This is a genomic window from Actinacidiphila glaucinigra, assembly GCF_900188405.1.
GTDB classification, from domain to species: domain Bacteria; phylum Actinomycetota; class Actinomycetes; order Streptomycetales; family Streptomycetaceae; genus Actinacidiphila; species Actinacidiphila glaucinigra.
Genome location: NZ_FZOF01000026.1, coordinates 1 through 113714, shown reverse-complemented (window position 1 = coordinate 113714; position 113714 = coordinate 1). Strand labels below are relative to the sequence as shown.

104 protein-coding genes and 11 pseudogenes (1 of these 115 running past the window's edge) are annotated in these 113714 nt (G+C 68.8%); 56 read left to right on the top strand and 59 right to left on the bottom strand.

What is annotated here, in order from left to right:
- On the bottom strand, positions 1–431 hold the 5' portion of the coding sequence (locus CHF15_RS34955; protein ID WP_089227931.1) for a GNAT family N-acetyltransferase. It extends 127 nt beyond the left edge of the window; 431 of the gene's 558 nt are visible here — the first part of the coding sequence; its start codon is at positions 429–431; its stop codon lies beyond the left edge, outside the window.
- A gap of 769 nt (positions 432–1200) precedes the next feature.
- On the opposite strand from CHF15_RS34955, the gene CHF15_RS34945 reads away from it, so the two are divergent.
- Positions 1201–1836 (top strand): hypothetical protein, encoded by a 636-nt coding sequence (locus CHF15_RS34945; RefSeq protein ID WP_089227929.1) that lies wholly within the window; start codon positions 1201–1203, stop codon positions 1834–1836.
- Between the two features lie 697 nt (positions 1837–2533).
- On the opposite strand, the gene CHF15_RS34940 is transcribed toward CHF15_RS34945, so the two are convergent.
- Positions 2534–4945 (bottom strand): right-handed parallel beta-helix repeat-containing protein, encoded by a 2412-nt coding sequence (locus tag CHF15_RS34940; protein WP_179280099.1) that lies wholly within the window; start codon positions 4943–4945, stop codon positions 2534–2536.
- 355 nt (positions 4946–5300) lie between these two features.
- The gene (locus CHF15_RS34935) at positions 5301–6269 is read right to left on the bottom strand and encodes an aldo/keto reductase (RefSeq protein ID WP_220093361.1); all 969 of its coding nucleotides are present in this window, start codon (positions 6267–6269) and stop codon (positions 5301–5303) included.
- A 167-nt stretch (positions 6270–6436) separates the two neighbouring features.
- Between CHF15_RS34935 and CHF15_RS34930 the strand changes: the two genes are divergently transcribed.
- The 8 genes from CHF15_RS34930 to CHF15_RS34895 all read left to right on the top strand — a co-directional run bounded on the left by CHF15_RS34930 (position 6437) and on the right by CHF15_RS34895 (position 14845).
- Positions 6437–7456, top strand: coding sequence for a zinc-dependent alcohol dehydrogenase (locus CHF15_RS34930; RefSeq protein ID WP_089227928.1), 1020 nt, complete (start codon positions 6437–6439; stop codon positions 7454–7456).
- On the top strand, positions 7453–8214 hold the full coding sequence (locus CHF15_RS34925; RefSeq protein WP_089227927.1) for an SDR family oxidoreductase: 762 nt from the start codon (positions 7453–7455) through the stop codon (positions 8212–8214). Before CHF15_RS34930 ends, CHF15_RS34925 begins: the two co-directional genes overlap by 4 nt.
- Positions 8215–9233: 1019 nt before the next feature.
- Positions 9234–10604 carry an ABC transporter substrate-binding protein gene (locus CHF15_RS34920; RefSeq protein WP_089227926.1) on the top strand — a complete coding sequence of 457 codons (1371 nt, stop codon included), beginning with the start codon at positions 9234–9236 and terminating at the stop codon, positions 10602–10604.
- A gap of 1 nt (position 10605) precedes the next feature.
- The gene (locus CHF15_RS34915) at positions 10606–11559 is read left to right on the top strand and encodes a carbohydrate ABC transporter permease (RefSeq protein ID WP_089227925.1); all 954 of its coding nucleotides are present in this window, start codon (positions 10606–10608) and stop codon (positions 11557–11559) included.
- Between the two features lie 2 nt (positions 11560–11561).
- Complete coding sequence (locus CHF15_RS34910) at positions 11562–12464, top strand: carbohydrate ABC transporter permease (RefSeq protein ID WP_220093355.1); 903 nt, start codon at positions 11562–11564, stop codon at positions 12462–12464.
- A gap of 31 nt (positions 12465–12495) precedes the next feature.
- Positions 12496–13677 carry a mandelate racemase/muconate lactonizing enzyme family protein gene (locus CHF15_RS34905; protein WP_089227923.1) on the top strand — a complete coding sequence of 394 codons (1182 nt, stop codon included), beginning with the start codon at positions 12496–12498 and terminating at the stop codon, positions 13675–13677.
- Positions 13674–14012, top strand: a complete 339-nt coding sequence (locus CHF15_RS34900) for an L-rhamnose mutarotase (protein WP_089227922.1) — start codon at positions 13674–13676, stop codon at positions 14010–14012. Before CHF15_RS34905 ends, CHF15_RS34900 begins: the two co-directional genes overlap by 4 nt.
- Positions 14009–14845: an amidohydrolase family protein gene (locus CHF15_RS34895; RefSeq protein WP_179280098.1), complete on the top strand. Its 837-nt coding sequence runs from the start codon at positions 14009–14011 to the stop codon at positions 14843–14845. The genes CHF15_RS34900 and CHF15_RS34895 overlap by 4 nt, the downstream gene beginning before the upstream one ends.
- Here the strand turns inward: CHF15_RS34895 and CHF15_RS34890 are convergent.
- Positions 14830–15612 carry a FadR/GntR family transcriptional regulator gene (locus CHF15_RS34890; protein ID WP_089227920.1) on the bottom strand — a complete coding sequence of 261 codons (783 nt, stop codon included), beginning with the start codon at positions 15610–15612 and terminating at the stop codon, positions 14830–14832. The two genes, CHF15_RS34895 and CHF15_RS34890, sit on opposite strands and share 16 nt — an antisense overlap.
- A gap of 133 nt (positions 15613–15745) precedes the next feature.
- Between CHF15_RS34890 and CHF15_RS46810 the strand changes: the two genes are divergently transcribed.
- Positions 15746–16012: a hypothetical protein gene (locus CHF15_RS46810; RefSeq protein ID WP_089227919.1), complete on the top strand. Its 267-nt coding sequence runs from the start codon at positions 15746–15748 to the stop codon at positions 16010–16012.
- A gap of 191 nt (positions 16013–16203) precedes the next feature.
- Here the strand turns inward: CHF15_RS46810 and larE are convergent, their stop codons facing one another.
- The 8 genes from larE to CHF15_RS34845 all read right to left on the bottom strand — a co-directional run bounded on the left by larE (position 16204) and on the right by CHF15_RS34845 (position 23143).
- Positions 16204–17025, bottom strand: coding sequence for an ATP-dependent sacrificial sulfur transferase LarE (gene larE / locus CHF15_RS34880; RefSeq protein ID WP_089227918.1), 822 nt, complete (start codon positions 17023–17025; stop codon positions 16204–16206).
- Positions 17015–18196: a nickel pincer cofactor biosynthesis protein LarC gene (gene larC / locus CHF15_RS34875; RefSeq protein ID WP_089227917.1), complete on the bottom strand. Its 1182-nt coding sequence runs from the start codon at positions 18194–18196 to the stop codon at positions 17015–17017. The genes larE and larC overlap by 11 nt, the downstream gene beginning before the upstream one ends.
- Entirely contained in the window at positions 18193–18882 is a 690-nt protein-coding gene (gene larB / locus CHF15_RS34870) for a nickel pincer cofactor biosynthesis protein LarB (protein WP_089227916.1), read from the bottom strand. Before larB ends, larC begins: the two co-directional genes overlap by 4 nt.
- On the bottom strand, positions 18879–20159 hold the full coding sequence (gene larA / locus CHF15_RS34865; protein WP_089227915.1) for a nickel-dependent lactate racemase: 1281 nt from the start codon (positions 20157–20159) through the stop codon (positions 18879–18881). The genes larB and larA overlap by 4 nt, the downstream gene beginning before the upstream one ends.
- Positions 20156–21091, bottom strand: coding sequence for an amidohydrolase family protein (locus CHF15_RS34860; protein ID WP_089227914.1), 936 nt, complete (start codon positions 21089–21091; stop codon positions 20156–20158). Before CHF15_RS34860 ends, larA begins: the two co-directional genes overlap by 4 nt.
- A complete protein-coding gene (locus CHF15_RS34855; protein ID WP_245939190.1) occupies positions 21088–22020 on the bottom strand; it encodes an aldo/keto reductase in 933 nt (310 codons plus the stop codon). Before CHF15_RS34855 ends, CHF15_RS34860 begins: the two co-directional genes overlap by 4 nt.
- A gap of 56 nt (positions 22021–22076) precedes the next feature.
- A complete protein-coding gene (locus CHF15_RS34850) occupies positions 22077–22337 on the bottom strand; it encodes a hypothetical protein (protein WP_089227912.1) in 261 nt (86 codons plus the stop codon).
- 86 nt (positions 22338–22423) lie between these two features.
- Positions 22424–23143, bottom strand: a complete 720-nt coding sequence (locus CHF15_RS34845; RefSeq protein WP_089227911.1) for a FadR/GntR family transcriptional regulator — start codon at positions 23141–23143, stop codon at positions 22424–22426.
- Positions 23144–23448: 305 nt separating this feature from the next.
- Here CHF15_RS34845 and CHF15_RS34840 point away from each other — a divergent pair, with 305 nt between their 5' ends.
- The 7 genes from CHF15_RS34840 to CHF15_RS34810 all read left to right on the top strand — a co-directional run bounded on the left by CHF15_RS34840 (position 23449) and on the right by CHF15_RS34810 (position 36334).
- The gene (locus CHF15_RS34840) at positions 23449–24756 is read left to right on the top strand and encodes an enolase C-terminal domain-like protein (RefSeq protein ID WP_089227910.1); all 1308 of its coding nucleotides are present in this window, start codon (positions 23449–23451) and stop codon (positions 24754–24756) included.
- The gene (locus tag CHF15_RS34835; RefSeq protein WP_089227909.1) at positions 24753–25511 is read left to right on the top strand and encodes an SDR family NAD(P)-dependent oxidoreductase; all 759 of its coding nucleotides are present in this window, start codon (positions 24753–24755) and stop codon (positions 25509–25511) included. The genes CHF15_RS34840 and CHF15_RS34835 overlap by 4 nt, the downstream gene beginning before the upstream one ends.
- 86 nt (positions 25512–25597) lie before the next feature.
- Positions 25598–26668 (top strand): sugar ABC transporter substrate-binding protein, encoded by a 1071-nt coding sequence (locus CHF15_RS34830; RefSeq protein WP_089227908.1) that lies wholly within the window; start codon positions 25598–25600, stop codon positions 26666–26668.
- A gap of 20 nt (positions 26669–26688) precedes the next feature.
- Positions 26689–28197: a sugar ABC transporter ATP-binding protein gene (locus CHF15_RS34825; RefSeq protein ID WP_089227907.1), complete on the top strand. Its 1509-nt coding sequence runs from the start codon at positions 26689–26691 to the stop codon at positions 28195–28197.
- Complete coding sequence (locus CHF15_RS34820; RefSeq protein WP_089227906.1) at positions 28190–29251, top strand: ABC transporter permease; 1062 nt, start codon at positions 28190–28192, stop codon at positions 29249–29251. Before CHF15_RS34825 ends, CHF15_RS34820 begins: the two co-directional genes overlap by 8 nt.
- Positions 29252–29373: 122 nt before the next feature.
- Complete coding sequence (locus CHF15_RS34815) at positions 29374–31794, top strand: glycoside hydrolase family 95 protein (RefSeq protein WP_089227905.1); 2421 nt, start codon at positions 29374–29376, stop codon at positions 31792–31794.
- Between the two features lie 910 nt (positions 31795–32704).
- Positions 32705–36334: a S8 family serine peptidase gene (locus CHF15_RS34810; protein WP_245939189.1), complete on the top strand. Its 3630-nt coding sequence runs from the start codon at positions 32705–32707 to the stop codon at positions 36332–36334.
- Between the two features lie 554 nt (positions 36335–36888).
- On the opposite strand, the gene CHF15_RS34805 is transcribed toward CHF15_RS34810, so the two are convergent.
- Positions 36889–37497, bottom strand: a complete 609-nt coding sequence (locus CHF15_RS34805) for a TetR/AcrR family transcriptional regulator (protein WP_089227903.1) — start codon at positions 37495–37497, stop codon at positions 36889–36891.
- A 104-nt stretch (positions 37498–37601) separates the two neighbouring features.
- Between CHF15_RS34805 and CHF15_RS34800 the strand changes: the two genes are divergently transcribed.
- Together CHF15_RS34800 and CHF15_RS34795 are read left to right on the top strand one after the other, a co-directional pair.
- Entirely contained in the window at positions 37602–38996 is a 1395-nt protein-coding gene (locus CHF15_RS34800; protein WP_179280097.1) for an MFS transporter, read from the top strand.
- A gap of 41 nt (positions 38997–39037) precedes the next feature.
- Complete coding sequence (locus CHF15_RS34795) at positions 39038–39493, top strand: GNAT family N-acetyltransferase (RefSeq protein ID WP_089227902.1); 456 nt, start codon at positions 39038–39040, stop codon at positions 39491–39493.
- 526 nt (positions 39494–40019) lie between these two features.
- Here CHF15_RS34795 and CHF15_RS34790 read toward each other — a convergent pair.
- The 8 genes from CHF15_RS34790 to CHF15_RS34755 form a co-directional block, all read right to left on the bottom strand.
- Positions 40020–41255 (bottom strand): iron-containing alcohol dehydrogenase, encoded by a 1236-nt coding sequence (locus tag CHF15_RS34790; protein ID WP_089227901.1) that lies wholly within the window; start codon positions 41253–41255, stop codon positions 40020–40022.
- A 1-nt stretch (position 41256) separates the two neighbouring features.
- On the bottom strand, positions 41257–41736 hold the full coding sequence (locus tag CHF15_RS34785) for an Ldh family oxidoreductase (protein WP_089227900.1): 480 nt from the start codon (positions 41734–41736) through the stop codon (positions 41257–41259).
- Positions 41733–43193: an NAD-dependent succinate-semialdehyde dehydrogenase gene (locus CHF15_RS34780; RefSeq protein WP_089227899.1), complete on the bottom strand. Its 1461-nt coding sequence runs from the start codon at positions 43191–43193 to the stop codon at positions 41733–41735. The genes CHF15_RS34785 and CHF15_RS34780 overlap by 4 nt, the downstream gene beginning before the upstream one ends.
- A gap of 274 nt (positions 43194–43467) precedes the next feature.
- Positions 43468–44544 carry an ABC transporter ATP-binding protein gene (locus CHF15_RS34775; RefSeq protein ID WP_089227898.1) on the bottom strand — a complete coding sequence of 359 codons (1077 nt, stop codon included), beginning with the start codon at positions 44542–44544 and terminating at the stop codon, positions 43468–43470.
- Positions 44544–45611, bottom strand: coding sequence for an ABC transporter ATP-binding protein (locus CHF15_RS34770; protein WP_089227897.1), 1068 nt, complete (start codon positions 45609–45611; stop codon positions 44544–44546). Before CHF15_RS34770 ends, CHF15_RS34775 begins: the two co-directional genes overlap by 1 nt.
- Positions 45611–46528 (bottom strand): carbohydrate ABC transporter permease, encoded by a 918-nt coding sequence (locus CHF15_RS34765; RefSeq protein ID WP_089227896.1) that lies wholly within the window; start codon positions 46526–46528, stop codon positions 45611–45613. The genes CHF15_RS34770 and CHF15_RS34765 overlap by 1 nt, the downstream gene beginning before the upstream one ends.
- Entirely contained in the window at positions 46528–47394 is an 867-nt protein-coding gene (locus tag CHF15_RS34760; RefSeq protein WP_220093354.1) for a carbohydrate ABC transporter permease, read from the bottom strand. The genes CHF15_RS34765 and CHF15_RS34760 overlap by 1 nt, the downstream gene beginning before the upstream one ends.
- Positions 47395–47474: 80 nt before the next feature.
- Positions 47475–48848, bottom strand: a complete 1374-nt coding sequence (locus CHF15_RS34755) for an extracellular solute-binding protein (RefSeq protein ID WP_245939188.1) — start codon at positions 48846–48848, stop codon at positions 47475–47477.
- 436 nt (positions 48849–49284) lie between these two features.
- On the opposite strand from CHF15_RS34755, the gene CHF15_RS34750 reads away from it, so the two are divergent.
- The 3 genes from CHF15_RS34750 to CHF15_RS34740 all read left to right on the top strand — a co-directional run bounded on the left by CHF15_RS34750 (position 49285) and on the right by CHF15_RS34740 (position 51520).
- Entirely contained in the window at positions 49285–50019 is a 735-nt protein-coding gene (locus tag CHF15_RS34750) for a GntR family transcriptional regulator (protein ID WP_089227893.1), read from the top strand.
- 90 nt (positions 50020–50109) lie between these two features.
- Positions 50110–50679 (top strand): DJ-1/PfpI family protein, encoded by a 570-nt coding sequence (locus CHF15_RS34745; RefSeq protein WP_089227892.1) that lies wholly within the window; start codon positions 50110–50112, stop codon positions 50677–50679.
- 19 nt (positions 50680–50698) lie between these two features.
- Positions 50699–51520, top strand: coding sequence for an alpha/beta fold hydrolase (locus CHF15_RS34740; protein ID WP_089227891.1), 822 nt, complete (start codon positions 50699–50701; stop codon positions 51518–51520).
- 324 nt (positions 51521–51844) lie between these two features.
- Here CHF15_RS34740 and CHF15_RS34735 read toward each other — a convergent pair whose 3' ends face one another.
- Positions 51845–52219 (bottom strand): transposase, encoded by a 375-nt coding sequence (locus CHF15_RS34735; RefSeq protein ID WP_089227890.1) that lies wholly within the window; start codon positions 52217–52219, stop codon positions 51845–51847.
- A gap of 511 nt (positions 52220–52730) precedes the next feature.
- Entirely contained in the window at positions 52731–53741 is a 1011-nt protein-coding gene (locus CHF15_RS34730; protein WP_089227889.1) for a hypothetical protein, read from the bottom strand.
- Between the two features lie 116 nt (positions 53742–53857).
- Here CHF15_RS34730 and CHF15_RS34725 point away from each other — a divergent pair, with 116 nt between their 5' ends.
- Positions 53858–54514, top strand: coding sequence for a TetR/AcrR family transcriptional regulator (locus CHF15_RS34725; RefSeq protein ID WP_089227952.1), 657 nt, complete (start codon positions 53858–53860; stop codon positions 54512–54514).
- 48 nt (positions 54515–54562) lie between these two features.
- On the opposite strand, the pseudogene CHF15_RS34720 reads toward CHF15_RS34725, so the two are convergent.
- Positions 54563–54916, bottom strand: a pseudogene (locus CHF15_RS34720) (helix-turn-helix domain-containing protein); the annotation flags it as partial.
- A 154-nt stretch (positions 54917–55070) separates the two neighbouring features.
- On the bottom strand, positions 55071–55349 hold the full coding sequence (locus CHF15_RS45215) for a hypothetical protein (protein WP_179280096.1): 279 nt from the start codon (positions 55347–55349) through the stop codon (positions 55071–55073).
- Positions 55350–55942: 593 nt separating this feature from the next.
- Here CHF15_RS45215 and CHF15_RS34710 point away from each other — a divergent pair.
- Entirely contained in the window at positions 55943–56380 is a 438-nt protein-coding gene (locus CHF15_RS34710) for a peptidoglycan-binding domain-containing protein (protein WP_179280095.1), read from the top strand.
- A 235-nt stretch (positions 56381–56615) separates the two neighbouring features.
- Positions 56616–56753 (top strand): annotated as a pseudogene (locus CHF15_RS46805) (RNA-guided endonuclease TnpB family protein); the annotation flags it as partial.
- A 507-nt stretch (positions 56754–57260) separates the two neighbouring features.
- Here the strand turns inward: CHF15_RS46805 and CHF15_RS34700 are convergent.
- Positions 57261–58673 (bottom strand): NF041680 family putative transposase, encoded by a 1413-nt coding sequence (locus CHF15_RS34700; RefSeq protein WP_089227951.1) that lies wholly within the window; start codon positions 58671–58673, stop codon positions 57261–57263.
- 628 nt (positions 58674–59301) lie between these two features.
- Between CHF15_RS34700 and CHF15_RS34695 the strand changes: the two genes are divergently transcribed.
- Positions 59302–60312, top strand: a complete 1011-nt coding sequence (locus CHF15_RS34695) for a helix-turn-helix domain-containing protein (RefSeq protein ID WP_089227886.1) — start codon at positions 59302–59304, stop codon at positions 60310–60312.
- 138 nt (positions 60313–60450) lie between these two features.
- On the opposite strand, the pseudogene CHF15_RS34690 reads toward CHF15_RS34695, so the two are convergent.
- The 7 genes and pseudogenes from CHF15_RS34690 to CHF15_RS34655 all read right to left on the bottom strand — a co-directional run.
- A pseudogene (locus CHF15_RS34690) lies at positions 60451–60637 on the bottom strand (exopolyphosphatase); the annotation flags it as partial.
- Between the two features lie 68 nt (positions 60638–60705).
- Positions 60706–61836: a DSD1 family PLP-dependent enzyme gene (locus CHF15_RS34685; RefSeq protein WP_089227950.1), complete on the bottom strand. Its 1131-nt coding sequence runs from the start codon at positions 61834–61836 to the stop codon at positions 60706–60708.
- A gap of 32 nt (positions 61837–61868) precedes the next feature.
- A complete protein-coding gene (locus CHF15_RS34680; RefSeq protein ID WP_220093353.1) occupies positions 61869–62876 on the bottom strand; it encodes an ornithine cyclodeaminase family protein in 1008 nt (335 codons plus the stop codon).
- A gap of 10 nt (positions 62877–62886) precedes the next feature.
- Complete coding sequence (locus CHF15_RS34675) at positions 62887–63537, bottom strand: helix-turn-helix transcriptional regulator (RefSeq protein ID WP_245939186.1); 651 nt, start codon at positions 63535–63537, stop codon at positions 62887–62889.
- 187 nt (positions 63538–63724) lie between these two features.
- On the bottom strand, positions 63725–64276 hold the full coding sequence (locus CHF15_RS46035) for a transposase (RefSeq protein ID WP_458363519.1): 552 nt from the start codon (positions 64274–64276) through the stop codon (positions 63725–63727).
- A 1044-nt stretch (positions 64277–65320) separates the two neighbouring features.
- The gene (locus CHF15_RS34660) at positions 65321–65566 is read right to left on the bottom strand and encodes a type II toxin-antitoxin system RelE family toxin (RefSeq protein ID WP_089227885.1); all 246 of its coding nucleotides are present in this window, start codon (positions 65564–65566) and stop codon (positions 65321–65323) included.
- Positions 65563–65823, bottom strand: coding sequence for a type II toxin-antitoxin system Phd/YefM family antitoxin (locus CHF15_RS34655; protein WP_089227884.1), 261 nt, complete (start codon positions 65821–65823; stop codon positions 65563–65565). The genes CHF15_RS34660 and CHF15_RS34655 overlap by 4 nt, the downstream gene beginning before the upstream one ends.
- Before the next feature lie 167 nt (positions 65824–65990).
- Here CHF15_RS34655 and CHF15_RS34650 point away from each other — a divergent pair, with 167 nt between their 5' ends.
- Positions 65991–66272, top strand: a complete 282-nt coding sequence (locus CHF15_RS34650) for a hypothetical protein (protein ID WP_245939196.1) — start codon at positions 65991–65993, stop codon at positions 66270–66272.
- A gap of 464 nt (positions 66273–66736) precedes the next feature.
- Here the strand turns inward: CHF15_RS34650 and CHF15_RS34640 are convergent.
- The 4 genes and pseudogenes from CHF15_RS34640 to CHF15_RS34625 all read right to left on the bottom strand — a co-directional run.
- A pseudogene (locus tag CHF15_RS34640) lies at positions 66737–67379 on the bottom strand (IS701 family transposase); the annotation flags it as partial.
- Between the two features lie 91 nt (positions 67380–67470).
- Positions 67471–69043 (bottom strand): annotated as a pseudogene (locus CHF15_RS34635) (ISAzo13 family transposase); the annotation flags it as partial.
- A gap of 52 nt (positions 69044–69095) precedes the next feature.
- A pseudogene (locus CHF15_RS34630) lies at positions 69096–69467 on the bottom strand (transposase); the annotation flags it as partial.
- Between the two features lie 173 nt (positions 69468–69640).
- Positions 69641–70591, bottom strand: coding sequence for a quinone oxidoreductase family protein (locus CHF15_RS34625; RefSeq protein ID WP_089227882.1), 951 nt, complete (start codon positions 70589–70591; stop codon positions 69641–69643).
- A 154-nt stretch (positions 70592–70745) separates the two neighbouring features.
- Between CHF15_RS34625 and CHF15_RS34620 the strand changes: the two genes are divergently transcribed.
- Complete coding sequence (locus CHF15_RS34620; RefSeq protein WP_089227881.1) at positions 70746–71429, top strand: TetR/AcrR family transcriptional regulator; 684 nt, start codon at positions 70746–70748, stop codon at positions 71427–71429.
- Positions 71430–71738: 309 nt separating this feature from the next.
- Here CHF15_RS34620 and CHF15_RS34615 read toward each other — a convergent pair whose 3' ends face one another.
- Positions 71739–72245: a hypothetical protein gene (locus CHF15_RS34615; protein ID WP_089227946.1), complete on the bottom strand. Its 507-nt coding sequence runs from the start codon at positions 72243–72245 to the stop codon at positions 71739–71741.
- Between the two features lie 98 nt (positions 72246–72343).
- Between CHF15_RS34615 and CHF15_RS34610 the strand changes: the two genes are divergently transcribed.
- Positions 72344–73318 (top strand): GlxA family transcriptional regulator, encoded by a 975-nt coding sequence (locus CHF15_RS34610; protein ID WP_089227880.1) that lies wholly within the window; start codon positions 72344–72346, stop codon positions 73316–73318.
- Between the two features lie 314 nt (positions 73319–73632).
- Here CHF15_RS34610 and CHF15_RS46025 read toward each other — a convergent pair whose 3' ends face one another.
- Positions 73633–73848, bottom strand: coding sequence for a hypothetical protein (locus tag CHF15_RS46025; protein ID WP_245939185.1), 216 nt, complete (start codon positions 73846–73848; stop codon positions 73633–73635).
- A 33-nt stretch (positions 73849–73881) separates the two neighbouring features.
- On the bottom strand, positions 73882–74205 hold the full coding sequence (locus tag CHF15_RS46020; RefSeq protein ID WP_245939184.1) for a hypothetical protein: 324 nt from the start codon (positions 74203–74205) through the stop codon (positions 73882–73884).
- Positions 74206–74376: 171 nt separating this feature from the next.
- Between CHF15_RS46020 and CHF15_RS34600 the strand changes: the two genes are divergently transcribed.
- On the top strand, positions 74377–76800 hold the full coding sequence (locus CHF15_RS34600) for a SpoIIE family protein phosphatase (protein WP_089227879.1): 2424 nt from the start codon (positions 74377–74379) through the stop codon (positions 76798–76800).
- Positions 76801–77216: 416 nt separating this feature from the next.
- Here CHF15_RS34600 and CHF15_RS34590 read toward each other — a convergent pair.
- Together CHF15_RS34590 and CHF15_RS34585 are read right to left on the bottom strand one after the other, a co-directional pair.
- Positions 77217–78052 (bottom strand): annotated as a pseudogene (locus CHF15_RS34590) (IS5 family transposase).
- A 249-nt stretch (positions 78053–78301) separates the two neighbouring features.
- Positions 78302–78991, bottom strand: a complete 690-nt coding sequence (locus CHF15_RS34585; RefSeq protein ID WP_089227878.1) for a TetR/AcrR family transcriptional regulator — start codon at positions 78989–78991, stop codon at positions 78302–78304.
- A gap of 138 nt (positions 78992–79129) precedes the next feature.
- On the opposite strand from CHF15_RS34585, the gene CHF15_RS34580 reads away from it, so the two are divergent.
- Positions 79130–79918 (top strand): SDR family NAD(P)-dependent oxidoreductase, encoded by a 789-nt coding sequence (locus CHF15_RS34580; protein WP_089227877.1) that lies wholly within the window; start codon positions 79130–79132, stop codon positions 79916–79918.
- Positions 79918–80055, top strand: a pseudogene (locus tag CHF15_RS44135) (IS5/IS1182 family transposase); the annotation flags it as partial. The gene CHF15_RS34580 and the pseudogene CHF15_RS44135, both read left to right, overlap by 1 nt.
- Before the next feature lie 266 nt (positions 80056–80321).
- On the opposite strand, the gene CHF15_RS34575 reads toward CHF15_RS44135, so the two are convergent.
- Entirely contained in the window at positions 80322–80921 is a 600-nt protein-coding gene (locus CHF15_RS34575) for a TetR/AcrR family transcriptional regulator (RefSeq protein ID WP_089227876.1), read from the bottom strand.
- 126 nt (positions 80922–81047) lie between these two features.
- Between CHF15_RS34575 and CHF15_RS34570 the strand changes: the two genes are divergently transcribed.
- The 7 genes from CHF15_RS34570 to CHF15_RS34540 all read left to right on the top strand — a co-directional run bounded on the left by CHF15_RS34570 (position 81048) and on the right by CHF15_RS34540 (position 86906).
- Positions 81048–81440: an ester cyclase gene (locus CHF15_RS34570; RefSeq protein ID WP_089227875.1), complete on the top strand. Its 393-nt coding sequence runs from the start codon at positions 81048–81050 to the stop codon at positions 81438–81440.
- A gap of 220 nt (positions 81441–81660) precedes the next feature.
- A complete protein-coding gene (locus CHF15_RS34565; protein WP_089227874.1) occupies positions 81661–82473 on the top strand; it encodes an alpha/beta fold hydrolase in 813 nt (270 codons plus the stop codon).
- 249 nt (positions 82474–82722) lie between these two features.
- Positions 82723–83991, top strand: a complete 1269-nt coding sequence (locus CHF15_RS34560; RefSeq protein WP_245939183.1) for an FAD-binding oxidoreductase — start codon at positions 82723–82725, stop codon at positions 83989–83991.
- Between the two features lie 46 nt (positions 83992–84037).
- Complete coding sequence (locus CHF15_RS34555; protein ID WP_089227872.1) at positions 84038–84691, top strand: chorismate mutase; 654 nt, start codon at positions 84038–84040, stop codon at positions 84689–84691.
- A 439-nt stretch (positions 84692–85130) separates the two neighbouring features.
- Positions 85131–85829 carry an alpha/beta hydrolase gene (locus tag CHF15_RS34550; protein WP_089227871.1) on the top strand — a complete coding sequence of 233 codons (699 nt, stop codon included), beginning with the start codon at positions 85131–85133 and terminating at the stop codon, positions 85827–85829.
- 233 nt (positions 85830–86062) lie between these two features.
- Positions 86063–86314 carry an alpha/beta fold hydrolase gene (locus CHF15_RS34545; RefSeq protein WP_089227870.1) on the top strand — a complete coding sequence of 84 codons (252 nt, stop codon included), beginning with the start codon at positions 86063–86065 and terminating at the stop codon, positions 86312–86314.
- A 154-nt stretch (positions 86315–86468) separates the two neighbouring features.
- Positions 86469–86906 (top strand): alpha/beta fold hydrolase, encoded by a 438-nt coding sequence (locus CHF15_RS34540; RefSeq protein WP_089227869.1) that lies wholly within the window; start codon positions 86469–86471, stop codon positions 86904–86906.
- A gap of 141 nt (positions 86907–87047) precedes the next feature.
- Here CHF15_RS34540 and CHF15_RS45210 read toward each other — a convergent pair whose 3' ends face one another.
- Positions 87048–87275 carry a hypothetical protein gene (locus CHF15_RS45210; protein ID WP_089227868.1) on the bottom strand — a complete coding sequence of 76 codons (228 nt, stop codon included), beginning with the start codon at positions 87273–87275 and terminating at the stop codon, positions 87048–87050.
- Here CHF15_RS45210 and CHF15_RS34530 point away from each other — a divergent pair.
- Positions 87169–87390: pseudogene (locus tag CHF15_RS34530) on the top strand (IS5/IS1182 family transposase); the annotation flags it as partial. The gene CHF15_RS45210 and the pseudogene CHF15_RS34530 sit on opposite strands and share 107 nt — an antisense overlap.
- Before the next feature lie 108 nt (positions 87391–87498).
- On the opposite strand, the gene CHF15_RS34520 reads toward CHF15_RS34530, so the two are convergent.
- The 3 genes from CHF15_RS34520 to CHF15_RS34510 all read right to left on the bottom strand — a co-directional run bounded on the left by CHF15_RS34520 (position 87499) and on the right by CHF15_RS34510 (position 89019).
- A complete protein-coding gene (locus CHF15_RS34520; protein ID WP_089227866.1) occupies positions 87499–87870 on the bottom strand; it encodes a DUF6247 family protein in 372 nt (123 codons plus the stop codon).
- Positions 87867–88139, bottom strand: coding sequence for a hypothetical protein (locus CHF15_RS44125; protein ID WP_107418599.1), 273 nt, complete (start codon positions 88137–88139; stop codon positions 87867–87869). The genes CHF15_RS34520 and CHF15_RS44125 overlap by 4 nt, the downstream gene beginning before the upstream one ends.
- Positions 88140–88521: 382 nt before the next feature.
- The gene (locus tag CHF15_RS34510; RefSeq protein ID WP_089227864.1) at positions 88522–89019 is read right to left on the bottom strand and encodes a DUF6841 family protein; all 498 of its coding nucleotides are present in this window, start codon (positions 89017–89019) and stop codon (positions 88522–88524) included.
- Positions 89020–89353: 334 nt separating this feature from the next.
- Here CHF15_RS34510 and CHF15_RS34505 point away from each other — a divergent pair, with 334 nt between their 5' ends.
- A complete protein-coding gene (locus tag CHF15_RS34505; protein WP_089227863.1) occupies positions 89354–89677 on the top strand; it encodes a hypothetical protein in 324 nt (107 codons plus the stop codon).
- Positions 89678–90211: 534 nt separating this feature from the next.
- Here CHF15_RS34505 and CHF15_RS34500 read toward each other — a convergent pair.
- A complete protein-coding gene (locus tag CHF15_RS34500; protein WP_089227862.1) occupies positions 90212–91276 on the bottom strand; it encodes a hypothetical protein in 1065 nt (354 codons plus the stop codon).
- Between the two features lie 80 nt (positions 91277–91356).
- On the opposite strand from CHF15_RS34500, the gene CHF15_RS34495 reads away from it, so the two are divergent.
- On the top strand, positions 91357–91725 hold the full coding sequence (locus tag CHF15_RS34495) for a hypothetical protein (protein ID WP_089227861.1): 369 nt from the start codon (positions 91357–91359) through the stop codon (positions 91723–91725).
- 118 nt (positions 91726–91843) lie between these two features.
- Here the strand turns inward: CHF15_RS34495 and CHF15_RS34490 are convergent, their stop codons facing one another.
- Positions 91844–93079 (bottom strand): MFS transporter, encoded by a 1236-nt coding sequence (locus tag CHF15_RS34490; RefSeq protein WP_089227860.1) that lies wholly within the window; start codon positions 93077–93079, stop codon positions 91844–91846.
- Between the two features lie 90 nt (positions 93080–93169).
- Here CHF15_RS34490 and CHF15_RS34485 point away from each other — a divergent pair, with 90 nt between their 5' ends.
- Positions 93170–94048 carry a protein kinase family protein gene (locus tag CHF15_RS34485; protein ID WP_089227859.1) on the top strand — a complete coding sequence of 293 codons (879 nt, stop codon included), beginning with the start codon at positions 93170–93172 and terminating at the stop codon, positions 94046–94048.
- A 479-nt stretch (positions 94049–94527) separates the two neighbouring features.
- Here the strand turns inward: CHF15_RS34485 and CHF15_RS44540 are convergent, their stop codons facing one another.
- Positions 94528–95799 carry a hypothetical protein gene (locus tag CHF15_RS44540; protein WP_179280094.1) on the bottom strand — a complete coding sequence of 424 codons (1272 nt, stop codon included), beginning with the start codon at positions 95797–95799 and terminating at the stop codon, positions 94528–94530.
- A 1159-nt stretch (positions 95800–96958) separates the two neighbouring features.
- On the opposite strand from CHF15_RS44540, the gene CHF15_RS34470 reads away from it, so the two are divergent.
- Positions 96959–97189: a hypothetical protein gene (locus CHF15_RS34470; protein WP_143681707.1), complete on the top strand. Its 231-nt coding sequence runs from the start codon at positions 96959–96961 to the stop codon at positions 97187–97189.
- Between the two features lie 93 nt (positions 97190–97282).
- On the opposite strand, the gene CHF15_RS34465 is transcribed toward CHF15_RS34470, so the two are convergent.
- Positions 97283–98632, bottom strand: coding sequence for a hypothetical protein (locus tag CHF15_RS34465; protein WP_089227855.1), 1350 nt, complete (start codon positions 98630–98632; stop codon positions 97283–97285).
- A gap of 134 nt (positions 98633–98766) precedes the next feature.
- Between CHF15_RS34465 and CHF15_RS34460 the strand changes: the two genes are divergently transcribed.
- From CHF15_RS34460 to CHF15_RS34430, 7 genes are all read left to right on the top strand, one after another.
- Positions 98767–99270: a hypothetical protein gene (locus CHF15_RS34460; protein ID WP_143681706.1), complete on the top strand. Its 504-nt coding sequence runs from the start codon at positions 98767–98769 to the stop codon at positions 99268–99270.
- On the top strand, positions 99267–99749 hold the full coding sequence (locus CHF15_RS34455; protein WP_089227853.1) for a hypothetical protein: 483 nt from the start codon (positions 99267–99269) through the stop codon (positions 99747–99749). Before CHF15_RS34460 ends, CHF15_RS34455 begins: the two co-directional genes overlap by 4 nt.
- Before the next feature lie 273 nt (positions 99750–100022).
- On the top strand, positions 100023–100334 hold the full coding sequence (gene tgmA / locus CHF15_RS34450) for a putative ATP-grasp-modified RiPP (protein ID WP_089227852.1): 312 nt from the start codon (positions 100023–100025) through the stop codon (positions 100332–100334).
- Positions 100335–100345: 11 nt separating this feature from the next.
- Positions 100346–101278 carry an ATP-grasp ribosomal peptide maturase gene (gene tgmB / locus CHF15_RS34445; RefSeq protein WP_089227945.1) on the top strand — a complete coding sequence of 311 codons (933 nt, stop codon included), beginning with the start codon at positions 100346–100348 and terminating at the stop codon, positions 101276–101278.
- Positions 101275–102417, top strand: coding sequence for an ATP-grasp peptide maturase system methyltransferase (tgmC, locus tag CHF15_RS34440; protein WP_089227851.1), 1143 nt, complete (start codon positions 101275–101277; stop codon positions 102415–102417). The genes tgmB and tgmC overlap by 4 nt, the downstream gene beginning before the upstream one ends.
- Before the next feature lie 109 nt (positions 102418–102526).
- Positions 102527–102733, top strand: coding sequence for a hypothetical protein (locus CHF15_RS34435; protein ID WP_143681705.1), 207 nt, complete (start codon positions 102527–102529; stop codon positions 102731–102733).
- A 99-nt stretch (positions 102734–102832) separates the two neighbouring features.
- Complete coding sequence (locus tag CHF15_RS34430) at positions 102833–103330, top strand: hypothetical protein (RefSeq protein WP_089227849.1); 498 nt, start codon at positions 102833–102835, stop codon at positions 103328–103330.
- Between the two features lie 65 nt (positions 103331–103395).
- Here the strand turns inward: CHF15_RS34430 and CHF15_RS34425 are convergent, their stop codons facing one another.
- Together CHF15_RS34425 and CHF15_RS34420 are read right to left on the bottom strand one after the other, a co-directional pair.
- Positions 103396–104550 (bottom strand): FAD-dependent oxidoreductase, encoded by a 1155-nt coding sequence (locus CHF15_RS34425; RefSeq protein ID WP_220093352.1) that lies wholly within the window; start codon positions 104548–104550, stop codon positions 103396–103398.
- A gap of 26 nt (positions 104551–104576) precedes the next feature.
- A complete protein-coding gene (locus CHF15_RS34420) occupies positions 104577–105350 on the bottom strand; it encodes an enoyl-CoA hydratase-related protein (protein WP_089227848.1) in 774 nt (257 codons plus the stop codon).
- A gap of 632 nt (positions 105351–105982) precedes the next feature.
- Here CHF15_RS34420 and CHF15_RS46490 point away from each other — a divergent pair.
- The gene (locus CHF15_RS46490) at positions 105983–106534 is read left to right on the top strand and encodes a hypothetical protein (protein ID WP_179280093.1); all 552 of its coding nucleotides are present in this window, start codon (positions 105983–105985) and stop codon (positions 106532–106534) included.
- Between the two features lie 41 nt (positions 106535–106575).
- Here the strand turns inward: CHF15_RS46490 and CHF15_RS46795 are convergent.
- A pseudogene (locus tag CHF15_RS46795) lies at positions 106576–106749 on the bottom strand (IS110 family transposase); the annotation flags it as partial.
- Between the two features lie 159 nt (positions 106750–106908).
- Between CHF15_RS46795 and CHF15_RS34410 the strand changes: the two are divergent.
- Together CHF15_RS34410 and tpg are read left to right on the top strand one after the other, a co-directional pair.
- The gene (locus CHF15_RS34410) at positions 106909–107409 is read left to right on the top strand and encodes a hypothetical protein (protein WP_143681704.1); all 501 of its coding nucleotides are present in this window, start codon (positions 106909–106911) and stop codon (positions 107407–107409) included.
- Positions 107410–107552: 143 nt separating this feature from the next.
- Positions 107553–107947, top strand: a pseudogene (gene tpg / locus CHF15_RS34405) (telomere-protecting terminal protein Tpg); the annotation flags it as partial.
- Positions 107948–108165: 218 nt separating this feature from the next.
- On the opposite strand, the gene CHF15_RS34400 reads toward tpg, so the two are convergent.
- The gene (locus CHF15_RS34400) at positions 108166–108453 is read right to left on the bottom strand and encodes a hypothetical protein (protein ID WP_089227845.1); all 288 of its coding nucleotides are present in this window, start codon (positions 108451–108453) and stop codon (positions 108166–108168) included.
- Positions 108454–108757: 304 nt separating this feature from the next.
- Here CHF15_RS34400 and CHF15_RS46010 point away from each other — a divergent pair, with 304 nt between their 5' ends.
- Positions 108758–109261, top strand: a complete 504-nt coding sequence (locus CHF15_RS46010; RefSeq protein WP_245939182.1) for a hypothetical protein — start codon at positions 108758–108760, stop codon at positions 109259–109261.
- 55 nt (positions 109262–109316) lie between these two features.
- Here CHF15_RS46010 and CHF15_RS46005 read toward each other — a convergent pair whose 3' ends face one another.
- The 4 genes from CHF15_RS46005 to CHF15_RS34375 all read right to left on the bottom strand — a co-directional run bounded on the left by CHF15_RS46005 (position 109317) and on the right by CHF15_RS34375 (position 111957).
- Complete coding sequence (locus CHF15_RS46005) at positions 109317–109568, bottom strand: helicase associated domain-containing protein (protein ID WP_245939181.1); 252 nt, start codon at positions 109566–109568, stop codon at positions 109317–109319.
- A 484-nt stretch (positions 109569–110052) separates the two neighbouring features.
- Complete coding sequence (locus tag CHF15_RS34385; RefSeq protein WP_089227843.1) at positions 110053–110427, bottom strand: fic family toxin-antitoxin system, toxin component; 375 nt, start codon at positions 110425–110427, stop codon at positions 110053–110055.
- On the bottom strand, positions 110427–110663 hold the full coding sequence (locus CHF15_RS34380) for a hypothetical protein (protein ID WP_089227842.1): 237 nt from the start codon (positions 110661–110663) through the stop codon (positions 110427–110429). The genes CHF15_RS34385 and CHF15_RS34380 overlap by 1 nt, the downstream gene beginning before the upstream one ends.
- Positions 110664–111219: 556 nt before the next feature.
- Positions 111220–111957, bottom strand: a complete 738-nt coding sequence (locus tag CHF15_RS34375; protein ID WP_089227942.1) for an ATP-grasp domain-containing protein — start codon at positions 111955–111957, stop codon at positions 111220–111222.
- 889 nt (positions 111958–112846) lie between these two features.
- Between CHF15_RS34375 and CHF15_RS46790 the strand changes: the two genes are divergently transcribed.
- Positions 112847–113293, top strand: a complete 447-nt coding sequence (locus CHF15_RS46790; protein ID WP_089227841.1) for a DUF6308 family protein — start codon at positions 112847–112849, stop codon at positions 113291–113293.
- Positions 113294–113714: the final 421 nt, after the last annotated feature.

Below are 113714 nucleotides of genomic sequence, written 5' to 3'. Positions count from 1 at the left end.
CGACGAAAAAGCGCCAACGACGCCTCGTTGTGGGCCAAAACCGCCGCCAGGCACTTGTGATAGCGCCGCTCGGCGAACATGAAGCGCAGCAACAGCACCATGGCTTCCGCCGCGTAGCCCTTGCGTCGGTGGCCGACGTCGATCATGACTTCACACTCGAACCAGCCCGAACAACGACCGGTGCGATGTGAGCCGACCGTGCCGACCAACTCACCTGTAGCCGTCGTTTCGACCACCAACCGGAAACGGTCGTCATCGCACTCGGCAAGGGCCTGCTCCTTCGCCCAGGCACGATAGCTCTCGGCGGATCGCGGCAGTTCCAACCGGCCCACTCGCCGCCCGTCATCGTCCGCGAAGCGCGCGAACGCCGTCCAGTCATCGGGCTCAATGGTGCGCAGGCGCACCCGCTTACCGGTCCAGGACGATGCCATGCCCTATTCGATCACGCCGCACTGCACGCAAGGCCAACAGGCACGCCGAGGCGGCGCTGCTGGCCGCGTCGCAGATGCGTGCCAGTTGAGGCGGTCAACACCGGACAAGAGTGGTCGGTCACGGAGCGCCCGAGGCCGGCAAGCCAGGCGGCTTGACCATAGGTGCTGGTCAGGGCCACCTCACGCGGAGGACCTGGGATTTCAATCCGCGGTGCGGCGCGCGCTGCTTCTTCGAGCGTCAGCAGGTCGTGGTCGCCGCTGCAGGGCAGACGCCGACGGGCACTGGCATCGCACGCCTTTATCCGACCGCACGATCGGGCACCTCGCAGGAAGAGGATGCGGAGCATAGTGCCGGGCGGCTACCGGCTCTACAGTACGGCTGAGTTGCGCATTGCGCACGGTCTGATGAAGGACGCGGCGCGGGCCGCCGCGCCTGAGGTGGGCTTCCTCGCCCTCTCGGGGCAGGCGGTGGTCGGAGGCAGCCCTCGGCCTCTTCCGGATTCCGAACAAGTCCCGACGCACTCCTCAAGGTCCGGGTACGCACGTCCCGCAAATGTCTCGTGGATCCCGTTCGCGGTCTCTGTGACAGGCGACGAGCTCTTTCTCTGTCAGGAGCGAGAGACACGGCACGGCTCGGTCCTCGTCTGGGACCCGGAGGCCAACGACCACCGGACTCGTTGGCTGGACCTGGTGGAGCTGTGCGAGGACGTTGCACGATAGATGTGAGGGGTATCGGCCCCTCGGCAGATGGGGTCTGTAAGGAGCGCGGATGAGGGTGATGGGGGTATGGGTGGTCGGCGTAGTGGCGGACCATCCCATTGAGGAAGCTCGCCGCCGCTTCCCCGACGCGGCAGGCGCCCACGGCGCGTGGCCGGCGTCGTCCGCCGACGAGAGTCACTGGCGCGAGTATCTCGAGCCCACGGAATTGATCGACGGGAGACCCGAGCGGCCGCCTCGCGTGGACGACATCGTGCGCTTTGCCGACGCGGTCTACGGGGTCCGGAACGACGAGACCGACGTGGACGAGTTCCAGGACTACCTGCTTCAAGCGGTCCCGCAGCAGGAAGGCGAAAACCTGTTCTGTTCCGCCGTACCCAGGGGGGACGGCGCGGCGGCGCTCATGTGGGCGCTCGGCAGGGACACGACTCTGCGATTCCCGGGCTGCTGCGGGCAGTTCTTGTTCGACGCCGCGCAAGTCAGGGACGCAATCCCCGCGGCTGAGAAGGCGCTGGTCCTTCAGACGCCACGTCGGGCCCATGTGGCCTCCCGGATCCGGCTGTGGCTGGACGAGATGGCGGACGACCCGAACTGCAACATTGACGAACTGATCGACGGCCCGCTTCGGGTGCTGCGTCACGCGGCACGTACGGGAGCCGGCGCGGTCGGGCTCACTCTTTGGTACTGACAGGACCTCATGGAGTGGTGGTCCCCGCCAGCAATCCGACGATCTACGGCTGGCGTTGGTCGGGTCTTTGATCTGCGTCTCCGACGGCACCCTCGGGCCCGGTGACACCGCCCCCAGTCATTGCTTCGACAGGGGGCAGGGTCATACCGGGCGCAGAGGCCGGCGGCACCATTGCAGGAGACCGCGACAGACATGACTGGGGCGGGGGCCGGCGCCGGCCGCCACGCACACCGGATGGGGCTTCGAGTCCGGTACCGCTGACGCTCAGGTCATCCCTCTGGTCCAGCTCGACTACGAAGCGGAGGTGGACCGCGCCAGGCGGGCGAAGCGTACGTCGGCCTTCTGCGTGACTCCTGTTGTCCTCGGCAGCGACGCCGCCGAGGACGCGGTCTCCTCGGTCAAGCTCGAGGTGTCCTTTGACGACAGGGCGTCCTGGCAGCCGCAGGACCTGAAGGGGCCGACCGGTGCGCTGTATCCCATGAGGGCGCACCGGCCGGATCGAATGCGGCCCACCGCACTGTGCCGGAAGGCCGTGCGGGGCGAGCGTACGCCCGCCCCGCACGGCCGGATGGCCGACGACAGGTCACGTTTGGGCTCCGGTGCTTTGTGCGCCTGCCGCCGGAGTCGCGAAGCGCGGGCCTGCGGCGCGCTCCGGAGCACTTCACCGGGGCTGTCGTCGACCCACCGTGAGCGGCACCTACGGCATCTTCGCGGCCGTGAAGGAGCCGGAGTCGAACTGGTTGATCGCTGACTGCGTGACGTCGTGAGACGTGGAGAAGATGCCCGCGTCCTGCTTCGCTGCCGCGGAGGCCAGCGTCACGGGCTGACCGATCGGCAGGTAGTTGGCGCCGTCGTAGGAGTACGAGGCGCTGAACGAGGTGCCCGATCGGGTGAGCTTCACCCAGATGGGGCGGTAGATGTCGACGGCGGCGCGGGCGTCGGTGTCCAGGTACCCGTCGCCGTTGGCGTCCCATTCGAACACGACGCCGTTGCGGCCGGTGACCGCGACGACGGCGTACCCGGTCGAACTTCCCGCCTTGGTCATGTCGTTGCGGACCATGACCCCGGACTTGGCCCAGGCGTTGGCGTCGTTGACGGACACGACCCGGGTGGACACGCTCGAGTCGGCCGCGAACGAGTCGTCCCGGTAGATCGAGCCGAACTGGTCGTCGTGCTGACCGCCGGCGCCCCACACGTCGGCGCCCGCCGCCGCGATCCCGAATGCGCCCAAGCTCTGGCCGAAGTACGAGCTGACGGCCGAACTCCCGGCGGTGCGCAGGCCCGGTGCGACGGGTCCACCGGCCGGGCACCCGGTGAAGCCGAACTGGTTCGCGTTGAGTGAGGTCCGGTACTGCGGTGCGACACCCGCCTGGCAGATCACGTCCCGTGCGGCCGCGGGCCAGTTGGCGCCGGTGACCTCGACGTTGTTGATCAGCTGGTTGTTGTGCGCCGCTGCGTTCGGCGTCGAGGCTCCGCCCGAGTTGTACCAGTTGTTCTGGATGACGTTGTCACTGGTGTTGTTGCGGAGGCTGTAGGCGTTGGTGAAGAGGAAGGAACCGCCCTGGACCACGTTGTTCTCGTAGGTCATCGAGCGGGAGCCCTCGTCGAGGTAGAGGCCGACTCCCGAGATGTTGAACAGGTAGTTCTTGGAAACGACGCTTCCCGGGCTCGCCGAGAGGTTGTACACCGACCCGCCGTCGGCGAAGCGCGCCTTCGTGTTGTGCACGAGGTTGCCCTCGACGCGATTGTCCTTCAGCGTCGTCGGCGTCGTGTACTGCGTGTTCCACTTGTAGTAGCCGCGGTCGACGTAGTCGTTCGAGCCGCCGGCGTCGTTGATGCCCCAGCCGTAGCCGGTGTCGATGCCGTCGTAGGGGACGTTGGACACCTCGTTGTGCAGGATGCGGGCGCCCGTGACGTAGGTGCTGAGGATGCCGCTGTTGTCCTTGTAGTCGACCGCCACGCGATTGATCGTGTTGTCGGATATCAGGACGTCGTGGTTGGTCATCCGCGGATCGCTCGGGTGGTGCGCGTCGGGCAGCACACCGCCGACCGCGACACCGTGGCCGCTGTTCTCCGTGAACCGGTTGCCGACCACGTCGATGTCGCCGGCGCCCAGCCCGACCCCGGTCACCGTGGCGTTGGCGTCGTTCCCGATGCCCAGCGCCGACTGGCCGAGGTTGGTGAACGTGTTGCCGGTGAACGAGATGCGGCTGGCGGCGGAGACCTGCACGGCGGCGGGCTCCTGGAACCAGCTGGTGCGCGCCCGCTCGAACATCTCACAGCCGCGCGAGCAGTTGGTGAACGCGTCGGCTGGGCGGTAGTCGTAGGCGCCCTTGATGAAGAGGCCGTTCTGCTGGTCCGCGTACCCGTCGGTGGAGGGGCCGAGCCAGGAGGTTCCGGAGAACTGGATGCCCTTGAAGGCGAGTCCGGTCACCGGCTCGTCGTACGTCCCGCCGATGCTGATCAGCGACTGCAGGCGGGGCAGCTCGATGTCGAGCCGGTTGGGGTCGACCCCGTCCGCCGGCTTGTAGTAGAGCTTCCCGGCGCTCGGGGAGATGTACCACTGGCCGACCTGGGTCAGGAAGCTCAGCGAGTTGTCGAGGTACCAGCTCGGACCGGCCAGGAACGAGTTCTGGACGGTGTCCCAGCCCCACGTGTTGTTGTCCCACGCCGGCTGGGCCATCGTGATCTCGGTGGCACTGATGCTCTGGACCGGCGAGTAGCGGTTCGTGAAGTCGCCGAGGGACTCGAACTCGATGCGCCCCTGGTCGGGGAGCGTGGCCAGGTAGCTCAGGGCCGGGTTCTTGATGGTGAGGCCGGTCGCGGTCGGAGTGACGTCGGCGTTGGCCAGGCGGATGGCGGCGCGAGGGGCGATCACACCGTTCACGTAGAGCTGCCGGGTGTCGAGGCCGCTGGGGGTGTCCGCCTCCCAGATGCCCGACCCCGCCTCGGACTTGGACCAGCCGGTGACCTTCGAGGCGCCTGTGATGACGGGGTGCGCGCCCGGGGCGGCGGTCCACTGGACGGTGTGGTCGCCGCCGTCGTCGCCGGGCCCGAACCGGAGAGGCTCGGAGAGGCGATAGGTGCCGTCGGCAAGCTGAACGGTCACGTCGCCGTGCTTGGTGGCAGGGCCGACGACATGCTGTGCCCGCTCGAGCGAGCACGGCTGCGCCTGGCTGCAGTGTCCGGAGTCCTTGCCGTCGGGGGCTGCGAAGTATTCCGCCCGGGGAGCGGCTTGCGCCTGGAGGGGGACGAGCGCTGATGCGATGACGGCGCAGGCGCCGAGCGCTGCCAGGGCGCCGGCCCTGCGCCTCCATCGTCTGCTCACCGAGCGTGTCGAGTCTGACGTCGATGTCATGTTCGATCGCTTCCTGTGAAGGGGCGTTGATGCCCGACACAGAGTTAGCATACGTATGATGTTTGCGACAAGATTCATGTGACGTATGACTTTGAGGCCCGGAGGGCTAGCTTGCCCGGGCCGGGTCCGGGGCGAGCCCTGTGATGTGCAGCTCCTCCCACAGCGCCTCCGGGATGTCCGCCCGATACCGCGCGACATTGCTTCGGACGTGTTCCTCGGTGCGCATCCCTGTCACTACCGAGACGACCGCGGGATGGCGCAACGGGTATTGGACCGCGGCCGCGGGAAGCTCCACGCCATGTCGCTCGCAGACGCCTGCGATGCGGGCGGCGCGTTCGACGATGCCCCGCGGCGCTGCCCCGTAGTCGTAAGTCGCCGTGCCGTCCACGACCTTGGTGCTCAGCAGTCCGGAGTTGTAGACCGCCGCGGCGACGACGCCGACGCCGCGGGCGACGGCGACGGGCAACAGGTCGTGCAGCGCCGATTGATCGAGAAGGGTGAATCGTCCGGCGACCATCACCACGTCGACGTCGGTCCGCCTCACGAACTCGGCAAGCATCGCCGCCTGGTTCATGCCGGCGCCGATGGCCCCGACGACGCCCTGGTCCCGAAGTCCGGCCAGGGCGGCGATCCCGCTCGACGAGGCCGGCTCCCAGTGGTCGTCCGGATCGTGCAGATAGGCGATGTCGAGCCGGTCCGTCCCGAGCCGCGCCAGTGACTCCTCCACGGAACGCAGGATCCCGTCGCGGCTGAAGTCCCAGACCCGCCTCTTGGTGGCCGGCACGACGAACCCGTCGTCGTCGAGCAGATGACTCGTGTCCGGGCTGTCCACAAGCAGGCGCCCGACCTTCGAGGAGATGACCACACCCCGCCGAGTGGCCGCATGGAGGGCGCCCCCCAGGCGGCGTTCGGACAGCCCGAGGCCGTAGTGCGGCGCGGTGTCGAAGTAGCGGATCCCTTCCCCGGTCGCGGCTGCGACGGCGCGATGCGCCTCGTCGTCGGTCGTCTCGGTGAACAGGTTGCCGAACTGGGCCGCGCCCAGGCCCAACTCCGTGAGCCGGTGCCCGGTTCGCAGTCCTCGGGTCGGGAGCGTCTGCTCCAGGGATGCATGGTCGCCCTGCGGCGGATCGCTGGTCACGAGGCCGACTGTAGCAGTGACAGCATACGTATGATGTTTCCTGTTAGGCTGCCCGGGCTGTGGGCCGGTGCGGCCCGCGACATGGCGAGGAGGAGCCGATCGGTATGTTGGCGGCAAGTTACGTAGGCGCGCGCACGATGACGGTCGAGGAGCGGCAACCGGCTGATCCGCGTGCGGGGGAGGTCCGAGTCGCCGTGGCGTACGTCGGAATCTGCGGCACGGACCTGCACGTGTTCCACGGGGACATGGACGGCCGGGTCAGCAAGCCGGCGACGATCGGACACGAGATGTCGGGCACGGTCGTCGCCCTCGGCGCCGGCGTGGAGGGCTGGTCGGTGGGGGATGCGGTGACCGTCATGCCGCTGGACTGGGACGGCACTTGTCCGGCCTGCCGTGCGGGGAACGAGCACATCTGCCAGAACCTGGACTTCATCGGCATCGACAGGCCCGGAGCGCTTCAGGAGTATTGGAACGTACCGGCGTCGACACTCGTACGGCTGCCCTCGGAGATCTCCCTGCGGGACGCCGCGCTGGTGGAGCCCGTCGCGGTGGCGGTCCATGACGTACGGCGTTCCGAACTCGCCGCGGGCGACAAGGCCGTCGTCATCGGTGCGGGCCCGATCGGCGTTCTGATCGCGAGTGTCGCCGCCGCGTCCGGTGCCGAGGTCGTGATCGCCGAGATCGACCCGAACCGGCGGGCGGCCGCCGAGGGGATGGGGCTGACGACGCTGGACCCCTCGTCGGTCGATCAGGTCTCCTGGGTGGAGGAGTGGACGGACGGCGCCGGAGCGGACGTCGTTTTCGAGGTCTCCGGCTCGGCCGCCGCCGTGCTTGCCGCCACCGGCTTGGCCAAGGTCCGCGGCACGCTCGTGGTGGTGGCCATCCACTCGCAACCGCGGCCCATCGACCTGCACCGCGTGTTCTGGCGGGAGCTGAGGTTGCTCGGTGCACGGGTCTACCAGCGCCACGACTTCGAGCGCGCCATCGAGCTGCTGGCCGAGGGCGCGATACCGGCCGAGAAGCTCATCACGGGCATCGTGCCCCTGAGCGAGGTGGAATCGGCGTTCGGTGTCCTAGAGGCCGGGCAGGCGATGAAACTGCTCGTCGAGGTGGGCGCGTCATGAACCCGTTCGACCTCACCGGGCGCCTCGCCGTCGTGACGGGGGCCAAGCGTGGAATCGGGTTCGCCGTCGCCGAGGCTCTGGCCGCCGCCGGTGCCGACATCGTCGGGGTCTCCGCCACCCTCGATCCGGCGTCGTCGGCGATCGGCGACCGCGTGCGCGGGCTCGGCCGTGAGTTCTCCGGACACCGCGTCGACTTCGCGGACCGGCGGCAGGTGATCCGGTTCGGCGAGGAACTCGCCGCCGGTGAGCGCCCGGTGGACATCCTGGTCAACAACGCCGGGACCATCCGCCGTGCTCCCGCCGCCGAGCACCCCCTGGATTGGTTCGACGAGGTGCTCGAAGTCGATCTCACGAGCGCGTTCGTGCTCAGCCAGGCTCTCGGGCGGCGGATGCTGGACGCGCGGTACGGGCGCGTCGTCTTCACCGCCTCGCTGCTCTCGTTCCAGGGCGGGATCAACGTGCCGGGCTACGCGGCGGCCAAGTCCGGCGCGGCGGGACTGGTCCGGGCGCTGTCGAACGAGTGGGCGGGGCACGGTGTGACCGTCAACGGCATCGCCCCGGGCTACATCGCGACCGACAATACGCGGGCGCTCCAGGACGACCCCGACCGGTCCCGCGCGATTCTCGAGCGGATTCCGGCGGGGCGGTGGGGAACGGCGGAGGACATCGCAGGCGCTGCCGTGTTCCTGGCGTCGGACGCCGCGCGCTACGTCTCCGGGGCGATCCTGCCGGTGGATGGTGGCTGGCTCGGTCGTTGAGGGTTCTCCGACCCCCGACGGTGGTGGCACCGCTCCTGCGGGGGGCGGTGCGGGAAGGCTGACGCCCGGGCACGCGCCGCCCTTCGGGGCGACGGCGGGGCTCTTCCGCGCCGCCGGCGTCGGGGACCTCACGGAGGTGGCCGACGTCCGAGCCTCGACCGATGCGCGGACGGCGACGTTGCCGTGGGCCTCCGCCTGCGCGGCATGAGCCGGTGCGGGTGGAAGGCGTCGGCACCGACACCGACATTCTCGGTCGGCGGTCGTTGACGGCATCGGAGGGCACGGTGCCGGCGCACGGGTCGTCGGCCTCGACGCGCCGACCGGCCCCGCGACGAGGTCACAAGTGCTGATATGGCGTCAGTGGCCGGCTCGGTCGGCCCGCCGGCGCACCACCCGTTCGTTCCGCAGGCACTCCCGGACCGCTTCCGGCTCCCTCAACGGCTCTTGACCTTGCGGGACATGGTCGTCGCGGTCGGCGTGGGCGCGCTTCCGGCGCGGGGGAAGGCACTGCGGTCGAGGGCGAACGCCTGGTCATGTGGGGCCGGTTCACCGAGGGGGCGCCGGCCCGGTTCGTTCCCCTCCCTCATGCGGTTCGCCGCGCGAGCGGACGTGGAACTCCCTCTCCGGCCGCCGATCGCGTCATCGGCGGAGGGCGCACGGATCAGGTTCCGGACCCGGTCCAGGGGCGGGAAGCCGGACGACGGCGTTCGCACGTGACGCCGTTGCCGACGAGATGGCGGATCCGGTATCGCCCGGCGGCGGTACCCCATGGCTGCCCGCCCTTGCCGGGCACTCGATCACCTCTTGATTCAGCCGAGTTGAGCCGCGCCGGCGGAGGCGCCCGCGGCGCGCCGGCGGCAGTGCTCCCGGACCTCGTCCGGCTTCGCGACCCCGAATTACCAGGCCCCCGACGGCAACTGCTCAAGATGATGCGGCTCCAGCTCGTGACAAACATCATACGTATGCTCTACAGTCCTCGCGCGGAGTCGTCAAAGAAGTCGACAAGACAAGGACATCCCATGGCCGGAATTCATACTGTGGTGCGTTCGCGCCGTAAGGCGTTGACCATCGCCGTGATATCCGCCGCAACGGCGCTGCTGGCGCTCGCCGGTTGCGGTGGCCAAGGCAGCTCGGCGAACGGGTCGTACGGCTTTCCCGAGGCCAAGCAGGGGGCCTCCTCGACGATCACTGTCTGGGTGGACGCGGACAGACAGGCCGCCGCGAAGGCGTTCCAGACGGCCAACCCGGACACCAAGATCAAGGTCGTCACCTATGACGGCTCGGCCAACGGGTCCAACTCCTTCCGGACGAAGATGCAGCTCTTCGACCGTGCCGGTGACGGTTGGCCCGACGTCGTCTTCTCCAGCCAGAACAACGACGCGTCGTGGGCCAGCCAGAAGAGCGCCGGCAAGCAGGCGTTCGCGGCCGTGCTGGACAAGGGCCTGGTCCCGAAGCAGACGCTCGGCAACTTCACCGCGGGCTCGCTCAACCCGTGCACGGTGGAGGGCCGCGTGTACTGCCTGCGCAACGACCTCGCGCAGGCAGTGCTCTGGTACAACAAGTCCCTGCTGGAGCAGTTCGGCTACGCCCTCCCGACCACGTGGGAGGAGTACCAGGCCCTCGGGGAGAAGGTCGCCAAGGAGCACCCCGGCTACATCGTCGGGACGGCCGGGGACGCCTGGACGCCCGAGGTGTTCATGTGGGGGAGCAAGTGCCAGGCCAATGACGTGACCGGCCCCAAGTCCGTCACCGTGAAGACGGACTCGACCGAGTGCAAGCGGGCGGCCTCGATGCTCGACACCCTCCGCGGCAACGGGACGGTGCCGGTGGTCAGCGTGTTCACACCCGAGTTCCTGAAGAAGTACACGGGCAAGGTGCTGATGATGCCGGGTCCGGCCTGGTACGCCGGCGCGATCTTCAACAACCCGCAGTCGCTCAATGTGAAGGCCGGGCAGCTCGGCGTCGCCGCGCCGCTGCCGTGGAAGGGCGAGAGCCAGGCCGCGACGGGCAACGTGGGTGGCGGAACCTGGTTCGTCTCCAGCCACTCGAAGAACCTGAAGGCCGCCGAGAAGTTCGTCGAGTTCGCCACCACGGCCGACGCGTACCAGGTCGACGTCGCACCCGGTTACCCGGCGTACGCGCCCGCCGCACAGAAATGGGTCGCCAAGCAGGAGGCGAGCAAGTACTACGCCACCCCGCTGGAGCCCGTGGTCACCGCGGCGTCGCAGGTCTGGGACGGCTGGGGCTACCCCACGTTCAGCCAGGAGGCGATCTGGGCGAAGACGATCACCCCGGGGGTCACGGGCGGCAAGTCGATCGTGGACCTGCTTCCGGACTGGCAGACGGCGATCGCGAACCAGGCCAAGGTCAACGGATACCAGGTGAAGTGACATGACCCTCGCTCCTCCGAGTGGTGGGCCGGCCGTCGACGCCTCCGGGCGCCGGCGGTCGGGCCGGAGCGGCGGCCGGCCGCCCCGCCGCGCGTTCGCCCGCACTCCGATCGGCTATCTCTTCGTCTCGCCTTACGCGTTGCTCACCCTCGCCTTCGGGATCGTCCCCTCGCTCTACGCGGTGCTGCTGGCCTTCACCGACGCGGACGGCGGATTCGCGGGCCTCGACAACTTCACCAAGGTCGTCGGCGACTTCCGGTTCTGGCCGGCCGTCTCCCACGTGACCGTCTATCTCGTCATCTGGCTCCTCGGGCTGCTCGTCTTCGTCGTCGGCCTGGCGCTGGTGGTCCACGCCGTCAGCGTGCGGTGGTTGAGCACGACGCTGCGCTTCGTCTACTACCTGCCCGGCGCGCTCGCGGGCGCGTCCAGCGTCCTGCTGTGGCTCTTCGTCCTCGATCCGACGGCCAGCCCGGTCAGCGGCCTGCTCGGGGCGATGGGGTTCGACAGCTTCGTGCAGGTGATCCAACCCGGGCACCTTCCGGTGATCTTCGCGATCATCGCGTTCTGGACCGGGGCCGGCGGGTGGATCCTCATCATGTACGGCGCGCTCAACAACATCAGCACCGAAGTGATCGAGGCCGCCCGCATCGACGGTGCGAACGCCGTCCAGATCGCGTTTCGGATCCAGCTCCCGATGCTGCGCAAGTGGGTGGCGTACATGGGCGTCATGTCGCTCGCGGCCGGCACCCAGCTGTTCGTCGAGCCTCAGTTGCTCAGCCAGGCCAGCAACGCGGTGGTGCCCAACGACTACTCGCTCAACCAGCTGGCCTACCAGTACGCCTTCCAGCAGAACGACTTCAACGGCGCGGCCGCGATCTCGCTGATCCTGCTGGTCGTCGCACTCCTGCTGTCCTGGGTGTTCGTGACCCGCGGCGGCCTCTTCGAGAAGGAATGACCATGGCAGCACTCTCCGCCGAACGCCGCCGGCCGAGTCTGAGCGGGTGGAGCGGCCGGTCCATCATCGGCGTCCTGCTCGCCGTCTTCGTCCTGTTCTTCGCCGTCCCGATCGTCTGGCTGCTGCTGGCGGTCACGAAGTCCTCGAAGACGCTCGTCGTCGCCAACCCGTTCTCGATCGGGTCCTGGTCGGACCTCGTCACCAACTGGCACCAGCTGTTCGACTTCCAGGACGGCGCGGTGACGACCTGGATCGGCAACTCCGCGCTGTACGCGATCGGCGCTCTGGTGATCACGCTGCTCGTGAGCATCCCCGCCGGCTACGCGCTCGCGCTCACGGAGTTCAGGCTCCGGCAGGCGCTGCTCGTGCTGACCCTCGTCGTCATGCTGATCCCCAACACCGCACTGGTGCTGCCCATCTTCCTCGAACTGAACAGCGTCGGCCTGATCGGGAGCCCGCTGTCGGTGATCCTGCCCATGTCGTTCTTCCCGTTCGGCGTCTACCTCACCTACATCTACTTCTCGACCAGCATCCCTCGTGACATCCTCGCCGCCGCGCGCATCGACGGCTGCACCGGGTTCCAGGTCTTCACCAAGGTCGCCCTTCCGCTGGCCGCCCCGATCGTCGCCCTGGTGGCGTTCTTCAGCTTCGTACAGAACTGGAACAACTTCTTCCTCCCGTTCGTGATGCTGCCCTCGAGCGACGGCTACCCGGTCCAGGTCGGGCTCACCTCACTCCTGGCGTCAACCCCGGCTTTCAATCCCAGCTCTGCGGGATCCGACTCCGTCCAGCTGCCGACCCTGGCGCTGGGGACGATCGTGTCGATCCTGCCCGTCCTGGTCGTCTTCCTGTTCTCCCAGCGATTCCTGGTCGCGGGAATGACAGCAGGAGGAACCAAGGAATGACCTCTCGCACATGCAAGGAGAACCACCGCCGATGAAGATCACCGGGTACCGCAGTCTGAGCACCGTTCACGACTGGGGCAGAATCACCGGGGACGTCAACGGTGTCCAGTCCGGCCACACCACGCCGGTCCCCGTCCTCGTCATCGAGACCGACGCCGGAATCGAGGGAGTCGGCCTCGGGTCCCACGCCGACATCGCCCGCGTCTTCCCCGCGATCGAGGGCGGTGACCCGCGGTCGGTCGTGGCCCTCTACGACCGGATGCTCGACTGGGTGTTCAAGACAGGTCACTCGGGATCCACCTTCGGCACCGTCGGCGCCGTCGACATGGCCCTGTGGGACATCAAGGCCAAGGCCGCCGACGAGCCGCTCTGGCGAACCCTCGGGGGCCGCGAGCGCTTCGTCCCCGGGTACGCGTCCGGTCTCGAGTACGGCCTGGACGACGACGACCTCGCCGGCCTCTACGGCCGGTTCGCGGACCGCGGGTTCAAGGCCGGCAAGCTCAAGGGTGGCCGCGACCTCGACCGCGACCTGCCCCGGCTGGAGATCATGCGCGATGTCCTCAGCCGCAACTCCCGTCGGCCGGGGCTCATGTTCGACGCCAACGAGTCGTGGAACCACGCCCAGGCGGCCCGGTACGTCGCGGCCATCGAGGAGCGCATGGACCTCACCTGGGTGGAGGAACCGCTCCGCCGCTGGGATGCGGCCGGCATGGCCACGCTGCGCGGGAAGGTGCGCGCGGCGATCGCGACCGGCGAGAACCTGACCGGACTGGAGCAGTACCGTCCCCTGCTGGACGCCAACGCGGTCGACATCGTGCAGGTCGGCAATGTATGGGGGATCACCCACTTCCTGCGCGTCGCGACGCTCGCGCACGCCCACGACCTGCCGGTGAGCCCCGTCGCGTACAACGCGAACCCGGTGGCGCACGCCGCCGCCACCGTGCCGAACCTGCTGACCTTCGAGGTCCAGGACCTCCACTTTCCCGTCGGTCTCGACGTCGACCAGCAGTTCGACGACGGAGGCATCGTCCTGGGCGATCGCCCGGGCATCGGGATCGTGGTGGACGAGTCCCGGATGTCACCGGCCGGCGCCGCGGCGCTCCTGCCCGCGGCGACCGGACCGCACATCCGGCCCGAACGCGCCGCCCTGCGGATGGTGGCCGAGCCGGACGTGATGGACGACCCGTTGTACAGCGGAGGCCGAACCTCGTGACCCGTCGACCTGAGCGCAGGGCCCTCGTCGTGGGTGTGCGGCCCGACAAGCGCGAGGAGTACCTCGCGCTGCACCGTGCCGTGTGGCCGGGCGTCGAGCGGAAGCTCACCGAGTGCAACGTGCGCAACTACAGCATCTTCATCTTCGGCGACATCCTGTTCGCCTACTACGAGTACGTCGGCGAGGACCACGAGGCGGACATGCGTCGGATCGCCGACGACCCGGTGTCGCAGGAATGGTGGACGCACACCGACCCGTGCCAGGTGAGGATCGCCGAGGAGCGTGACCCCGGGGCGCTGTGGCAGCCTGTCGAGGAAGTGTGGCACCTCGCATGACCGCCGGCATAGACGCCCATGTGCACCTGTGGGACCGATCTGTGGACCCGCAGGACTGGATCGACGCGGAGACCATGGCGCCGATCGCCCGCGACTTCGGCGCCCGCGACCTGAGCGAGATGCTGGCCGCGACCGGACTCGACGGTGCCGTGGTCGTGCAATCGAGCAACAGCCTTGCAGAGAGCATCCGGCTCGCCAGGCTGGACTCGCCCGCCATCGTCGGCCTCGTCGCGTGGGTCGACCTCACGGCGTCGGTCGGGGCTCAGCTCGACCGGATCCGCAAGGACGCCGCCGTACCCGTCGTCGGGGTGCGGCACCTGGCCCACATCGACCCGGACCCGGAGTGGATGACGCGTGAGGAGATCAACGAGGGACTCGCCGTCCTCGAGCGGGAGGACCTCTGCTTCGACCTCGTCGTGCGTGAATGGCAGCTCCCTCAGGCGACCCGCTTGGCCGCACGCCACGGTGGACTGCGCTTCGTGCTCGATCACCTGGGCGGTCCGCCCGAGCCCGGACAGGACAGGAGCACGTGGGCGTCGCGGCTGCGGGAGCTGGCGCGGCAACCGAACGCCGTCGCGAAGGTCTCGGGCCTCACGTCGGGCCTCGCCCCCGGATCATGGCGGGCAACCGACCTCGCCGACCCCGTAGAGATCGCCCTGGAATCCTTCGGCCCTGAGCGTCTGCTCTACGGCTCCGACTGGCCGTTGGCCGAACTCGGCGGGGGAGCGGCGCCCTGGAAGTCGGCTCTGGAAGCCGTGCTCGACGGGCTTTCCGCCGCGGAACGCGGACGTGTGTTCGGTGGCAACGCCGCCGGCGTCTACTCGCTGTCCTGACCGAGCGCCCGGCCGCGCGCCCGTGGCGCGTGGTCGGGCAGCCGACGACGCTCCCACGAGGTGTGGATGTGATCGTGCATCGCCTTCTGGGCCGCGGCGACGTCCTTCCTCGAGATGGCATCGACGATCGCCGCGTGTTCCTTCAGGGTCAGTTCGACCGCGTCAGGGGGGTCGATGCCCTGGTAGCGGCTGGACTCCGTGGCGCGCTTGTACAGATGCTTGGCGATGTTCTCCGCCAGCCGGTTGCCGGAGATCTCCATGAGCGCGTAGTGGAACACCACGTCCGCCTGCCGGAAGGAGTCCGTCTCGGACTCGCTCTCCCGCATGGTGATCAACGCGTTCTCCAGCCTCCTCAACCCATCTGCGCTGCGAGAAGAGGCAACCGCTCCCGCCATCGCCGACTCGAGGCTCGCCCGCACGATCGTCAGCTCGTCGAGGACACCGAGCGTCGCGTCGTTGTCGATCAACGCGGACAGCACCACCGGATCGAGCATGTTCCAGTACCCCGGCGCCCGCACCTGGGTGCCGCGCCCCTGGGAAACGATCACCAGGCCCTTCTCCTCGAGCCGCTTCACCGATTCACGCAGCACCGTGCGACTCACGCCGAAGTGTTCGCTCAGCGGGCCCTCCGGAGGCAGCAAAGCGCCTTCCTTCAACTGGCCTGTCACAATCAGGTCGACGAGCTCGGCAACCACCGCGACACCCAGGCGGCCGGCGGGCAGGCGTGGCGGGAACAGGCGGTTCGAGGGCTGCGACTCGGATGGCATACGTATGACCTTATCGCTCAATCAATCTGTGGGCGAAGAGGGCCATGGTTCACGACATGTCGTCGGCGTGACGTCCGGGTCACGGAGGCATTGACGACTGACGAACTCGAAGTGGTCGGCGGCGGCATGCCGAATGGGCCTGAACCGAGGCGCCCACCCGTGCAGGCCGGCCTGGCGGCCGTACAGGCCGCGAGCCGGACATGACCACGCGCGTCGACGCCTCCCCGGCAGCGTCTGGGCACTGCGACACCGAGGCACCCCGGATCGATGTCGGCTCGGTGCTCGGCGAGGCCATCGACATCGAACCTGGTGGACATCGGGAACCGGGGCCCACGAGGTCCGCGGCGCGATCCGTTCCAGGTGGGTACAGCTGAACCGGGAGAACCGGTGGCTGGGCTGACCTGCCAGTGGTGAGGAGGGGACGCAGCCGATCCGGCGGACACGGCAGGGTCCGCAGGCCGGGGCCCCGACCGTGTGACTCGTCGCCGGTCGCCGATCGTCCCTCATGTCGTGACCCGGCGTCCGGAGCCGCTGCGATCAGCGGTCGGGCCCTCTCCGGGTGCATCGCGAAGCGAATGTCAGGTGAAGGGGTCAGACCTCAGAGTTCAGCCGTCCCGAGCGAAACGGTTCGACCTTGTAGGGAAGGCCGGCGAAGCCCGCTTCGGCCAGCGTTCCGGCGAGGCCCGGCAATGCCGCGATGCGGGCGACGAAGAGCGGATCCACCTCGATGCGGGTGCGGTCTCCGAGGTCGCGGACGCGGAGGTCTCTCACGTGTATTCCGGCCCGGGCCGTCAGCGCACGAACGGCGGACTCCGCGCGATCGATGCGGGCCAGGCGGTGAGAGGTGACCTCGATGCCGTAGCGGACACGGCTGGCGAGGCAGGGGGTCGCGGGTTTGTCCCAGGTGGGCAGTGACCAGTGTTTGCTGAGGCGGCGTACGTCCGCCTTCGTGAGGCCGGCGTCGAGGAGCGGTGTCCGGATCCCGCGTTCCCGCCCGGCGCGGATGCCCGGACGGTGGGGGTCGGATGCGTCGTCGGCATTGGTGCCGGTGGCCACGACGTCGACGTCGTGCTCGTGTGCGAGCGCGGTGATGGTGTCCAGCACCTCGGACTTGCAGAAGTAGCAGCGGTCGGGCCCGTTGGCCCGGTATCCGGGCCGGATCAACTCGTTTGTGCGCGGAGTGAGATGGATGATGCCGAGATCATCGGCGAGTCGCCGCGCGCGGGACAGCTCACCGTCGGCCAGGCTCTCCGAGACGGCGGTGACGGCCAGGACGCGCTCGGGCCCGAGCGCCCGTGCGGCCGCCGCGAGGACCAGGGCGGAGTCGGCGCCGCCCGAGTAGGCGACGGCGAGGGCGCCGAGCGCGCGCACGCGGTTCAGCAGCCGGCGCTCAAGGGTGTCGTCACTGTGCACGGTGTTCCTCCTGACTCGTCACCGTCGCCCCTCCTCGGCTCAGGCGCAGTGCGCGCGCGGCGACGGCGCGCAGGGGCAGACCCAGCGCCGCGGCTGCGGCCACCAGGTCGTCGTGCTCGGGTTTGGCCGCGTACGGACCGTGTTTGACCCGGATGGTGTGTCCGTCGACGTCGACGGTCTCGAAGGCGCGCGGCAGCGCGGTGCGGGTCGCGCTGATCCGCCGGATGCCGAGGGCACCGGTCTCGGCCAGGACCATGTCGCGCAGCCGTCCTTCGTGGTGCGCGGTGGTGAGGAGGTGCAGGACCTGCGCGGGTCTGCCCTTCTTCATCACCGCGGCGGTGGTCCAGGCGTCCAGGGCACCGGCGTCAAGAAGGCGGGTGATGAGGTGCCCGAGGAGCTCTCCGGTGACGTCGTCGAGGTTGGTCTCCAGGACGACGACTTCCTCGTTCGCCGTGGCCGGGGCGGGGTCGCCGAGGGTGACGGAGACGAGGTTCGGCCGGTCGGGCAGGCGGCGGGAGCCCGCTCCGTAGCCGGTGGCGCCCAGTGTCATGGGCGGTGGCGGGCCGTAGCGGGCGCGGACGGCGCGCAGGAGCGCGGCGCCCGTGGGTGTCACCGTCTCCCCGGGAAGGCCGCAGCCCCTGACGGCCGCTCCGGTCAGCAGGGCCAGGGTGGCCGGTGCCGGGCAGGGCAGGACGCCGTGTGCCGAGTTCACCTCACCGCGGCCGAGCGGCAGGGGAGAGCTGATGACGTCGGTGACGCCGAGGGCGTGCAGGGCCGCGGCGCTGCCGACGATGTCCACGAGGGCGTCGTGCCCGCCGAGTTCGTGCAGATGGACGGTGGCGGGGTCGGCGTCGTGCAGTCTCCCCTCCACCTCGGCGATGGCTGTGAGCGCGGCGACGGCCAGGGTCGCGACGGGCCCGGGAGCGGCCCGGGAGGCCATTTCGATCACCTCGGCGGCGCGCCGCTCGGTGTACGGATCGGTGACCTCCACATGTACGCGAGTGGCGGCCAGTCCGTGGTCGGTGACGCGTTCGGCCGTCAGGTCCCAGCCGGTCAGGCCGGTGGCGGAGACGGCGGCCCGGATCCGGTCGAGCGGTGCCCCCGCGTCGATCAGTGCGCCCAGCAGCATGTCTCCGGCCAGTCCGGTGAACGGGTTGATCCAGCAGATCACCGGATGCCTCCGGGATCTGTCGCCCGGCGGGACCGGGCGATGCGGTGAACGGCCATGGCCGCCGAGAACCCGGAGTCGATATTGACCACGGTCACGCCGGCGGCGCAGGAGGCAAGCATGGCAAGCAGCGCGGTCACGCCGTCCAGCGAGGCTCCGTAGCCGGTGGAGACCGGCACCGCCACGACGGGGGCGGCCACCAGGCCGCCGACGACACTGGCGAGGGCGCCCTCCATGCCCGCCACGACGATCACCGCGTCCGCGGACCGCAGCAGACCGCGGACCTGCAGCACGCGTTCGAGTCCGGCGACTCCCACGTCGTGCACGGCCGTCGTGTCCAGCCCGACGGCTGTGGCCACGGCGCCGGCTTCGGCGGCCACCGGCCGGTCGGACGTCCCGGCGGCGGCCACCACGACGGAGAAGCCCGATGCGGCGGCCGGCCGCCAGAGCAGCAGCCTGGCCTCCTCGTCGTACGAGCCGGAATCCACCCGCCCCAGGACGGCCGCCGCGGTGTCCGGGGCGACGCGGGTGACCAGGACGGGCCCGGTGTTGTGCTCCAAGAGGCCGGTGACGATGCCGGCGATCTGATCCACGGTCTTGCCGGGGCCGTACACGACCTCGGGCAGTCCCTGCCGTGCCTCGCGGCCGATGTCGACTCGTGCGTATCCCAGGTCCAGCACTTCGTTCACGGCCGGCTCCCTTCGACGTACGGGATGGTCTGCGGACCTTCCGGCAGGACGCACACGCGGGCGTGCGGGCCCGCGGCGGCGAGCGCTTCGGCGACGGTGGCGGAGATGTCCCGGGTCTGCCGCAGGTGGGCCGCGGCCAGTTCCTCGTCACTGAGGAAGGAGGTGTGCATGATGACCTGACTGCCCGACTGGATGCGGGCCTGGATCTGCACCTGCCACTGGTCGGGGATCGTCTCGGTGCGCGCGGAGATCTCGTTCAGGAGCGCCTGCGGGGACGGGGCCGAGGCCAGGACCCGGCGGTAGGAGCCGTGGTCGGGGAAGCCGTCACGGCACTCGGCCGCGCACACGATCGTCCCTCCGGGACGGACCACCTGGTAGGCCGCCGACATCCCCTTGACCGCCTGGTACAGGTTCTGGTCCAGCGGGAAGCCGGAGTTGGTGGTGACGACGACGTCGAACGGTGCCTGTACCGGGCGCATCGCCATGCGTGCGGCCGCGGCCGTCGCGGCGGCGTGCATCGGCAGCAGCTCACCGCCGAACGCCGCGACGACGTCCTTGTCGCGGTTGAGTACCACGTCGAACGCGAAGGTGACGCCCGTGGCCTGCGCGATGGCGCGCACGTCGTCGTGAACAGGGTTTCCGTGGGTGATGCCCCAGGTGGCGCGTGGATCGCCGATCCTGGCCGCGTCGTGCAGCACGAGTACGGTCTCGAGCCCTGCCAGGCCGGGGGCGACGAGCTTCGGACCGCCGGAGAAACCGGCGAAGAAATGGGGTTCGACGAAGCCGGTGGTGATCCGGACGTCCGCCTCCACCCATTCCCGGTTGAGCCACACCGGTACGCCGTCGCCGTACCTGCCCATCCATGTCAGCTGCGCGGTGTCGCGTGCGTCGTGGTTGACGATCCTCACGGTGCGGGCGATCTCGTCACCGAACATCCTCCGGAGTTCGGACGCGTCGTTGCCGCGGTGCGTGCCGGTCGCCACGAGGATCACGACGTCCTCCCTGCGGACGACGCCGTCCAGCTCGTCCAGCACGGCCGGGATCATCAGGTGCCGGGGCTGCGGCCGAGTGCCGTCGCAGGCCGAGATGGCCACCGTCTGCCCGCGGCGTACTCTCTCGGCCAACGGAGGCCCGGCGACCGGCTCGCGCAGTGCCGTGCGCAGGACGGACATCTGGTCCGCGGCCGCCGCGTGGTGGACGGGCTCGACGACGGTGGTCCTGTGCGGATTGACGTCGATGTCGAGCCCTGACTGCCCGTAGGCGAGGCGTACCTTCACCGTGCTGCCCCCGCGGCCCGTCCGCCTTCGGCCCGCCCTCGACGGGGGCGCTCGTCCAGGCGGTAGGCGCGTTCCGCCGTGGTTCCGAAGACGTGGCAGCGCTCGGCGTCGCTGAGGCCCGCCGTCAGTGCCTCCGCCGCGCCGACGACCTCTTCGTACGAGGCTGCCAGCAGGCATACCGGCCAGTCGGAGCCGAACATCACGCGCTCGGGGCCGAAGGCGTCGAGCACGACGTCGGCGTAGGGACGCAGGGCCGCCACGTTCCAGTGGTGCAGGTCGGCCTCGGTGACCATGCCGGAAAGCTTGCAGAACACGTTCGGACGCGTTGCCAGTTCGCGGATGAGCGAGGCCCAGGGCTGCAGTTCACCGGCGGCGATGGGGGGCTTCGACAGATGGTCGAGCACGAAGGTGAGTTCCGGCAGCTCCCGGACAGCGTTGATGGCCGCAGGGAGTTGATGCGGACGGACGAGCAGGTCGTAGGCGAGGTTCGCCCGCGCGACCAGGCGCAGACCCCGCTGTACGTCCGGTCGGCTCAGCCATCGGGGGTCACGCTCGTCCTGGACGAGGTGTCTTGTGCCCACGAGGAGTTCACCGCCCGGTGCGGCCCGCAGGGCTTCCAGCGTGTGCGGGAGGTGGTCCGACGTGAGGTCGACCCAGCCCACGACGCCGGCGACGGTTCCCGCCGTGGAGGCCAGGGTCAGGAAGTCCTCGGTCTCGTCGGTGTCGGGCAGTACCTGGACCAGGATCGTACGGTCGATGCCCGCCGCCAGGGCCAGTGGCGCCAGGTCGTCCAATGTGAAGTCCCGCCGCATCGAGGCCATGCCGGGTTCGTCGAGCCAGGCGTGCACACGGCGCTGTGGACGGGCATTGGGGGAGGGGGACGGGGCCGCGGCGGGCCGCCAGACGTGGTGGTGTGCGTCGATCCGGCTCATCGTTCCTCCGCCTGCAGGACGTCGAGCTCCGGCCACAGCTCTTCGGGTATGGCCATCGAGGCGTGCGCGGCATTCACGGTGATCTCCTGCGCGCTGCGCGCCCCGACGACGACGCCGGTGACAGCCGGGTGGCGCAGCGGGAACCGCAGCGCGGCCGCGGCAAGCGGGACACCGTATTCGGCGCAGCGCTCACCGAGGGCGAGAGCACGGCGGAGTACCGCCTCGGGAGCCGGCGCGTAGTCGTACATGGCGTCCGGCGCGAGGTGCGCGAGGATGCCGCTGTTGAAGACACCACCGACCAGGACACCCACCTCGCGTGCGGCACAGGCGGGCAGCAGTTCGTCGGCCGCGCTGCGGTCGAGCAGTGAGTAGCGGCCGGCCACGAGGACGCAGTCGAGGTCGGTCTCGGTCACGAATCGGGTGAGCATCGCCGTCTGGTTCATGCCCGCGCCTATCGCCCTGACGGCCCCCTCGTCGCGGAGCCGGGCCAGCGCCGGGTAGGCACCGTTCAGGGCCTGCTCCCAGCAGTCGTCCGGGTCGTGGATGAAGACGATGTCGAAGGCGTCGAGGCCGGAGCGCTCCAGGCTTTCGGTGAGTGAGCGGTGAACGCCTTCGGCACTGTAGTCCCGGACTCTGACGAGGCCGGGTGCGCCGTGGAAGGCCTCGTCTCCCGGGGCCGATTCACCTGGTACGAGGAGCCGGCCGACCTTGGTGGACACCGTGGTCTCCGTGCGTGAGTGCCCGGCCCCGGTGAGGAACGCGCCGAGCCGGCGCTCGGCGAGTCCGGCACCGTAGTGCGGGGCGGTGTCGAAGTATCGGATCCCTTCCGCCCAGGCGGCCTCCAGCGTCTCGGCGGCCTGCCGTCCGCCGACAGCCGAGAAGAGGCCGCCCAGCGGCGCGGTGCCGAGCCCGATACGGCTGACGCTCACGCCGGAGCGTCCCAGAGGCACCCGTTCGGCGTACCAGGGTCGGGTCGCGGAGGACATCACGCCCGCCCGAGGTCGAGCCGGTGACGGCTGAGTCGGTCGACCTCCGCCTCGGCGACGTAGCCGGCGTGCGGGTGGGGGAGGTCGCCGGTGCCTGAGGCCGCGGCGTGATCCATGTGGCGGACCCCGGAGTGTGGGAGCCCGTCATCGGGCAGGGCGGTTCGGCGGCGATCCGTGCCGGCGCCGGCCAGGTGGGCAGGGTCGACGCCGAGGACGATGGGACGCTCGAAGTCCGCGGTGCCGACGCGCAGGGATCTCATCCCCTCGCTCCTCACTGATGAGACGTGCCAGCCGGTGGACGGCGGGGCCGAGGGCCCGGTCACGGAGCCGACGACGCTGTGCCGGGTCACTGCCGGCCCTCCGTGACGTCGGCCGGAACGCCGAAGTTCGGTTCCAGGTGCTCACGCAGCCACTGTTCGGTGTTGCTGACGTGCAAGAGGGCGGCCGCCTGGGCCAGGGGGGCGTCACCGGCGGCGAGTGCCCGGTGGATCGCCTCGTGTTCGGCGACCGTCCGTCCGGCGGCGTCGTCATCGACCAGACCGCGCCAGACACGGGCACGCAGCGTCCGCCCGGAGATTCCCTCCAGCAGGGTGGTGAGTGTGGCGTTGCCGGTGGCCGCGACGACGGCACGGTGGAAGGCGGCGTCGTGCTCGTTGAGGCGCTCCACGTCGTCGCGGGCCGCCCGCATCGCTTCCAGATGCCGTTCGACCTCCCGTAGCCCCGCGTCCGAGATCCTCGTGGCGGCGAGCCCCGTGGCGATCGGTTCGAACAGCCGGCGCACCTCGGTGAGCTCCAGCAGAGTGTCGCCACGCAGCAGCTCCACCGCGGAACCGATGCTGCTCAGCAGCAACTCGGGTTCCAGACTGGTCACATAGGTCCCGTCGCCCCGGCGGATCTCCAGCACCCGTGCGACAACCAGCGCTTTCACCGCTTCCCGCATGAGGTTGCGGGACAGGCCCAGCTCCGCTGCCAGTTGCTGCTCGGGTGGCAGTTTGGCGCCCGGCCGCAGCTCGCCTGAGTGGATGAGGTCCCTGATGCGGTCGATCGCCTTGTCGGTCAAAGACATCCGTCTGCTCCCTGCTCGTCGCCCAAGCGGCGGCAGCGTAGCAATACATCCCATCGCTGCGGAATACATGGGATGACCCGGACTCGTGTCTAGGTGCGGGTCCGTCGCATAGTCGCAGTTCAGAGGCGTTTCGGAATCCTTTGCCTGTCGGGGGTATGGACAACCGTGCGGGCCGACCCTATAAATCCATCCAATGTCCGAGGCTGGTCGTAACGAAGAGAAACATCTCGTTGACACATGAGGACGGGTGGTTGCCATGAAACGGGGAGTGCGACGGAGCCTCCGAGCCGGAGGCGCCTGAAGCGATGACTGAGCTGATCACCGCGGTCGATGCGGTCGATGTGCGGTTCCCCACCTCGCTGGAGCTCGACGGCTCCGACGCCATGAATCCCGAGCCCGACTACTCTGCCGCTTATGTGACGATCCGTACGAGTGCCGGGGGTGAGGGATACGGACTCGCCTTCACCGTGGGCCGCGGCAACGACGTCGAGGTCGCGGCCGTACGAGCCCTGGCGCCCCTGGTCGTCGGACTGCCGGTCGAGGAGGTACTGGCCGATCTAGGAGGCTTCTCGCGGCGGCTGACCGGCGACAGCCAGCTGCGCTGGCTGGGCCCGGACAAGGGGGCCATCCACATGGCGGCCGCGGCCGTCGTCAACGCCGTATGGGACCTGTACGGCCGCCGGAGCGGAAAGCCGGTCTGGCGACTGCTGTCAGAGCTGTCACCGGAGCGGCTGGTCGACCTCGTCGACTTCCGCTATCTCCAGGACGCCCTCACCCGTGACGAGGCGCTGGAGATCCTGCGACGCGCCGAGCCCGGCCGCGCCCGGCGTACCGCGCACCTGCTGGAGCACGGCTACCCGGCGTACACCACGACCCCGGGCTGGCTCGGGTACGACGACGAGAAGCTGGTGCGGCTGGCCAAGGAGGCGGTAGCCGAGGGCTTCAGCCAGATCAAGCTGAAGGTCGGAGCCGATCGCGAGGCGGACGAACGCCGCATGCGCCTGGCACGCGAAGCGGTCGGGCCGGACATCCGGATCGCCGTCGACGCCAACCAGGCGTGGGGCGTCCCGCAGGCGATCGAGTGGATGGCGTCGCTCACGCCCTACGACCCGTACTGGATCGAGGAGCCCACCTCTCCGGACGACATCCTCGGCCATGCCGCCATCCGCAGGGCACTGGCGCCGGTCAAGGTCGCCACCGGCGAACACACCCACAACCAGGTGATGTTCAAGCAGCTGCTCCAGGCGGGCGCGCTCGACGTGCTGCAGCTCGACGCCAGCCGTACCGCCGGGGTCACCGAGAACGTCGCCGTACTGCTGCTGGCCGCCAAGTTCGGCGTCCCGGTGTGCCCGCACGCCGGCGGGGTCGGCCTGTGCGAGATGGTGCAGCATCTGGCGATGTTCGATTACGTGGCCGTCAGTGGCACCACCGAGGACCGCGTCATCGAGTACGTCGACCATCTCCATGAGCACTTCACCGACCCGGTCCGCATCCGCGAGGGCCGCTACCTTGCGCCGGTCACGCCCGGCATCAGCGCCCAGCTGCAAGCGCGGTCCCTGGAGGACCACCGCTTTCCCGACGGCCCCGTGTGGGGCGGGGAGGCCGGCGGATGAGCGCCGCCGAGTTCGCGGGTCTGAAGGCGGTCGTGACCGGTGGTGCCTCCGGCATCGGGCTGGCCGCAGCTCGTCTGCTGGCATCCCGCGGGGCCAGGGTCGCCTGCCTCGACCTCACCCCGGACGATCTCCCCGAACCCCTCGTCGGTATCCGCGCGGACGTCGTCGACGATGCGAGCGTCCGGGCAGCGGTGGAGGAAGCGGCGCGGTTGCTCGACGGCATCGACGTCCTGGTCAACAACGCCGGAATCGGCGCCCAGGGCACGATCGAGGAGAATCCCGACGAAGAGTGGCAGCGGGTCTTCGACGTCAACGTCTTCGGCATGGTGCGGGTGACCCGCGCTGCGCTGGCCCACCTGCGCCGATCCGGCAGTGCGGCCGTCGTCAACATCTGTTCCGTCGCCGCCACAGCCGGACTGCCGGAACGGGCGCTGTACTCCGCGACGAAGGGCGCCGTGCTGGCCCTTACCCGTGCGACCGCTGCCGACCTCGTGCATTTCGGCATCCGCGTGAACTGCGTCAACCCCGGTACCGTCGACACGCCGTGGATCGGCCGCCTACTCGATCGCGCGGCCGATCCCGAAGCCGAACGCGCCGCGCTCTGTGCACGCCAGCCCACCGGCCGCCTCGTCTTCGCGGACGAAGTCGCCGCCGCCGTCGTCCACCTCGCGAGCCCGTCGTCCGGTTCGACCACCGGCACGGCCCTCGCTGTCGACGGGGGCATGGAAGGCCTGCGGATCCGCCCGCGCGTCTGACCCCGGCCCTTCCCCGACTCCGGCACGCCCCCACATCAGCCTGCGTACAGCCCGCCTTCGCGACCCACCGGCAAGGAGAACGAGCAATGAAGCTCAGATTCACCCGGCACGCATGCTTCGGCGGCCTCGCCGCCCTGACCGCCTTCGCACTCACCGCCTGCGGCGATCCCGGATCCGCATCGGGCGCGGGAGGCGGTTCGACGGTCATAGGGGTCGACTACCCGCGCTCCGACACCGACTTCTGGAACTCGTACATCAAGTACACCCCGGAGTTCGCCAAGGAACTCGGGCTGAACCTGAAGACCACCAACTCGCAGAACGACGTCGCCAAGCTCACCGCCAACGCACAGACCTTCATCAGCCAAGGCGTCAAGGGCGTCGCGATGGCGCCTCAGGACACCGCGGCCATCGCGCCGACCCTGGCGCAGATGGAGGCGAAGAAGATCCCGGTCGTCACAGTGGACACCCGGCCCGACACCGGCAACGTCTACATGGTGGTCCGCGCCGACAACCGTGCCTACGGCGAGAAGGCCTGTCAGTTCCTCGGCACCAAGCTGGGCGGGAAGGGCAAGGTCGTCATGCTCCAGGGCGACCTCGCCTCGATCAACGGACGCGACCGCACCGAGGCCTTCAACGCGTGCATGAAGCAGAACTTCCCGGCCATCAAGGTGCTCGGTGAAGCCACCAACTGGGACGGGGCGGTCGCGGCGCAGAAGCTCCAGACGGACCTGACCGCGCACCCCGACATCAAGGGTGTCTACATGCAGTCCAGCTTCGCGCTCGCCGGCACCCTCCAGGTGCTCAAGCAGAAGGGCCTGCTGGTCGGCCCCGAGGACAAGAAGCACGTCTTCATCGTCTCCAACGACGGAATCCCCGAGGAGCTCAAGGACATCGCCGCCGGGAAGATCGACGCCACGGTCTCCCAGCCCGCCGATCTCTACGCCAAGTACGCCCTCTATTACCTGAAGGCGGCGATCGAGGGCAAGACGTTCCGGCCCGGCAAGACCGACCACGACAGCACGATCATCCAGGTCCGCGACGGTCTGCTGGAGGACCAGCTCTCCGCCCCGCTCGTGACCGCGGACGGCGGCACCTACGCCGGGGTTCCCAGCCTCAAGAGCGACGACCCGTCCCTGTGGGGCAACAACCTCGGCTGACCGGAAGGGCGGTACACACCATGATCACGGCTCTTCCCGTCGTCCAGGCGGCAGGGCTGACGAAACGGTTCGGGCCCACGGTCGCGCTGCACGACGCCGAAATCACGATCATGCCCGGCGAGACGCACGCGCTCGTGGGCCGGAACGGGGCGGGCAAGTCCACCCTCGTCTCCGTCCTCACCGGCCTTCAGGCACCGGACGAGGGGACGGTGGCCTTCGACGGGGAGCCGGCCCCCCGGCTCGCCGACCGGGATGCCTGGCGCAAGCGGGTGGCATGCGTCTACCAGAAGTCCACCGTCATCCCCCAGCTCACGGTCGCGGAGAACCTCTTCCTGAACCGGCACGGCAGGGGACGGGGCGGCCTGATCAGCTGGCGCACCGTCCGTGACAGGGCACGTGAGGTCCTGCAGACCTGGTCGGTGGACGTGGACGTGCGCACTCCTGCCGGGGAACTGAGCATAGAGCAGCGGCAGTTCGTGGAGATCGCCCGGGCGCTCTCGTTCGGCGCACGCTTCATCATCCTCGACGAGCCCACCGCGCAACTCGACGGAGCCGCCATCAACCGCCTGTTCGCGCGGATCCGGGAGCTCCAGCGCCAGGGCATCACCTTCCTGTTCATCAGCCACCACCTGCAGGAGGTCTACGAGATCTGCGACACGGTGACGGTGCTCCGCGACGCACGGCACATCCTCACCGCCCCCGTGGCCGAACTGCCCCGTGCCGAACTCGTGGCCGCCATGACGGGTGACAGCGCGGACAGGGGCGGTGAAAGGCGCCGCCTGCCGCTCGGCACCCACTCCCCGGCTGTGCTCGCGGTGGAAGGCGCGGCCGTGCAGGGAACGTACCGCGACGTGTCCTTCGGGATCCGGGGCGGGGAGATCGTCGGTCTCGCCGGCGCGGCCGGCAGCGGCCGTACGGAGGTCGCGGAGACGGTCGTCGGACTCCGCGCCGCCGAGACGGGAACGGTCCGGATCGCGGGGATCCGGCCACGGCCGGGCAGCGTCCCCGCCGCGCTGGCGGCGGGTGTGGGGTTCGTCCCGCAGGACCGTCACCACCAGGGACTCGTGCCGGAGATGTCCATCGCGGACAACGGCACTCTGACCATCCCCGAACGGCTCGGCCCCCGGGGTCTCATCGACAACCGCCGCCGCGACGCCTACGCCCACTCCATGATCGACAAGCTGGAGATCAAGACACCGGGGCCGCAACTGCCCGTCTCCGGACTCTCGGGAGGCAACCAGCAGAAGGTCGTCATGGCCCGGGCCCTGGCCAACGATCCGAAGGTACTGGTGCTGATCAATCCGACCGCCGGCGTGGACGTGCGGTCCAAGGAGTTCCTCCTCGGCAAGGTCGAGGAGATCGCCGAGTCCGGTACCGGGGTGCTCATCGCCTCCGACGAACTCGACGACCTGCGCACGTGCGACCGGGTCCTGGTGATGTTCCAGGGCCGTGTCGTGGCGGAGCGTGCCAGTGGCTGGCACGACCACGAACTTGTGGCCGCGATGGAAGGAGTGGACCTCGATGTCTGAGAGCGCGACCGCGGCTGCCGCCAAGAGCCCGGACGGCGGGCCGCCCGAAGTTCCGGGCGTGCGGCCGGATGCACCGACAAGAAGCGGTCACAGGATCGCTCTCGCAAGACTGCGCGACCTGGCGCTCGTTCCCGCGATCATTGTGATGGCGATCGTCGGCCAACTCGTCAACCCGGTATTCCTCCAGGCTGACAACCTGATCAACGTTCTGCAGACGATGTCCGAGATCGCGCTGCTGGTCCTCGCCCAGACTCTTGTGCTGATCGTCAAGAAGATGGACCTCTCCCTGGAGTCCACCGTGGGGATCGCACCCGGGGTCGCGGCCTGGCTCACCGTCCCGGCGGGCGCGACGCACGGAATCGGCGTGCTGCCCGGCGGCTGGTCCGTGCCGGTCACCCTGGCGGTGGGTCTGCTGATCGGTGTGGTCAACGCCCTGTTCATCATCCGGTTCGGACTCAACGGCTTCATCGTCACCCTCGGCATGCTGATTGTGCTGCGCGGTGTCCTGACCGGCATCTCCGGTGGTCAGACGTTCTTCCAGCTGCCGCCGTCGATGCTCTACCTCGGCACCGCCCAGTGGGCGGGCATGCCCGCCTCGGTGTGGATCTGCCTGCTCCTGTTCGCCACCGGCATCGTGGTGCTCGGCTTCACCAGCTTCGGCCGCTCCCTGTACGCGATCGGCGGCAACGTCGACGCGGCGAAAGCGGCGGGCATCCGCACCGACCGTGTGCTGTGGACGGTCATCGTCACCGCGAGCGTGCTGGCCGCGCTGAGCGGCCTGCTGCTGTCCGGACGGCTCGCCTCGGTGGCCTCCGCCCAGGGCAACGGCTACATCTTCACCGTCTTCGCGGCGGCGGTCATCGGCGGCATCAGCCTCAACGGCGGCAAGGGCACCATGTTCGGAGCCTTCACAGGCATCCTGCTCCTCTTCATGATCCAGAACGTCCTTACGCTCGGTGGCGTCCCCGCGCAGTGGATCGGCGCCCTCAACGGCACGATCATCCTCATCGCCCTGGCGCTGTCCCGCATCACCGGCGGCAGGGCCCAGGAATAGGAACCCCCGACCGGGCCGAGCCGGGCGACGGCAATCCCGCGCGTGCGGACCACGCCCGCGATCCCGGGGGTGCACTCCTCGCGACCGGCCCGGACACCTGCGACCGAAAGGTATGGCACCCCATGGAACGCAGAGACTTCCTCGTCGCCTCCGCGGCCGCTACGGCCGCGCTGACCGCCGGGTTACCGGCTGCCGAGGCGACCGCGGCGCCGCTTCCCGTCCCGGGAGCGGAGCTGCCCCCCGCCCCCAAGCCGTCTCCCCTTTCCCTGTGGTACGACAAGCCCGCCGCGCAATGGCTGGAGGCCCTGCCGCTCGGCAACGGCCGACTCGGAGCGATGGTGTTCGGTGGCGTGAACACCGAGCAACTCCAGGTCAACGAGGACACGTTGTGGGCAGGCGGCCCCTACGAGCCCGCCAACCCCCAGGGCCTGGCCAACCTCGCCGAGATCCGGCGCAGGGTCTTCGCCGGGCAATGGAGCTCCGCCCAGAGCCTGATCGATTCGTCCTTCATGGGCAGACCGGTCGGCGAGCTGATGTACCAGACCGTCGGTAACCTGCGGCTCACCGTCGCGGGCACCGGCGACGTCACCGGCTACCGACGGGAGTTAGACCTCGACAGGGGCGTCGCGACCGTGACGTACACCCGCGGCGGGGTCCCGTACCGGCGCGAGGTCTTCGCCAGCCACAGCGATCAGGTGATCGTGGTCCGGCTGACCGCCGGCGGCCGCGGCGGCCTGTCCTTCAGCGCCGCCTTCGACACTCCCCAGCAGGCCGCGACGGACTCCCCGGACCCGCTGACGGCCGCGCTGGAAGGCATCGGGCAGACCCGCGAGGGAGTCACCGGACAGGTCCGCTTCCGTGCTCTCGTCCGGGCCCACGCCGAAGGCGGCACCGTCCGCAGCGAGAACGGCACGCTCACGGTGACCGGGGCCGACTCGGCGACCCTGCTGGTGTCCGTGGGCACCAGTTACCTCGACTACACGGATGCCTCGGGCGACCACCGTGCCCGTGCCGAGGGCCCGTTGAACGCCGCTGCCGCCGTCCCGTACCCGGAGCTGCGCGCACGGCACGAGCGGGACCATCGCGCGCTCTTCGGCCGCGTCAGGCTCGACCTCGGTACCACCGACGCCGCCGACGCGCCGACCGACCAGCGGGTGGCCGCCTTCGCCGAGGCGGAGGACCCGCAACTGATCGCGCTGCACTACCAGTACGGCCGTTACCTGCTCATCGCCTCCTCCCGCCCGGGCACCCAGCCCGCCAACCTGCAGGGCATCTGGAACGACCAGCTCTCGCCGCCCTGGGATTCCAAGTACACGATCAACATCAATACGGAGATGAACTACTGGCCCGCCGCCACCACCAACCTCCTGGAGTGCTGGGAACCGATCTTCGCGCTCCTCGACGACCTGTCCCAGGCCGGGCAGCGGACCGCGCGGGTGCAGTACGGCGCGGACGGCTGGGTGGCGCACCACAACACGGACGCCTGGCGCGGGACCGCACCGGTCGACGGCGCGTTCTGGGGGATGTGGCCCACGGGCGGCGCCTGGCTGGCGACCTCCGTCTGGGAGCACTACCGGTTCACCGGCGACCGCGACGCCCTGCGCAGGCGCCTGCCCGTGGTCGAGGGCGCGGTCCGCTTCTTCCTCGACTCACTCGTGCTCGACCCCGGTATGGGACACCTCGTCACCTGCCCGTCCGTGTCGCCGGAGAACGCCCACCACAACGGTGTGTCGGCGTGCGCCGGGCCGACCATGGACAACCAGATCCTGCGCGACCTTTTCGACGGCTACCTGGCGGCCTGTGACACCCTCGGTGACACGAGCCCCTACGCGGACCGGGTGCGTGCGGCCCGGGACCAGCTGCCTCCCATGAAGATCGGTGCGTTGGGGCAGTTGCAGGAGTGGCAGGCGGACTGGGACGCCGGCGCGCCGGAGCGGCAGCACCGCCATGTCTCCCACCTGTACGGCCTGCACCCCAGCAACCAGATCACCAAGCGCGGAACGCCGGACCTCTTCCAGGCCGCCCTGAAGACACTGGAGTTGCGCGGCGATGCCGGCACGGGCTGGTCCCTCGCCTGGAAGATCAACTTCTGGGCGCGGGCCGAGGACGGCGCCCGCTCCTACAAACTGCTCAGCGACCTCCTCACGCCCTCCCGCACTGCACCGAACCTGTTCGACCTCCACCCGCCGTTCCAGATAGACGGCAACTTCGGTGCCACCGCGGGCGTGACCGAATGGCTGCTCCAGTCGCACACCGACGAGGTCCATCTGCTGCCCGCGCTGCCGCCCCAGCTTCCGGACGGACGCATCACGGGCCTACTCGCCCGCGGAGGCCTCACCGTCGATCTCGACTGGCGCGACGGAGCGCTGTCCCGTGCCCGCCTGGCGGCGCGGCACGACGGCACCGTCCGGCTGCGTACCGCCGCTCCGGTCGACGTTCACTCCCACGGCCATCCTCCAGGGCTGCGTGTGGAACGTCCCGAGAACACCGTAGCCGTGTTCGAGGTCGTGGGAGGCCACGACTATGTGATCAGGCCACGCTGACGGGTCCTCCTCCTGCGAGCTGTGCGATCGGCCGGCCGACCGATCCGTCCGGGGCGCGGAGGGTGATCTCGGGGCCATCGGGCCTGTGAATCCTGACGTGGGATCGTATGTGCTCTCACGCAGTGGTGGATGGCCCCACCTCGACAGGGGTGGGGCCATCCGGCTTGGAGGCGTGCGCTCGGTCGGGCTCGGTGTTCTGAGACGAACACGTGCGCCGCCGTGTGCGGGGGAGTCCGGCGTGCCGCAGGGCGCGCAACGCCAGGTGATGTCCTGTCGGGTCCTTCTTGAGTACGAACCACCGATCACCTGCCGCCGGCGCAGGTGCCGAAGCCCCGTGCCACGGTGGAACATGCGCGCCTTTCCGCAATCCGATTCAACAGGAATTGCGTGTTGTGAGAACACCGCGATGTTTCGCAGAAGTAAAAGTTCTGGGAAGCGTGGTGGCCACCGGAATAGAGACTTCCGGCGTGCTCACATGTCCCCAAAGCAGACCATGACGGCCTTTTGCTTTCGGCTCGCAGATGACCCAGGCGACCTTCTTGAGCTGCGACAACTGCCCGTTCGGGCCCCGTCGTCAACCCCTTTGCGGCGGGACGAAAAGATCTCGCATGTTATCGACTGCCAGTCGGGAGTTCAATGACTTTACAAGTCCATGCCATTGATGGTCGGATGCGCTCGAACGCCGACCATGGAGGGCTTGTTGCGAGTTCCATCTTCCCGAAAATATGCGGCTTCCCTTGCCGCGGCTGTTGTTGCCGGTCTGCTGCTCTATCCCACGGCATCCAGCGCCACGCCTTCCGCGCCCCTGCGTCACACACCCGCCGGACAAGGCGGCGCGCAGGGCGTCCAGGTCTCCGTCACGCTGGTCACCGGTGACACGGTGAAGGCGACTCAGGAGCCCGGTGGGGCAGTGTCGGTGCACGACGTCCGGCGCGCGCCGGGAGCCAAGGGTTCGGTGCGTGTCTCCGTCGAGAACGGCGACACCTACGTGTACCCCGGCGAGGCCATGGCCTACATCGCGACCGGCAGGCTCGACAAGCAGCTCTTCAACGTCACGCAGTTGGTGGCCCAGGGCTACGACGACGCCCGCACCGGTGTGCTGCCCCTGATCATCACTCAGGCCGAAGCCGTCACCGCTCGCAAGAGCGTTACCTCCAAGGAGGCGCTGCCGGATGGTGCGGCTCTGCCGGGGGCGAAGGCCACCCTGGGGCTTCCGTCCATCAACGGAGCAGCCGTCAAGGCCCAGCGGTCGAAGGCCGCCGCCTTCTGGTCCGCGCTGACCGGCAACGCCGGACAGGTCGCTCCGCGCTCGGGGGCGCGGACCGCGGGGAGCCCGGACGATGCGGGCGCCGCCCCCTCATTCGCCTCCGATGTCGACAAGGTGTGGCTCGACGCCAAGGCGCAGGCGACCATGGCGGAGTCCAACGCGCAGATCGGCACCCCCCAGGTGTGGAAGGCCGGTGCCACGGGAGCCGGCGTCCGGGTCGCCGTTCTGGACACCGGGGTGGACCCCACCCACCCGGACCTGGTCAAGCGCATCGTGGCGTCCCGCAGTTTCGTCGAGGGCCAAGAGGTCGTCGACCGCAACGGCCACGGCACCCACACCGCCTCCACCGTCGCCGGCACCGGCGCCGCCTCCGGAGGCAAGGAACGTGGAGTCGCCCCCGGCGCGGACCTGATCGTGGGCAAGGTCCTCGGGGACGACAACACCGGTTACAACTCCGGGATCATCGCCGGCATGGAGTGGGCGGCGCGGACCGAGCACGCCAAGGTGATCAACATGAGCCTGGGCTCGGGGTCGTGGCACACCCAGGACGATCCCATGAGCCAGGCGGTCAACAAGCTGAGCGCCGAGACGGGCGCCCTGTTCGTCATCGCCGCCGGCAACGAGGGAACCGGCCCCTACAGCGTGAGCGCGCCGGGAACGGCTGAGGCCGCGCTCACCGTCGGCGCGGTGGACTCCTCCGACGTCCTCTACTCGCGGTCCGGAGCCGGACCGCGGTTGGGGGACGACGGCCTCAAGCCCGATCTGACCGCGCCGGGTGTGGACGTCCTCGCGGCGAATTCACAGCAGGTGCCGGGGGCAGAGGGCTACTACCGCACTGACAGCGGTACTTCCATGGCGGCGCCCCACGTGGCCGGCGCGGCGGTGCTGCTCGCGCAGAAGCACCCGAAGTGGACAGCGCGGCAGATCAAGGACGCGCTGATGAGCACCAGCGCGGTGACCCCCGACTACACCCCCTACCAGGCGGGCACCGGTCGCCTGGACGTCGCCGCCGCATACCTCGAGGGCACAGTCGTCGCGACCGGGTCCGTGGACGCGGGGCTGGTGCGCTGGACCAGGGACCGGAGACACGACTCGGTCAAGCGGAAGATCACCTACACCAACACCACGGCGAACGCTGTCACGTTGCGGCTCGCGGTGGACCGCGGTGCCTCGCCCGCGGGTGCGTTCACCCTGGCCGCGGACCGCGTGACCGTCCCGGCGCGCGGCACCTCGACGGTCGAGGTCGTCGCGGACCCGGACGGGCTCGCCGCGGGCCAGTACGCCGCCCAGGTCACCGCACGCTCGTCGGCCGGCGCCGTGCACACCGCTGTGGGTCTCTCCGTCGAGTCCGAGAAGCGCACCCTGACCGTCAACCTGAAGGACCGGCACGGCAAACCCGTCAGCGGCGAAGTCGAGATCACCGGCGCCGACGGCAACACCACCGTCATGTGGGCCCCGGACGGCAAGCTCACCAGCCGCTGGGCCCCAGGCTCGTACACCGTCGTCTCCACCCTCGACGTCGAAGGCCGCAACGGACCGCACTCCCTGGGGTACGCGGTGCTGACCGCGCCCGAGGTGGACCTGAGGTCCGACCGGGAGGTGGAGCTGGACGCGTCGCGCATCCGCCGGATCAAGGTGGACACGCCCGAGCCCACGTCCGTCACCAACGCCAGGATCGACCTCTACCGCTCCTTCACCTCCAGCGAGCCCACGTACAAGGACACGCAGGCCCTCCACGACATCATCATGACCTCGCCCGAGTACGACAGCCTGTGGGCGCTGCCGACCAAGGGCAAGGTGAAGAAGGGCAGCTTCGTCTTCACCACCCGGATCCGGGCCAAGCAGACCCCGCTGAAGATCACCTACGGCGGGCGCAGCCTCGACGAGACCCTGCTGGTGCAACCCGGATCCGCTCCGTTCCGGGACGGCACCTCGCGGGTCGGGGCCGTCTTCGCAGGCACCGGCAGGACCGCCGACTACGCCGGGCTGTCCGCCCGCGGCAAGGCCGTGGTCGTCCGCGCCGACGCGTGGGTGGCCCCGGCGGACCAGGCGGCCGCCGCACGGGCCGCGAGTGCGGCGATGCTGCTGGTGGTCAACAACGGCGACGGCCGCCTGACCGACTGGTACGGGGACCCGGACGGCTACACGACCGGGCGCATCCCGGTCGCCTCCCTCACCGTCGACGAGGGCGCCGACCTGATCCAGGAGATCGCGTCCCCGGGTAAGACCGAACTGGCGGTCGAGGCCCACCCTTCGCCGCGGTACCTCTACGACCTGGCGGACTACCACCACGGAGGCGTGCCCGACGACCCCTCCGCGTCGACCGACCCCGGCAGCCTCGCCCGCATCGACAACGTCTTCGCCACGCCCGCCGGCAAGCAGATCAAGGAGAGCCGGGAGGACAGCCCGCCGTACGAGCAGTACCCCGCCGGCCATCCCTACAGCTTCGGGCCGCGCAACCCGATGTTTCCGAGGGAGCCGGTCGCACCGGGCCCCCGTACCGACTGGGTGTCCGCCGGCGACGGCGTGAAATGGCAGCAGTACGCCGGCGTCGCCGACGGTCTGACCAGCTTCACCGACATCGTCGGCTACCGTCCGCGCAGTGTGCAGAGCGAGCACTGGTTCGGCCCCCTCATCCGGCCGCGCATGCTCAGCTTCGAGGTCCCGCAGCGATTCGGCGACGCCATGACGGGCATCATCACGGCCTTCGGTGACGGAGGAGCCGCCCACAGCGGCAACACCGGCCTGATGCCACGGGACTTCGCCCTCTACCAGGGGGACAAGAAGGTGTACCAGAGCGGGCCGCGCACCGACTTCGTCGCGGTCGATCTGGCTCCGCAGAAGCTCCCCTACCGGCTCGTGGTCGACACGCAGGGGAACACCGACGTCACTCCGTACTCCTCGACCACGCACACCGAATGGAGGTTCGAGTCCGGCACCGCCGACGCTCAGGTCATCCCGCTGGTCCAGCTCGACTACGGAACGGAGGTGGACATCGCCGGGCAGGCGAAGCGTACGTCGGCCTTCTCCGTCACTCCCGTCGTGCTCGGCAGCGACACCGCAGAGGACGCGGTCTCCTCGGTCAAGCTCGAGGTGTCCTATGACGACGGGGCGTCCTGGCAGCCGCAGGACCTGAAGGCGGCTGACGGCACGTGGCAGGCGCGCCTCCACGCGCCTGCCCGGGCGGGTTACGTGTCCATCCGTGTCACGGCCGAACAGCACAACGGCGGCGGCATCACCCAGACCGTCACCCGGGCCTTCGGCCTGAAGTAGCTCGCCTGAGCGGCCGGTGCCCGCGCCCCACGAGGGTGCGGGCACCGAGCGCGGCGCCGTCTTCTCAGATCGTGGGGCGAGGTTCTGCACAGTCGGGACCGCCGTGCTTTCCCCATTACTGCACCAAGCGCGACATGACCGGCCGCGGAGGCCGCAGCGGCCTTGCCTTCAGGCGCCGGCGTTCCTCGAAGGCCGTGCGCAATGCCGGCGCAAACGCACCTGGGGCTGGCCTGTGGGCTCGGCGGCCTGATCGGCGGTCACCTCGGCGCCCGGTTTCAGCCTCGGCTGCCCGAGATTGCGATGTGCTTGACGCTGGGAGCGCTCGCCGTCGCCCTGTATGTCGCCCAGGCCGTGCAGTGACCCCTACCGTCCCTCATGATTGCTGCGCTCGTGACCCCGGGACAGGTGCGCGCGGGTGCTGGTTGGGGGCAACTGGGTGGGAAGCGGTGCGGGACGGCAGCAGCCGTCCCGGAAAGCCATCCAGGTGTGTACACGCTGCTGTCTGGGGCTGATTCTGGAGCTGCCGGTGAGCTTTTCGCGGAGGGCCGCCGGTGTCACGCTCCGCCGCGGGGCTCGGGTACTGGGATGCCCGGCGGTGTGAAGGCGGCGAGCACTGTGGCCGTGATGTGGCTGGCCGCGCGCTCGGGGTTCAGACGGCCGGCGCGGATTTCTTCCGTCGCGCTGTGCATGACCGCCTGCAGGACATTGATCAGCCATGCGATGGGCAGGTCCGTACGAAAGGCGCCCTCGGCCCGTCCGCGGGCCACCAGCGCCTCGACCCGGGCGGCGGGCCCGGCGTGCAACTCCCGGATGCGTCCCGCGGGAAGCTCCCGTTGGGCGGCGGCGAGGAGTGCCTGCGCCTGGTCCACCAGGTGCCAGCCGGCATCGATGTAGCGCTCGAGGGCGAGCAGCGGATCACCGGTCAGGTCGACCGCGTTCAGTACCTCGTTGCCTCGGTCGAGGGCGCGGCTCATCGCCGCATCGACGACCTCCGCCCGGGAGGCGAAGTGCGCGTACAGCGTCACCCGGCCCACACCCGCGGCCCGCGCGATCTCGCTCAGGCTCGCGTCCGGGTTTCGCCCGAGGCATTCGGCCGCGGCCTGCACGATCGCCTCGATGCTGCGCAGAGCGTCGGCGCGCTTGGTGGTGCTCTTGCTGCTCATGCGCCCACCGTACCCCAGAACTCGAACAACCATGTTTGGTTTGGACCCCTCACGTGTATAACCTGAACATCGCTGTACGACTTAGTGATGAGGGGTTGAGCGTCATGACCGACACGGAAACCACCACCAGCGCACCGCAGACACCGCATCCGATGCGCTGGCCGGCCCTGGGCCTGCTGGGACTGGCCCAGTTGATGCTGATCCTCGACATCACCGTCGTTGCGATCGCACTTCCTCCCATGGGCGCCGAACTCGGCCTGGACCGCGCGGCACTGACCTGGGTGGTCAGCGGATACGCCCTCACCTTCGGCAGCCTGATGCTGCTCGGCGGCCGGCCCGCCGACCTGTTCGGCCCCAAGCGGGTCGTCCTGGCCGGCCTTGCCATCTTCACCGCAGCATCCCTGGCCGCCGGACTCGCCACCGGCGCCCCGCTGCTGCTCACCGCCCGGATCGCGCAGGGGGCGGGCGCCGCGATGCTGTCGCCTGCCGCTCTGTCCGTGGTGGTGCGGCTGTTCGACGGCGACGAACGCAACCGCGCGCTGGGCATCTGGTCGGCACTCGGTGGCGGGGGAGCCGCCCTCGGCGTGCTGATGGGTGGGCTGATCACCGCAGGCCCTGGCTGGGCCTGGGTCTTCTTCATCAACGTCCCCGTCGGCCTGATCGTCTTCGTCCTGCTCGCGCGGATCCTGCCCCGCCTGCCCCGTGCGGCCACCGGCCCGCTCGACATACCTGGCGCCGCCCTGGTGGCTGCCGCGACCGGCGCCCTCATCTACGCCCTCGTTCGTGCCGGCGACCACGGCTGGGTCAACGCCGCCACCGTCCTCCTCGTCGCCGCCGCTGCAGCCGCTTACGTCGGTTTCGCCGCCTGGCAACGCCGGGTGGCCGCACCGCTGATGGACCTGCGCCTGCTCGGCCGGCGCCCAGTCGTGGCGGGCACCTTCGTGATCGCCGTCGCCACCGCGCTGATGGTGGGGGTCTTCTTCCTCGGCTCCTTCTACCTCCAGGACCGTCAGGGCCACGGCGCCCTGATGACCGGCGTGCTGTTCCTGCCGGTGGCGCTGCTGACCATGGCCTCCGCCACTGTCGCCGGCACCCTGATCGGCCGGATGGGAGCACGATTGCTGGCTGTGGCCGCCCTGGCCGTGGCAGCGGCCGGGTTCCTCGTACCGGTGTTCTGGTCCGGAACCACCGCGATGGTCACCGGCGTGAGCGTCGCCGCGGCGGGACTGGGTGCCCTGTTCGTCGTCGCCTCCGCCACCGCGCTCGCCAGCGTCGCACCCCACGAGGCCGGTGTGACCTCGGGCATCGTCAGCACCTTCCACGAGTTCGGCGCCTCGGTCGGAGCCGCGGCCGCCTCCACCGCCGCCGCCACAAGCATCGCCGTCCACACCGGCGCCCAAGCCGCCTCCGGCTTCGACAACGCGTTCCTCGCCGCCACCGGCACGGCCGCAGCCTCCGCCGTCATCGCCGCGTGGCTGATCCCGGCCAAGAACCAGTAGGCAGGAGCCGGACATCCGCCCGCACCAGAGAAGAGACCAGCGTGCATGACCCTTACGAGCTGAGCCCCGGTGTGCCCTCCGTCGAGGTCTTCCGCCGACTGCGCACCGAGGCCGGCCTCTCGGACAAAGCCCCCGAGGCGGTTGTGCTTGCCCTGCCCAATACCTGGTACGGCGTGCTCGTCCACCACGAGGGGCAGCCCATCGGCATGGGGCGCATCATCGGTGACGGCGGCACCGCGTTCCAGATCGTCGACATATGCGTTCACCCCGAACACCAAGGACACGGCCTCGGCAGGCGCATCATGGCCGCGCTCACCGACGAACTGGAGCGCCGGGCCCCCGCCACCGCCTACGTCTCGCTGATCGCGGACGGCCCCGCCCGCCACCTCTACGAAAAATTCGGCTTCGCCGACACCACCACGCACGACTCCATCGGCATGTACCGGGTGATAGGCAATGCTGTTGTTGCCGCCGGTGGAGCACAACCGCAGCCGTAGGCGCAGGTGCAAGACACGCCGCGGCACGCGCCCCAGCTCCTCGACGCCGGTGCAGTGCGGATGACCGACCAGATGTGGGACATACTCCAAAGCACCGCACTGCGGTCCTCTGCGGCGACCCGTCAGGGCCCGAACTCGGGACCGCCATCGGGCAGCGACGCATGCCGGCCATCCTGGGCCAGGCACCGCTCGAGAGGTGCCAGGCTGGTCCGGCCAAACAGGCAACCTCGCATCAGCGTTCAGTCGGCGGTTGCTGCTCCCACTCGGCCACGATCAATAGACGATGGCAGGCATTCCGTCACCCGCATGGGGGTATCGAATGGCGGTTCACCTTCGCCCCGCTCAGTCTGGGCTCGTGCGTTCGATTCGTCGCGAATGCGCGAGCCATTCAAGGGAGGTCGAACCATGACCCGCACCAAGCTCCTCGCTCTGGCCGCAGCCCCCTGCGCTGGCTCTTAAGTCGTAGCCGACAATTCCGATACCCAGGATGGGGCAGGGAACTTGTCGTCATGTGAAAGGCCCGTCACTATCTCTGCTCCGGAGTCAGGACGTGTCGGGTCCGGTCCCCGATCCAGGCCGCTTCGAGGATCGAGGTCAGACTGGCGGTGTCGGTCGGGCCTGGATGGTTCTGGATCAAGCGGGTGACGCCACTGGCCATCTCCGCGAAGCGCGGGAGGTCGGCGCGCGCCACGCCGATGTCCGCCAAGGTGGCAGGGATGCCGATGTCGGCAAGGAGCCCGTCGAGCCAGGTGAGGAATGTATCTGCGGCCTCGGCATCCGAGGCGTCGGTCACGTCGAGCCCGCACACCCCGGCGAGGATGGTCAACCGGTCGCCGATGGCATCCCTGGCCGCGTCCAGCGCGTAGGGCAGCAGCAGCCCGACGCCCAGGCCGTGCGGTGTGTGGGTGGCTGCGCCGATGGGGTATTGGAGGGCGTGCGGAGCCGCGTTGCCTGCGTGGGAGAATGCGAGCCCGGCCAGCATGGACCCATAGGACATGTCCGCGCGCGCGTCCTTGTCGCCTCCGTCCCTGACGACCTGGGGCAAGCTGCGGGCGATCCGCTTCGCGGCCAGGAGCGCGTAGTGATCGGTGATCGGGTTGCGGCCGAGGAAGACCTGCTCCACCGGGTCGCGCGGTCCGTGGGCCCGGGGTCGCGCGGTGTAGCTCTCCACCGCGTGACACAACGCGTCGATGCCGGAGTGGGCAGTGACGGTCGCAGGGCAGGTGTAGGTGAGCTCGGGGTCGACGATGGCGAAGTCGGGCACGATGTGGACGCTGGAGACCCCCACCTTCAGCTCGCGGTCCGGGTCGGTCAACACCGAGACGGGCGTGAGCTCGGAGCCGGTGCCTGACGTCGTCGGGACCGCGACGAGAGGAATCGTCGGCCCCGGCACCTTCGACTCGCCGTAGAAGTCGCGCGGCGTCCCACCGTGGCGCCGGATGACGCCGACGATTTTGGCGAGGTCGATCACCGTGCCACCCCCGATGGCGAGGATTACGTCGGCGTCCACCTCTGCGGCGACCGAGACGGCCAGGGCGACATCGGCGAGTGGCACGTCCGGAGTCGCGTCGGCAAACACCGCGACGACTTCGGCCTTCTCCCGCACGGCGGCCACGATCTCGGCCACGCCCGGCTGCCCCAGAAGAACCCGGTCGGTCACGATGAGGACTCGCGAGCCGCACTCGGCCACCACGCGTGGGATGTTCTGCGCGACCCCTTCGCCCACTATCAGCTGGCGTGGTCCGCGGACGGTCTCAAGCATGTCAGTGCCTCTCTGGAACGTCGGCGGTGATGTGCTGGGTGGACGTCCAGTTCACCTGCGAGACCGGGACGGCGTCGGCTGCCGGGTGGCGCAGGCGCGCGCCGGGCTCCCGGACTCGGTCGTGCCCGGGGGCCCTCGGGTCCATCGCGATGAAGACGTCGCCCCTGGTGGGCGGGGCAGTCGGGTCGGGGGTCCCGCGGACATCGTCGCCAAGGGCGGTACGAGTCGAGGTCGCGACCAGCACCTCGGTCATGAGCCCGAGGGCGTGGCCTTTGGGACAACCGAAAGGGCTGATCGCCCCATCCACCGCCGCGGCCGCGTCTGTGACGCGCACACCGGCGGAGTCGACGGCGTCCCCGGGTGCCAGCAACTTCTTGCCGGCCATGGCCCGGGTCCCGCCCCACGGGTGGAGGCCGGTCAGGTCATGTGTGCACAGGGCGCGGTGATCCGCGGCGGGCACCCGGAGCAGTAAACCGGTCATGTGAGGTCGATCGCCGCGTAGGTGACGTCGAGGTACTCAAGGATGCCCTCGTGCGACCCCTCCTTGCCGATCCCGGACTGCTTCACGCCTCCGAAGGGAGCTGACGGGTCCGAGATCAGACCGCGGTTGATGCCGACCATCCCCGTCTCCAACCCCTCGGTGAACCGCAGCGCCCGCTGGAGGTCACGGGTGAAGACGTATCCGGCCAGGCCGTGTTCGGTGTCGTTGGCCTTCGCCATGACCTCGTCGTCGGACGTGAACGAGCTGATCGGCGCCACCGGGCCGAAGATTTCCGCCTGCAGTATCCGCGCGTCTTCGGGCACGTCGACGATGACCGTAGGCGGGTAGAAGTGGCCCGGCCCATCCGGACGCTCGCCGCCCACCAAGACACGGGCGCCGCGATCGACCGCATCGGCGACGAGCTTGTCGATCTTGGTGACCGAGGCCTCGTCGATCAGCGCCCCGACCTCCACGCCGTCGTCGAGACCATGGCCCACCGAGAGCGCGCCCATCCGCTGGGCGAAGCGCGCCGTGAACTCCTCGCGCACCGGCTCCTCGACGTAGATCCGGTTGGCCGCGATGCAGGACTCCCCGATGTTGCGCATCTTGGCCACCATGGCACCGTCGAGCGCGACGTCCAGGTCCGCGTCGGCACACACGATCAAGGGTGCGTTGCCGCCCAGTTCCATGGAGGTGCGCAGCACGTTGTCCGCCGCCTGTCGTAGCAGCACGCGCCCGACCTCGGTCGACCCGGTGAACGAAACCTTGCGGGTCCGACGGTCGGCCAGCAGTGCCGAGACCACCTCGCCGGCACGCTTGGTCGTCACGACGTTGACGACGCCCGGGGGAACGCCGACCTCCTCCATGATGCGGGCCAGGAACAGCATGGTGAGTGGCGTCTGGGCTGCCGGCTTGGTGATCGTCGTGCAGCCCGCCGCCAGCGCAGGAGCGAGCTTGCGGGCACCCATGGCCAACGGAAAGTTCCAGGGCGTCACGAAGACGCACGGTCCGACCGGCTTCGGCACGGTGAGGATGCGATATCCACCAGCGGGAGCGGTGTTGTAGCGCCCCTCGACGCGGACCGCCTCCTCGGCGAACCATCGGAAGAACTCGGCGCCGTAGGCCACCTCTCCCCGAGCCTCGGCGAGCGGCTTGCCCATCTCGAGCGTTATCAGCCGGGCGATCTCCTCGGATCGCTCGGTCAGTACCCGGTACGTCGCGGTCAACAACTCCGACCGTTTTCGCGGCGGTGTCGCCGCCCACTCCGCCATTGCCTTGCTCGCCGCGTCCAGAGCGGCGAGCCCGTCGACGACGCCGGCGTCCGCCACCTCGGCGATGGTCTTGCCGGTGGCCGGATCCTCAACGACGAAGGTGGCTCCGCCGGCGGCGTCGCGCCACGCGTCGCCAATCCGGAGCCGCCGGTGCTCGGGGGCCAGGACGTTCATCGGGTCACTCATTGCGTCGCCTCCTGTGATGTTCTGGGTGATGTCCCGTGACCTCGGCGATCGCGCCACGCGCGTCGGCGAACACGTCGCACGACCTCGCCGGGGTCGAGGTTGCCGAGCGGGTCGAACGTGGCCCTGGCCCTGGCTGCAGGGCGACGCCCCGCGCCACCGATCGCCTTCTCGGGCCATCGCTGCTTCGGCGTCGTCAGGCCGTGCTCACCGGTGACGGTCCGCCGAGGCTCGATCGCCACGTGCGGGCGCATGGTGACGTCGCCGCCCTGCGCGGTTACCTCCCGGCCTCGGGCAGCGCCAGCCCGGTGCCCGCATCGAACAGGTGCGCACGGTCCAGGTCGACGCTGACAAGCAGCCGCTCGCCCGGCGTACCCGTGACGGTGGGTCGTGCCTTGACCTTGAGGATCTCCGTCCCCACTCGGACGTCGACCACCGTTCGGTCACCGAGCGGCTCAAGGCCGTAGAGCTCACCCGGCAACGACGCGTCCCCACGCTGCTCGATGGACAGGTCCTCCGCCCGCAGGCCCAGCATCAGCGGACGACCGTCCTCTGCCGTGGTCCAGCGGGGCCGCGGCAGCGTCCAGCCTTCCGCCCCGACCAGACGATCCCCCTCGGCGTGGCAGGGAAGGAGGCTGATCGGCGGGCTCCCGACGAAGCCCGCGACCCACTGGTTGGCCGGTCGCTCGTACACCTCGGTCGGCGTTCCGACCTGTTGCACCTTCCCCTCCTTGAGGACCGCGACCTGGTCGGCCATGGACAGGGCCTCGACCTGGTCGTTGGTCACGTGGACGAAGGTTCCCCCGAGACTCCGGTGGATGCGGGTGAGCTCGGTGCGCATCTCGACGCGGAGCTTGAGGTCGAGGTTCGTCAGCGGCTCGTCCATGAGAAACGCGCGCGGGCGACGGACCAGCGCCCGGGCCAGGGCGACACGCTGCATCTCACCGCCCGACATCTGCGCGGGACGACGCTGCAGCAGACGTTCGATGTGCAGCAGGGCCGACATCCGCTCGACGGCAGCGGCGATCTCGCTGGAAGAACAGCGGCGTGCCCGCAGCGGCGAAGCGATGTTCTCGTACGCCGTGAGTCGCGGGTAGAGGGCGTAGCTCTGGAAGACCATGGCCAGGTCGCGTTCGGCCGGGGAGTCACCGGTCGCGTCCCTCCCGTCCAGATGCACCGACCCGGCGTCAAGCTGCTCAAGGCCGGCGATCGCTCGCAGGGTCGTCGTCTTGCCTGCCCCGGAGGGCCCGAGCACGACGAAGAAGGAGCCGTCCGGCACGTCCAGCGTCACCCCGTCCAGGGCCTGGACCTTGCCGAAGGACTTGCACAGCCCGTGCACTGCCACGGTTCCCATCAGGCCACCAGCTCTTCCGTGCTCACGTCGTAGACCGGCGGGGGCCCGCCGGTGTGCCGCAGCCCGACCGGCGCGCCGGCGGCGAAACGGACAGTCGGTGGCATCCGAACCCTTACGTCGCGCCGGCCACCGTGGTCGACCACGGCGATGACTTCGTCTCCCAGCCACTCCGCCGAGACCACGCGGCCCGGGGCTGAACGCTCCGCCCCTGGTTCTGTGACCTCCAGCGCCTCCGGCCGGACGCCTGCGACCAGGCGACGGTCGCGCGGCAGGCTCGGCGGTGGCGGAAGGACCAGTCCGCCCTGACTGCGCAGCTTCCCGTCGGCCACCTCCACCTCGATCAGGTTCATCGGCGGGGAGCCGATGAACGCGGCACAGAAAAGACTCGCCGGACGGTCGTAGACCTCCAGCGGCGTGCCGATCTGCTCGACGCGGCCCTTGTTGAGGATGGCGATTCTGTGGCCGAGCGACATCGCCTCGACCTGGTCGTGGGTGACGTAGACCATCGTCGTCCCCAGTTCCCCCTGCAGGTGCTTGATCTCCGTGCGCATGTCCGCCCTCAGCTCTGCGTCCAGATTGGTGAGGGGTTCGTCCATGAGGAAGGCGCGCGGTCGTCGCACCAGGGCGCGAGCAAGCGCGACGCGCTGCTGCTCCCCGCCGGACAGCCGGTGCGGTCGCCGGTCCAGGAGCGGACCGAGCCGCATCAGCCGGGCGGCCTCGTCGACCCGCTCGCGCACCTCCGCCTTGGGCAGTCCCTCGGCACGCAGTGGGAACGCCAGGTTGTCGCGGGTTCTCAGATGCGGGTAGAGAGCGTAGAACTGGAACACCATGGCGATGTCGCGCTCGGCGGGCGGCAGGTCGTTGACCAGCGTGTCGCCGATGCGGATGTCGCCCGTCGTCTGCCTCTCCAGGCCGGCTATGGCTCGCAGCGTGGTCGTCTTCCCGCAGCCCGAAGGTCCGAGCATCACGAACAGCTCGCCGTCGCCGATGGACAGGTCCACGTGATCGACTGCGACCGTCCCGTCCGGGTAGCGTTTGTGCAGCGCGGTCACCTCGATGCCCGCCATCAGCGTCGCACCGCCCCGAGCGTCACACCGGCGACGAGGTGCTTGCGCACCAGGTAGGCGAAGACGAGTACCGGTAGGGCGAACACGACGGAGGCGGCGGCCACGAGACCCCAGTCCACCGTGGTTCCGCCGATGAGGCCGGCGATGGCAGGCGGGGCCGTCCGGACGCTGTCGCTGGAGGTGAGGAAGATGGCGAACACGAACTCGTTCCACGAGAAGATGAGTGCGAAGACCGCCGTCGCGGCGATGCCGGGCAGGAGCAGGGGAAGGGTGAATCGGCGGAACGCCTGCAAACGGGTGTAGCCGTCGAGCATGGCGGCATCCTCGTACTCCGCGGGCACCTCGTCGACGAACCCCTTCATCATCCAGATCGTGAACGGGACGTTGAACGCGGCGTAGATGAGGATCAGGCCGAGCTTGGTGTCGATGAGTCCGACTTGGCGGTACATGAGGAAGATCGGGATCACGACCACCACGGGCGGCATGAAGCGGGTGGACAGGATGAAGAACAGTTGGTCCTTCTTGGCCTTCACGGCGAAGCGCGAGTAGGCCCAGGCCGCCGGGACCCCCAGCACGGTGGCCAGCGCCGTGGAGACGCCGGCGACCACGACGGAGTTGAGGAACGCGACGGACAAGGCCGAGCGACCCCCGCCGGGGGCGACGAACACGTCCTTGAAATGGCCCATCGTGACCTTGAAGTCGAAGAACTTGGCCGGGACGGCGTAGACGTCCCGGTTCTCCTTGATGGACGTCTCGATCATCCACAGCACCGGAAAGAGCATCACCACGGCCAGCACGGTCAGCAGCGCGACCTCCAGCACGGAACGGCCCCGGCCGCGGCCCCGGAGGCGACGCGCGGGGGGCGTGTGATCCCGGACGGGATCTGTGGACGCGGCCTCGTCGACGGATACGGCCATCAGTCCTCCTTGAGCTTGTTCAAGTAGCGCAGGTAGAGCTGCGTGAGGACCATGACGACGAGGACCATGAGGATCCCGTACGCCGAGGCGGTTCCGGTGTTGAAGCCCAGGAACGCGACCTTGTAGACGTGGAACGACAACGTCTCGGTGGAGACCCCCGGACCTCCGCTGGTGAGGATGTAGACGAGGTCGAACAGCCGGAAGGCCTCGATGGCCCTGAACAACACCGCAATGAGGAGTAGCGGCCACACCAGAGGAAGAGTGATGGTGCGGAACCGGAACCACTCGGACGCCCGGTCGATCGAGGCGGCCTCGTACAGGTACTTGGGTACCGCGGTGAGGCCCGCAAGTGCGATGAGCATGATGAACGGCGTCCATTGCCAGGTGTCGACCACGATCAGGGACATCAGTGCCGTTCGCTGCTGGGTGAGCCACTCCACCTGTCCCAGGCCGAGCGAGCCGAGCATGCTGTTGATCACGCCGAATTGCGCGTCGAACATGAATCGCCAGAACAGCCCGACCACGACCGGCGACAGCATCATCGGAACCAGGAACAAAGTGGTCAGCAGTCCTCGCCCGTGCGTACGCCGTGAGATCAGGTAGGCGATGGCGAAACCGAGCACCGTCTGCAGGGTGACCGCGCCGACCACGTAGATCAACGTCGTCAAGGCCCTCAGGTGGACCTGCGCCGACGTCAGGATGGCGGTGTAGTTCTCGAACCAGATGAAATGGGCCTGCCCCCCGCGGGTGGCCGAGTAGTCGGTGAACGACAGGTACAACGCCCACAGCAACGGGAACACCGACATGCCGAGCAGCAGCAGCAGCGCCGGCGAGATGAAGGCCACGGCGAGCCCGCGGTCGCTCAAGCGGCGGGGCCGACGTGGTGCAGGGGGCGTCGCGGACGCCACCTGCACCGCGTGGTCGGTCGTCAGAGTGGTGGGGTCACTCACAGTCCGCCGCCGCCCTTGCGGCTGCCGGAGTCGAGCACGCTCTGCTGCTCCTTGGCGATGTCGTCGAGCGCGTCCTTGGGCTTTTTCGCGCCGTTCAGAGCCGCGTTCACGTTGGTGTTCTCGATGTCGACGAGGCGCGCGTACTCGGGCACGTTCCACATGTCCCGCATCCGCGGAACCGAGTCGGCGTACACCTGGTTGAACGGCCCGGCATTGAGGAACTCGGGCGACTGCAGGGCGTCCGTACGTGCGGGCACGCCACCGGCCGCGGCCCACTTCTTCTGGATGTCAGCCTGCTCGAACCACTTCATGAAGTTGAGGGCCTCCGCCTGGTTCGCTTTGGAGGAGTAGGCCGACACGTGCATCCCCATGCCGCCGAGAGGCACCAGGTTCGTCTTCTGGCTCGGCAGGGTGGCAAAACCGAGCTTGTCGAGGATCTGCTCCCGCGTGGTGCCGAGCGTCGACTGCTTCGGGTCGAGCAGGCCGCCGCTCGCGGCGATCCAGTTGAACGCGATGCATGCCTTGCCCTGGGCGACCGCCGCGTTCACCTCGTCGATGAACCAGTTGCCGGAGCCCTTGGCGGTCAGCGGCTTCATCTTGTTGACCAGGACGTCCATCGCCTCATGGCCGGCGGTGTCGTTGAGGACGCCGTCGATCTTGCGCGTCTTGGAGTCCCAGAGGTTGCCGCCGTAGATGCCGTTGACCGTGTTGTAGGTGACGGCTGCGGCGTCGGAGCCGTTGGCCTGGTGGAAAGCCAGCCCGCTGACGCCGGGGTGGTCCGCCTGGCACTTCTCGGCGACTGAGATCATCTGGTCCCACGTCTGCGGTGGCTTGTCGCCGATCAGGTCCTTGCGGTAGATCATCGTCCAGGTGTCGCCGAGCAGCGGCAGTCCGTACATGCTGGCGTTTTCGTCGCGCTTGCCGGTCTCCGCCTGGGGGAACTGGCCGTAGGCCGCCAGGAGGTACGGGTTGTAGGCCTTGACGTCGATGTTCTTCTTGACGAAGTCGGTGATGTCGAGGATGTTGCCGTTCGTCACGGCCTCGCCGATGTGCTGCGAGTCCAGGATCGGGATGTCGAAGTCGGTACGGTGCGCTGCGAACTGGGTGAACATCGCGTCGTGCCAGTTCGCGTTCGGCACGGTGTTGACCTTGATGGTCACGTTCGGCCGCTCCTTGGCGTACTCCGCGTTCGCGAAGGCTTCCAGGGCGTGGGCGGGGGGCCAGTCGAACCAGATGAAGCTGAGGGTCAGCGGGTCCTTGGTGAGTTCCGGGATGGTCGCCGGTGCCTTGGGGGCGCTCGCCTGCGTGTCGCCGCCGCCGCAAGCCGCCACGGTCGTGGCCACCAATATGGCCGCCGTCGCCAGCTGCACCTTTCCACCGGGAACGGACAGTCGTCCTACTGGCTTGGGATACCGCATCCTCGTGCCTGCTTTCTGGGTCGGGACTTCTGGAGCCTTGCTGCGTGCTTCGCCGAGCAGTTGCTGGGTGCAGGCGTGTTGCCGGCTGTCGCGGGCGCTGACCCGCGGACCGTTGTCACGAGTAGGCCGCGACGTAGTGGGGCTTCAGGCGGTCGAGAGGTGCTTCGGCCCTTGTGCGGCCCAACGGCAAACCAAGTAGGACGTCGCGCAGGTCCCTAGGAGCTACAACTGATCGAAGCGGAGCGATGGCGGGCGGTTCCGCGATGGGTGAAGGATGGCCGGCGTCCGTCACATTTCCTATACGATCCAAGCGAGGGCATCAACATCCCGCAGCATGCGACCCATGTCAACAGGTTCGCAAAGACGTAAGAAAGGACCTCACGTCACGATGGACGACGAAGCGATGATTGCGAGGGGAAGTGGGGCCATGACGGGCGGAGCGCCGCCGGGAAAATCTCGTGGCCGGCTTGCCGACGAGGTGTACGACACGCTGCTCGGACAGCTGATGTCGCTACGGATCGAGCCTGGTTCCCGCGTCACGATCGACGTCCTGGCGCGAGAGTTGGGGGTCTCGCAGACGCCGATCCGAGACGCTCTGAACCGGATGGAGGCCGAGGGCCTGGTCGTGCGTGTGCCCCATGCCGGCTATCACATCCCGCCCCAAATCACCCGTCAGCGATTCGAGGACATGCTTGAGCTCCGCCTGCTCCTCGAGCCGGCAGCGGCGCGCAGATCCGCCGAACGCGCATCCTTGCAGCAGGTGGCCGGTCTGCGACGAATGCTGGAGCAGATGGCTGAGCTGGAGGGGGGCAGCGGGCCCCAGGCCTATGGCGCCTTCGGGCTCCGCGACGCCGCGTTTCACGATCTCGTCGCCCTGAGCGCGGAGAACCAGGTCATCCGCGAAGCGCTTGCTCGCCTGCACACGCACGTGCACCTGTTCCGGCTTCTCCACGACACCCAGGTCACTCACTTGGCCATGGCCGAGCACGAAGAAGTTGTGGCCGCGATTGCCGCGCGTGACCCCGACGCCGCCGCCTACGCCATGCGTCGGCACATCCTGCTGTCCGGCGAGCGGTTCCGACGATTGTTCGACGAGGCCAAGGGCTCGGAGGGAATGGCGTAAAGGCTTGACGGGCGGACTGGGCCGAGGAATGCTCGCACAATCGGATCGGATCGGATCCGCCTCACCCGCCTCAGATGCGAGGAGAAGTGAGTGCCCAGAGCGCTGCTCCTGACCGGCGACGCCGCCGAGGAGCTCGACACCATGTATCCCTACTATCGCGTTCAGGAGGGCGGTTGGGACGTTGACGTCTCGTCACGGACGATGCGTGACGTTCAGCTGGTCATCCACGAGTTCGACCCCAACTCCGACGCCTACGTGGAGAAGAACGGCCGCAAGCTGCCGGTTGACGTGCCCTGGGCCGAGGTCGACGTCGAGCGCTATGACGCCCTCATCATCCCTGGGGGACGTGCCCCCGAGTGGATCCGGGTCGACGCCGACGTCAGGCGCATCACCGAGCATTTCTTCGCGCGCAACCTCCCGATCGCGCTGGTGTGCCACGGCGCGCAGGTGCCGGCTGTGTACGGGCTGCTGAAGGGCCGCAAGACAGCGTGCTTCCCCCCTATCACCGGTGACATGGAGAACGCGGGCGCGACGGTCATCGACGCTCCGGACGTCGTGGACGGCAACCTCGTCTCCTGCCGGGGGTGGCCCGACATGCCGCAATTCGGCAGGGCGATGATGGAGCTCTTTTCGAAATCCATCAACTCCGCATCGGCATGACCACACCTGGCCTGCCCCAGTGACGGCACTTCGGACCATCACAGTCGACGGCTCCCCCGTCCACGTCATGGAGAGCGGTACCGGGCCCGCGGTGCTGATGCTGCACGGCTCCGGACCCGGTACGACCGGATCCGGCGCCTGGGCAACGACGGCACAGGCGCTGGGCACGTCCTGGCACCTAGTGGCTCCTGACCAGGCGGGGTTCGGCCGTACACCATTCCCGGCGGGCTCCAGGGGTGGGCTCCGGCTGTGGACGGAGCAGGCCGCGGGCCTGATGGATGCTCTCGGTGTCGAGCACTACGCCGTGGTGGGCCACTCCATGGGCGGTGCCGTGGCGCTGGCGTTGGCGGCCGCGCGTCCCCAGCAGGTCACCCGTGTCGTGGCGGTCTCGACGATGGGCGCCCCCGGGGCGCCGCTGTCCGCCGAGCTCGACGCGGTCTGGGCCGCCCCCGCCGGCCCGCTCGGGGCGCGAGACATGTTGAGTCGCCTCGTCCTCGACCAAGCGCTCGTGACCGAGTCGGCCGTCGCTGCCCGTGCAACTGCGATGCGAGCGGGGGCGGCCGCGTTCGCGTCGTTGTTCCCTCCTCCTAGGGCACGTTGGGCCGACGAGCTCACCCTCTCGGCGCAAACGCTGGCAGGGGTCCGCGCGCCCGTGCTGCTCGTCCACGGCGCCGAGGACCGAGTCACCCCGCTCGGGACGGCAGCCCTGCCCCTGCTCGAACACCTGGCCGATGTCCGTCTGTATGTGCTCGGCCGATGCGGGCACGTGCCGGCGCTCGAGCACCCGCACGACTTCAGGCGACTCCTGTCGTGCTTCCTCGGCCGGGAACGAGGTCACTAGTCATGCAGGTCCGGTGATGCTGCGTAGCCACAGCATCGTGCCGCACAAGTGGAGTCGGGTCAGGTAGCTCTCGGGAGTCTTGTCGTAGCGGGTGGCGATCCCGCGCCAGTTGCACGGCCTTGTCGCCGGCGACCGCGTCCGGGCGGGTGCGGGGCCGGCCCCTCCTGCCACCGACCTTGATCTTGTCCACGACCCGCGCGAACTGCGGACTGTCACCGGCCTGGCCGGGAGTGAGGACGAACGACAGCGGACGACAGCGCCGGTCGGCTGACAAGTGCACTTTGCTGGTCAGCCCACGCCGGGAACGACCCAGGTCAGCAGCCTTCAAACGCGCCCGGCGGCGGCGTCGCCGCAGCCGCCGCTCGGCTCGTTCCGGGCCTCCGTCCTGTTCGTCTTGCGGCTCTTATCCCTTCTTCCCGCCCCCTTTCCGGACTCGGCGGCCTCCACCAGAGTTTTCAACTGCTCCTCGTCCAGAACCATCCCGGCGGCGTGGTGGTGAGCGCGGGAGGCAGCAGAGTCCACGCTGGCCAGCGACAAGTCCACCTCGCCGCGTTCTGCGGCATATCCGATGACCGTCTCCATCAGGTGCTGGAAGACGCCCTCGCACGTCCAGATACGGAAGCGGTCGTAGACACTCGACCACGGACCGTACTCGGCGGAGCACGTCTCGCCAGGGGTTGCCGGTACGGAAAAGATCATGTTGACCTCGCTCGGCCCGCATCCCTGTCGAAGCACACGTCGTGCAGCGCCCCCGCGTGGGGCGCTTTGGCCGCGGGGACCTCCGGAGCCGGATGGACTCCGTCAGGGCATGAGGCAGTAGCGTCTTCAGCACTTGAGTACGCCCGAGCCGCACCGGGAAGTGACTGCCGTATGACGACTGCCCACGCCATCACACTGCGCGTCCACGACCGGCTGTTGCCCGCTCGAGATGATCTGATCGCGGAATAGCCGAGGTGCGCGCCGATCTGCTGCACCTGCCGAACTATGCGCTGCTGGCGTATACCGACGTTGGTGCCGGAAGCGGCGCTCATCCACGGCAGGGCCTCCTCCAACCCGCGCAGGTACAACATGCCGTTGGCCTGTAGGTCGCCGCGGCGGTAGACCGGCGCGAGGACTGCGGCAAGTGCGGCGAATACCGCTTCCATCTGCTCGGGATCTGCACTGCGGCGCAGTGCAGATCCCGAGCAGCGGTCGCCGTGTGCGGGGCCTGTCACTTCCGATACTGCTGCGCCACTGCTGCGAACGCGGCCTTGGGTTCCCATTCCATGTCGGGGTAGGTCTGCCCCCGGCGCCCTTCGAGGAGTTTGACGATGCCCAAGCCGGCCCGGTCCAAGTCTTTCCTGGGGTCGCCGTCGGGGCGGTGCGGGTAGCCAGGCAAGGCGAACAGGAACACGAACGCGCTGTCCACGCCCTCGGTCTCGAAGATCTCCAGCAGTTCGCTCAGATAGGCGGCCTGTCCGGCCTCGTCACGCTCGTATGTGCCGTTCAGTTGGACAGGGGCCTTGGTCTGCGGGTCGTACTCGACCACTTCCAGCACTCGGCCACCGCGGTCTCCCGCGCCGCGGTAGGCCGCGGTACCGAACCCGGTGATGGCGAGAGGCTTCGGGCCTTGGGCCAGTGTGCGCACCGCGTCCCGGAACCGGTCGGCGACCTCGGCGGAGCGGATCAGCTCGAACGTCACAATGTCGAAGGGAGTCCAGTCGACCTGCTCGAACTGGATTGATGCGTAGGTGATCTTGCCCTGGAAGTGCTCGCGGACCGTGGCCGCGGCATCGCGGAGGAATGCGTTGATGCGCACGCCGAGCTCGCGCATCGCTGCGGTCCGCCGCTCGGGTTGGCTCATCAGCTGCTCGACCCGCTCCTCGGGGCTGTCTCCGGGCAGGAACCCTCGGTTCATCACGCTCAGCTCGACCCCTGCGACGAACACGACTGTGGCCCCCTGCTGCCGGAGCCGTTCCGCTCGCTCGGCGCAGTCGCGGAAGAGCGTGAGGATCTGCTCCGGGTCCAGCTCCAGCGGATAGGGCGAGAACCAGACCTCCAGGCCGAGCTCGGCGGCGGCGCCGGCGGCCAGCTCCAGTCGGTCCGGGTCGCCGCCGATGATCTGGATCGCATTGCAGTGCAGGTCGTCGCGGATGATGGCGAGTTCGCGCCGGACCACCGCGGGGTCGAAGTGCTCGCGGGATATCTGGCTGTGCATGACGAATCCGGTGTCGTAGGTCATTCCTCTGGCTCGCATGGTGGCGTCCTCTCTGTCGGTCTCGGGCGGCCTGAGACTGACAGGAAAATTGCGTGCACGCAATTTTGCGCGCACGCAGCCCTGTGTGGGACCCTGGCCCCGTGACGACACCACCGCATGGACTGCGCGAACGAAAGAAGCAGGCCACGCGCGAGGCGCTCCGCGAGGCGGCCCTGCGTCTGGCCGTGGAGTACGGACCGGACCAGGTGCGGGTCGAGGACATCGCCGAGGCAGCTGGGGTCTCGCCGCGCACTTACAACAACTACTTCTCCAGCCGCGAGCAGGCGATCGTCGCCGCCATTACCGCGGACCGGGAGACACGGATCGCGGCGGCGGTCGCGGCCCGGCCCGCAAGAGTGCGCCTGGCTGACGCCGTCACCGAAGCAGTGGTCAAGCACTACACGAACACTGGTGAGCGCGAACACGAGGCGCTGCTGCTGATGACCACCCGGACCGCGCTACGCGACGCGTTCCTTGATGCCACCGCCGACATCGAGCCCCCTCTCACGGCGGTGATCGCCGAACGCCTCGGCGACGCCGGACCCCACACAGCCCGCGTTCTCGCGGCGAGCGTCGCCGTGGCGGTTCGCATCGCGTTGGAAGGCTGGCTCCAGTTGACTGGGAACGCAGGAGCCGCCGGGAATTTCCGCGCGGGAGGGCTGGTCGTGCCATCCGGCTCACTGTCCGACCAGCTCCACGCGGCGCTGTCCCCGCTCGCGCCCGCGTTCGACGTCGCCGAGCGACACACTCAGCCGTGAAGTCGACTCAACTGGGGCATCCGCTTGACAAACGGCATTGGGAATCGCTGAGTGGTCGCGGGTGGGCACCAGGGTGCCATCGATGATGAGCACGGTGTCCTTGCGGAACTGCTTCCGCTGCCGAAGGGCCAGCAACGGACCAGTGTGGTCGATGATCCGGTCTGCGGCCGCTGTGGAGATCCCAAGTAACAGCGCAAGCTGTCGCATGGTCAAGTTCGTGCGCCAGTAGGCCGTCACCAACGGGACGCGGTCCTCCAGCGGCAGGCTCCAAGGCTGGCCGCGCTGCTGATCCGAGGCTCGCTCGCGTCGCACCGAGGCAACCAGCTTGCCGAAGCAGCGCGAGGTCAGTGCGGTGAACGGCTCTATCCAGGACGGCACCGACGCCGTGATCACACCAGCCACCACGTGATCGTTTCACCCGGTGAGAAGCAGCTCTCGACCCGCGCCTTCTCGGCCTGAGCCGGTTCAGAATGTCGCCATGGCCGACGAAGAACACGCCAAGCCCGCCGCACTGGATCACCGTCCGTCCCCTGGCTTCCACCAGGCCCGGCGGGCCTCATATAGCCGATCTCGCCGGCGGCCGCGGATGGCTGATCTTCATTTTCATCCGCCGCCACGCCGTGCCCCTGATCACGGTCATCGAGGCGTTCTGGACCTGATCGGTCCAGGGCTGGAAGCACTGACTGACCTTCAGCGCGGTGAGGGTTCCCCGTGAGGTCTGCGGGACCTGCCACGCCCCGGGGCCACGTCCGTTGCAGTGGTGTATCGACCGCCCGATGCGGTGCTGTGCCGCAGCAACATCGACGCCACTGCCCAGATCTTCCACTTCCTCCAAGGGCCGCAGCGTCGCGCTGGCCGGGAAAACCCAAGCCCTGCGCGCTCTGGCGTTGGCAGCCCCGGGAAGGACGGGCGCCACCCCCGCCACACCGCCCACCCCACCGCGGAACGCCCCGACGGCACGGTCATCGCCACCACCGCCCCATAGAACTCGGCCGATCAGCCCGTCAGAACCCTCGACCCCACCTGACCCCCGGGGTCCGAAGCCGCACGCCTTGCCAACAGGCAGCGTGTCAAGCACGACTGTCTCTGCGGCAGTCGATTGGCCGACCGCGTACGGCTTCCACGAAGGCGCGGTCGTGGCGGGACACGTTCACGGGTGCGGCGGCGGTCTGGGGTGGTCGGTGTTCGTCTCGGGCTGACAGTGCGGCCTGAGGGGCGTCGGGGTTTGTGTCTGGCGCCGTTCTTTCGGGTGGCCTCGGGGTGGGCGGGCTTGTGCACGGGTGACCAAGTGCTGTGCACGGACGGCCAAGTCCGGGCAGTAACTGGCGTCTAGTCTTCTGCCTGGCCGGGCGCTGTCACCTCCGAGCGGGTGGCAGGCGCGACCTGCTCCTGTTCGCTTCCATGCGCGTGTTTGAAGGAGAGAATGAGATGAAGAAGTGTTTCTCCGGCATTCTGTCGGCCGGTGTGTTGGTTGCCGGCGTGTTGGGCGGCACGGTTGCTGCCGCGTCGTCTGCCTCGGCTGACGCCACCTACGAGTGCAACACCTCCAAGGCGCTGGCGAAGGGCAGCTACAACGTTCTGCTGCCGCATCAGAACTACGCCCCTGCCGACCCTTACTGGTGCTATCTGATCTACGGGAGCCAGAACAGCGGGGTGAGCGCTCTTCAGTTCACGCTGAACAAGTGCTACAGGGCAGGTCTGGCCGTGGACGGGATGTACGGCCCTGCCACCAGGTCCGCCGTGACGTCCGTTCAGCAGCGTGTGGGTGTCTCTGCGGACGGCGAGTACGGGCCGGCTACCCGCAACGCGATGAACTGGTCGTACCGGACCAGCAGCGGCACGCACCACCACTGCGCGAAGCTCTGATCCGAGTCAGGGAAACTCGAGCGGCATTTGTACATGACCCGTTGGGCCGAGGCCAGCGTTCGGGTTCATCGGGTACGGCCTTCGTGGCTGGATCAGCCGGGCAGCCTGGTCAGGCGTCCGGTGGGGGCGGCCCGTCTCGTTATGCCTCCTTGCGCTGTTTGCGGGGCGAGGCCGCTCTGGTGACCCGGCAGCCTTCCCGGTGAAGGGCCGCGGCAAGGGAGCGCCACCGTTCAGGACGTGTGCGTCGTGCGGGTATCACGGGGCGGGCATGATGCTGGTCCGGGCTGGTCTCAACCCGGCTGGTGCCGATCGTGTAAGCGCTGGTGGACCGCCGGTCCCCAGCCCACGTGAGCCAGGAGTCCCCGTCCTTTAGGACGGGGAGGATGTCAAGATCATGCCCTTGTTCCGCCAGCGTCGCCAGAACGCGTAGACCCGGTCCCATGAGGGGAAGTCTGCGGCCATCGCCCGCCAGGTGATGCCGCCGGCGACCGGATAGCGGACGCGTCGACCATCTGCCGGTGGCAGTACGCCTCCGGCTGCCCCCTGCCCTCCAGCCACGCTGGCACCGGCAGCAACTCCCGCACCACGGCCCACTCGGCGTCCGTCATATCCGATGGAACGCGTTGCGGACGATCGGCCGCGTTGCCGTACGCGTGCGCGAGGCAATCACACGGCCGGGCATGCGAGTTGGACGCGGCGGTCAATGGCACGGAAGACTGCGGCAGCAGGGCCTCCTGTTGCTCGTGGGCTTCGGCCCCCACGAGTTATGCAGGAGGCCCTGCCTTCATGCCCGGGAAGCCGGAAGGTCACCCGACCGAGATACAGCGGTCGAACCCACGCTCAACATGAGCGGTACGACATCGGCTTCTGAGCTTGATCTTTAACCCTGCTGCTGTTTCAAGCGGACGTGTTCGGTGAGGGTTTCCACTCGTTTCACAGTCTTGCCGGGCTCGTAGTGTGGTGCTGGCCTGCGGTTTTTCGATCCCAGTGGGCGGCCGGGGCCGGGCTTGGAGGGTTTGGGCACCGCTGCCGGTCGGAGCGTCTTCGCGCGGAGGTGGCGGAACCCTCGGCGGACCCGCGCGGGGGTGAGCCGGCGAGGCTCGGCGGGCCGTTCCCAGGGACGGCGGAGGTCCTCGGCGAGTGGTCGGGCGAGGCGGAGCTGGGTGTGGGCGGCGATGATCAGCCAGGTCCACAGGTCGGCGGTATGCGGGTCCCGGACCTTCGGGACGGTCCAGCCCAGGGTCTGCTTGAACAGCCGGAAGGTGTGTTCCAGGTCGAAGCGCCGCAGGAACGCCTGCCAGCGAAGGTCTACATCGGCTGCGGTCATCGCGGTCTTGGAGGACCACAACCAGACCGGCTTCGGGTCGCGGTCTCCCGGCAGGTACTCGACCTTCAGCCGGATCAATGTGCCGTGGATCAGCGGGAGTTCACCGCAGTGGTCGAGCCAGGGACCGCGGGCCTGCAGGCGGGGGGGCATCCGGTCCCAGGCCAGGACTTCGGCCGCGCCGTAGCGGGTGGTGACGGTGGCGGTGGACTGGTCGGGGATGTGCCAGGACTCGGGCTTGGAGAAGGTGAGGACACCGCCGTGCTTGCGGGGCTGCCCACCACGCGGGGTGGATCGACGCGGGCCGGCGTCGCGGAGCATCACCCGGTCCGAGCGCAGACGGCCGACCAGCTCGACGGGCAGGTCCGCCAGGACGTAGGCGAGCCGGGTGACGTCGTAGCCGGTGTCCATGACGATGAGAATGTTCTGGTCACCGGGCTTCCATTGGCCGGCCAGCCGGAGCCGGTTGACGACGTCACGGAGCTGGGCGGCGGTGACCGCGGTGGCGTCGTCGGCCGGTCCCAGCCGGACGGCGTCCAGGACGGCAGTCCACGACGTCCGTCCCACTTCCAGGGCGGCAACGAAAGAGTAGGGCCAGCCGGGGATCATCTGGTCGGCGCTGCGGCCGCGGCCGTAGACGTGGCAGAACAGCAGGTCCGGACTGGTCGGGGCGTCGGGCCGCAGCCAATTGCTGACGTCAACCGCCAGCACGATCCGCCCATCGGCAGCCCGCGGCAACGGCGTGGAAGCGAGCAGTCGCCGCAGGCGCAGCGGCTCGAGCCAGCCGTGGTTGACCGCGTCGTATATCGCCCCGTGCCCGCGCCGGTGCTCGGCCGTCAGCGTGAGCTCGACCAGCGATGTCACCGGACCATCCGCGCACAGCACCGCGTCGGTCAACTCGAAGAGCGCATCCGCCCTCTTGTAGAGGCTGTCGTAGAACTCGACACGAAAGTGGGACAGCACGCTCAGCGCGGCGTCTTCGGGCACTGCAGGAGCGAGACTCTTCACCAGCGGCCGTTCCTTCACGCGACGTTGCTCGACACTTCGAAGCGTGAAGAACGGCCGTCCTGCTGTCTCAGGAAGGAACCAAGATCAGCAGGTCAGGTGACCCAGCGAGGTTAAACAACAAGCTGAGACACAACAGGGGCGGAAGCGTTCAGGCTAGCCCCGGTCAGCCAGCCGTCCGTTCGCGGTCACGTGTTCAATGAGTGTTGCACCCGGTACGTAGGCAGTGGCGAGGCGACTTCGTGGGGCGGGCGTGTCACGACCGCCTCCGGATCCCGCTCAGATGGAAAGGCCCTGCTCAGGTGATGCTCCAGGCGATGCCGTCGGGCGCGTCGAGGCGATCTCTACTTCCTGACGGCTCAGCCATCCGCCGCCCGGCACCGGGCAATCGGCCCGATGCAACATGCCACGGCCCGGGCCACTCGCCGTTCGGTGCAGGGGCGTTCTGCAACGCCGCCTCCGGCCCGCGAAACTATTAGCGGAATACATGCGTAAAATTCAGCAAAACCGTTAAGAATGGATCATTTGCCGCAGTACGGTGGGAATCTGCCGTCCAATGCAGGCTGCGCGACCGGTTCAGGAGGAAGCCCGCATGGCAGAGGAACTTGACGTAGCGTCGCTGGCTCCCGGTGATCGAGCGAATGCGATCCGTGAACTCTCGGGGTTCGTCGTCAACGGCCGCGCAGAGGTGGACCTTCCGTCGGATCCGAATCGTCAGCGGGCTCACGCGACCACCAGCGCGCTCGGGTCGGTGAAAGTCTCGGAGATCGGCTGGAACGTGACCCGCATCCGGCGCACTGATGCCCCGGTGGACGGGGAGATGGTGCCGCAGATTCTCGTCTCCATCCGGGAAGCGGGGGTCTCCCAGTTCCACCAGGCGGGCAGGCACGGACTGATAAAGGCCGGGGATCTCATGGTGCTCGACAATGCGAAGCCCTACGAGGTTTTGTTCCACGGCCCAGTACGTGGAGTTCTAGTGAGCGTTCCCACGCACATCCTGGGGCTGCGGCCGTCCCTGCTCGATCAGATCACGGCTGGTCCACTCAGTTCGGAGCGACCGGCCGTAGGCGCCACGGCAGCGTTCTTCACCCGGCTGGCTCGTCTTCGGGGCGCTGCCGGTAAGGCCGATACCGCCCTATTCGCGGAGCCCAGTGTCGACCTGATCAGGGCTGTGGTCACCATGGTCCTGTACGGGGACGACCTGGCCAGAACGCTCCTGAACAGCACACTTCTTGAGCGTGTTCAGGAGTACGTGCGCCTCCATTTGGCAGACCTCGATCTGACTGCCGAGCGTATCGCAGCCGAGCACAACGTTTCCGTACGCTGGCTCTACCTGACCCTGTCCCGAGCGGGAATCACCCTTGGTGAATGGATCAGGACGCAGCGCCTCGAAGAATGCAGGAGGGAACTGGCCTCGCCCGTGCATCAGTTCATGACGATCGAGGCCATCGCCCACCGGTGGGGGTTCGCCAGCGCACCCCACTTCAGTCGCGTCTTCAAGACGGCGTACGGGGTGAGCCCCCGCGACTTTCGGTTGGGTCAGAGTGGGCTTTCACCGGAAACAAAGCATCTCCGGCAGAGCACTTTGGACGGACCACCCTGACCGTCCCGGGCCCACCTGGAAGGCGAACCGGAGCCGCCCCGCGCCCCGCTCGGAACGTTCGACTGTGAGCGGGGCAGACGACAGGGCCCCCGCCGGTTGCCGATCCGGTGGGGCCCCTGTTCTGTGCGTTGCCGCAGGTCAGCCGTGGCGCTTATCCCGCTCGACGTCCTCTGCCGCTTTGTGGGCGATGCCGTCAGGGATGTCGTGCTCGCAAGACCACGATCTCCCGGGCGCCCGTGCGCTCCATGATCCGCAGCAGTACCAGGGCCCTGGCGCCGATCACGTCCACCCGGCCCGGGTGCATCACCGGGATCGCCGCACGCTGCAATCTCACCCGGGGCCGCTTCACCCACCTCACCGCGCGGATGGTCCGCCCCCCTTGCCCGGAGCAGATCACCAGCCGGTGATGCGGGACCAGCGCGCTTGGATCACCGGGGCAGGCTCCGTGCCCTTGCTGCTGTCGACGACGTGGTAGCCGTGGTGCTGTGCGGCGGTGGCGCAGGCGTGGTTGGGCAGGATGCGCAGCCGGGTGCCGACCGGCAGGTCGGGCAAGTCGGTGCCGTCGCGGGCGGTGAGGGTGCCATGTTCCTGGCTCGCGGCCGTCATGACCAGGTTCGGGATGAGGTGGCCGGCCAAGTCGGTGACCAGACCGTAGCCCTGGTCCTGGGCCTGGGCGGCGGTGCCGCGGTCGCGGGACATGGCCATCCAGCCGCCGTCGGTGACGATCCACCCGTACTCAGGGCGGTGGCCGATGACGGTGACGACCACCGACAGAGCGAGGTCCTGAACCTGGCAGACGTCGAGGCCGGCCATCACCAGATCAAAGAACATGTAGTTTCCGGCCCGCAGTTCGGTGACCCCAGTGAGGTCCTCGGCCGCGTGCGCGGTGGGGGTGGAGCCGACGCTGACGCAGGCCACGGGCATACCGGCCGCACGGAGACGTTCGGCTGCGGCAACCGCGGTGTCACGTTCGTTCTGTGCGGCCAGGCGCTGTTCTTCGGCGCTGTAGGCGAAGTACGACTCGCCTGCGTGGGTGAGCACGCCGTCGAGGCAGGCCGCGTCGTGCAGGATGCGGCCGGCCTCGGGGAGGGCGGGGTCGTCGGGCTTGAGACCACCGCGGTGGCCATCGCAGTCGATCTCGATCTGGGCCGGGATGGGCAGGCCGGCCTGGCCGGAGGCTTCCGCGACGAAGACGGCCTGCTCGATGCTGTCCAGCAGGACTCGCACGGTCACGCCGCGCCGCAGGAGAGCGATGACGCGGGGGAGCTTGTGGGGATCGATGCCGACGGCGTAGGTGATGTCGATGTAGCCGCCGTCGGCGAACGCCTCGGCCTCGGCGAGGGTGGAGACGGTGATGGGACACGTGTTGCCGTCGTTCAGAAGCGCGGCGACGTCGAGGCTCTTGGCTGTCTTCATGTGCGGGCGCAGGGTGACCCCGAGCCGGCCGGCCCTGGCCCGCAGGCGTTCGATGTTGCGCAGGCTCTTGTGCACGTCGACAACGGCGAACGGGGTGTCCGGATCCATCAGGGTCCGTGCGGCGGGGGAGGGGGTGGTGGTCACAGGGAGATGTCCATCTTCTTCAGGAGGGCCAGAGCCAGGTACAGGTCTTGCAGTCCGATCCCGGAACTGTCGAAGACGGTGATGTCACGGTGGTCGGTGCGTCCTTGGGTGCGCTGGGTGAGGACTTCGCCGAGGGGGATGAGGACGGTGTCCTCGGGTGCGTGCTGGCTTTCGCCCATGCGGCGTGCCTGTTCGGGCAGGTCGCAGAAGACCCGTGCGCGGGCGAACAGGGCGGGGGGCAGCTCCCGCTTTCCTGGGGCGTCGGCGCCCATGCAGGACAGGTGCGTGCCGGGGCGGACCCACTCGGCCTCGAACAGGGGAGGGTCTTCGGCCCGTGCGGTGGTGGCGGTGACGATCACGTCGGCGCTCGCGCAGGCTTCCTCGGCACCGGCCGCACGTGCTGTGTGTCCCTGCGCGGTGAGTGCGGCAGCCACGGTCGCTGCGCGGGCCTCGTCGCGTCCCACGATCAGGATCTCGCCGATCGGCCGGACCCGGGCGACTGCCCTCGCCTCATAGGCGGCCTGATGGCCGGTGCCGAAGACCGCAAGGGTGGCGGCGCCGGCGGGGGCGAGCAGGTCGACAGCGAGCGCGTCGGCCGCGGCGGTGCGGTAGGCGTTCGCGGCACCGAGTTCCAGGACGGCGGCGATCCGGCCGATCCTCTGGTCGAGCAGCAGCAAAGTGGAGTGGTGACGCGGGAGCCCACGTCTCAGGTTGTCCGGCCAGTAGGTGCCGATCTTCACCCCGGCATGCGTCGCGGACGCGGACGGCTTGAGCGTGAACCGGTTGCGCGGATCGGAGCCGTGCACGGCCAGGGAAGGGAAGACCACGCCCTGAACCGTCGCGGTGAAGGCCGCGCGTGCCGCTTCCAGAGCCAGCTCCTCGTCCACGAGCGCAGCCGTCTGTTCCTCCGGGATGAACAGCAGGCCACGGCCTGTGTCCGACGGCGGGCCGGAAAGGGGCGGAGCAGCAGGTGCGGTGTGTGCGGCCGGTCCGGCGTCGGTCATGTACGGCCCTTTACTTGGCGTAGTTGTAGACCGTGGCCCGGGACACGCCCAGCAGGTCCGCGATGGTCTGGGCTGCGTCGCGCCCCTCGAAGTAGCCCTCGCCCTGCAACTGCCGCACGAGCGCCTTCTTGTCGTCCCGACTCAGCGACCGGGGGGTGGCACCGCGCTCCGCGGCCAGCGCCTCCACAGTTCGGCGCAGTTCGCGCACGTTGCGGTCCCGCAAATTCTCCAGCGGGTGCTCGCGGTGCTCGACATCGGTGGCCACGAGGTTCGACAACGCCAGCGTCACCGGCGACAGGACAGACACGTCAAGGTTCAGGCACAGGGCCGCGATGTACTGGCCCGCGGCGTTCTTGATGCCGATCGACGTGCTCTTCACCGGCCGACCGTCGGGAAACTGGTTGGGGTAGTTCTGGATCACGCTCGGGTACTGCGGATCCGCAATGCGGGCCAGGCCCAGCTCCGTGGCCGAATCCCCGACCTCCCGGCCGGAAAGGTTGTTCTCGATCACCCGAATCGCCTGCTGGGGGTCCCGCAGGTCGTGCAGCACCACCTCACACAGCCCGGGAAACATGCGGCCCAACGCCACAGCGATCTTCTCCGCCTCGCGGACAAGGTGCTCATCGCCCTCGGCCGCAGCGACGGCCACGGGATGCTCCACGGCCTGCCTCCATCCTGGACTCAAATTCCATCTCTAGACAATGATGCTAAAGCATTCTCCGAGCCGCGCTCAACCCCGCCGATGAGAGCGATCGCACCTGGGCGTGCACGAGCAGGCTGGGCTCCTTAGGGGTCGGCTCCGGAAGTCCCTCGGGGGTTGATCAGGCCGCCAGGGCAATGGAGGATTCTTAATGTCGGTCGGGCCGGGCCAGCAGATCGTCCAGGTCGGAGGTGGTGAACCTCCACTGGAACGGCTGTGCCGCGGTGTTGTAGCGGTCTTCAAATGCCCGGACCCGGTTCCGGACCTGGACCAGGTCCGGGAAGTCATCGGGTGAGACGACCTTGCGCTGGACGATCAAGAAGAAGATCTCGATCTGGTTTGTCCATGAGGCGTGGACAGGGGTGTGGACCATGATCGCGCTCGGAAACGCCTTGGTCAGACGGTCAGCGGCCTTCTTTCCCCGGTGAGAGGAGCCGTAGTCGACGATCCAGAAGACGCGTCTGGCGTAGGGTTCGGTGGTCATGACCTGTTCGACCAGGGCCATGAAGGGCGTGATGCCGGTGGTGACCTCGCAGCGGCCGAAGACTTTAGCCCGGTGGACGTCGTAGGCGGCCCGGTAGGCAAGCGCGCCGCCGCGGCCGTACTCGTGGTTTACGCGCATCGCCCTGGCCCGGCCTGCGGGGAGGGTCGGGTGGCAGCGGCAGCGGTCCTGAATCGAGGTCCTCTCGTCGCTCGAGATGACGTATTCGTCCGCGCCGAGGGGTTCGCCTTCGTATGTTCGGGCGTATAGGTCAAGTACGCGCTGGGCCTTGGCGCGGAAGTCCGGGTCCCGGATGAAGATCCGGGAGTGGTGCTGCCAGGGCTTGTGCGCGCCGCTGGCGAAGCCAGCGGCGCATGGTGGACGCCGAGACGGTGTCGGTGACGCCGCGTGCGGTCAGTTCGGCGGCCAGTGCCGGGCACGACCAGAGTGCCAGCGGCACCCCTGTCTCGGCCGGGAGTTGGCAGGCCAGGGCCTTGGCCTCGGCGACCTGCACGGGCGTGAAGCGGGCCGGGCGCCCGTGCCATGTCTCGTGCGGGAGACGCTCTTCAGGCGCGGGACAAGCCTCAGCCAGGACAGTGCGGTGTTGCTCGAGGTGCGCGAGCCTTTCTTGCAAAGTGCGCGTGCCGGGTACGGCCGTACCGGAGACGCAACGGGTCATGCTGGGCCGGCCACCGACTCCAGGCCGTGTGGGCCCGGTTGACCAGGAGGGCGCTCGATGTGCGAGCCGCCGCCCCCCTCATCTCCCGCGTTCGTTCCGGCCACCCGGCTTCCCGGCTACGCCGGCAGCGGGCCCCGGGATGCGGTGACCGGTGGCGCAGTCGCCACGCAGCCCCGGCGGGATCCGGCCGCTGGAAAACAGGTCCAGTGCCGCCATGGCAGCGGTGATGGTCTTGCCCGACCCGGTGGCCGACACCAGTGTGGCCCGCGCCCCTTACGCGGGCACGGGGGAGCGTGCGGGAAATCCCCACTGGCGGATGCGGGATTGCGCCTCGACCTGATGCTCGCGTAGCTGCACGAATCCCACGCCTGCTCCTTGTGCTGTGGCGGCGTGGGGACCACCACCTCGGCTCCCCTTGCCTGGTCCGCCGGCTCGTCCCCTCGCGGACGGTCCACGGTCGGCGAACCGTTGCGCGCCGCGGGGCCTGAGCGGCCCAGCGTCGAGCCGCCTTCGGCCCCCGCACGCCCGCCCCGGCTTGGCCCATCGCAGGCGACGGAGACCTTCACCGTGCCCGCGGGCATCGGTCAGCGCACGCGTCCGAGATGGATGACGCTGACCCGGATCTGCTGCTCGCTGATCTCGTACATCACGCGGTAGGCGCCGATGTGGATGCGCAGCAGGTCGGCGCTGCCGAATGCGCCTTCGGGGCGCGGGTCGACAGAGAGGTGGTCGACTGCGGCGAACACCTGGCGCACCCCGTCGGGGTCGTCCTTGGCCAGCCGTTCTGCCTGCGCGAGGGCCTCGGGCTCCCAGATGACCTCGTAGCTCACGCCTTGCCCTCGCCGAAGATCCGCCGGTAGGCCTCGTCGTGCGAAACGCCGGCGTCCTCACCTCGGGCCTGGCGCGCCCGGTAGGCGGCCAGGGCCCGCAGTTCCTGCAGTTCGAGGGCGTCGGCGGGGCTGACGAGTATGGCGACGGTCTGCCCGTGGTCGGTGATGGCGACCGGTTCGCGGGTGGCGCTGACCTCGCGGGCGATGGCACCCAGGCGGGCCCGGGCTTCCACGATCGAGTACGTCGTCTCCGTCATGCACGCCACCTTACAGAAGTGTGCACGGTGTGGGAGGCCGTGCCGGGACACCGGCGGCTGCAGCCCCGGGGCACCCCCGCGAGTGCGGGGGGAATCGAGGGCCGGCGAAGCTCTCCCGCGTACGCGCGGAGGGGAACATCCCGGAGCCCCGGTACACGCCCCGGGTGCTGCATGTTCTTCGCAGCCGCAGAAGGCTGGGGTGCGCCATCACAAAAGGTGCCGAAACCCGGGACCGGCTGACGCATATCGCGGCCGCCGAGGGCTTGTCGCTGCGCGCCTACCTGGCCCGCCTCGCCGACACGCTGCTGACCCCCGCGGAGCGGGCCGAGCGCGCCGAGCAGGCTCGCGCCGTCCTGAACGCCTGGAACGGCTACGCCCTCACTCCCGCGGAGCAGGACGACCTGGACGCCGAACTCGACCGCCGCCTGACCCGGGCCACCGGCCGGTGAACCAGGTTGTGCACCTGGTCCTGGACGACACCGCTATGGTTGCCGCCGGCCGTGGCAACCTGCTGGCTTCCCGGCTGATCCACCGCGCCCACGCGGAGGCCGGCTGGCACCTGTACGCATCCACCTGCGCACTCGTGGAAGCCGCCCGCGCCTGCCGCCCCAGCAAGATGACAACCACACTGCAGCCTGAACACCCTCGGATGCTGAACACCGGAGACAACCGCTCCCAGGAGGCACCCACCATGCTGCAACCCCGCGATCAAGAACCACCGAGACCCGTCCGTCCGTGACTTGGCGCCGATACACGCCGAGCGGCTCCGCGCGAAGGGCGAAGCCCGGGCTGCCGAGCCTGCGCCCGAGCGGCCTGCAGACAGGACGACGGCCCAGATGTACGTGGAGCGCGCCCTGGCCGGCTGTCAGGCGGATCGGTGAGCTCACTCAGCTCAAGCAGCCTCGTGTCGCACGAAGCACTCCTCGATCGCCCAGCGCGTCCCGGCGATCCGCACCAACTGCCCGACGGTTGTGTCGAGTTGTGAGTAGGCGAGGTAGTAGGCGATCTCGTCGGGCTTGGTCAGGCTGCGGCGGGCCAGTGCCCATCGCCGGCGGACCGGGGTCCCGTCCTGGTAGTCGTACTCGGCCACGGCGGGCAGCTGGATGGCCGCCCAGTCGTAGACGCGCGGCCCCTTGGCGCCGTCCCCGCACGAGATCCGTTCCCAGGCTTCGGTCGGGGCCTGGGCGAACACAGTCGATGCGTGGACAGCCCACGCTGTACTGGGACTTGGGCACCGCCAGTACGTAGCCGACGCCGCACTGTTCGAGCAGGCGCCGGAAGCGGCCTTCCTGCCCGTAGGCCGAGTCCGCGGTGACCCAGGCGATGGGCAGCTCGGAGGCGAGTGCCCGCAGCACCATGACCTTGGCCAGGTCGCCCTTGGTGTGGAAGTCCCGGTCGTCGGGGATTTTCGCTGCTCGGCAGCGGTCCCGGTCCTCGGTCCAGGACTTGGGCAGGTAGAGCTCCCGGTCGACCAGGGCACGGCCCCGGGCGGAGGCGTAGGCGGCGAAGACCCCGATCTGGCAGTTCTCGGTGCGGCCGGGGGCTGTTTGTGAATAACTGTCAGGGTTGATCTTGGGGGTCTTAATCTTGCAGCCGAACTCGCGGCTGTTCGAGGGTCCGGGCGGGTGGTCCATGCATGGGTGTGACGGCGATGCGGTGCAGGTCCAGTAAGCGGTGGCCGTCCTGGAATTGGTTGGAGAGGTTGGTGCGGGTGACGCCCAGCAGTTGGGCCAGAAGTGTGCTGGTGATCGCCCTGCGTCGGCGCAAGAGTGCTGCCAGGAGGCGGTGGTAGTGGTCGACGCTGCTGGTCTGCGGGTGGAGGTAGCTGCGGGGGCGGTGAAAGCGGCGCTGGAAAGCCGCCTCGGCCAGCGCGTCCCAGTACGGCTCGGAGACTGCCACCAGGCGTTCGAAGTCGGACCGCGGCATCCCGGTCAAAGCCGGATCGCTGAGCATCTTGGTCAGGGCCGGGTCGATCCGCCGGGCGGTCGCCGGCGCTGGTCGCGGTCGGGGTGGGACGGGGGCCAGGGTGTAGTTCCAGTCGCCGTGGAACGCGTCGGGCGTGATCGGCAGGGCCTGGAATTCGGCAGCGGTCACTGTTGAGCCCAGGCGGTAGCTGCCCATGTCCATCCAGCTCAGCGCCGATGGTCAGCCCGGTGCGGGTGGTCGTCGCGGCGATGGTCTCGATGACGACTTGGTAGCTGGTCAGTGGTCGGCCGCGCCAGTTCGCGGTGATGTGGCAGAACATCCGGTGTTCGATCTTGTTCCACTTCGACGTCCCCGGCGGGAAGTGGCAGACCGTGATCTCTAGGCCTGTCTCCAGGGCGAAGGCGGCCAGGTGCGTCTTCCAGGTCCACCGGCGGGGATCGTTGGAGCCGCCGGCATCGGCGGTGATCAGCAACCGGGTGGCGTTCGGGTGGTGCACCTGTCCGCGTCGCTGCCACCAGCGGCGTATGGACTCGACGGCGAACTCGGCGGTGTCGTGGTCGGTCCCGACGTTGACCCAGCCGGTGTTGGTGGCGATGTCGTAGATCCCATACGGGATGGCGACGGGCTGGTCGCTGGTGGTGAAGGTGTGGCAGTCGACCTTGATGGAATCCTTGCCCGGCCGCCAGATCCGGCCGGGCCGGTCGCGGTTTCCGAGCCACTCCTTGGCTTTCGTGTCGACGCTGATCACCGGTTGCCCGTCGTCGAGGAAGGCGGTGGCCGTGGCGTTCAAATGTGCAAACTGGGCGTCGCGGTCCGGATGACTTGCACCTTCGGTGGTCTTGACGGTGCCCTGCAGGCTGTAGCCCATGCCACGCAGCAGGCGCCCGACGGTCGCGGAACTGACCGGATGGCCCTGCGACGTGAGGGTTGAAGCCAGAGTGCGCAGCGACAAGGTGGTCCAACGCAAGGGGGACACGGGATCCCCGCGAGTGTGCGGCTCGATCAGTGCCTCGAGCGCCGGCAGCAGGCCGGGGTCGGTGACCGTCAAGGGCTTGCGTCCGGCTCCCGGAGCCCGGACCCTCCTCGTCGATGGCGGGTCCCCGGCCAGTTCGGTGACGCCGCGCGACACGGTGGAGATACTGGTCCCGGATGCGGCAGCCACCACAGCAATCCCACCGTGGCCGACCGCTATGGCCTCGCTGGCCAGGTAGAGCCGGCGACGGCGCTCGTCGAGATGGGGCAGAATCCGATCAAACTTGGCCCGTAACACGAGGACGGGCAGACGCACAGACATGACCCACCATCCCACCAACTCCACCAGAGCAAGCAGTAATTGAAATACAAGCCCCGGCGGTGCCGGAGTACTGGCGTTGCACGCCGGCGGAGGTGGTGCCCTTCTTGACGAAGCCGGTGTCGTCGATGATCAGGACTCCGTCGTCCTCGCCGAGGCGTTCGGCGACGTAGTGCTGGAGCTTGTCGCGGATCTCGTCCGCTTCCCAGCGGGATCCGGCGAGCAGGTGCTGCAGCCCGTCAGGGGTGGTGTGACCTGCGTATTCGGCCAGTTGCCAGCCGTTCTTGCGGCCGACTGGGCCGAGTAGGCCGCGGACGTAGTCGCGCATTCGTCGGCGTGGCTCCACGCGGCTGAAGCGGTGGCCGACGCGGAGGAAGAGGTCTTCGAGTTCACGGTCCCAGTTCTCGGCTGCAGGCTCGTTGATCACGGCAGGAGGCTGCCCTCGCCGCTGTCATCACCAACGCCGGCTGCACACGATCGAGGGGCGGTCCCAGGAAGACCGCCCCTGACGGGCACCAGCCCACTACACTCACCGCGCAGCCTTCTGATCAGGCAAAACATCGAAGTCCTGCTGGAGTACGGGCGAGCCGGATGGCCGAATCAGACGGTCAGAACGATCTTGCCGAAGACGGCGCGGGACTCCAGCAGAGTGTGCGCGGCCGCGGCTTCGTCCAGCGGGAAGGTGCCGTGCACCACCGGCTTCAGGCGGCCTTCGCGCAAGTCGGCGAAGACGAGTGCGAAGGTCTCGGCAGCGGTCTTCGACGGTGCGCTGGAGAGACTGAGGGCCGAGATGGTCCAGGACTGCTGGAAGTTCGCGAACAGTGCCATGCCGAAGTCGGGGGTGGGAGCACCTGCGGCGATACCGCTGATCACGTACCTGCCGTTCGGGCCGAGCAGGGAGATGAAGTCGGCCACGTCCGAACCGGCAACGATGTCGATGACGGCGTGATAGCGGCCGTCCGGCCCCGGGTCGACCGCGTCCACGCCCACGACTTCCGTGGCCCCCAGGTCGTACAGCCGCTGCGCGACGGACCGGTCGGGAACGGATGCGATCACCGTCGCACCCCGCGCGGCCGCGAGCTGGGTGGTGAGCACGCCGATCCCGCCACCGGCGCCGCGAACAAGCACCCGCTCGCCCGCCTTGACGCCGGCCCTTTCCACGCTTGCGGCGGCGACCAGGGAATTCACCCCGAGCGCTACCGCGTCATGGAACGAGACGTCCTCCGGTAGTTCCACGAGAGATTCGACGGGCACCACGGCGCGGTCGCTGTAGCCGCCGCCGTGTCCGGTCGTCGCGAAGACCCGGCGTCCCACCCACCCGGCGTCGTCCTCCGAACCGACCTCGACCACCGTGCCCGCCACCTCCAGACCAGGTATGAAGCCGTTGCCGACCTCGGGCATGCCACCCTGCCGTAGCAGAACGTCGAAAAAGCCGACCCCGGCCGCTGCCACCGCCAATACGGCATGGCCCGGCTCGGCGGTCGGGTCCGGCCGGTCGACCAGCTTGAGGTTCTCCGGACCACCGAATTCGGTGATCTCTACTGCACGCATGATGTCTCCTTGTAGCGTTTTTGCCGCGCATGAAAGGCGAGGCGGCTGGTGAACAACGAGGCTCAGACGTCCTCGGTGACCTCGATGCCGCGGCACCAGAGCAGGCTAACCCGCTAAACGGACAACCTCTTCCATTTGTGGTTAAGTGAGAGACATGCCTGTTCAGCCGTCTCGAAACCAGTCCTCGTCCGCCGCCGGGACCCCCGTCCGGGGGCAGCGAGCCGACGCCCGGCACAACCACGCCCAGCTCCTCCAAGCCGCCCGCGAGGCGTACGCCCTCAACGGCACCGACGTACCCTCCAGCACCATCGCCCGCAGGGCCGGCGTTGGCGCCGCCACCCTCTACCGGCACTTCCCGACCCGGGGCTCGCTGATCGCCGCGGCGTTCTCCGAGCAGCTCACCGATTGCGTCGCAGCCTTGGACGAGGCACTACGGGACGACGATCCCTGGCGCGGTCTCTGCTCCGCCCTCGCCAAGGTGTGCAGGATGCAGGCCGAAGACCGCGGGTTCAGCGCCGCGTTCCTCGGCGAGTCTCCCGACGATCCCGACCTTCATCGCGCGCGCGCCCGCGCTGAGGCAGGACTCGCCCAGCTGGTACAACGCGCAAAGAACACGGGGCAGTTGCGCAAGGACTTCGATCCCAGCGACGTCACCCTCCTGCTCCTGGCGAACAGCGGCGTCGTGCGACAGTCCCCGGAGACGTCCCTGGCCGCCTCTCGCCGCCTGCTCGCCTACTTCCTCCAGTCCTGCCGGGCCACGGACGGCGCGCCGTTCCTGCCCCCGCCAGCACCGCTCCGCCTCGACGACCTTTACGGGCCGTCACACCGAACCGACTGACCGGCGACTTTCGCCCGGGGCGCGCCCCCGCGCCTGACGCCTGCCCCTGAATTCCCGCCCCGGTACGCAGCGCCCAATGACCTCGTCTTCGGTCTCGTCCGGCACTGACATGAACCTTGGGACGCAACCCGATAGCCTGCACGTAGAAAGTGCCCTCCGCCTGGACCGACAGAACCCCTCAACAATCGAGAGCGACGCACCGGGGACCGACGGTGCTCGCGGAGCCGATGAGCCAGGTCCACCATGGCGCCGAGGATCTCCGTGCGTACCAGGTACGGGGTGAGGGTGTCGCGGTCCAGGGCCGTACGGCTATTGAATGAAGATCATCGCGGCGGCGCCGAGCAGGTCGACGACGAAGCACCACTCCGCCCACGCCCGGGGGACAACTTTCTTGGTGCGGTGGTGGAGCAGATCCCAGGCGGCGTGCCCGAGCCAGCCGGTTGCCAGGACGTACCAGCCGAGGCTGTGATCCATTGCCAGCGCCACCATGGCCAGGGCACCGAAGCCGAGCAGCCCTGCCGTCTGGAGTATGAGCGCGCCTGCCCTGCGGAGCTCCCCGCGCAGCGTCCCGAAGATCAGGTAGCAGGCCGACATGGCGACGAGGAGCCACGCCAGGAACTCCAGAGCCGGGAGGCCGTCGGCGAATGTGGCGACTGCCAACACGAGGGCCAGCCATGTGGGCCATCGGTGCTTGAGCATGGCCACGACGTTGGCGGTGGCGGTCTTCGAACCGTCCCGTCCGTAGGTGGAAGGTGCTTTGTCGTCCTGGTCGGAGCCGATCATCCGGGGATCACCCGAAGCGGTGGTGTCGGTCATGGCTTCACTGTTGGTCAGGACGGTTCCCACGAGAAGGCGGCGGCCCATGTGATGTCCGGAATCTTGGGGTGCCTGTCGCTTCGCTGTAGGGTCGCCGCGTGGACGAACGTCTGATCGTGATCGTCGGGTACGACTCGGCCGAGTTGCTGGACATCGCCTGCGTCGCCACGAGCCTGGGCATGGCGAATCAGATCGGAACTCCCACCCGCCCCTATCGCGTCAGTGTGGCAGGTCCGGGCGGCAATCCGATCACCTGTGGTTCGGGCCTGACATTGCAAAGTCAGCAATCCCTTGAACGACTCACCGGTCCGCTCGACACGTTGATCGTATCGGGCGGCTTGGGACATGAGCGGGCCGCCGCCGACCAGCGGCTGGTTGGCCACATCCGCCGCCTGGCCGGAGAAAGCCGCCGGGTGGCCTCGGTGTGTACCGGGGCCAGCATCCTGGCGGCCACCGGACTGCTGGACGGGCGCCGCGCCACCACGCATTGGCGGTTCGCATCCCAGCTTGCCGCACAACACCCGCAGATCACCGTCGATTCCGACCCCATTTACATCCGCGACGGGAACATCTATACGGCGGCGGGCATCACCAGTGCCCTGGATCTCACACTTGCCCTTATCGAGGAGGATCACGGTGCCCAACTCGCGCGCCAAGTGGCGCGGGATCTGGTCACCTACCTGCAGCGGCCGGGAAACCAGGCACAGATGAGCCTGTTCACCGCCTCCCCGCCGCCCAGGGACGACGTGGTCCGACAGCTCGTCGAGCATATAACGAGCCATCTGGATCACGACCTGAACGCGACCGCCTTGGCGGCTCGCGCGGGTGTGACCACGCGCCACCTCACCCGGTTGTTCGTGGAACACCTCGAGCAGCCGCCGGCCCGGTTCGTACGCAAGGCCCGCACCGAGGCGGCCGCCCACCTGCTGGCGTCCACCGAGCTTCCGCTGGCAGGCGTGGCCACCCGGTGCGGGTTCGGTTCCACCGAGACGCTGCGCCAGGCATTCACCAGCCGATACGGGATCTCGCCGTCGCGCTACCGGGCGATACAGACCCGGCTCTCCGCCAAGTAATCCGAAGTGACCTCATTGTTCACGGCTCCTCTCCGCCGACGCCCCGCTCGCCGGGTGGATTTGGAATGAATCGACCAACTCGGCATCACGGTAACCTCGGGGCCGACGACCGACGGGGGCTACGAGCGTGATCGCCGGACATCCACCGGCGGCCGCTGACCGAGGGGGCGGTTTCCGCGGGTGCTGGGTGGGGACGGCCGAGTGAGAAGCGGTGCGGGGACGGCGGCCGTCCGGGGACGCGATCCAGATGCGTACATGCTGCCTGGGGCTGATTTTGGAACTGCCGGTGAGCTTTTCGTGGACGGCCGCTGGCGTCATGCTCCGCCGCGGGGCTCGGGTGCCGGGGTGCCCGGCGGTGTGAAGGCGGCGAGCACCGTGGCCGCGATGTGGCCGGTCGCACGGTCGGGGTTCAGGCGGCCGGCGCGGATCTCTTCCGTCGCGCTGTGCATGACGGCCTGCAGGACATTGATCAGCCATGCGATGGGCAGGTCCGTACGGAAGGCGCCCTCGGCCCGCCCGCGGGCAACCAACGCCTCGACCCGGGCGGCGGGCCCGGAGTGGAACTATCGGATGCGTCCCGCGGGAAGCTCCCGTTGGGCGGCGACGAGAAGCGCCTGAGCCTGGTCCACCAGGTGCCAGCCTGCATCGATATAGCGCTCCCGGGCGAGCAGCGGATCACCGGTCAGGCCGACCGCGTCCAGCACCTCGTTGCCCCGGTCGAGGTCGCGGCTCATCGCCGCATCGACGACCTCCGCCCGGGAGGTGAAGTGCGCGTACAGCTTTGCAAGTTCGAATCCGGCTGCACCCGGCCGGCCGGAACTCCGGCTCGCACTCGACTCCCGATCCGGTCGGCCCGATCCGCTGTCGTCCGGCAACGTTGATGTCACCCGGTGATGTCAGCCGTCCGGGTGCAGGCCAGTTCCGTGCGGCGGCACGCCCAGGAGTACGGTGCGGGTCAAGTCGCTGATCACTGCCTGGGCCGTGCTCAAGGGTGCGGGCTTCGCCCACGTCACTACCATGGGCAGAAAGGTGAATGGCCAGGAAGTGGGCTGGTGCCGATGAACGTACCCAGGGCTTCCGGGGGCCTCGGGGCAGGATCGGGAGACCCGCTGCAGGGGCCGTACACGGCCACCGCGGTTGTGGAGGGCAAGGGCGGGATCTGCCTGTGGAGCCCGCAGGCGGAAGCGCTGCTCGGGTACCCGGCGGAAGAGGTCTGCGACACGCCTGCGGTGGATCTGCTGACCACCCGGAAGGACCGGGAAGCAGCGCTTGCCGTCCTCGAACGGCATGCGGCCGGGCAGGGCTGGGACGGCGTGCTGGCCTTGCGACACCGTGACGGACATGAGGTGCGGGTCGTACTGCGCGTGCGCTCGGTGCTCGGCAGGCAGGGCCGGGCCGGCTGGTCGGTCAGCGCCGCGGAGGCGCGGCAGGTGGAGCAGGAGGAGGTCGACCGGGCGATCCTGGAGGCGCTGTTCCGCCAGTCCCCGATCCCCATCACTGTCATGGACGCTGAGCTCCGGCACCGCTGGGTGAACGCCGGGATAGTACGCGCGACCGGCATCCCGGCTGAGTGGCTCATCGGGCGACGCATCGGCGAGGTCGCACCGGAGGTCGACTTCCGGACGATCGAGCAGGTCCTGCGCCACGTGCGGGACACCGGCGAGCCGGTGATCGACTTCCGGGTGCACGGCCGCCTCCCGTCGGCCCCGGACCGTGAGCACGTGTGGTCCGCGGCCTCCTTTCGACTGACCGACCCGGCCGGTCACCTGCTGGGAATGTGCCAGACGTATATCGATGTCACCGACGAGGATCGGGCGCAGCGGCGGCTGGCCCTGCTGAGCGCGGCGGGGGCGAGCATCGGCAGCACACTGGACGTGGTGCGCACCGCGCAGGAACTGGCCGACGCGGCCGTTCCCGGGCTCGCGGACATCGTCGGCGTGGATCTGCTGGAGGCGACGGTGCGGGGCGAGGAACCGGCCCCCGGGCCGGTGGACGGGCAGGTACTGCTTCGCCGGTCGGGCACTAGCTCGATCCGGGAGGGCGCCCCGGAGGCCGTCTACGCGGTGGGCGAGACAGTGGCGTTCCATCCGGGCACGCCCTGGGCGAGGTGCCTGGCCACCGGGCAGTCGGTCCTGGTGCCGAGGCTGGAGGTCGACGAGTGGTACGCCTACGATCCACGAGCGGTCGAGAAGATCCGCGAGTTTGGGACCCACTCGCTCATGGCAGTGCCGCTGCGCGCCCGAGGGATCACCCTCGGTGTGGCCGTCTTCGGCCGCTCCCGGGAGCCTCAGCCGTATGACGAGGGCGACCTGGCCCTGGCCGAGGACTTCTCCTCCCAGGCCGCGGTGTGCGTGGACAACGCCCGCCGCTACACCCGCGAGCACACCACCGCCCTGGCCCTGCAGCGCAGCCTGCTGCCGCACGACCTGCCCGACTACCCCGCCGTCGAGACCGCCTACCGCTACCTGCCCGCCGCCGCCCACGCCGGAGCCGGCGGGGACTGGTTCGACGTCCTGCCGCTGTCCGGAGCCCGGGTCGCCCTGGTCGTCGGCGACGTCACCGGCCACGGCCTGCACGCGGCGGCCGTCATGGGACGGCTGCGCACCGCCGTCCACACCCTGGCCGACCTCGACCTCGACCCCGACGAGGTCCTCACCTACCTCGACGACCTCGTCGTCCACCTCACCCAGGAGGACCCCGACTGCGAGGGCGCCACCTGTCTGTACGCCGTCTACGATCCCATCTCCCGCCTGTGTACCTTCGCCCGCGCCGGCCACCCCTCACCCGCCCTGGTACAGCCCGACGGCTCGGTGGAGTATCTCGACCTCCCGCCCGGTCCGGCGCTGGGCCTGGGCGGCCTGCCCTTCGAAACTGCCGACCGCCACCTCGCCGAGGGCACCCTCCTCGCCCTCTACACCGATGGCCTCCTCGAGGCCCCGGACCGGGACGTGGACACCGGGCTCGACCGGCTGGCCCGCACCCTGGCCAGCCCTGACGAGCCGCTAGAGCAGCTCGGCGAAGCCGTGGTGGCCGCCCTGGAGCCAGAGTGCCGCTCCGACGACGCGGTCCTGCTCTTGGCCCGCACCCGCGGCCTGCCAGCGGACCGGGTTGCCACCTGGGAGCTGCCGGTCGACCCCGCCCAGGTCGCCCGGGCCCGCGCCCTCACCGACCGTCAACTCGCCAACTGGGACCTGGAACCACTCGCCTTCACTACCGAACTCATCGTCAGCGAGCTGGTCACCAACGCCATCCGGCACGCCCGCGGCCCCATCGCGCTGCGCCTCATCCACGCTCAAGTCCTCCTCTGCGAGGTCTCCGACGGCAGCCTCAGCGCCCCCCACCTGCGCCGAGCCCGTACCAGTGACGAAGGCGGCCGGGGGCTGTTCCTGGTTGCCCAGCTCGCCTCCTGCTGGGGCACCCGCTACGGCCGCGACGGTAAGACCATCTGGGCCGAACAGCCCCTTTCTCCCCTCGGAGCATAAGAGCCTGCGCAGATAGGCGGGGCGAGGTACCCGGGCAGCGAGGCGGGCACAGGTCTCCGCGATCATGGAGTTGCGACGCTCTGTGATCACTGGGGGACCTGTTGTACTTCAGCAGGTTCTGGAGGAGATCGAGGACCTGGTAGAGGGTCAGGCCGGTGTGTGACTTCAGGTCGAGCCGGCTGAGGGTGAGGAATGCTTGGGGCAGTGACGAGGGTGACGTGGTGGCAGGGGTGCAGGTAACACTCGCCCCGCCGCCGCTGATCCCGCCGCGGCAACGAGCCGAACACATCGGCAACGAACTCCGCCAACTCGCCCCGGAGCCGTTACACCCCTCAACTGCACCCAGTAGGCTGCCCACAACCGACAGAGATCGCTCAACGTGACGAAGCGCTACTTAGAGCGTCTGGTGGTAATCGTCACTTGAGGCGTCGAGTGGTGGGGTGTCCGTGCCAGCGGTACTGCACGGTGGCACGGCGGATGAGCATGCGGAGCGTGACGATGGCCCGGCGAGGTAGAGGTAGAGGTTCATGACGGTGCCCGTTTTCTCGGTGCAGCGGCGCAGCTTGCCGAAGCCGTTCATCCAGCCGTGCGTGCGCTCGATCACCCAGCGTTTCCCGGCCTGGATCGGCGCGGGCACGCCCTTGTGGGCGATCGTGCCGGTGAAGCCGAACTCTTCCAGCGCTGCTCGGGTCTTGGCGCTGTCCCAGCCGCGGTCCAAGTTGACGTTGAATTCGTTCGGAAGCGCTCCGACCTGGTCTTTTGCTGCCTCGAGCGTCGCCGCAAGTGAGGAATCGTGCCGGTTGGCATCGGCGGAGACCAGACCGAGCGGGACGCAGCGGGCTTCGGAGGCCACTGAGCGCTTCAGGCCGTGGTTGCCCCGGTCCACCGGAGAGCGGCCGGCCTTCTCACCGCCGCAGGGTGCCTTGGTGATGCAGCCGTCCACGGACAGCTCTTCGCGTGCGAGGCCGATCATGCGGTTGTACGCCTGAAGTGCCAGGGCGTGCAGACTCGGACATCCCCAGTTGGGCCCAGTGCTTGACGCGGCGTCGGATCGTGCGGTCCGAGCATGCGGTGCTGGCAATCCGTTCGTACCCGGAGCCGTGCACCAGGGCGGCGATCACGTGTTCGAAGACGATCCGGTCGGGGATACGCGGGTTGTGGCAGCCCAGAGGGGGGCGTCTATGTGCTCGGGCAGCAGCGCCGCGGACTCGTCCCACAGCGGTTCGAGCAGGCATGATGGCAGGACAGGCACGAGCCCTCCGGTGATCACTGAGCGTAGAGAACTTCATGATCACTCAGGCTCCTGCCTGCTCTGCCCTGCGGGTCGCTCGTCGGTGGCCTCCGCCACATCTACTGCCGGACGCTCCGACTCTCTGTGGAAGGGTGACAGTCGGTGACGGTGCTCAGTCGACCTGAAGGATCTGGACGCGCAGCAGTGTGAATCCGGCCCGCTTCAGAAAGTGCGAGGAACGCCCACCTTCGACACGTTGCGTGATCGGTCTCATGGATGACCCGGTGGCTGGCGGAGTTCGCGCAGTTCCATCGCTGCAGGAGGCGGGAGAGTGCCAGGGCGCTGTGTCTGGAAAGCCTGGAAGAGATAGGCGAGCAGGCGCCGGGAGGCAGCGAGGGCGGTTTCCCGCGGTTGTCCGGCGAGGCCACTGTTGGCCAGGAGCAGGAGGGTGATGTCGGCGGGGTCGAAGTCGTTGCGCAGCTGTCCGGTCTCGCGGGCACGCTGGACCAGCCGCGCCAGACCTTCTTGGGCGCAGTCGCGTTCGTGATCGTGATCAAGGGCATCGGGGAACTGGTCGAGGAATACGGGGGCGAAACCGCGGTCGGTCACCTGCGTGGTGCATACCTTCTCCAGGAGTGCGTACAGACCGTGCCCGGGATCAGGGTCGGCAAGAGCCTCGTCGAAGGCTGCCGCGCACAGGGCGAGTTGCTTGGCAAAGGCCGCGGTGGCAAGCGCGGTGCGGGTGGGGAAGCGGCGGTAGAGGGTAGCCACGCCGACGCCGGCGCGGCGGGCGACGGCGCTTATAGGGGCGTCAATGCCCTGGGCCGCGAACACCTCGCGCGCAGCTTCGAGGATGCGTTCCCGGTTGCGCCGGGCATCGACGCGCAGGCCCGCCGGGTCTGCATCGCCGAGCGCATATCCGACGTGTCCGGACGGCTTGTGAGATGGCTGGGCAGGCAATGTCTCTCACTTCAAGCTAAACGGATGGTGTCGTCCAATTGCGGATTTAGTGTGAGCGTAACAGCGGGCGCACACGGCGCCTCCGCAGCTCCGAAACCCGACCGTGAAGACAGGTCGGCCTTGAACAGGAGAGCAGTCATGGATCTCGATCTCGAGGGCAAGCGCGTCCTCGTCACTGGGGCGAGCAAAGGCATCGGTCTCGCGATCGTCAAGGCCTTCCTTGCCGAAGGCGCCGAAGTCGTCGCCGTGTCCCGGAAAACCACATCCGAACTCGAGGCTACCGGCGCCACGTTCGTCGCCGCCGACCTCGCCGAACCCGATGCCTCGCAACGGATGGTCGAGAGCGTGCTCGAGCTGAATCCGCGCCTCGACGTCCTCGTCAACAACGTCGGCGGCGGGAGCCCGTCCCCGGAGATACTTGCCGATCCCCTCGGTGGCGCGGCCGACGTCTGGGCCAGCGTTTTCGCTCTGAACCTCGGCGCCGCCGTGGAGACAACCCGGGCCGCGCTCCCTGCGCTGACCCGGTCCCGGGGCTCAGTGGTGAGCATCAGCTCTCAGAACGCCCGCGATCCACGGAGGGTACCGGTGTCCTACTCGGCGGCCAAGGCCGCGCTCAACGCTTTCTCCCGCGGCTTGGCCGAGCTGGTCGCGGAATCGGGGGTTCGGGTCAACGTCGTCACCCCAGCCGGCACGCGGACCTCCGCGTGGACCAGCGAGGACGGCATCGGTGCCGACCTTGCGGCGCACATGGGGCTCGACCAGGACGCGCTGTTGGCGATGCTGCCTCAGCAAGCCGAAATGGTGACCGGCGCATTGATCGACCCGGCCGAGATCGCTCGCGCGGTGCTGCTGCTGGCGTCTCCGACAATGCCAAGTGCGGTCGGTTCCAACTGGGTGGTAGACGGCGGCGCGCTCAAGACCCCATGACCGGCCTGAAGCGCTCAGTGGCCTCCGAAGCCCGCGGCGTCCCGCTCGGTCTGGTCTCCGCCGGTACCAACCGGCACGATTCACCCCTACTTGCGCCGACGCTCGAGGCAGCAAAAGACCAGGTCGGAACCACACCCTGCACAACCGTCGCCTAACACCGCGGCTACCACGTCATCGACGACCGTCGGTCCACCCTCGACGCACCCGCCGTGCAGGCCTTCCGGGGTCGCGTCAAAGGCGTGAGCGCTGGTGAAGGCGGCCAGCCCGACAGCAGCGCCACGCGGCACGAGAACCTTCCGCCGGCCTGCCGTGCCGTGCGAGCATCGCGTAGGCATCCTGGCCAGGACGGTCCCATGTCGCGCCGGGCCCGCGGGCGCGCGACTCATTTCAAAGGCCTGCATCGTCAAGCCGGTGGCCAGTTCTGCAAAGCTGCGTCGACTACGTGTTGCAGGTCTTCACATGTCGCGCCGCCGGCTGCCTGTACGGCCACGCCGTTCGCGATCGTCATGACGTAGCGGGCGATCTTTTCCGGGTCAGCGCCAACGGGTAGATCGCCTACCTGGACGGCCTGCCGGAACCGGTCGCGGAGCAGCGCCTGGCCGTGGGCACGCCACTTGGTCAGGGTCTCGCGGGCAACTTGTCCGGCCTCACCGGCGGCCAGTGCGCCCTGGACGCCGAGGCAGCCGGCAGGGAGTCCGGGCAGTGTGTTGGCGCGGGCCGAGCCGGCGAGGAAGGCCATGGCGACCTCGCGGGCGGTGGGCGCCTGCAGCGCCTCGGCGACGTAGGCGCCGGGCCCTTCCTCGTAGCGCTGCAATGCCTTGCGGAACAGGTCCTCCTTGTTGCCGTAGGCCGCGTACAGGCTCTTGCGGGAGATGCCCATGGCCTCGGTCAGGTCGGTGAGGCTGGCACCTTCGTACCCCTGCGCCCAGAAGATCATCATCGCCTTCTCGAGCGCCGCCTCGGCGTCGAACGCTCGCGGGCGGCCGATCTGTGACTTCTGCATGGCCACATCCTACAGGTTTGACACCGATCGGTGCTGAACTGATAGTCTCGCATTCTGCACTGATCGGTGCAGAAGTTTGAGCAGTTCAGAGTCGCTCTTTGCGGCACAGGAGAAAAGAGGAACACCATGACTCAGAGTGATCTGCGTGACTGGTACATGCGCTACGCCGACGCGCTCAACGCCCACGAGTTCGACCGCATGCACGAGTTCATCAACGACGAGGTGCTGCTCGGCGACCAGCCCGGCACGCGCGATGACGTCGTCGCGGTCCTGAAGGGGATCGTCGACGCCGTTCCGGATATCCGCTGGGAGGTCGACGAACTGCTGTTCGATCGGGACGGTATCGCCGTCCGCGCTACCAACACCGGCACCCCGGTGAAGGAGTGGCTTGGCGTCCCGCCCTCCGGCGCTTCGTTCAAGATCGTCGAGTACGCCATCTACAAGGTCCGTGACGGCCGATTCGTCCAGATGACGAACCTGCACGACTCGGCCGAGATGCTCCGACAGCTGACCTCCTGACCGCCTGACCGCCGAAAGGCTCTGGCCGATCGGCCGACCAGCCAGAGCCTTTTGGGCGGTCGGCCGTCGTCGTAGGCCGTCCTGGCCACTGCTCGGCAACCGTGTCGGACCCGGCGCCCTCCATCATCAACGCCACGGACCAAGCTCCCTGGCCCCTTCCGTCCCTGCTGCACCGTGAAGTCACAGTCGGGAATTCTTTGTTGAATCGAAAGGTCACATCATGCGTATCCGTGTTCGTGTTCCGCGTCGTGTCGCGCTCGCCGTCGGTGCCCTGACGCTGCTCGGTGTCACCACCGCTCCGGGTGTGGCGATGGCGACCGGCGGAGGATCTTCTTCTGCATCCACTTCCCCGAAGCCGACCATTGTCCTCGTCCACGGAGCGTGGGCGGACTCCTCCAGTTGGTCGTCGGTGCTGGAGCGGCTGCGCAAGGACGGCTATCCCGTGCGCGCTATCGCCAATCCTCTGCAGGGGCTGACCAGTGACACGGCCCATGTCTCCAGTTACCTGTCCACGATCAAGGGTCCCATGGTGCTGGTCGGCCACTCCTACGGCGGTGCCGTGATCACCAACTCCGCCGCCTCTGACCCCGATGTCAGGGCCCTGGTCTACATCGCCGGTTTCATCCCCGCGAAGGGGGAGACGGTGGGTGATCTGGCCAAGAGGTCGCCGGACCTTCCGCTGGTGCAGACTGACGTCCCGGGCGGCCAGGAGGTGTCCATCAATCCGGACCGCTTCCGGGAGGTCTTCGCCGGTGACGTCGACAAGACCACGGCCGCGGATCTGGCTGCGGTCCAGCGGCCCGCGAACATCAAGGCTGTCGTGGACGCCAGCGCCCAGGAAGCGTTCCGCTCCATCCCGTCCTGGGATCTGATCACCCGCCAGGATCACGCGATCGCTCCCGACGCGCAGCGCTTCATGGCCAAGCGGGCTGGCGCGCACACCGAGGAGGTCAACGCCTCCCACGCCGTGATGATCAGCCACCCCGCAACCGTCACGCACATCATCGAGGACGCGGCCCGCAGCACCCGATGACACACTCCCGCACGACCGCTCGCCGGCCGGGTCGGCAGGGCCGTCCCAGGGCGTCGGCCGGCAATGGCTGACGAAGCGACGCTGCTCACTACGTTTTTGCAGAATCCCTGAGATAGAGGTGTCCTGACTGTGACGACATACCAACAGCTCGGCCGTCTGACTGACACTCTGTGGAGGTCCGTTCCTGTGGGACAGGTGGTTTCCACCGGGCCGCAGTACGATGCCGGCCGGACCCTGTGGAACGGCGCCGTGTCGTCCCGCCCTGGCGTGATCGTGCGGTGCGCCGGTCCGGCCGAGGCCCAGGCTGCTGTGCTGGCCGCGCAGGAGTACGGGGTACCTCTGACGGTGCGCGGCGGCGGCCACGACTGGGCCGGGAGGGCACTGAGTGACGGGGGCCTGACCATTGATCTCTCCGGTCTGCGCCGGGTGACGGTGGATCCGGTGGCGAAGGTCGCCGAGGTGGCGGGAGGGGCCACAGCCGCCGGTCTCGTCGCCGCGACGCAGCCCTTCGGTCTGACCGCGGCGACCGGTTCGGCCGGTTCCGTGGGCATGGCGGGCCTGACCCTCGGCGGCGGCTATGGGCCGCTCAGCGGCCGCTTCGGCTTGGCTGCGGACAACCTGTTGTCCGCACAGGTGGTGCTGGCCGACGGATCGGTCGTCACGGCCGATGCCGAACGGGAGCCGGAGCTGTTCTGGGCCCTGCGTGGCGGTGGCGGGAACTTCGGTGTGGTCACCTCGATGCGGGTGCGCCTGCACGCCGTTCCGACGCTGCTGTCCGGCCTGGTGCTGTTCGGGTGGGAGCAGGCCGGGAGTGTACTGGCCGGGCTGGCTGACGTCCTGGCAGGAAGCCCGGACGAACTGACCGTGCAGTCCGGTGTCTTGCCCGGTCCCGACGGCAAGCCCGTGGTGTTCCTCTCGCCCACCTGGAGCGGCGACGACCTCACGGTGGGAGAACGCGCGCTGGCTCGCCTGGACACCCTCGGCACACCCCTGGTCTCCCAGGTCGGCTCGACCACCGTGCCCGCGATGCTCGCGGGCATCGACGCGCAGTTCCCCTTCGGCCGGCACGTCGAGATCGGCACGCGTTCCGTCTCGTCACTGACCTCGGGAGTGCGGGACATCCTGAGCCTCGCGGGCTCCACCCTGACCTCGCCCCACTCGGCCGTGTCCTTGCACAGCCTGCACGGAGCCGCGGCACGGGTACCCGTGCCGGACACGGCGTTCGGCAACCGGGACCCGCACCTGATGATCGAGATCATCGCCCAGTGGGACCCCGACGACACCCACGCCGCGGAACACCGCGCCTGGGCCGGCGTCCTGGCCGACGCCCTCGAACCCGAGGCACTGTCAGGCGGCTACCCCAACCTCCTGGGCCCCGACGCGGTCGCACAGATCACACACGCCTACGGCCCCAATACCGAGCGGCTGCTCGCAGCCAAACACCGGTACGACCCCTACAACGTCTTCCACGCGACCCCTCTGCCGGACCCGTCCGGGACTCGGCGAACGGCCCGTTGAGGCACGTGGCGTACGCACTGCGTATATCGAAAACCAAGGTAGACCAATGAACCTGCGAAACAACATGACGCGCTTCGCCGTGATCACCGGCTTTCTGGGAGCCGCAACCGTACTGGCCGTTCCTCATGCCACGGCCACGGGCGCCCCTGCGAACGCCGAAGCCGTCAGCGGAACGGTCGAGACAACCAAGTCGCCCGGTAGGCTCGGCCCTCTGACAGACCTTGTCATACAACGTATCCGTGTGAGTGATGACGTGGCGGCGTCCAAGTTCGGCACCGGCTCGCCGATCGAAGACCCGGTGCGCGAGGCACAGGTCCTGGAGCAGGTCCGGACCCAGGCCGAGGCTGGTGGGGTGAACCCGGACACGGCGGTGGCGTTCTTCCAGGACCAGATCACCGCGAGCAAGGCCGTGCAAAACGGCTTGTTCGCTCGCTGGACCGCTCACCCGGGGGAAGCGCCCACGACGCGCCCCGACCTCGGTCCGATTCGCGCGCAGCTCGACCAGCTGACCACGGCCCTGCTCCAAGAGCTCAAGGACACGGAGGAATTGCGCGAGAGGCCCATCGCCTGCAGGGTGCAGTTGGCCCTGGCCACCGGGTCGGGGGCAGTGCGGGAACGGTTGGACACGCTCCATCGTCAGGCGCTCAGGACGGCCACACAGTCGGTGTGCCGCTCCAGCGAGCCGACCGTACAACGCTGACTTGCAAGCGTTGTCGCCTTCTCGGCGCGAGAGCTACCCGTGCCTTCCGTGTCTGTGAGCGATCGTTGTCGTGAGAGCGACGGCCAACTGGCTCTTCTCTGTCCGTCAGTGTGGTCGACAGGGGTTCGGACAAGGGCCGGGTCCGGGTGGATCACCGTGATCACGCCGCCTTCGGCGCGCGGCCGCCGCACGTGCCTGAGAGCTGTCCCGCAATCCCTGGCGGGCGAACGGCATGGTCACTTGAACATGTCCGGGGCTCCGATCGTCCTCCCGCCCGGCGCACAACTTCAACGCCGGGCAGAAGCTCTACGCCGCCTGGTCCGCCGGCGCCATGCTCGGGCGCGTCACCGGCGGTGCGTCGCGGGCCATGGCTCCCATGCACAGCCCTGCCCGCCGGTCCCGCTGCGCCACCGGCTGCGCAGTGAGTTAGTTATCCCTTATGGAGGAAACGGTGTTCATCTGCGCCTCACGCCACCGCCTCGCAAGGGGCGCTCTCGAAATCCTGCCGAGCCCACCGCTGTACCCCCCGCTCGACGTCGGCCTGCACGAGGTGAAGACGTCGTACGCCCCGGCCCTGCTTTTTGTCCCCGACCGGCTCCCTCACTGGCCCGTACCCTTGTTGATCGCCTTCCACGGGGCCAGCGGCGAGCCCGGCGACATGCTCTCGTTGCTCCAGGACGAGGCCCAACAGCGCAAGGTCCTGCTCCTTGCCCCCAGCTCATACCGGGCCACATGGGACGTCATCCTCGACGGGCACTTCGGCCCCGACGCCATGGGTCTCCAAGACGCCATGGCCACCGTCTTCGAACACTTCCGCGTGGACAGGGACCGCATCGCCGTCTCAGGGTTCTCTGACGGCGCAACCTATGCTCTGGGCTTGGGCTTGGCCAACGGGGACCTTCTCACCCGCATCCTGGCCTATTCCCCCGGCCGCATCCCCTCCGCCCGCAGGGACGGCCGTCCCACCATCTTCGTGTCCCACGGTCAACGCGACCCGATCCTGCCCATTACCCACACCAGCCATCGCATCGTCCCCGCGCTCGAAGACGACGGCTATCACGTCGACTACATCGAGCACGCTAACGGCCACGAAGTTCCCCGCCTGGTGGTGGCCGCCTCAGCCGAACTACTCGGCTGACCAGTGGCACCTGACCTGCACCGACCACGGTCGTCCGCGGTCTACGTACCGCATCCCGGTGAGCACCTTCGCGAGATCCATTCCTGCCGCCCCCCGGAGCCCCTCGCTTGGGTCCGCCCGTTGGTCACGCCGACCAACTCGCGGAAGGAACGTGGACGGACACTCACATCAGTCGGCACCGCTGAGGGCGGTGTTGTTCATCAGAGCCATATACGCAAGAGGTGTAAACGACAATGATCGAAGGTTTCACGAGTTCTTTGGCCGAGGTCAATGGCACCCGGCTGCACTATGTCGCCGGGGGGCAGGGCGACCCCGTCGTATTGCTTCCCGGATGGCCGAGGACCTGGTACCAGTTCCACAAGATCATCCCGTTGCTGGCCCAGCGCTACCGCGTGATCGCCGTGGACCTGCGGGGCATGGGCGACTCCGACAGCCCGCTGCCGGGTACGACAAGAAGACCATGGCCCGCGATATATACGAGCTGATTCACGCTCTTGGCTACAGCGAGGCGAACATCGCCGGCGAGGACATCGGGTCGATGGTGGCTTACAGCTTCGCTGCGAACCACCCCGAAGCGACTTGGAAGGTCGCTCTGTGGGAGGTGGGACACCCCGGGGAGGCATTCTCAACGATCTGCGGGTGCTGCCGCAGGAAGGCCGGACGACGGGACCTTGGTGGTTCGGCCTCAACCAGGTGCAGGAGCTGCCCGAGCAACTCCTCGAAGGCCGCTTCCGATTCCTCATCGACTGGCTGATCGGCTATCAGGCCTCGGGCCCCGAGCACTTCAGTGAAGAGGCCCGCGCTCTCTACGCTGCCGCGTACGACACGCCGGACGCGATCCGGGCCGGGAACGGCTGGTACCAGACGTTCGGTCAGGACATCGTCGATGCGGAGCACTATCCGATACTGACCATGCCTCTGCTCGGGCTCGGCGGCGTGCACTTTCCGTTCGTTCCCGCACTGCTGGAGGGCAAGGTGGCAGACGCAACGTACGTGGAGCTCAAGGGTGCGGGCCACTACCTTGCTGAGGAGCGACCCGACGAGCTCGCACGTGAGTTGACCGCCTTCTTCGGATGATCCCGGCCCGCTTCAGCAGGCGTGGTTCCAGTACTTCGACGTAGTCGGTCGATGCCTGATTGCTGGCTGCTCATCACGTTACCCTCGATCCTGCTTGAGGACCGGTCAGCAATTCACCGGGCCCCTCGTCGTGCTTCCGCGTCATTCTGTGGTCCAGGTCCGTGAATCTGGGGTCTGGACTGCGCGGACATGGGTTAGGGCGGCCTGGGCGGCCTTTCCCCAAAGCGTGTTGCGCAAGGTCGGAACCTTCTTGCCCCCGGGCAGCGTGGCGGCGTCGAGCAGGAACTGCCGGTACTCAACGAAACTGCAGGTGGTCGTCGACGCCAACAGCCGCCTGGCCGTGGCCACCGGTAATCCGCTGTCCGGCATCCGTAACGACTACCTTGCCTTCACCGAGTCCGGCGTCGAACGGGCCTGCCGCGGTGCTCCCGGGGTCGCCGATAGCGGCTATCAGGGCACCAGACTGCTCGTCCCGCACTATCGGCCAGGACGACGAGTTCGCCGGCCAGGCGTTCGACCTCGGCCACGACCCGCGCGGGCAGGCCGTTGACGACATGCTCGGCGTCCGGGTCGTACTCCCAGCGCCAGCCGCTCAAGACTGATCGCTGCGGGGCAGCCCAGCCTCGGTGGCGGCCTTGTCGAGGATCCACCCGATCTCGGCGGCGACCGTCCTGGCCTCGTCCGGGTCCTCGACGACGGCGGCCCGGGCTTCGAGGTGCCGGAGCCGGGCGGCCTGTTCCGGATGGCGTTCAATGGCGACCTGCAGCGCCCACTGGCCGAGGAACCGCCGCACGGGGGCGGAGCTGACCTCGCTCCGCGCCTGGGCCATGGCCGCGGCCCGCTCGGCATCGAAGGTGGGCACCGCCTCCGGCGCGATCCGGGCGAGAGCGGCTCGCAGCTCCTCGGCCGTAGTGGAAGGCTGCGGCACGCTCCGACGCTCCGGGTGTTCGGATGCGGTGCTCATGCTGCGTCCTTTCCTTGACTGCTGAGGTTGCGACGGTGGGCTGCAGCCAAGGTGGAGACGTGCTGACGCGACCAGCCCACACGGGCGGCCACCGCGGCCGGTCCGCCGCGTTCATAACGGGCGGCGATCCTGCCCGCTGCCTCACTCAGTGCCGTTCGCGCCTGCTCCAGCGCCAGGGTGTACTCCTCGACGGCGCGGGCGAGACGGTCCAGCTCGTCCGTTTCCTCGAGATCCAGTATGACGCGGGTCACGCGCGGTGAGGTCACCATGGAACGATCCTGCCCCACCTATACAATCCTCGAACCGCACTGGTCGAGAGCCGTGGCGATGGAACGTTGCTGGTGGTCGGTTGTTCTCTGAGCGGGTGAAGCAGGCTGCATCTGGTGTTGTGGTACCTCGCGCCGCCGTTGAACCGGCAAGGGGGCGTGCCCGCCGCATAGGCGACGATTCGGATCGGATGCAGACACGCAGCAGTTCGGTCTCCTTCGGCGCTTTCCCGTTGCGCGGATGCTGGCCTCGAGCGCCGCTATCAACTCACCCCCTCCACGTTCGCGAGAGCCACGCCGGGCGAAGTCACCGATTAGGGGCTGTACGAGGTGAACGGGTCATTGTGGGCATGCCGTCGACGTCAGGCCCCGCGCGTGAGGCGGATCAGGGGGTCACGGTGACGAAGGTGTCGGCGATGCGGTCGACGTCGGTCGGGTGGGAGGCGATGGCGATGATGCGCCAGGTACCGGAGTCGTGACGCCGGACCTCGAAGTGGACTGCGAGGCGCTCGATCTCGGTGTTGTCGGCCCTGCGGCGCGACCAGATCACGTCGATCCCGGCGGAGTGCGAGCTGTAGGCGGTCACTCGGCTGTCGGGAACATCGGTGTGGGTGTATCCGGCGGCCCGCAGCGGCTCCTGCTGCGCAGCAAGGTAGACCAGTACCGAGTCCGGGTCGGGGCACCAGTCGTACAGGGCGCGGGCCGGGTCGGGGTCGTCCCTTGAGACGCTGAGCGGAGGGACCCAGAAGTTCAGAACGACCCGGGGATCGGCGGATGGGTCCGCAGCCATGGCGGTCCAGGCCGGGAGGTAATGGTTGAAGAACCAGTCACGGGCCTCCTCGGCCGCATGCGCCACGTTGTCCTTGTACTGCTCGAGGTCCACTTCGCTCCTTCGCCTTCCTCGCACTTCGGGCGCGAGCCTCGCCCGGGCCTGGGATTGCCCCCGACGCCATTCTGACAAAACGTCAGGTAATGGGAGCCCGACCCGCCGACCTACACCGGGCGCGGCCGCGGCACCGGCCGCAGGCGGCGCCAGGCGGTCACGCCCGAGCAGCCCACCACACCGGCGGGGACGTCCCGCCTGTCCACACCTTGCGCATTACATAGTCAATGCCCGCCAGAGCAACACGGTCAGGCACCCGAAGCCGATCCGGGTTCCTTGGTGCCCGCTGCGCGTGGTCGGATCCTGGCGTCGTACTCGCCGCCGTCTCGTTACAATGCGCACGACGGCGGTGCCTGCCGACTTGTTGGGGTCTGCCACTGCGGGCCTGCTGGACGACTTCCGCACGGGTGTTTGGCAACCCAGTGTGGAAGAGCGCGATCTCGCCGATGGCCTGGCTCCTATCCGCTGGAGCGAAGAGTCTCTGCGAGCATCCCTGCGGGACCTCCCACAGGCGGTCGCCGACGGCCGCCTGTGCACACTGTTCGTACTCGTCGTCCAGGTCATTGCCCCGGCACCGGGAGCCGCCAGCGACGGCACCCTGCTGCAGGTACGGGTCCTCATCGACGCCCTCACCCCGCCCCTGCGGGCTCTGGCGTGAGTTGGCCGTTCTCAGGGTGAAGAGCCCTTGGACGTTGGCCAGGTGAGCATGGCCCCGAACCGGACAGCCGCGAGGAGAGCGTGGAAGGCGACACGACGGCCATCCCTGACCTGCTGCGCGCGGGGCTCCGGCACAGGCTCAGAGACTGACCTGCCGTGACCCCGCTGGTTCGGGCACGAAGAGGACGCGGTGACGTCGCCTGTTCGGGGCGTGCGGCGACCGCCGGGCGGATGGTGGTGGGTATTCCGTGCGCGGCCGCAGCAGGCCCGAGAGGGCTGCCGCGGCCGCGCACGGATCGCTGCTCTGGTCGCCGAGACGACCTCGTCGATGGCGGTTCGTACCGGACCGCTTGCCGGGCCCACGAGGGCGGGGTCCCGGCCGGCTCGATGGGATCGATGCGGCCGGGGCTGTGCGGCAGCCTCGCCTCGCCCGCTGCGCGCTGGGTGTCCGACGCAGACGGGGCCGGCGTGTGGTGTGGCCGCGAGGGGGGGACTGTCGCCGTGGAGGTTCCCCGGCTGGCTGTCCGCGCTTCGGTCAGCGGCTGAAGCGTTCGCCCGCGTAGGTCTCAAGGGCGGGCGCGACTGCGTGTTCCCCGTCATGCAGCCGGTCGAGGCGCACCAGGGTATAGGCCTGGTGGCCGTCGATGAGGTGCGTGCGATCCCGGCCGAGGTCGGCGCCGGGGAGGGGCAGGAGGGTCAGTTGGACGGTCTGCTTTGAGGTGCCGGGGCGGGTCTCGAAGACAACCGCGGCGATCTTGGACCAAGGGACGTAGAACTCGGAGGTGGCGTACTCACGCATCCCGATGCCACCTGGCCCGATCCGCAGCCGAAGAGGTCGCCTCCAGCGTCGGAAGGAGTGGATCGTCATCCCCCAGGCAATCACGGTGCCCCAGCCCCAGAGGGCCCAGAACGTTCCGAAGTGACCGGCCGACGTGGCTGCCACTACACCGGCAGGCACAGTGAGTACGCAGGCGACGCCGAGCCGGGTCAAGAACCGCGCTCCGTTGGGCTCCCGCCCGAGGAACACGCACTCGCCACCGGGAACATTCCACGCCGCGTCGGCCACGACGGGGGGAGCCGGAGGCCGCACGGACAAGGGGACAGTCTCGAACCGTTCGCCCCCGTAGTACGCCAGTGCATCGGTGAGCTCGGAAATACCCTGATCGAGCTTGTCAGTGTCGAGCAGGGTGTACCGCAGCCGTCCGTCGCGGGTCGGATCGGGCTTGCGCGGCAACGTGACGCCCGCGACGGGACGGAGGGTGAGTAGCGGAGCGGGATAGCTGGTTCCGTCCTCGCCGTACACCGGTTCCGGGTAGCGGAGGGCGATAGCCTCGATCTGCGCCCAGCTCAATGCCCCGTCGTACGTCGTCACTCCGAAGTCGTCAACGACGAGCCGGAACGGCTTCCGCAGCCGGGCGAATTGCACCACTCCCAAGAGCATGCACAGAGCGCAGGCAAGCACAGGAAACGCAAGGTCCGTGAGGTGGTCGGGGCGCCCTTCCGCCACGAACCACGCCGCCATTGCCGCTAGCCCGACGCCGGCGACGCCCAGGAAACGCCGCCCGGTCTGCCGTATCCGTCTACCGGCAGTGAACTCCATTGCCGCATCCCCCCGTTAGTTGTGACCGACCCCCACGATGCGGCACGGCGTCACGCTTCGGCGCCTCCCAGACCGCACTGGTGCGCAGCGGTGACGCACTTGTTGCGTGGTGTGCCGTCGCGGTCAGCGCGGGACGCGAGTGCACCTACTACTGCCCGGACGAGGCCACGGCCTGCCGGTGCATCGAGGCCTTGGCCGAGTCCGACAAGCGGCTGCGGGAGCGCCCGGAGGAGCTGATGCTCTGGGACTGGCAGTCCACGTACTTCGAGACTGAGCTGGGCAACCCCAACGGCGGTGGCACCGTGATCCTCGGCGTCGCCTGGTACGACGCCGAGTTCTTCGAGGACCGGCGCGAGGCGTGGTTCGGCGCGATGCACCAGCGGATCTACCAGGGGCTCGGGATCCCGCTGGACGACATCGAGGTCACCCACTGGAAGCTCGTTGCCTGAGCGGCTGATGGGCTGACGCAGGGGTGAGCGGCCGGGTCTGCCATGGCCTCCCTTTGAGGGGAGGAGGTACGGGCCCGGCCTTCCGTGATGTGCAGGGAGGAACAGGGATGAGGGGGCGTCAGTCCCGCGACAGCTCGGGCTCGGGTTGCGGCACGCGCATGCTTGCGGTGTCCCGCGTCCACCACCAGGAGGCCGCCGCGCCGATGCCGGCGACGGCCACTGTGATGAGCCCGCCGGTCAGGAACCCGGCCGTGGGCGAACCTGCCGCGACAGCGGGGACGACCAGCATCGACGCCGTTCCGGCTGTGCGGATGATCGTGAGGTCCAGCGACATCAGGCGGCGGCGCGGCCCGGCCGGGAAGGCGGCGAGGTGCGTTTGCAGGGTGATGCCGCAGAACGGGGCCAAGAACCCGGACGCGGCGGCGAGCGCCAGGAGGACCGGCAGGTTCGAGGCGAGGCCGTTGAAGGCGAGGAGCAGCCCGGACGCGGCCCACACCGCGCAGTACACGACGGGGAGCCGGGACGGGAGGCGGACGTGCCCGGCGGCGAGGTTCCCGGCCAGGGCGCCCGCGCCGGTTGTTGCCAGGATCAGTCCGTACGTCCCGGCCCCGGCGTGGAAGCGGGCGGCCAGCAGGGCGGGCAGGGCGAAAGAGACGGCCTGGGCGAAGATGCCGACGCCGTGCACGCCGATCGCGGCGCCGGTCGCCGGGTGGGAGCGCAGCAGCAGCCGGGTGCCGAGTGTCTCGGGTGCGGCTGGGCGCTTGCCGGTCGGGGCGCTTTTGTGGGCGCCCCGGCCGAGGCGGGCCAGCACTCCGGCGGATACCGCGAACGTCGCGGCGTCCAGCCAGAAGAGCGCGCCTTGCGGCATCACCGCGAGGAGGACGCCGGCGGCACCGGGTCCGGAGATGCGGGCGATACGGCCGGTGAGGTCCGTCAGCCCGTATATCGCCTGCACTTCGCTGGGGCGGACCAGGTCGGGGACGAGCGCCCCGAGGTTGGGGTCGAACAGGGCTCCGGCGGCGCCGACGGCGACGGCCAGGGCGAGCATGGCCGGCAGGCCGAAGACGTTCCAGGCGACTGGTAGGAGAGCGACGAGCACGATCCGGGAGGCGTCCACCGCGGCGAGCGCCCGCAGCGACGCGAAGCGGTCCATCAGTCGGCGGCCGACGGTGCCCATCACGATGTACGGCACCGATTCTGCGACCGCGACCAGGCCCATCGCGGCGGCGCCGGACTTCTCCCACGCAAGCCACATGATCGCCATGGCGTACAGGCGGTCACCGAAGACCGACAGGCCTTGCGCGCCCCAGAGAGCCAGGACGGGACGGCGGCGCAGCAGTCGGACGTACCCCATGATCACTCCGCCCAGGAAAGCGCGAAGTCCCGGCCGATGTGCGTGCCGGGACTCCCCACACCCTAGGGCACCTGACGAGACGGAAGAGACATGACGACGCAGGCGATCCCTCTTGAGGCGCGTATCGCAGCAGACGCGACATGCGGCGACGCAACCGTGCTGGAGCCGGTCACCGACCGGCGCGGCTGCGCGGTGTGGAAGGCCACCGGCCCGCTCCGGTCCGCCGCGGTGAAGTGCGGCGCCGGGCCTGAGGGCACGGTCATCGTGCTCCGCGAGTCCGCCGCGGTCGCCGGCATCCTCGGCGGCTCCGCCGTGATGGCGCAGGGCCGCAACCCTGGCGAGGCGTGGATGATAACCGCCTGGCACGACGGCCCGTCGACGAGTCAGCTCCTCGCCGGAGTCCGCGACGGCACCACCGACCTCGGCGCCGCCCGGGACGCCATGGTCGCCGCATGCGAAGCGGTGGCCGCCCTCCACGCGGCCGGGTGGGTGCACGGCGACATCCAGCCTGAACACATGGTGCACACCCCCGCCGGCGTGCGGTTCCTGGACTGCTCATGGGCCTGGCACCCGCTCACCCTCGGCCCCTCCCGCCTGTTCCGCGGAGGTATGCCCCACCTCATCGCCCCCGAGCTGGCGTGGAGGGTCCACCGCGGGCACCGGCCCGTCGTCGTCACCTCCACCGACGAGGTATACACACTGGCGGCCAGCCTGTGGTGGGCGATCGCCGACGAGTGGCCGCTCTCCTACGTGGAGGCAGGCGTCGACCCGAGCGCCCTGGACGGCGTAGGGCTGCGGCACGCTATCGCCACCCGTGGGATCCCGGTCCGGTCGGCGACGGTGTGGCCTGCCGCCCAGATTGTGCTGAGCCACGTAATGTCCCAGCCGGACTATCGGCGGCCTTCGGCGGCGGACCTGGCGATCCTGCTGGGCACGGCCCTGGACGACGAGGCAGCCGCCCCGGCCTGATGTGTGCGAACGCGGAGCGCTTCGAGGTCTGGTTGCACCGATGCCGTCCATGATGTCGCGCTGGCCTGCTGCCGTGGCCCCCCGGCCGCCCTCGAACCTGCGCCTGCGGGAACGCCAACCGAGATCTGTGCCGACGTGTAGGAGGAATTCGCGGTGTCCGTCGGTGTTGACAGCGTTCGAGACAGGGAGTGGATGTTGACCACGGCCGCCCTGGTGTTGGGGTGGGGCTTGTGATGCGCATTGGGCGGGTCGGCTGGTTGCGCACGGGGTGGGTGGTGGGTTGGGTTGGTGTTGCGCACAGGGGTGCGTCTTGCGCAGGGGCGGGCTTGTTGGCGGTGTGGCGGGTCCTGCTTGAGCCCGGGGCGCCTGGGGTGTGGCGTCGGTACCCGGGAGAGCCCGTACAGCACTGATTTGCGGTGAGCTGAGCCCCGCCCGACGGGGAAGTGCCGGTGAGGGGGTCTGCGTGGGTGTTGGCCGGTTCATGGGTGTTGTTGGGTGCGGCAGGGGCATTTGCGGGCGCGGCCGTCGGGGTCGGTGGTCCAGCCGTGGTCGCAGGCTCCGCAGTGGGTGGGGTGTGCGGGTCGTGTGGCGGGTTGTGGGGTGGTGGGGGGTGTCCAGTGTTGGAGGTGGCGTTTGAGGTCGTACCAGGTGGGTTTGCGGGCCATGGCGGTGGCTGCCTGGGTGAGGTGCTGTTCTTGGATGCCGGCGTTCAGGAGGGCTTCGGCGGTGTGGGCGATGCGGCCGGGGGCGAGGGCGGGGACGGGGTGGCCGTGGTGGTGGCGGGCGGTGGTCCAGGCGTCGGCGATCCGGGCGGCAGCTGCTGCTCGCGGCTGGGCCGGTGCTGATCGTGCCGGTGCGGGCGCGGCGGGGTTGGGGGTGCCGGGGGTGTGGCCGTGTCGGGCGGGGGCGGCTGCTTGCGGGCTGCCGGGTGCCGGTTGTGCTGGTGCTGGTGCACTGGTGCCGGCGTTGCCTGGGGTGTTGCCGGTGGGGCCTGATCGCGATGGCGTCGTGGGCGGGGGGCCGGCTGGGGGCGTGTGTCCGGATGGGGTGGTGGTCTCTCTCTTCGGTGCCGGGGTGGTCGGAGGTCGGGGTGTGGTGGGCGGGGAGGAGAGAGAGGAGTTCTTTCTGTCTTGCTTGTTCAGTCTTAGTTCTTTAGCTGACGGGTTTCCGGCGGTCGGGTGACCGGCGGCCGGTTCACCGATTGCCGGGTCGCCGACCGTCGGTTCACCGACTGCCGGGAACCCGTTACTCGGTCCGGCCTGCACGTCTTCGGAGTCGTCGCTGGTGGCGGCCGGGTCAGGAGGCCCCGTTGTGACCGGGTGGAGGGCGGATTGTGCGGCCGGGGAGTCTGTGGCGGCCGGTTCTGGCAGCGTTTCCTTGAGCGGAGTGGTGGCGGGGGCCGGGGTGTGGTGGTTGCGGGGGTCGAGCCAGGCGGGTTCGACGCGTATGGCGCGTGTTCCGGTCACGTGGTTCAGGAGGTGGTGGATGTCGGCGTGTTGGTGGGGGAGGCCGGCGACGGAGAATTCGGTGCGCCAGGTGCCGTCGGCGGCGTCCTGGATCTTGAGTTTGACGATGTAGCCGCAGTTGACGAGGTTCCGCATGGCTTTGGTGAGCGCTTCGCGGCCGGGTTTACGGGTCTGGGCCAGGGCGGCGATGGTGAAGTCCGCGCCGTCGGGCAGGCGCAGCGCCATGGTGAGCAGTCCGATGTCCAGGACGCTCAGTCGCTGGTCGTCGACAGCACGGTTGTCCACGGCGACGAACCGTGGAGGCCGGGTGGGGAGTTTCCTCACTGACCGTCACCAGCCGCGGCGGGTGTGGCCGGACCGGCAGCGGCGGTGTCCGTACGCGTTGGGGGCAGCGGTTGTGATGCACGCCCGGGGGCGTGGTGGTGTGTGGCCAGGCCGTCTGTGGCGGCGTTTGGTGTTCGGGCGGCTATGCCCCGAAGGCGGTGACCCGCGGTGGCTGCGTCTGTCGACTCGCGCAACGCGGCCCGCAGGGCGAGCTCCGGCTGTCTGCGGGACGGGCCGGGCATGCCCGGCCTTGTGGCGCCCGCTTCGGGGACGGTGGCAGGCGGATGCACAGCGGCGGTCATGTGGGCTCCCGGGCTTGGTGGACGTGGGTGATGTCATCCATGAAGCCCGGTGGCACTCACCGATTTGCTCACCGAAAAGGGGGTTGAAAGATCACAATCCGGCATCACCTTCCGTCGGTGAGTGACGGCATGTCACCGGTGAGGAGCAGGAATCTGCTCACCACCGCAGGTCGCCAGACCTGGCGGTACCTCACCGCTCTACTGGCTGTCCCTGACTGAAATTTTGACGCCGTGACAGTCTGCGGTTGCAGCGTGCGAGGCTGCACGACGGCGCAGAGCCAGAGCTTCCCCAGCCGAAGGGCGACTGGCGCACCGTCCGCGGAGCACAACCGGATCAGGCCCTGATCCCCGTCGTCCGTCGGCGGACCGTCCCCGATGCCCGGACTGGTGAGAAGGAGGCACGGCGGCCGGCGCCTCGTGTGCCGCTGCGCGCGGTCCTGGTGGTAGCCCTCTGCTGGAGGCCGCACGGCGAGCGCGGTGGCGTGCGCCCGGTCTTGTGTGGGGAGCGGGCGCTGGGCGGGGGCTGGGGACTTTTCGCTGTGGTTACTGCGGTGGGGTGACGAAGGTGCCGCGTTGGGGCACGGTGAAGACCAGTCCGTCCGGCGGCGGTACGCGGAACGCGCGGGAGCCAGGACGGGTTGCTGACCATCCCGTGGTCCGCTTCCGCGGCGCCGGGTCGTGTGCCTTCTGCCGCTGTGACTCGGGTGTCGTTGTCGGCTTCGGCCGGGGGGTAACGGCATCCCCCGATCGTTTGGAGGACAACTGCGGGCGCCGCCCGAGACGCTCGGATGCGGCAGCGGTCGGGCGAAGGGGCTCTGGTGAGGACACCTGACGGGCTGGACGAATGGCGCCTTGCCGGATTCGCCGTCACCCTCGCAGGAGACCTCCGCGAGGACGACGCCGAGCCACTCCGGGCCGCCATCGCGCTGGTGCGTGGTGTCGCCTCCGTCGAACCGGTGCCAGCCGACATCACGCGGCACATCGTTGACGAGCGGGCGCGCAGCGAGCTCTGCGGGAAGCTCGCCACCCTCCTCACTGACGGGAAGTGACCCGGGCGGAAAGGCGCGCGCCCCAAGCTCAGCCCGTATCGTGAAAGCAGTGCCCCCCAGGGCTCCGACAGCTCCCTGGGGGGCACTGCTGTGTCATGCGGCCTTGAGCGCAGCAACTTCCTGCACCCGGCTGGCCAGCTCCCGCACGGACCGTGCCGTCCGGTGCCGCTCGAGCTCCGTCCGCATCGTGGCGAAGTGGTCGTCACCGCGTACCGAAGAGACGTGCTCGTACTCGTCGAGGAACCGGCCCCACGAGTCGACGGAGGCGTCCAGGTGCCCGTGGCGGAGCTGGCGCTGGGCGAGCACCGCGTAGGCGTGGACGCGGCCCTGCCGCTCCTGGGCGGGCTGCAGCCGGATGGACTGCCGTAGCGCCTTGATACTCCCGGCCAGGTCCCCCTCCTCCATCAGCACGTGGCTGACGTGGAAGAGGTAGGCGGTCTGGTCGTAGCCCCCGACGTGGTCGCGCCGGTTGTCGGCCTTGGCAAGCGCGGTCTCCGCTTCCCGCAGCCGGGAGTGCGCCTGCGCCGTAGCTCCGACCATTGACGCCGCATGCGCCTGCTGGCCGCGCAGGAACGCCACCAGGCGCGGCCCCGCGGACGGGGCGGCCTCGGCGGCGGAGTCGGCGAGCTCGAGCGCCTTCCGCCCGTACCCGAGGTTCGAGGCCTGCAGCGACATCCCGCGCAGCGTCCGGCAGAACGTCACATGATCCTGAGCCTCACCGGCCAGACGCAGCGCCTTGACGTAGTACCGCTGGCCGAGCCCGTGGGCCTTCTCGTACATGGCCATCCAGCCCGTCAGGTACGTCAGGTCGCTGGCCGCGGCGAGCATGTCGGCGTGGACGTCCTCGGAGGCCTGCGCACGCAGCCACGGGCCCACAGTGTTGACGAGGAACGCTGCGGCCATGGGGCGGGCGTGGCCGGCGCCGAACTCGTCGAGGATGTCCGCGATCCGCTCCGTCATGGAGCGCACCGAAGCGACCTGTGATGCGCCGATCCGCGTGGTTGCCTTCCCCGGCGAGACCGGCTCGTCAGCTCGAGCGGTCTGGGCGAACAGGGGCACGGTTAGCGCCGCGGAGAACAGGGTCGCGGTCAGTACGCCGCGGCGAGTTGGGTCCATGTCCGCCCTTCCGAGGTCTATCAACTCCTCGACAGTGTCGGGTTGATCGGACCCTGTGGCGGATACGGCGGGCTCGAGGCCTGCCTCGGCGTGCGTGACCGGCCGGCCGAGCCGTCGAGACAGCGCCTCCACGATCAGTGGCCTGACCTCGGGTTTCGGCGGTGTGCCTGCAATCCAGTGCGCAACGGCTGTGCGGTCGTACGTCAGTTGCAACCCTGCCTGCGGGCCGAGCCTGTTGACCTGTTGCGCCATCTGCGTGCGCGTCCATTTGGCCTGGTCAAGCAGCTCTGCGAGGGCGGGGTTGGGCGTGCGTTTCCGAGCAACCATGTCTAAACCTCCGACAGCTTCCATGGTCGTTCACGGTGTTCACGGTCCCACCTGCTCTCCACGGTACCCGCGGAGAGTGATGGAGCGGTTACCTCATCACAAGACAGCGCATGATCTCGGCCTTGGGAGTCAAGGTGACCACCACGCAACCGAAAACGATCACTACCGGTACGTCCGGGTCGCCCGTCGCCGTGGTCGAGATCCCGATGCCCGTCAGCGAAGACTCGGTCTGGCAGTGGCGTCGTGACTTCGAGGCTAATGGATCCTCCGGCGGCAACGCCCGGGTGCACACCCGCACACAGCTCCACATCGGCCGGTGGCCCGGCGACGTCGAGAACGCGGCACAGGTCGCCGCCCGGCTGATGGACAACGCTGCCCGGCACTCCTCGCCGCCGCCGCGGGCGCGGCTGGGCCTGCGCCTGGCTGTCATCGCCACCGGTGAGCTCCTGATCGAGGTCATCGACCCGCTCCCCGACTTCCCCAACTTCACCGAGGCCGTCACGTGGCGGCCCACCGAGGGGCAGCCGGCCCGCGGGCTGTGGGTTGCGCGGCACTTCGGCGCCCGTCTGTCCTACGCGGTCGCCGACGACCGGCGGTTCAAGACCGTGCAGGCCCTCATCCCCGGGACGCTGGTATGAGTATCGCTGAGGTACAGGTGCGCGACGACATGGGGGACCTGGCCGACCGTATCCGCGCCTATCGCGCCATCGCCGTTCAGCGCGAGGTGCGGATGCCGCTCGGTGGCAGCCTCTTCGACACGGTGATTACCGGCATGGGAGACGCCGCCGCCATGGTCGCGACCATGGATGAGATCCAGGTCGGAGCCTGCGGCCCGGTCATCGCCGACCCCGACGCCGGGTGGCTGTACTGGCTCGTACCGCCGGGAACGACCGCCCGATGGGACCCGCACCCGTATGGGCTGTGCCTCGGGGCACCGCACATCCTGAGGCTGCCCCCGCTCGCCCGCGACGTGCCTCCGGGCCCGTACTGGCTGCGGCCGTGCGTCAGCGACCGTCTCCTGCCACCGGTACCGCTCCGCGGTCTCCTCGAGTGCTTCCGGCCGCTTCCGGCTCCGCATGAGTCGATCGCGGCCCAGCTGGGCTTCCCCCTCACCTGACAGTGAAGTCCCGCCCTGGCTGCCTGAGCGTGCTGGCCTCCCCATCGTGCTTCGGCTTCCTCGCGCTCCTTGCCCTCCTGATCGGTGGCGGCGCAGTCATCGACCTTGCCAGCCACTAGACCACCGTCTCCCGCGTACGGCAGGGAGCCAACGTGAGAGACGGCGAACCACGCCCGCCCGGTCGCGGAAACCGCAGACAGGGGCGGGTCCGCAAGTCGCACCACCCGCGCGAGGACAGTCCAAGCGCGGGCAGACACAACGAGGGGGCACATCGTGTTCCAGCACTCCGACCGTCTCCCGACCGGCACGCCGCTGCCGACCGGCATCCCCACACCGCCGCCGTTCGGCGTGAGCCGCATGGCGCCGTACCCGGCCACCGCGCCGGCCTACGCCCACGCCGAGCTGGACCCGGCGACGCAGACCACCCGGTACTTCGACGCGCGCGGCGGCATCGTGGAGATGCCCGGCCACGGAACGAGCACCGGCACGGCCCCGTCAACCGGCACCGGCAACCCGTCCGACGGGGCCGGCCCCGGTGGCGGGGGCGGCGGCGACACCGACACCGGGAACGACAGCGACCAGTGACGACGGGTCCGGTGCTGGTCGTCACCAATCTGGACGACCCCACGACGGACCTGGTGGTAACCGAGCTGCACGACCGGGGTGTCCCGGTCGTGCGGCTCGACTCCGGGGACTTCCCCGCCACCCTGTCTCTCGCGGCCACGATCGACCATCACGGCATCACTGGGACGTTGTCGACGCCCACCCGCACTGCGGACCTGACCCGCGTCCGGTCGCTGTACTACCGGCGGCCGTCCGGGTTCACCTTTCCGCACCTGGACGAGCAGACCGCGCGGTTCGCTGCCGGGCAGGCCCGGTACGGCCTGGGCGGGGTTCTGGCTTCACTTCCCGGCTGTCTGTACGTCAACCATCCCCACCGGATCGGCGACGCCGAGTTCAAGCCGTCGGGCTTGGCCACGGCCGTCGACGTCGGGTTCCAGGTACCGCCCACGCTCATCACCTCGGAACCGGACGCGGCGCGGGCCTTCATCAAGCGCCACGCCCTGGCCATCTACAAGCCACTGTCGACGCCGCTGTACCTGATCGACGGAGTGTCCAGCACGGTGCAGGTGGACGAGGTCACCCCCGAGGACATTGACGAGCGGGTGGCGGGCACTGTGCACCTCTTCCAGCAGCGCGTCGACAAGGCCAGTGACGTGCGGGTGACCGTCATCGGCGACCGCGTGTTCTGTGTGCGCATCGACTCCGACTTGCTGGACTGGCGTACCGACTACGGCAGGCTGCGCTACAGCGTGGTGGAGCCGCCGGCCGGGATCGCGGACGCCCTGCACCGCTACCTGGCACGCTTCGGGTTGGTCTTCGGCGCTTTCGACTTCGCCATCGACCGGGCCGGGGCATGGTGGTTCCTTGAGTGCAACCCCTCTGGCCAGTGGGCGTGGATGGTGCCCGAGACGGGATTGCCGTTGGTGGCAGCCATGGCCGATCTACTCGAACGGAAGGCGTCATGACCCATCAAGGCCTGCGGGACAAGCTGCTCCGCCTCATGACCGAGCAGGGCAGCGTCCGGTCACCTCAGTGGCGGGATGCGGTCGCAGTCACGCCCCGGCACGAGTTCCTGCGCGGCGGCTACTTCCGCTGGGTGGAGGGGTCGTCGCCGACGGCATGGGAGCCGGTGATGCCGGACGATCCGCACTGGTTGACCGGCTGCTACAGCGACGTGTCACTTGTGACGCAGATCGCCGGGACGATCGTGCCGGGCGAGATCCGCGGGCAGATCCTGCGCCAGCCCACCAGCTCCAGCACGTTCCCGGGGCTGGTCGTGCGGATGCTGGAAGACCTGGAAGTCGTGGACGGCGCGCGGGTCCTGGAGGTCGGCACGGGCACCGGGTACTCAACGGCGCTGCTGTGTCACCGGCTCGGCGACGAGCGGGTCACCTCGGTGGAAGTCGACGCCGGCGTGTCGGCCAGGGCGGCGGCGGCCCTGGCGCAGGTCGGGCATGCGCCGCACCTGGTCGTCGGCGACGGCCTGGCCGGTCACAAGGACGGTGCGCCGTACGACCGCATCATCGCCACGTGCGGCGTGCTCACCATCCCGCAGGAGTGGATCGCGCAGGTTGGCCCGGGAGGGACGATCCTGGCCACGGTGTGCGGCTGGTTGTACTCGTCGGAGTTGGCGCGGCTTACGGTGCGGGAGGACGGCAGTGCGAGCGGGCACCTGCTGGGCGGGCAGATCTCGTTCATGCTCGCCCGGCCCCATCTGCCGCCACCGTTGGGGATGCTCCCTGACACCGGCGCAGGCGTGGAGCGTGCCACGTCGGTGGGCGCGGACGTCCTTGACGACTGGACGGCGCGATTCGTGGCGCAGATCGCGGCGCCGCGGGCGCAGCGCGTCACGCTCGATGCCAACGAGCACCTGCTCCTGGACGTGGAGGCCGGCACGTGGGCGCTGGTGTACCGGGAGGGTCAGGCGTGGCGTGTCCGGCAGGGCGGCCCAGCCAGGCTGTGGGACGACGTGGAAAGCCTGATCGCGCGGTGGCGTGAGGCGGGCGCCCCCGACCTGGATCGGTTCGGGCTGACCATCAGCCCCGATGGGGAGCACCGGTACTGGCTGGACACCCCGGACTGCCCGCTGTCCCTGGACGGGTAGCCCCCTGCAGCTTCCCTCCTTCCCGCAGGGGCACGCCCCCCGACCCCCGTGGGGGCGAGCGGCCCGCACCCGTGAGCGGGCCGTGCACAATCCCGCCGCGCACCCCGAGATGGCTCCCAGGGGGGCAGCAGCGGTTTCCAGCAACCGCACCTCGCTGCTGCCCTCGATCTCCAGTGACTGGCTGCTGCTGGCTGATCGGGGCTTCTACAGCTTCGCCGCGTTCAGCGCCGCCGCCCAGACCGGGGCGGCGCTGTGCTGGCGGGCACCGACGCAGCTGTCGCTGCCGGTCTTGAAGGTCCTGTCCGACGGTACGTAGCTGTCGGCCCTGGTTGATCCCCGCCTGCGCGGCCGCCAGCGGGAGGAACTCCTACAGGAGGCGAAGTCCGGCGCGAAGCCGGACCCGGCCGCAGCCCACGTGGTGCGGATCGTCGAGTACGACGTCCCCGACCGCGACGGCGGTGAACTGATCTGCCTGATCACCACGATCACTGAGCCAGAGGCCGCAACCGCCGCCGAACTGGCGGCCGCCTACCACCAGAGGTGGGAGGAGGAAGCCACGAACGGCCAACTGAAGACGGTTCTACGCGGCCCGGGGAAGGTGCTGCGGTCCAAGAGTCCGGACCTGGTCCACCAGGAGATCTGGGCCTACCTGCTGGTCCACTACGCGATCAACTCCCTGATCTGCCACGCCGCGACCGGCGCCGACATCGACCCGGACCGGATCAGCTTCCTCAGGACCCTTAACATCGTTCGCCGCACCGCCACCGGGACGGCGGCCCCCCTGAACGCTGGGAAGCGGTCAAGACGGAGGTCCTCGCCACCCTTGCCGCGCGCCGAAACCGCAACCCAGCGCGCCGCCCCCGGTCCTACCCACGCATGGTCAAGCGCGTCCGCCACAACTCCTACCGGGTGAAGAGGACTTCGGATACAGGCACCCGCCACGCGGGGCCACCGAGCCTGAAGTTCGCGTCCGTCACTTCAGCCCGTACGTGCCAGCATGTCGCGCATGATCAGGGCGGCGGATGCCGGAGCGGCCTTGACGAAACCGAAGAACGGCCCGAAATCCTGCGTCGCGGAGAAGCCGGTGAGATACAGCCCAGGAACGGTGCTCTGGAGGGCTTCGTCCAGCACTGGAGAGCCATTTCGCATCTTGATGCGTTCCACCAGGTCCGCCAGGAACGGGACGCGGGCCAGTTCGGCCGCGTATCCAGTGGCGAAGATCACCTGATCCACGGTCAAGGACTGAGTGTTCGACATCGTGATCCGCACCGGCCCGCCGTCCACTGTCGGCTCCGCCAGGACCACTGCGGTTTCCGGCCAGATCCGGACGCCGGCCGCATCGAGCCGCGCCGGCAGCCACGGCTCCAGCGTGCCGCGGCCGGCCTCCCAACATCGCGCCAGGATTGCTTCCCGCACGGGAACCGGCAAGCGGCGCCACCATCCGGAACCCCGCATCGTGGCCTCGAGGTAGTCGTCAAAGAACGTCCAACTCACCGACGCGAAACGGGGCATGGGATGGCGGTGCACCACATCGACGCGAGCCGCACCGTGTTCACCGATCAGAGCCGCCCACTCATACGCACTCTGTCGGCCCCCGACGATGAGCACACGCTGCCCGGACAGGGCATCGAAGCGGACCAGGTCACAGCTGTGGGACGCGCGGCCGGACGGGATCGAGCCGCCCCAATCGGGTAGTCGGGTGAAGTAGCTGATACCCGGCGCGGCGACCACGACATCGGCGCGTATCCGCTCGCCGCTGTCGAGCTCTGCGTGAAACGTGCCGTCCCGGTGGGTGAGGCGCGTGACCAGATCCTGCCTCAGGGTGATGCCTTTGGCGCGGCGGAACCAGTCGGCATACTCACGAAAGAGCTCCACGGGAATCGGATCAACCTCTTTGGGTGAGAGGGCCCGTTCCCGCAGATATGCCTCCAGGGTGCAGACGCCGGTTGCGTCCAGATGCCAGTCGATGCCCGAACGCAGCAGCATTCCCTGCGGCATGTGCTCGGACCAGAACCCCATCGGCCGTCCGACCACGACCGCATCCACGCCTCGGTCACCGGCGAGCGCGGCCGCCGACAGCGCAAATGGCCCTCCGCCGATGATGAGCATCGGCACCGACGTGGAATCCTGCATCGTTGTCTCAGGGCTCCGTTCATTCGTCACTCGGGCCACACCGGCGGCCTCTTCTCCAAGAAGGATGCAATGCCTTCGCGAGCTGCCGGGGTCTGAGAGGAATCAGCCATGACCTCGCAAGCGATCTCATAAGCGTCGGATTCGGGACGGTCCAGCTGTGAGTAGAGGGTTCGCTTTCCCAGCGCCTTGCTGGCCGCGCTGCCACGACTGGCCCGGGCGAGGAGTTCCTCGACCGCCTCGTCGAGTTCGCCGTCGGGGACCACTCGATTGACCAGTCCCCACTCCAGGGCGGTACGGGAACCGATCACATCGCCGGTGAGGGCCATCTCCATGAGTCGCTTGCGTCCGATGGAGCGGGCCACCGGCACGGCAGGCGTGTGGCAGAACCAACCCCCCTTGCCGCCGGGAAGTGCAAACCCGGCAGACTCACCCGCCACCGCCAGGTCACACGATGCCACGAGCTGACAACCTGCGGCCGTGGCCAAGCCTTGCACTCTGGCCACCACCACTTGCGGTGCGGACTGAAGAAGCCGCATGACGTCCGTACACAGATGCAGCAGCTCCCGAATGCCCTTGGCGTCCTGTGCGAGCACGTCGGAGAAGTCATGCCCGGCGCTGAAAACCGGTCCATTCGCCGCCAGAACAACCCCTACCGCCGGGGATCCCGCCACCTCGGTCAGTGCCTTCTGCAACTCGCGAAGCAGCTCCCAGCTCAAGGCATTTCGGCGTTCAGGCCGATTCAGGGTGATCCAGACGGAATTCCCTTGCCTGGCCATGACGAGATTCTCATATGCGACCACAAGATAATTTTATCGTAGATTCCGGCGATCTATCCCGAATGGGCGAGACGTGGCCGAGTCGCCGTCGGGACAGTGCCACATCGCGGACTCCGTCCACATTGGAGTTCCCCCTCCGGGCTGGACAGCCTGATACTGAGACCTGATCCGGGTGCGCGCCCCGGCACCGGGTGCTGGGTGTCCGAGGCGGCGACGCGAGAACGCCTCACCCATTCCGGCCATACCGCCGGTCACGACGATCACCTTCGACTGCAGCCCTGACATGTTTCCCATTTTCCTTACCGATCATTACAGAATGACCCTCCGTCGCGCCCGGAAGGTGAGGTCACCCGAGGTGCGCGGAGGGTGTGGGCGAGCCTAAAATTTGGAAGGACCGATCGTTCCAGATTGAGTGCCCATCACGTGCTTGCGCGGGGGTGAAGGGGTGCAGGGCGGGGCGCGTCAATCCATTGGTCGTCGCCTGCCGGGCGGTATTGGCTGGTCAGGACTTGAGGCCGTTGCCTGATGCTGACGGATTTTCATCCCGACCGTTGGAGCCGGGGGATGTGACCGCGTCGGGACGTGAGCCACTGATCCCGATCACGCAGCTATATGCCCGGGATGTGCCCGGTCTGCCCTTCCCGGAGGGGACGGACGTGCTTCAGGTGCTGTGGCTGCCGGTGCCGGACCTCGAAGGGTGCTGGCCGGCGGTGCAGTTGCGGTGGCGGGTGGCGAGCGAGGTGCGGGATGTGCTGGACGAGCCGCCGGCGCTGGAGTTCGTGGACTGGGACGAACATGTACCCCGGCCGTGCGTACTGCAGCCGGAGGAGATACGGGAGTTCCCGCCGCTGTATGTTCTGGGCGAGGAGCTCAGTGAGCGCGTCATGGCCTGGTCGGAGGCCACATCGCTGAAGTACCAATGGGAGCTGTCCGTCGCACCGGGATGGAAGGCGGGCGGCTGGCCGGCGGAGTTCACCTTCCGTGACCCGGCGGGCACCGACGAGCTGTACTGCGGCGAGTGCGGTGGCCCTGTGGAGGCGCTGCTTACCGTTGGCGCCAGCGAGTACGGCGCGGGTTCCGGGAGCTGGGCCGCTCTGGAGCTCCAGGCGCTAGCGGAGGTGACCCCGGACGCGGAACCCAGCGTGTACGAACCCGGCGGTGGCACTGCGACCTCCAGCACACACCGCGGTTCGAGGTCCCGAAGGTGACTTTCCGGAACCGAAGACGGCACGTCCACGACACGAGCCGGGGCGGCCGGGTAATACTCGCGCAGGAGGGAACGGAACTGGTTGGCAATCTGCTGCCGGCTCCAGAGTGCGTCCTGCTGGGCGCGGGCCAGGACAGCGACCGCTCCGGGTTTTCGGCGATATTCGGACGCCGCTGCTGGGCGGGTACTGCGTCGCAGGTCTGCCCGTACCTCGTTCAACTACCCGTAGAGCCTTGACCGCCACTGAACCGCCGTGCCGAGATGCAGCGGCTTTGCCGCGGTGAGACTCTGGTGATACGGGGCCATTTCGAAGCTCTCGTCCGCGACGCGGCGCCCGCCCATTGAGCCGGGCTCTGATTCCCGCGAGGTCCGAACATGAAGCTTGGATATGTTACAGCGGCGGCTCTGCTGGCCGCCGTTCCTTTCACTGTCACGTCACCGCCCGCTGCCGCCCTCGAAACAACGCACATCGTCAAGCTCACAGCAACGATGAGAACCTACGCCTGCTGCGATTTCCTGACGGAAAAAAGCCATGAGGAGAACACAACTCTCCACTCGACACTCAACCTGACGAACAGCAAGCGACACGCTGAAAAAAAGTTCGAGTTGTGTGCCGGCGAGGAAGCCCGGGGTGTTCTGCGTATCCATGCGGATCTGCTGACCTCCGGCGAGGTCCAGCTATCCCCGTGGCTGACCCTGTACGAGGGGACGAGCTGCCTCAGCACGGATGACGAAGGCCGCTCGGACTTCGCTGCCCGGAACCTCAAGTCCGGTCGAGGGTCCATGACCTGGGAAATGACCGTACACAACACCGAGTTCCACTCGGATGATGAGGCGTTCGCGAAGCTTACGGTCACGCATGACATCTGGCCGTGACCGCATGGCAAGCAGTGCTCCACGACAGTGTGGACGAGACCGCCGCCAGCCTCGGTCCTTTGGAAGGCCAATGCTGGCGTCTGAGGCCCGCCTGTGGCCCGCGCAGGTGATCGATGCCGTGCGGTAGAGAAGGGGACCGGCCGATGGGAATGCTCCAGGACGGCCTCGACAGGGCTGTGCAGGGCGTGTTCACCCGCCCGATCCCGAAGTCCGCCCAGGCGCGCATGCGCTACCTGGTCAAAGCCCTCAAGGGCCCCCACGCCGCCGCCGAGGCGCTCGGCATCTCGCGGCGGACCGTGGAGCGCTACGACCGGGGCCGCTCAAGCAGCCCCGCGCGGACCTCGCCGCCTGGCTGGAACGCGAAGTGACACAGCGCTGGCAGCCGCAGGTCCGCGCCCGCGCCCGGCAGGCCGCGGCCACCACCGGCGGTATCGTCATCGACACCCGGGCCCGCCTCGGCTTCACCGCCGCCCCCGGCTCCACTGACGACGCCCGCCTGCGCCTGATCACCCAGACCCTCCCACCCGTCTATGCGGCCTGATGGTCTGCGTGTGATTGTCCGTTGCTGATCGCCACCGTGACGTCAGTCAGTGAGGACTCGGCTTGATCAGGGACAAGTCGCTGATCTCCTCCGCCGGTTACTTGTGACGCGAGTGGCGAAAGCCGGTATCAACGTCGTGCAGACCGGCAGCTTGGGCGAAGGGCTCCAGCGCGTGTGATGCGCCGGAGCCTCTCGTGGAGGCAGCACGAGTCAGGTCAGTAGGCGATCGATCCCTTGGTGCTGAACTGGAATTGCACTATGAATCTGGTGCCGTCCTTGACGTCGGTGGCTGCCAGACCCCAGGTTCCGACCGTGATGTCGCGGTAGGCATTGCAGTAGGAGCTGCCGCTCGTGGGGTAGAAGCAGGTGCGCACGGGCACGAAGTCGAAACCGCCGCCGGCTGCGATGGACGGCTTGACGTTGATGTCGTTGCAGTTGGACGTGGCGTAGGCGTATCCGGATGCGGGCCACACGTACTCGTTCCCGTTGTCGACGGGACTCATGCTCCTGGCAGTACCCAGGCAGGTTGCTGCGCTGGCTGGCGTGGTGGTCATGGCAGTGAGCCCACCAGCCGCCAGAACCGCGGCCGCCAGGGTTGCAAGGATCCGACGTGCTGACATGCGCGTTCCCCTCTCGATTCGTCTCCGGCGCTCCCGTTCCCCGCCGGCACTTCGAAGATCAGGCGGCATTATGTCGTGGACACGATCGGTTGGAGAAGAGTCAGATTCAGCCGCTGTCGACGGGTCGGCTCTCGGGAGTCGGCGCGACCTCCGGCGCTGCGCTTGCCGCAGGTGCAAGGTGCTGACCATGGATTTCTCGTTCCTCCAGCTCGACTTTCGACGTTTCGTCGATCGTCGTGGGTTGCTCGGGCGGGTGATGCAGCACCGACCTCGGGCCTCCCTGACCCGCTACGAAGCGTCATCTGTGTTCCCGTCGCTCGGCGGCATCTGGACCAGTGAAGATCCCTTGCTCGCGGTGACGAAGGCAGGCGATCATTTGGCCATGAGACCCGAAGTGCAGGCGTTCGTCGCCGACGGCACGCTTCCTGGCTGGGAGGCGAGCGAAGGAGAGGTCGACAGGCGTGACCAGCAGCTCGGCGCGATCGCCAGGCCGGTCACCAGAGAGGAAGCGAAGGCCCTCGTCTCCTGCTTCGGTCCGGACGACTGCTACGGCGTTGCCTGGACTCTCCTGCACCTCATCGAGACGGGTCCTAACCCCCTCCTGACTACTGCACCTGGGCCGGACGTCAACGAGTGGCACCAGCGCCTCTACGATCGCGCCGTGTTCGGGGGCCTCCTACCTGGGATTTGACGGCACAGCAACCTGAGGCGTCTGCCACGACACTGCCGTGGTTGTGTGCTGTTACTCAGCCCCAGCGCATGCCGAGTGCGGTGAGTTCTGCAACGCGTTCGGGGGCGAGACCGGCACGTCGGGCGCGTTGGTTGGCGATGAAGATGCCGAGGGTGTGGGCGGTGCCGTCGATGGTCTCGACATGAGACCGCGGTACATCAAGGTGCCCCCCGCGCTCGGCGTACTGGCGGGCGGCGGCGAGGTTGGAGGCCCAGGTAGTCGTCCATTGAGATGACCGTGCCCGCTCCCGTCGCCTCGCGCGTTCCACGAGGGAAGGCGCGCCATGACCACACGATGGACCGCGCCAGAGCGGCGGCGGCACCTGACTCGTCAATGGTTGTCCGGCGTCATCGAATTTCGACGGGCCGGCGCAGAGTAGGATCCGCTCGTGATGCGGCGCATGGCTCGGAATCCGCGTTGGGTTGTCCTTGGTATCTGCGCCATGGTGGCGGCAGGAACGCTCGGTTGGTATGCCATTGGGACCGTGCGCCCCGACTGTGCTGTCTCGTTCGGCTACGTGGAGCGTGGCGGCCACGTCAGGGGGCCGGACGGGAAAGCGACGACCGTCGAGGAACTCCGAGCCAAGGCCTACCGGGATGCCTACGACTCTGGCGCCTGCGAGAAACCCCACTCCCGGTGGCATGACTGGGTCAGCTGACCTGGACCGCCAGTGAGTCATGGGCAGGTTCAGCGTGGCTGGTCAAACGTCAATGGGATCCGGTCAATGTTCGATGACACCGGACCAATGATGATCAGGTTGACGGCCAGGTCCGCAGCACGGCGGCAATCCTCGGCGCGGTGCAGGCAGGGTCCAGGAGAAGGTCGCGCAGGGCGGTGGCGTCCTGGCGGGACGGTTTGACGGAGACCCCTGACGCCTCGAGGTACATGACTCCTGTGGCGGCTGCGACCGCAAGGTTGGACCGCTCCAGCCACCGGCATCGGCCCAGGGTGTGCACCAGCGCCGCAGCCCGCGCGTACGGCCCGTCATAGACCGGCTGCTCCAGCAGCTCGGCCTGATGCCGCGCGCACGCCGCGACCGGCACGCCGTAGTCGTCGGGCGCCGGATCGCCGGCTCCGGCAAGCTCGGCCACCTGCAGGATCCAGGGGACGTCGATGTGCAGTTCCATTAGGCGGCGTGCGCCCCCGCCCCGTCCTGGCCCTGCTCAGCCTCGTCGAAGAGCTCCTGGTGCTCGGCGAGGAACCGCTCGGCCGCGCCCATGGCGCGGGCCCGCAGGCCGCTCGCGTCTTCCAGGACGAGCTGGGACAGGTAGTCCCCGACTGACAGCCCGCGGTCCGCCGCTCGCTTCCGGGCGATCTCCGCGACCTCGTCGTCGACGCGCGCTCCGAGTTGTGTCTTGGCCATACCCGCATGGTAACAGCTGTTACCGAAGTCGGCGAGGCTGCCTCTCCAGCGCGACCCCAAAACCCTGGCAGGAAATTTGGCCTGCCCGCCACACCAGGCCCCCTGCCATCACAGGGACCTGCCATATCCCTCCTGCCGTCGCCGCTCCCAGCCGGCAGCCGGCAGCCGGCAGCCGGCAGGACGGCGGCGTGCCCGTGGCCACGGCACGGCCCCACCAGCTCACGGGGGCGGCTGGTGAGAGGCAGGCAAGCTGTCATCACGCTTCTGACAGAGAGAGGGGCCACCGCCACCGATGATGCCGTCGTCCGCCGGATAGAGGACATGGATCCGCTCAAGCGGACTGGCGGTACCCGCGCCGCGAACGTATCCGCAGAGCGCGCCCGCCTGGTGGCGCCGACTTCTTCTGGCAGCTGCTCAAACGTGTCAAGCAGTTGCTGTCGTCTGTCACGCGATCTTGATCGATTGACAGGTGATCTTGACTGAGTTGGAAGCGTCAGTTCCTGGAGTGTGGCCGGGCCAGGCCGGCTGCCGGGGAGCCGAGTTCGCGCAGCGTGGATCAGTGCCGTTCGAACGCCAGATCGCGCGGCTGCGTGTGTTCGCGTGGCCCCGCGGCCCGCAGGATCACGTCTAGTACCCGTGCGGGGTCGGCGGCGTAGGCATGCGAGAACCATGCCATGTTGGCCTCCACCACGGCCCAGCGGTGGCCCGGGCGGTACGGGTCCAGCAGTTGCCCGACGTCCACGACGACGGCACTCGGCAGCGTGTGCCCGGCTACGGCGGCCAGCCGGTCGGTGAACTCCGTGATCTGCGCGGCGGTGGCCCAGTCCGCGCGGTCCGTACCGAGCGGGCGGGGGTCGAGCCGGCCGAACACTGCGTACCGGCTCGCCGTGGCGATCTGGCCGTCGAGCAGGAACAGCCGGTACTCGGCCGCGAAGGTCACCACGTCGGACAGCAGCACCGGTGTTGCCGGGTCCAGGTTGGAGGGCAGCCGGGAGCCGTCGGAGTAGATGTCGGCCGGGAAGGACTTGTCGCGGGGCGGCTTGATGAATGTCGGCTGATCGATCGCCCATGCGTCGGCGATGGTTCCCGCCCGTACCTGGCGGCCGGTGAACTCTTCCGGCAACTCCCCGAGCCAGCCGTCTGTCGGCTCCAGCAACGCGAACCCGAGCCGGCCTGCCAGCCGCGCACCCGCGACCGGTCCGCCGTACCAGTACGCAGGGCCTGCCAGGCCGGGCTCCTCCGCCGCCCTGACCGCCATCCCTCGGCCCGCCGCCTCGACGGCCAACAGTTCCATCGTCGACGTCCACTGCCCAGGCATGACCAGCACCGCGAATCCCTCCCGCACTCAGCAAAACCGCCACGCTAGCCCCACCTGGCCCACCACCGCAGCCGAGAATCCCCCCGCCACAGGCCCCCAGGTGGGCCAGGGAACGACGCGCCACTGCTTTGTCCTGCTTGCTGGCGCATGGATTGCCGGCTGGTGTGTGCAGCGCCGCTTGGTCGGCAAGAGCCCGGGCGAGCGGCTTGTCCTGTCCATCGGGGCGGCTGCGGCCGCTGCGACCATTCTCGTATTTCCACTTCCTGTAGGTGTCGGGTCGTGTCGTCGCTCATGGAGGCGATCTCGAGTTCGCTCCCCGTCTTTGCCGACCGGGGTTCGGCGCGCAGGGCGGGGTTGCGGCCATAGAGCCGGTACGCCGCCGGGATGTGGGTGTTTTTGTGGATCGCCGCCTGGGGACGGCCCAGATCCTCGGCCGTGCTGGCGCTCGCTGTGCCACATGCGACCGGCCAGAGCCCGCCCTGCGGCCGGCCGCGGGTTGTGGCTGCCTTCGCGCTGCAGACCCGTACTTTGCTTGATCGCCGGGCCTGTCGCTCGGACGGCTATGATCCCGAGCCAACGCGGCTCGACGGCGTCAGTGGTAGTCCGGGCGTGGGAGCGGTGGTACCGCAAGCTCCCGGGGCACGCGCCGGGTGGGATCGGCTGTCGGGCATCGCTGTCGCCGAGGGTCTGTAGCCGCGCGCCTACCTGGCCTACCTGGCCTGCCTGGCCTGCCTGGCCGACACTGTCCTCACCCCTGCCGAGCGGGAGCGGCACGGGAGCTGAGCCTGATCCGCTTGTCCCGCCGGCGATCTACACTGCGTGGCAGGGGAGACGCGGGTGAACTGCCTGCAGCAGCTGGGGGGGCATGATGACGGAGGACGCTGTCCGCGTTGGAGCATTCACCGTCAGCATGGATGCGGCCGAACGCTGGATCGGTGAGTACTTCGACGAAGCGGTCAACCGGGATACTGCCAGTCGTCGCGGTAGAGAACACAGTCCTTACGCCTACCCGGTGTACGACCGGTACCAGGCCGGCAGCGGGCCCGCGGAGCTTACCGACGCCGACTTGCTCGCACCTCTGCTGCTGAATGCGGCCCAGAGCCTCACTTGCTGCACCGCAGAGAAGCCTGAGAGCGTTCCAGCCCAGGAACTCATGGGCCGCAGCCGAGGGATCTGGGAGCAGGACCAGGGCGTAGGCCTCTGCAGACAGCCTGTCGACGATCTCCGCAGCGCACAGGGCGACATCGACCTGATCCCTCAGAAGGATGAATGCACGTTGCGGGTCCGGCCTTGTCCTCGCAGTCACCGCTGACAGGCAGATCCACAAGGTCACAGTCCTTGGTGGCGATCTCGACAGGATCCTCGTAGTCAGCCTGCTGTCACCCCGCGGTAGGGATCAGGTCGGGGAAACGCTGCAGCTCTTGGCATGCAGCCGACCGATCAGCCGGAGGCTCGGGAGACCTAGATGACTACGAGCACGGAGTTCTTCCAAAGTAAAGATGATTTGTCCCATTGTAGATCGATTCAGAAGCTACATTGGGCCGCAGTCCCGGGCTGCGATAGCCCGCGGTTGACCGATCAGATGTGGGACACGCTGCAGAGCACCCGGATCGTGGTCCTGTGCGGAGGCCTGCACGGTGACCCGTCAGGGCCCGAGACCGGAAGGGCCATCGGACAGCGACGCATGCGTGCCGTTACGGGGGAGGCCCTATTCGAGTAGCGCCAGGCCAGGT

Excerpts from the sequence above, each read along its gene's own strand:
- CHF15_RS34890 (WP_089227920.1), bottom strand. The coding sequence starts at position 15,612 with ATGCCATCCGAGTCGCAGCCCTCGAACCGCCTGTTCCCGCCACGCCTG.
- CHF15_RS34835 (WP_089227909.1), top strand. The coding sequence starts at position 24,753 with ATGAGCGCCGCCGAGTTCGCGGGTCTGAAGGCGGTCGTGACCGGTGGT.
- CHF15_RS34910 (WP_220093355.1), top strand. The coding sequence starts at position 11,562 with ATGGCAGCACTCTCCGCCGAACGCCGCCGGCCGAGTCTGAGCGGGTGG.
- CHF15_RS34410 (WP_143681704.1), top strand. The coding sequence starts at position 106,909 with ATGAAGCTTGGATATGTTACAGCGGCGGCTCTGCTGGCCGCCGTTCCT.
- CHF15_RS34815 (WP_089227905.1), top strand. The coding sequence starts at position 29,374 with ATGGAACGCAGAGACTTCCTCGTCGCCTCCGCGGCCGCTACGGCCGCG.
- CHF15_RS34485 (WP_089227859.1), top strand. The coding sequence starts at position 93,170 with ATGACGACGCAGGCGATCCCTCTTGAGGCGCGTATCGCAGCAGACGCG.
- CHF15_RS34505 (WP_089227863.1), top strand. The coding sequence starts at position 89,354 with ATGCGCACGACGGCGGTGCCTGCCGACTTGTTGGGGTCTGCCACTGCG.
- CHF15_RS34580 (WP_089227877.1), top strand. The coding sequence starts at position 79,130 with ATGGATCTCGATCTCGAGGGCAAGCGCGTCCTCGTCACTGGGGCGAGC.
- CHF15_RS46010 (WP_245939182.1), top strand. The coding sequence starts at position 108,758 with ATGGATTTCTCGTTCCTCCAGCTCGACTTTCGACGTTTCGTCGATCGT.
- CHF15_RS34775 (WP_089227898.1), bottom strand. The coding sequence starts at position 44,544 with ATGGGAACCGTGGCAGTGCACGGGCTGTGCAAGTCCTTCGGCAAGGTC.
- CHF15_RS34615 (WP_089227946.1), bottom strand. The coding sequence starts at position 72,245 with ATGACCGACACCACCGCTTCGGGTGATCCCCGGATGATCGGCTCCGAC.
- CHF15_RS34800 (WP_179280097.1), top strand. The coding sequence starts at position 37,602 with ATGACCGACACGGAAACCACCACCAGCGCACCGCAGACACCGCATCCG.
- CHF15_RS34550 (WP_089227871.1), top strand. The coding sequence starts at position 85,131 with ATGGAGGAAACGGTGTTCATCTGCGCCTCACGCCACCGCCTCGCAAGG.
- CHF15_RS34915 (WP_089227925.1), top strand. The coding sequence starts at position 10,606 with ATGACCCTCGCTCCTCCGAGTGGTGGGCCGGCCGTCGACGCCTCCGGG.
- CHF15_RS34545 (WP_089227870.1), top strand. The coding sequence starts at position 86,063 with ATGATCGAAGGTTTCACGAGTTCTTTGGCCGAGGTCAATGGCACCCGG.
- tgmC (WP_089227851.1), top strand. The coding sequence starts at position 101,275 with ATGACCCATCAAGGCCTGCGGGACAAGCTGCTCCGCCTCATGACCGAG.
- CHF15_RS34830 (WP_089227908.1), top strand. The coding sequence starts at position 25,598 with ATGAAGCTCAGATTCACCCGGCACGCATGCTTCGGCGGCCTCGCCGCC.
- CHF15_RS34850 (WP_089227912.1), bottom strand. The coding sequence starts at position 22,337 with ATGAGATCCCTGCGCGTCGGCACCGCGGACTTCGAGCGTCCCATCGTC.
- CHF15_RS34920 (WP_089227926.1), top strand. The coding sequence starts at position 9,234 with ATGGCCGGAATTCATACTGTGGTGCGTTCGCGCCGTAAGGCGTTGACC.
- CHF15_RS34710 (WP_179280095.1), top strand. The coding sequence starts at position 55,943 with ATGAAGAAGTGTTTCTCCGGCATTCTGTCGGCCGGTGTGTTGGTTGCC.
- CHF15_RS34905 (WP_089227923.1), top strand. The coding sequence starts at position 12,496 with ATGAAGATCACCGGGTACCGCAGTCTGAGCACCGTTCACGACTGGGGC.
- CHF15_RS34785 (WP_089227900.1), bottom strand. The coding sequence starts at position 41,736 with ATGACCGGTTTACTGCTCCGGGTGCCCGCCGCGGATCACCGCGCCCTG.
- CHF15_RS45210 (WP_089227868.1), bottom strand. The coding sequence starts at position 87,275 with ATGCCGGACAGCGGATTACCGGTGGCCACGGCCAGGCGGCTGTTGGCG.
- CHF15_RS34695 (WP_089227886.1), top strand. The coding sequence starts at position 59,302 with ATGGCAGAGGAACTTGACGTAGCGTCGCTGGCTCCCGGTGATCGAGCG.
- CHF15_RS34455 (WP_089227853.1), top strand. The coding sequence starts at position 99,267 with ATGAGTATCGCTGAGGTACAGGTGCGCGACGACATGGGGGACCTGGCC.
- CHF15_RS34570 (WP_089227875.1), top strand. The coding sequence starts at position 81,048 with ATGACTCAGAGTGATCTGCGTGACTGGTACATGCGCTACGCCGACGCG.
- CHF15_RS46790 (WP_089227841.1), top strand. The coding sequence starts at position 112,847 with ATGATGACGGAGGACGCTGTCCGCGTTGGAGCATTCACCGTCAGCATG.
- CHF15_RS34490 (WP_089227860.1), bottom strand. The coding sequence starts at position 93,079 with ATGGGGTACGTCCGACTGCTGCGCCGCCGTCCCGTCCTGGCTCTCTGG.
- CHF15_RS34425 (WP_220093352.1), bottom strand. The coding sequence starts at position 104,550 with ATGCAGGATTCCACGTCGGTGCCGATGCTCATCATCGGCGGAGGGCCA.
- CHF15_RS34820 (WP_089227906.1), top strand. The coding sequence starts at position 28,190 with ATGTCTGAGAGCGCGACCGCGGCTGCCGCCAAGAGCCCGGACGGCGGG.
- CHF15_RS34925 (WP_089227927.1), top strand. The coding sequence starts at position 7,453 with ATGAACCCGTTCGACCTCACCGGGCGCCTCGCCGTCGTGACGGGGGCC.
- CHF15_RS34620 (WP_089227881.1), top strand. The coding sequence starts at position 70,746 with ATGCCTGTTCAGCCGTCTCGAAACCAGTCCTCGTCCGCCGCCGGGACC.
- CHF15_RS34840 (WP_089227910.1), top strand. The coding sequence starts at position 23,449 with ATGACTGAGCTGATCACCGCGGTCGATGCGGTCGATGTGCGGTTCCCC.
- CHF15_RS34945 (WP_089227929.1), top strand. The coding sequence starts at position 1,201 with ATGAGGGTGATGGGGGTATGGGTGGTCGGCGTAGTGGCGGACCATCCC.
- CHF15_RS34735 (WP_089227890.1), bottom strand. The coding sequence starts at position 52,219 with ATGATCTTTTCCGTACCGGCAACCCCTGGCGAGACGTGCTCCGCCGAG.
- CHF15_RS34600 (WP_089227879.1), top strand. The coding sequence starts at position 74,377 with ATGAACGTACCCAGGGCTTCCGGGGGCCTCGGGGCAGGATCGGGAGAC.
- CHF15_RS34805 (WP_089227903.1), bottom strand. The coding sequence starts at position 37,497 with ATGAGCAGCAAGAGCACCACCAAGCGCGCCGACGCTCTGCGCAGCATC.
- CHF15_RS34575 (WP_089227876.1), bottom strand. The coding sequence starts at position 80,921 with ATGCAGAAGTCACAGATCGGCCGCCCGCGAGCGTTCGACGCCGAGGCG.
- CHF15_RS34730 (WP_089227889.1), bottom strand. The coding sequence starts at position 53,741 with ATGACCTACGACACCGGATTCGTCATGCACAGCCAGATATCCCGCGAG.
- CHF15_RS34625 (WP_089227882.1), bottom strand. The coding sequence starts at position 70,591 with ATGCGTGCAGTAGAGATCACCGAATTCGGTGGTCCGGAGAACCTCAAG.
- CHF15_RS34385 (WP_089227843.1), bottom strand. The coding sequence starts at position 110,427 with ATGGAACTGCACATCGACGTCCCCTGGATCCTGCAGGTGGCCGAGCTT.
- CHF15_RS34765 (WP_089227896.1), bottom strand. The coding sequence starts at position 46,528 with ATGGCCGTATCCGTCGACGAGGCCGCGTCCACAGATCCCGTCCGGGAT.
- CHF15_RS34555 (WP_089227872.1), top strand. The coding sequence starts at position 84,038 with ATGAACCTGCGAAACAACATGACGCGCTTCGCCGTGATCACCGGCTTT.
- CHF15_RS34465 (WP_089227855.1), bottom strand. The coding sequence starts at position 98,632 with ATGGTTGCTCGGAAACGCACGCCCAACCCCGCCCTCGCAGAGCTGCTT.
- CHF15_RS34845 (WP_089227911.1), bottom strand. The coding sequence starts at position 23,143 with ATGTCTTTGACCGACAAGGCGATCGACCGCATCAGGGACCTCATCCAC.
- CHF15_RS44125 (WP_107418599.1), bottom strand. The coding sequence starts at position 88,139 with ATGGTGACCTCACCGCGCGTGACCCGCGTCATACTGGATCTCGAGGAA.
- CHF15_RS34680 (WP_220093353.1), bottom strand. The coding sequence starts at position 62,876 with ATGACCGACGCCGGACCGGCCGCACACACCGCACCTGCTGCTCCGCCC.
- CHF15_RS34790 (WP_089227901.1), bottom strand. The coding sequence starts at position 41,255 with ATGCTTGAGACCGTCCGCGGACCACGCCAGCTGATAGTGGGCGAAGGG.
- CHF15_RS34655 (WP_089227884.1), bottom strand. The coding sequence starts at position 65,823 with ATGACGGAGACGACGTACTCGATCGTGGAAGCCCGGGCCCGCCTGGGT.
- CHF15_RS34520 (WP_089227866.1), bottom strand. The coding sequence starts at position 87,870 with ATGAGCACCGCATCCGAACACCCGGAGCGTCGGAGCGTGCCGCAGCCT.
- CHF15_RS34750 (WP_089227893.1), top strand. The coding sequence starts at position 49,285 with ATGGACGACGAAGCGATGATTGCGAGGGGAAGTGGGGCCATGACGGGC.
- CHF15_RS34770 (WP_089227897.1), bottom strand. The coding sequence starts at position 45,611 with ATGGCGGGCATCGAGGTGACCGCGCTGCACAAACGCTACCCGGACGGG.
- CHF15_RS34780 (WP_089227899.1), bottom strand. The coding sequence starts at position 43,193 with ATGAGTGACCCGATGAACGTCCTGGCCCCCGAGCACCGGCGGCTCCGG.
- CHF15_RS34860 (WP_089227914.1), bottom strand. The coding sequence starts at position 21,091 with ATGAGCCGGATCGACGCACACCACCACGTCTGGCGGCCCGCCGCGGCC.
- CHF15_RS34685 (WP_089227950.1), bottom strand. The coding sequence starts at position 61,836 with ATGGATCCGGACACCCCGTTCGCCGTTGTCGACGTGCACAAGAGCCTG.
- CHF15_RS34565 (WP_089227874.1), top strand. The coding sequence starts at position 81,661 with ATGCGTATCCGTGTTCGTGTTCCGCGTCGTGTCGCGCTCGCCGTCGGT.
- CHF15_RS34930 (WP_089227928.1), top strand. The coding sequence starts at position 6,437 with ATGTTGGCGGCAAGTTACGTAGGCGCGCGCACGATGACGGTCGAGGAG.
- CHF15_RS34380 (WP_089227842.1), bottom strand. The coding sequence starts at position 110,663 with ATGGCCAAGACACAACTCGGAGCGCGCGTCGACGACGAGGTCGCGGAG.
- CHF15_RS34825 (WP_089227907.1), top strand. The coding sequence starts at position 26,689 with ATGATCACGGCTCTTCCCGTCGTCCAGGCGGCAGGGCTGACGAAACGG.
- CHF15_RS34375 (WP_089227942.1), bottom strand. The coding sequence starts at position 111,957 with ATGGAACTGTTGGCCGTCGAGGCGGCGGGCCGAGGGATGGCGGTCAGG.
- CHF15_RS34435 (WP_143681705.1), top strand. The coding sequence starts at position 102,527 with ATGGCTCCCAGGGGGGCAGCAGCGGTTTCCAGCAACCGCACCTCGCTG.
- CHF15_RS34500 (WP_089227862.1), bottom strand. The coding sequence starts at position 91,276 with ATGGAGTTCACTGCCGGTAGACGGATACGGCAGACCGGGCGGCGTTTC.
- CHF15_RS34895 (WP_179280098.1), top strand. The coding sequence starts at position 14,009 with ATGACCGCCGGCATAGACGCCCATGTGCACCTGTGGGACCGATCTGTG.
- CHF15_RS46810 (WP_089227919.1), top strand. The coding sequence starts at position 15,746 with ATGGGCCTGAACCGAGGCGCCCACCCGTGCAGGCCGGCCTGGCGGCCG.
- CHF15_RS34400 (WP_089227845.1), bottom strand. The coding sequence starts at position 108,453 with ATGAGTCCCGTCGACAACGGGAACGAGTACGTGTGGCCCGCATCCGGA.